Annotated in this window: 93 protein-coding genes, 6 tRNA genes and 2 pseudogenes; 48 read left to right on the top strand and 53 right to left on the bottom strand. The window is 42.7% G+C overall.

All coding sequences use genetic code 11. The features are described 5' to 3' along the window. Positions 1-74 precede the first annotated feature (74 nt). Both AAEY93_RS10870 and rimI read left to right on the top strand, forming a co-directional pair. A complete protein-coding gene (locus AAEY93_RS10870; protein WP_351076820.1) occupies positions 75-335 on the top strand; it encodes a DNA polymerase III subunit psi in 261 nt (86 codons plus the stop codon). After that, on the top strand, positions 322-780 hold the full coding sequence (gene rimI, locus AAEY93_RS10865; protein WP_124012375.1) for a ribosomal protein S18-alanine N-acetyltransferase: 459 nt from the start codon (positions 322-324) through the stop codon (positions 778-780). The genes AAEY93_RS10870 and rimI overlap by 14 nt, the downstream gene beginning before the upstream one ends. A gap of 86 nt (positions 781-866) precedes the next feature. Here rimI and lipA read toward each other — a convergent pair whose 3' ends face one another. From lipA to leuS, 14 genes are all read right to left on the bottom strand, one after another. Next, positions 867-1,832, bottom strand: a complete 966-nt coding sequence (gene lipA / locus AAEY93_RS10860; protein WP_124012374.1) for a lipoyl synthase — start codon at positions 1,830-1,832, stop codon at positions 867-869. Further along, positions 1,832-2,485, bottom strand: a complete 654-nt coding sequence (lipB, locus tag AAEY93_RS10855; RefSeq protein ID WP_124012373.1) for a lipoyl(octanoyl) transferase LipB — start codon at positions 2,483-2,485, stop codon at positions 1,832-1,834. Before lipB ends, lipA begins: the two co-directional genes overlap by 1 nt. A gap of 93 nt (positions 2,486-2,578) precedes the next feature. After that, the gene (gene ybeD, locus AAEY93_RS10850; protein WP_101034339.1) at positions 2,579-2,845 is read right to left on the bottom strand and encodes a DUF493 family protein YbeD; all 267 of its coding nucleotides are present in this window, start codon (positions 2,843-2,845) and stop codon (positions 2,579-2,581) included. Positions 2,846-2,999: 154 nt separating this feature from the next. Beyond that, positions 3,000-4,211 (bottom strand): serine hydrolase, encoded by a 1,212-nt coding sequence (locus AAEY93_RS10845; RefSeq protein ID WP_101034340.1) that lies wholly within the window; start codon positions 4,209-4,211, stop codon positions 3,000-3,002. Positions 4,212-4,364: 153 nt separating this feature from the next. Further along, positions 4,365-5,177, bottom strand: a complete 813-nt coding sequence (locus AAEY93_RS10840; RefSeq protein ID WP_124012372.1) for a septal ring lytic transglycosylase RlpA family protein — start codon at positions 5,175-5,177, stop codon at positions 4,365-4,367. Beyond that, positions 5,167-6,129: a lytic murein transglycosylase B gene (mltB, locus tag AAEY93_RS10835; RefSeq protein WP_351076830.1), complete on the bottom strand. Its 963-nt coding sequence runs from the start codon at positions 6,127-6,129 to the stop codon at positions 5,167-5,169. The genes AAEY93_RS10840 and mltB overlap by 11 nt, the downstream gene beginning before the upstream one ends. A gap of 65 nt (positions 6,130-6,194) precedes the next feature. Then, complete coding sequence (gene rodA, locus AAEY93_RS10830; protein ID WP_283107445.1) at positions 6,195-7,316, bottom strand: rod shape-determining protein RodA; 1,122 nt, start codon at positions 7,314-7,316, stop codon at positions 6,195-6,197. Beyond that, entirely contained in the window at positions 7,298-9,154 is a 1,857-nt protein-coding gene (gene mrdA, locus AAEY93_RS10825; protein ID WP_124012370.1) for a penicillin-binding protein 2, read from the bottom strand. Before mrdA ends, rodA begins: the two co-directional genes overlap by 19 nt. A 129-nt stretch (positions 9,155-9,283) precedes the next feature. Further along, positions 9,284-9,754 (bottom strand): 23S rRNA (pseudouridine(1915)-N(3))-methyltransferase RlmH, encoded by a 471-nt coding sequence (rlmH, locus tag AAEY93_RS10820; RefSeq protein ID WP_124012369.1) that lies wholly within the window; start codon positions 9,752-9,754, stop codon positions 9,284-9,286. After that, complete coding sequence (gene rsfS / locus AAEY93_RS10815) at positions 9,754-10,083, bottom strand: ribosome silencing factor (RefSeq protein ID WP_101034345.1); 330 nt, start codon at positions 10,081-10,083, stop codon at positions 9,754-9,756. Before rsfS ends, rlmH begins: the two co-directional genes overlap by 1 nt. A 161-nt stretch (positions 10,084-10,244) precedes the next feature. Then, positions 10,245-10,880 (bottom strand): nicotinate-nucleotide adenylyltransferase, encoded by a 636-nt coding sequence (gene nadD / locus AAEY93_RS10810; protein ID WP_124012368.1) that lies wholly within the window; start codon positions 10,878-10,880, stop codon positions 10,245-10,247. Positions 10,881-10,901: 21 nt separating this feature from the next. Continuing rightward, positions 10,902-11,936, bottom strand: a complete 1,035-nt coding sequence (gene holA / locus AAEY93_RS10805; protein ID WP_124012367.1) for a DNA polymerase III subunit delta — start codon at positions 11,934-11,936, stop codon at positions 10,902-10,904. Next, entirely contained in the window at positions 11,936-12,430 is a 495-nt protein-coding gene (locus AAEY93_RS10800) for an LPS-assembly lipoprotein LptE (protein ID WP_101034348.1), read from the bottom strand. The genes holA and AAEY93_RS10800 overlap by 1 nt, the downstream gene beginning before the upstream one ends. Positions 12,431-12,583: 153 nt before the next feature. Next, a complete protein-coding gene (gene leuS / locus AAEY93_RS10795) occupies positions 12,584-15,175 on the bottom strand; it encodes a leucine--tRNA ligase (RefSeq protein WP_351076827.1) in 2,592 nt (863 codons plus the stop codon). A 120-nt stretch (positions 15,176-15,295) separates the two neighbouring features. Between leuS and AAEY93_RS10790 the strand changes: the two genes are divergently transcribed. Beyond that, the gene (locus tag AAEY93_RS10790) at positions 15,296-15,796 is read left to right on the top strand and encodes a zinc ribbon-containing protein (RefSeq protein WP_124012366.1); all 501 of its coding nucleotides are present in this window, start codon (positions 15,296-15,298) and stop codon (positions 15,794-15,796) included. Between the two features lie 222 nt (positions 15,797-16,018). Here AAEY93_RS10790 and AAEY93_RS10785 read toward each other — a convergent pair whose 3' ends face one another. The 8 genes from AAEY93_RS10785 to AAEY93_RS10750 form a co-directional block, all read right to left on the bottom strand. Continuing rightward, the gene (locus AAEY93_RS10785; RefSeq protein WP_335688076.1) at positions 16,019-16,309 is read right to left on the bottom strand and encodes a DUF6482 family protein; all 291 of its coding nucleotides are present in this window, start codon (positions 16,307-16,309) and stop codon (positions 16,019-16,021) included. Positions 16,310-16,535: 226 nt separating this feature from the next. After that, the gene (locus tag AAEY93_RS10780) at positions 16,536-16,748 is read right to left on the bottom strand and encodes a hypothetical protein (protein WP_351076806.1); all 213 of its coding nucleotides are present in this window, start codon (positions 16,746-16,748) and stop codon (positions 16,536-16,538) included. A 161-nt stretch (positions 16,749-16,909) separates the two neighbouring features. Continuing rightward, entirely contained in the window at positions 16,910-18,421 is a 1,512-nt protein-coding gene (gene lnt, locus AAEY93_RS10775; protein WP_233768653.1) for an apolipoprotein N-acyltransferase, read from the bottom strand. Between the two features lie 54 nt (positions 18,422-18,475). Further along, positions 18,476-19,354, bottom strand: coding sequence for a CNNM family magnesium/cobalt transport protein CorC (corC, locus tag AAEY93_RS10770; RefSeq protein ID WP_101034354.1), 879 nt, complete (start codon positions 19,352-19,354; stop codon positions 18,476-18,478). Positions 19,355-19,399: 45 nt separating this feature from the next. Then, positions 19,400-19,870 (bottom strand): rRNA maturation RNase YbeY, encoded by a 471-nt coding sequence (gene ybeY / locus AAEY93_RS10765; protein WP_124012362.1) that lies wholly within the window; start codon positions 19,868-19,870, stop codon positions 19,400-19,402. After that, a complete protein-coding gene (locus AAEY93_RS10760) occupies positions 19,867-20,931 on the bottom strand; it encodes a PhoH family protein (RefSeq protein WP_124012676.1) in 1,065 nt (354 codons plus the stop codon). Before AAEY93_RS10760 ends, ybeY begins: the two co-directional genes overlap by 4 nt. Positions 20,932-21,100: 169 nt before the next feature. Beyond that, the gene (gene miaB / locus AAEY93_RS10755; protein ID WP_124012361.1) at positions 21,101-22,525 is read right to left on the bottom strand and encodes a tRNA (N6-isopentenyl adenosine(37)-C2)-methylthiotransferase MiaB; all 1,425 of its coding nucleotides are present in this window, start codon (positions 22,523-22,525) and stop codon (positions 21,101-21,103) included. Positions 22,526-22,609: 84 nt separating this feature from the next. Then, positions 22,610-23,032, bottom strand: coding sequence for a hypothetical protein (locus AAEY93_RS10750; RefSeq protein ID WP_351076802.1), 423 nt, complete (start codon positions 23,030-23,032; stop codon positions 22,610-22,612). Between the two features lie 226 nt (positions 23,033-23,258). On the opposite strand from AAEY93_RS10750, the gene AAEY93_RS10745 reads away from it, so the two are divergent. From AAEY93_RS10745 to AAEY93_RS10695, 11 genes and pseudogenes are all read left to right on the top strand, one after another. Next, positions 23,259-24,482 carry an FAD-dependent monooxygenase gene (locus AAEY93_RS10745; protein WP_351076799.1) on the top strand — a complete coding sequence of 408 codons (1,224 nt, stop codon included), beginning with the start codon at positions 23,259-23,261 and terminating at the stop codon, positions 24,480-24,482. 220 nt (positions 24,483-24,702) lie between these two features. Continuing rightward, entirely contained in the window at positions 24,703-25,290 is a 588-nt protein-coding gene (gene pth, locus AAEY93_RS10740) for an aminoacyl-tRNA hydrolase (protein WP_101034358.1), read from the top strand. 77 nt (positions 25,291-25,367) lie between these two features. Further along, positions 25,368-26,459, top strand: a complete 1,092-nt coding sequence (ychF, locus tag AAEY93_RS10735) for a redox-regulated ATPase YchF (protein ID WP_124012358.1) — start codon at positions 25,368-25,370, stop codon at positions 26,457-26,459. Between the two features lie 213 nt (positions 26,460-26,672). Further along, positions 26,673-26,749, top strand: a tRNA-Met gene (locus tag AAEY93_RS10730). A gap of 45 nt (positions 26,750-26,794) precedes the next feature. Beyond that, a tRNA-Leu gene (locus AAEY93_RS10725) sits at positions 26,795-26,879 on the top strand. Positions 26,880-26,924: 45 nt separating this feature from the next. After that, positions 26,925-26,999: transfer RNA gene (locus tag AAEY93_RS10720), tRNA-Gln, on the top strand. A 5-nt stretch (positions 27,000-27,004) separates the two neighbouring features. After that, positions 27,005-27,081 (top strand) — tRNA-Met (locus AAEY93_RS10715). Between the two features lie 94 nt (positions 27,082-27,175). After that, a tRNA-Leu gene (locus AAEY93_RS10710) sits at positions 27,176-27,260 on the top strand. A gap of 54 nt (positions 27,261-27,314) precedes the next feature. Beyond that, positions 27,315-27,389, top strand: a tRNA-Gln gene (locus tag AAEY93_RS10705). 102 nt (positions 27,390-27,491) lie between these two features. Then, complete coding sequence (locus AAEY93_RS10700) at positions 27,492-27,683, top strand: hypothetical protein (protein ID WP_124693470.1); 192 nt, start codon at positions 27,492-27,494, stop codon at positions 27,681-27,683. Beyond that, positions 27,635-28,035 (top strand): annotated as a pseudogene (locus tag AAEY93_RS10695) (DUF6363 domain-containing protein); the annotation flags it as partial. The gene AAEY93_RS10700 and the pseudogene AAEY93_RS10695, both read left to right, overlap by 49 nt. 311 nt (positions 28,036-28,346) lie before the next feature. On the opposite strand, the gene AAEY93_RS10690 reads toward AAEY93_RS10695, so the two are convergent. The 3 genes from AAEY93_RS10690 to lolB form a co-directional block, all read right to left on the bottom strand. Then, positions 28,347-29,294: a ribose-phosphate pyrophosphokinase gene (locus AAEY93_RS10690; protein WP_101034362.1), complete on the bottom strand. Its 948-nt coding sequence runs from the start codon at positions 29,292-29,294 to the stop codon at positions 28,347-28,349. A 90-nt stretch (positions 29,295-29,384) separates the two neighbouring features. Then, on the bottom strand, positions 29,385-30,254 hold the full coding sequence (ispE, locus tag AAEY93_RS10685; RefSeq protein WP_124012357.1) for a 4-(cytidine 5'-diphospho)-2-C-methyl-D-erythritol kinase: 870 nt from the start codon (positions 30,252-30,254) through the stop codon (positions 29,385-29,387). Between the two features lie 52 nt (positions 30,255-30,306). Further along, positions 30,307-30,918 (bottom strand): lipoprotein insertase outer membrane protein LolB, encoded by a 612-nt coding sequence (gene lolB / locus AAEY93_RS10680; protein WP_101034364.1) that lies wholly within the window; start codon positions 30,916-30,918, stop codon positions 30,307-30,309. 237 nt (positions 30,919-31,155) lie between these two features. On the opposite strand from lolB, the gene hemA reads away from it, so the two are divergent. The 8 genes from hemA to AAEY93_RS10640 all read left to right on the top strand — a co-directional run bounded on the left by hemA (position 31,156) and on the right by AAEY93_RS10640 (position 39,045). After that, positions 31,156-32,406, top strand: a complete 1,251-nt coding sequence (gene hemA / locus AAEY93_RS10675; protein WP_101034365.1) for a glutamyl-tRNA reductase — start codon at positions 31,156-31,158, stop codon at positions 32,404-32,406. 14 nt (positions 32,407-32,420) lie between these two features. Further along, entirely contained in the window at positions 32,421-33,506 is a 1,086-nt protein-coding gene (prfA, locus tag AAEY93_RS10670; RefSeq protein WP_124012356.1) for a peptide chain release factor 1, read from the top strand. Between the two features lie 9 nt (positions 33,507-33,515). Next, on the top strand, positions 33,516-34,370 hold the full coding sequence (prmC, locus tag AAEY93_RS10665; RefSeq protein ID WP_124012355.1) for a peptide chain release factor N(5)-glutamine methyltransferase: 855 nt from the start codon (positions 33,516-33,518) through the stop codon (positions 34,368-34,370). Positions 34,371-34,511: 141 nt separating this feature from the next. After that, positions 34,512-34,907, top strand: coding sequence for a SirB2 family protein (locus AAEY93_RS10660; RefSeq protein WP_124012354.1), 396 nt, complete (start codon positions 34,512-34,514; stop codon positions 34,905-34,907). A gap of 9 nt (positions 34,908-34,916) precedes the next feature. Then, the gene (locus AAEY93_RS10655) at positions 34,917-35,705 is read left to right on the top strand and encodes a tetratricopeptide repeat protein (RefSeq protein WP_124012353.1); all 789 of its coding nucleotides are present in this window, start codon (positions 34,917-34,919) and stop codon (positions 35,703-35,705) included. Positions 35,706-35,887: 182 nt separating this feature from the next. After that, positions 35,888-37,135 carry a DUF819 family protein gene (locus AAEY93_RS10650; RefSeq protein WP_351076790.1) on the top strand — a complete coding sequence of 416 codons (1,248 nt, stop codon included), beginning with the start codon at positions 35,888-35,890 and terminating at the stop codon, positions 37,133-37,135. 17 nt (positions 37,136-37,152) lie between these two features. Continuing rightward, a complete protein-coding gene (kdsA, locus tag AAEY93_RS10645; protein WP_351076788.1) occupies positions 37,153-38,004 on the top strand; it encodes a 3-deoxy-8-phosphooctulonate synthase in 852 nt (283 codons plus the stop codon). Between the two features lie 168 nt (positions 38,005-38,172). After that, positions 38,173-39,045: a multidrug transporter gene (locus tag AAEY93_RS10640; protein WP_351076785.1), complete on the top strand. Its 873-nt coding sequence runs from the start codon at positions 38,173-38,175 to the stop codon at positions 39,043-39,045. 34 nt (positions 39,046-39,079) lie between these two features. On the opposite strand, the gene AAEY93_RS10635 is transcribed toward AAEY93_RS10640, so the two are convergent. Continuing rightward, positions 39,080-40,057: a ketopantoate reductase family protein gene (locus AAEY93_RS10635; protein WP_351076783.1), complete on the bottom strand. Its 978-nt coding sequence runs from the start codon at positions 40,055-40,057 to the stop codon at positions 39,080-39,082. 3 nt (positions 40,058-40,060) lie between these two features. After that, a complete protein-coding gene (locus tag AAEY93_RS10630) occupies positions 40,061-40,420 on the bottom strand; it encodes a VanZ family protein (protein WP_351076780.1) in 360 nt (119 codons plus the stop codon). Between the two features lie 339 nt (positions 40,421-40,759). Here AAEY93_RS10630 and AAEY93_RS10625 point away from each other — a divergent pair, with 339 nt between their 5' ends. The 4 genes from AAEY93_RS10625 to rsgA all read left to right on the top strand — a co-directional run bounded on the left by AAEY93_RS10625 (position 40,760) and on the right by rsgA (position 45,201). Further along, positions 40,760-41,245 carry a YajQ family cyclic di-GMP-binding protein gene (locus tag AAEY93_RS10625; protein WP_101034375.1) on the top strand — a complete coding sequence of 162 codons (486 nt, stop codon included), beginning with the start codon at positions 40,760-40,762 and terminating at the stop codon, positions 41,243-41,245. A gap of 1,061 nt (positions 41,246-42,306) precedes the next feature. Beyond that, positions 42,307-43,128, top strand: coding sequence for a GNAT family N-acetyltransferase (locus tag AAEY93_RS10620; RefSeq protein WP_124012351.1), 822 nt, complete (start codon positions 42,307-42,309; stop codon positions 43,126-43,128). A gap of 104 nt (positions 43,129-43,232) precedes the next feature. Beyond that, positions 43,233-44,078, top strand: a complete 846-nt coding sequence (locus tag AAEY93_RS10615) for an AraC family transcriptional regulator (protein WP_124012350.1) — start codon at positions 43,233-43,235, stop codon at positions 44,076-44,078. Between the two features lie 76 nt (positions 44,079-44,154). Then, positions 44,155-45,201 carry a ribosome small subunit-dependent GTPase A gene (gene rsgA, locus AAEY93_RS10610; RefSeq protein ID WP_351076775.1) on the top strand — a complete coding sequence of 349 codons (1,047 nt, stop codon included), beginning with the start codon at positions 44,155-44,157 and terminating at the stop codon, positions 45,199-45,201. Here rsgA and AAEY93_RS10605 read toward each other — a convergent pair. From AAEY93_RS10605 to AAEY93_RS10585, 5 genes are all read right to left on the bottom strand, one after another. Further along, positions 45,198-45,320, bottom strand: a complete 123-nt coding sequence (locus tag AAEY93_RS10605; RefSeq protein ID WP_267898636.1) for a hypothetical protein — start codon at positions 45,318-45,320, stop codon at positions 45,198-45,200. The two genes, rsgA and AAEY93_RS10605, sit on opposite strands and share 4 nt — an antisense overlap. A gap of 241 nt (positions 45,321-45,561) precedes the next feature. Then, positions 45,562-46,998 (bottom strand): AmpG family muropeptide MFS transporter, encoded by a 1,437-nt coding sequence (locus AAEY93_RS10600; RefSeq protein ID WP_124012349.1) that lies wholly within the window; start codon positions 46,996-46,998, stop codon positions 45,562-45,564. A 100-nt stretch (positions 46,999-47,098) separates the two neighbouring features. After that, positions 47,099-47,431, bottom strand: a complete 333-nt coding sequence (locus tag AAEY93_RS10595; protein WP_124012675.1) for a hypothetical protein — start codon at positions 47,429-47,431, stop codon at positions 47,099-47,101. Positions 47,432-47,762: 331 nt separating this feature from the next. Next, the gene (locus tag AAEY93_RS10590; protein WP_124012348.1) at positions 47,763-48,347 is read right to left on the bottom strand and encodes a peptidylprolyl isomerase; all 585 of its coding nucleotides are present in this window, start codon (positions 48,345-48,347) and stop codon (positions 47,763-47,765) included. A 57-nt stretch (positions 48,348-48,404) separates the two neighbouring features. After that, positions 48,405-48,971, bottom strand: coding sequence for a YajG family lipoprotein (locus AAEY93_RS10585; RefSeq protein WP_124012347.1), 567 nt, complete (start codon positions 48,969-48,971; stop codon positions 48,405-48,407). 230 nt (positions 48,972-49,201) lie between these two features. On the opposite strand from AAEY93_RS10585, the gene AAEY93_RS10580 reads away from it, so the two are divergent. Continuing rightward, positions 49,202-50,269, top strand: coding sequence for a DUF2804 domain-containing protein (locus AAEY93_RS10580; RefSeq protein WP_351076770.1), 1,068 nt, complete (start codon positions 49,202-49,204; stop codon positions 50,267-50,269). A 188-nt stretch (positions 50,270-50,457) separates the two neighbouring features. After that, a complete protein-coding gene (locus AAEY93_RS10575) occupies positions 50,458-51,339 on the top strand; it encodes a sterol desaturase family protein (protein WP_351076767.1) in 882 nt (293 codons plus the stop codon). Positions 51,340-51,368: 29 nt separating this feature from the next. Here the strand turns inward: AAEY93_RS10575 and AAEY93_RS10570 are convergent, their stop codons facing one another. From AAEY93_RS10570 to AAEY93_RS10560, 3 genes are all read right to left on the bottom strand, one after another. Then, positions 51,369-52,142 carry a class I SAM-dependent methyltransferase gene (locus AAEY93_RS10570; RefSeq protein ID WP_124012344.1) on the bottom strand — a complete coding sequence of 258 codons (774 nt, stop codon included), beginning with the start codon at positions 52,140-52,142 and terminating at the stop codon, positions 51,369-51,371. A 119-nt stretch (positions 52,143-52,261) separates the two neighbouring features. Next, the gene (locus tag AAEY93_RS10565; protein ID WP_124012343.1) at positions 52,262-53,203 is read right to left on the bottom strand and encodes a sugar kinase; all 942 of its coding nucleotides are present in this window, start codon (positions 53,201-53,203) and stop codon (positions 52,262-52,264) included. Between the two features lie 207 nt (positions 53,204-53,410). After that, positions 53,411-54,595, bottom strand: a complete 1,185-nt coding sequence (locus AAEY93_RS10560; RefSeq protein ID WP_124012342.1) for a methyltransferase — start codon at positions 54,593-54,595, stop codon at positions 53,411-53,413. Between the two features lie 330 nt (positions 54,596-54,925). Between AAEY93_RS10560 and AAEY93_RS10555 the strand changes: the two genes are divergently transcribed. Then, on the top strand, positions 54,926-55,336 hold the full coding sequence (locus tag AAEY93_RS10555) for a hypothetical protein (protein ID WP_124012674.1): 411 nt from the start codon (positions 54,926-54,928) through the stop codon (positions 55,334-55,336). 16 nt (positions 55,337-55,352) lie between these two features. Here the strand turns inward: AAEY93_RS10555 and AAEY93_RS10550 are convergent, their stop codons facing one another. Next, positions 55,353-55,832, bottom strand: coding sequence for a PulJ/GspJ family protein (locus AAEY93_RS10550; RefSeq protein ID WP_164839443.1), 480 nt, complete (start codon positions 55,830-55,832; stop codon positions 55,353-55,355). A 135-nt stretch (positions 55,833-55,967) separates the two neighbouring features. On the opposite strand from AAEY93_RS10550, the gene AAEY93_RS10545 reads away from it, so the two are divergent. Then, positions 55,968-57,788: an ABC transporter transmembrane domain-containing protein gene (locus tag AAEY93_RS10545; RefSeq protein ID WP_164839444.1), complete on the top strand. Its 1,821-nt coding sequence runs from the start codon at positions 55,968-55,970 to the stop codon at positions 57,786-57,788. 337 nt (positions 57,789-58,125) lie between these two features. Here AAEY93_RS10545 and AAEY93_RS10540 read toward each other — a convergent pair whose 3' ends face one another. Beyond that, a complete protein-coding gene (locus AAEY93_RS10540) occupies positions 58,126-59,724 on the bottom strand; it encodes an AMP-binding protein (protein ID WP_124012340.1) in 1,599 nt (532 codons plus the stop codon). Positions 59,725-60,233: 509 nt separating this feature from the next. Here AAEY93_RS10540 and AAEY93_RS10535 point away from each other — a divergent pair. Next, complete coding sequence (locus AAEY93_RS10535; protein WP_351076759.1) at positions 60,234-62,819, top strand: TonB-dependent receptor plug domain-containing protein; 2,586 nt, start codon at positions 60,234-60,236, stop codon at positions 62,817-62,819. Between the two features lie 82 nt (positions 62,820-62,901). On the opposite strand, the gene AAEY93_RS10530 is transcribed toward AAEY93_RS10535, so the two are convergent. Next, positions 62,902-63,432: a thioredoxin family protein gene (locus tag AAEY93_RS10530; protein WP_372491488.1), complete on the bottom strand. Its 531-nt coding sequence runs from the start codon at positions 63,430-63,432 to the stop codon at positions 62,902-62,904. A 138-nt stretch (positions 63,433-63,570) separates the two neighbouring features. On the opposite strand from AAEY93_RS10530, the gene AAEY93_RS10525 reads away from it, so the two are divergent. After that, positions 63,571-64,188 (top strand): LysE family translocator, encoded by a 618-nt coding sequence (locus AAEY93_RS10525; protein WP_351076756.1) that lies wholly within the window; start codon positions 63,571-63,573, stop codon positions 64,186-64,188. A 218-nt stretch (positions 64,189-64,406) separates the two neighbouring features. Here AAEY93_RS10525 and AAEY93_RS10520 read toward each other — a convergent pair whose 3' ends face one another. Beyond that, positions 64,407-64,733: a DUF3144 domain-containing protein gene (locus AAEY93_RS10520; RefSeq protein ID WP_101034392.1), complete on the bottom strand. Its 327-nt coding sequence runs from the start codon at positions 64,731-64,733 to the stop codon at positions 64,407-64,409. A gap of 72 nt (positions 64,734-64,805) precedes the next feature. Next, entirely contained in the window at positions 64,806-65,357 is a 552-nt protein-coding gene (locus tag AAEY93_RS10515; protein ID WP_372491490.1) for a prepilin-type N-terminal cleavage/methylation domain-containing protein, read from the bottom strand. Positions 65,358-65,446: 89 nt separating this feature from the next. Between AAEY93_RS10515 and ung the strand changes: the two genes are divergently transcribed. Then, the gene (gene ung / locus AAEY93_RS10510) at positions 65,447-66,106 is read left to right on the top strand and encodes a uracil-DNA glycosylase (protein WP_124012335.1); all 660 of its coding nucleotides are present in this window, start codon (positions 65,447-65,449) and stop codon (positions 66,104-66,106) included. Positions 66,107-66,207: 101 nt separating this feature from the next. On the opposite strand, the gene ispB is transcribed toward ung, so the two are convergent. After that, positions 66,208-67,179, bottom strand: a complete 972-nt coding sequence (gene ispB, locus AAEY93_RS10505; protein WP_351076750.1) for an octaprenyl diphosphate synthase — start codon at positions 67,177-67,179, stop codon at positions 66,208-66,210. Between the two features lie 404 nt (positions 67,180-67,583). On the opposite strand from ispB, the gene rplU reads away from it, so the two are divergent. The 7 genes from rplU to AAEY93_RS10470 all read left to right on the top strand — a co-directional run bounded on the left by rplU (position 67,584) and on the right by AAEY93_RS10470 (position 71,821). Continuing rightward, entirely contained in the window at positions 67,584-67,895 is a 312-nt protein-coding gene (rplU, locus tag AAEY93_RS10500) for a 50S ribosomal protein L21 (RefSeq protein WP_011638532.1), read from the top strand. Between the two features lie 16 nt (positions 67,896-67,911). Further along, entirely contained in the window at positions 67,912-68,166 is a 255-nt protein-coding gene (gene rpmA, locus AAEY93_RS10495; protein ID WP_006080527.1) for a 50S ribosomal protein L27, read from the top strand. A 199-nt stretch (positions 68,167-68,365) separates the two neighbouring features. Further along, positions 68,366-69,532 carry an Obg family GTPase CgtA gene (cgtA, locus tag AAEY93_RS10490; RefSeq protein WP_351076743.1) on the top strand — a complete coding sequence of 389 codons (1,167 nt, stop codon included), beginning with the start codon at positions 68,366-68,368 and terminating at the stop codon, positions 69,530-69,532. Positions 69,533-69,552: 20 nt separating this feature from the next. Continuing rightward, a complete protein-coding gene (locus AAEY93_RS10485; protein ID WP_101034396.1) occupies positions 69,553-70,311 on the top strand; it encodes a threonine/serine exporter family protein in 759 nt (252 codons plus the stop codon). Positions 70,312-70,366: 55 nt separating this feature from the next. Next, complete coding sequence (locus AAEY93_RS10480; protein ID WP_101034397.1) at positions 70,367-70,837, top strand: threonine/serine exporter family protein; 471 nt, start codon at positions 70,367-70,369, stop codon at positions 70,835-70,837. A gap of 19 nt (positions 70,838-70,856) precedes the next feature. After that, the gene (gene folA, locus AAEY93_RS10475; RefSeq protein WP_351076738.1) at positions 70,857-71,339 is read left to right on the top strand and encodes a type 3 dihydrofolate reductase; all 483 of its coding nucleotides are present in this window, start codon (positions 70,857-70,859) and stop codon (positions 71,337-71,339) included. Positions 71,340-71,434: 95 nt separating this feature from the next. After that, the gene (locus tag AAEY93_RS10470; RefSeq protein WP_351076735.1) at positions 71,435-71,821 is read left to right on the top strand and encodes a DUF3718 domain-containing protein; all 387 of its coding nucleotides are present in this window, start codon (positions 71,435-71,437) and stop codon (positions 71,819-71,821) included. Between the two features lie 345 nt (positions 71,822-72,166). Here the strand turns inward: AAEY93_RS10470 and AAEY93_RS10465 are convergent, their stop codons facing one another. From AAEY93_RS10465 to lptD, 7 genes are all read right to left on the bottom strand, one after another. Next, positions 72,167-74,188: a methyl-accepting chemotaxis protein gene (locus AAEY93_RS10465; protein ID WP_351076732.1), complete on the bottom strand. Its 2,022-nt coding sequence runs from the start codon at positions 74,186-74,188 to the stop codon at positions 72,167-72,169. Between the two features lie 159 nt (positions 74,189-74,347). After that, positions 74,348-75,166 carry a symmetrical bis(5'-nucleosyl)-tetraphosphatase gene (locus AAEY93_RS10460; RefSeq protein WP_351076729.1) on the bottom strand — a complete coding sequence of 273 codons (819 nt, stop codon included), beginning with the start codon at positions 75,164-75,166 and terminating at the stop codon, positions 74,348-74,350. Between the two features lie 3 nt (positions 75,167-75,169). After that, positions 75,170-75,550 carry a Co2+/Mg2+ efflux facilitator ApaG/CorD gene (apaG, locus tag AAEY93_RS10455; protein WP_101034402.1) on the bottom strand — a complete coding sequence of 127 codons (381 nt, stop codon included), beginning with the start codon at positions 75,548-75,550 and terminating at the stop codon, positions 75,170-75,172. Positions 75,551-75,598: 48 nt separating this feature from the next. Next, positions 75,599-76,405, bottom strand: coding sequence for a 16S rRNA (adenine(1518)-N(6)/adenine(1519)-N(6))-dimethyltransferase RsmA (rsmA, locus tag AAEY93_RS10450; RefSeq protein WP_101034403.1), 807 nt, complete (start codon positions 76,403-76,405; stop codon positions 75,599-75,601). 9 nt (positions 76,406-76,414) lie between these two features. Continuing rightward, positions 76,415-77,398: a 4-hydroxythreonine-4-phosphate dehydrogenase PdxA gene (gene pdxA, locus AAEY93_RS10445; protein WP_101034404.1), complete on the bottom strand. Its 984-nt coding sequence runs from the start codon at positions 77,396-77,398 to the stop codon at positions 76,415-76,417. A 9-nt stretch (positions 77,399-77,407) separates the two neighbouring features. Next, positions 77,408-78,712: a peptidylprolyl isomerase SurA gene (gene surA / locus AAEY93_RS10440; RefSeq protein ID WP_124012330.1), complete on the bottom strand. Its 1,305-nt coding sequence runs from the start codon at positions 78,710-78,712 to the stop codon at positions 77,408-77,410. A gap of 144 nt (positions 78,713-78,856) precedes the next feature. Then, complete coding sequence (lptD, locus tag AAEY93_RS10435) at positions 78,857-81,157, bottom strand: LPS assembly protein LptD (RefSeq protein ID WP_351076722.1); 2,301 nt, start codon at positions 81,155-81,157, stop codon at positions 78,857-78,859. A gap of 143 nt (positions 81,158-81,300) precedes the next feature. On the opposite strand from lptD, the gene AAEY93_RS10430 reads away from it, so the two are divergent. From AAEY93_RS10430 to AAEY93_RS10410, 5 genes are all read left to right on the top strand, one after another. Further along, positions 81,301-82,329, top strand: a complete 1,029-nt coding sequence (locus AAEY93_RS10430; RefSeq protein WP_101034407.1) for an aminoglycoside phosphotransferase family protein — start codon at positions 81,301-81,303, stop codon at positions 82,327-82,329. After that, the gene (murU, locus tag AAEY93_RS10425; RefSeq protein WP_101034408.1) at positions 82,326-83,015 is read left to right on the top strand and encodes an N-acetylmuramate alpha-1-phosphate uridylyltransferase MurU; all 690 of its coding nucleotides are present in this window, start codon (positions 82,326-82,328) and stop codon (positions 83,013-83,015) included. The genes AAEY93_RS10430 and murU overlap by 4 nt, the downstream gene beginning before the upstream one ends. Positions 83,016-83,074: 59 nt before the next feature. Next, on the top strand, positions 83,075-83,848 hold the full coding sequence (gene djlA, locus AAEY93_RS10420) for a co-chaperone DjlA (protein ID WP_101034409.1): 774 nt from the start codon (positions 83,075-83,077) through the stop codon (positions 83,846-83,848). A 42-nt stretch (positions 83,849-83,890) separates the two neighbouring features. After that, on the top strand, positions 83,891-84,844 hold the full coding sequence (locus tag AAEY93_RS10415) for a D-2-hydroxyacid dehydrogenase (protein ID WP_351076823.1): 954 nt from the start codon (positions 83,891-83,893) through the stop codon (positions 84,842-84,844). A gap of 98 nt (positions 84,845-84,942) precedes the next feature. Continuing rightward, positions 84,943-85,401 (top strand): hypothetical protein, encoded by a 459-nt coding sequence (locus AAEY93_RS10410; RefSeq protein WP_101034411.1) that lies wholly within the window; start codon positions 84,943-84,945, stop codon positions 85,399-85,401. 70 nt (positions 85,402-85,471) lie between these two features. Here AAEY93_RS10410 and purT read toward each other — a convergent pair whose 3' ends face one another. From purT to AAEY93_RS10395, 3 genes are all read right to left on the bottom strand, one after another. Further along, entirely contained in the window at positions 85,472-86,668 is a 1,197-nt protein-coding gene (gene purT, locus AAEY93_RS10405) for a formate-dependent phosphoribosylglycinamide formyltransferase (protein WP_101034412.1), read from the bottom strand. Positions 86,669-86,941: 273 nt separating this feature from the next. Then, positions 86,942-87,583, bottom strand: coding sequence for a peroxiredoxin-like family protein (locus tag AAEY93_RS10400; RefSeq protein ID WP_335689332.1), 642 nt, complete (start codon positions 87,581-87,583; stop codon positions 86,942-86,944). Positions 87,584-87,697: 114 nt separating this feature from the next. Further along, a complete protein-coding gene (locus tag AAEY93_RS10395) occupies positions 87,698-88,999 on the bottom strand; it encodes a DEAD/DEAH box helicase (RefSeq protein ID WP_101034414.1) in 1,302 nt (433 codons plus the stop codon). Positions 89,000-89,817: 818 nt separating this feature from the next. Here AAEY93_RS10395 and AAEY93_RS10390 point away from each other — a divergent pair. Together AAEY93_RS10390 and AAEY93_RS10385 are read left to right on the top strand one after the other, a co-directional pair. Next, positions 89,818-90,588: a spermidine synthase gene (locus tag AAEY93_RS10390; protein ID WP_101034415.1), complete on the top strand. Its 771-nt coding sequence runs from the start codon at positions 89,818-89,820 to the stop codon at positions 90,586-90,588. 217 nt (positions 90,589-90,805) lie between these two features. Beyond that, a complete protein-coding gene (locus AAEY93_RS10385) occupies positions 90,806-91,057 on the top strand; it encodes a hypothetical protein (RefSeq protein WP_351076714.1) in 252 nt (83 codons plus the stop codon). A 98-nt stretch (positions 91,058-91,155) separates the two neighbouring features. On the opposite strand, the gene AAEY93_RS10380 is transcribed toward AAEY93_RS10385, so the two are convergent. Next, positions 91,156-92,514, bottom strand: coding sequence for an NCS2 family permease (locus tag AAEY93_RS10380; RefSeq protein WP_124012323.1), 1,359 nt, complete (start codon positions 92,512-92,514; stop codon positions 91,156-91,158). A 954-nt stretch (positions 92,515-93,468) separates the two neighbouring features. Here AAEY93_RS10380 and AAEY93_RS10375 point away from each other — a divergent pair. After that, positions 93,469-94,512 carry an IS110 family RNA-guided transposase gene (locus tag AAEY93_RS10375; protein WP_351076710.1) on the top strand — a complete coding sequence of 348 codons (1,044 nt, stop codon included), beginning with the start codon at positions 93,469-93,471 and terminating at the stop codon, positions 94,510-94,512. Between the two features lie 139 nt (positions 94,513-94,651). Here the strand turns inward: AAEY93_RS10375 and AAEY93_RS10370 are convergent. Beyond that, positions 94,652-94,783: pseudogene (locus tag AAEY93_RS10370) on the bottom strand (IS630 family transposase); the annotation flags it as partial.

Raw genomic sequence — 94,783 nt, 5'->3', positions numbered from 1 at the left:
TTTCATAGCAAATCTCACTTCTAGTCTTGATTTATACTATAAGAATAGGCCAAAACTGACTCAGATGCATAGGCATGTTCATTAATGATGTACTCGGTTTATTGGACGTTGAAATTGATCAGTGTGAATTTGATTGTGAAATGGTCAAAGGGCCACAGGTGATATGGGATATGCGTAAGATAAAAACCCGTCCCCGTGTCGCTTGGATTGTAAGCGCCCCATTAACAGAACTCCATGCTCAGGCAGACGAAAAACGTCAACTGTGGCAGCAAATATCCCAGTATTTAGATAAAACTCAACCATTGAGCAAAGGCGAGCCCAATGAACAACATTGATGCTGAGGTAATTGTGCCTCTTAGGGTTGAGCATGCTGTTGTAATGGCGAAGATTGAAAAGCTAGCGCATACACATCCTTGGTCTGAAATGAGCTTAAAAGAGTGTTTTGGGCCTTTATATCGAGTAGTGGGCATTAAGCGCCAAGATGATTTGTGTGGTTTTGCGATAGTACAGCAGATTATTGATGAGGCGACCTTACTTGATATTTGTGTGGCACCTGAAAAACAAGGTTCAGGTTTGGGGGCGGCATTAATGCAGCAGCTCATTGATGATGCAAAAAATGCCGGCGCCGTGGTGTTGATGTTGGAAGTACGCCAGTCAAATAAGGCAGCAAAATACTTATATGATAAAGTTGGTTTTATTGAGGCTGGACGGCGTAAAAATTATTACCCTACCCATGATGGCTATGAAGACGCAATTTTAATGGATTTATCATTGGATTGATTTTTGAGTAAAGCATCAGGCTTGTTTCGAACTCATTGAAAAAAAACAGCGCTAATTTAGCGCTGTTTTTTTATTCAAGGAAAAGGTTACTTCACTTCTTTACCCTGTGCTTGTAAATCAGCATGGTAGCTTGAACGAACCAATGGGCCGCAGGCTGCATGGGTAAAACCAAGCTCATCGGCTAGTATTTTCAATTGATCAAATTCCGCTGGTGGAACATAACGTTCAACGGGCAGGTGGAATTTAGACGGTTGTAAATATTGACCAAGGGTCAACATTTCAACGTTATGGGCACGTAAATCACGTAATACTTGGGCAATCTCTTCGTTTGTTTCGCCTAGACCCATCATTAAACCAGACTTTGTCGGAATAGTTGGATGACGTTCTTTAAAGCGCTTAAGCAGATCTAATGACCACTGATAGTTAGCGCCTGGACGCGCTTTACGATAATGCGCTGGAGCCGTTTCTAAATTGTGATTAAAGACATCAGGTGGCTCTGTCGCTAAAATATCTAAAGCAGCATCAATACGGCCTCGGAAATCAGGAACCAGAGTTTCAATCTTGATTTCAGGGTTTAACAAACGAATTTCGCGAATACAATCAGCGAAATGTTGCGCGCCACCATCACGTAAATCATCACGATCTACAGAGGTAATCACCACATATTTCAGCTTCATGTCTTGAATGGTTTGCGCTAGCTTTTTAGGCTCGTTAGCATCGGCTTTGAGCGGGCGACCATGGGCTACATCACAAAATGGGCAACGACGGGTACAAATCGCCCCTAAAATCATAAAGGTTGCCGTACCGTGGTTAAAGCATTCTGCTAAGTTAGGGCAAGAGGCTTCTTCACACACTGAGTGTAATCCATTTTTACGTAATGCCGCTTTTATGTCGAGAATGCGTTGATTTGATACGGGTAATTTGACTCTCAACCAATCTGGCTTACGCAGCATAGTTTCGCGCTCTGATGGCACTACTTTTACAGGAATTCGAGCGACTTTTTCGGCATCACGTAATTTGACACCTGGCTGTAATCTTTCAGGCCTATTCATTATTCTGCTAATCCTTGATGATGTAAAAGTTGTTGATAGCCCATAATTTGGCTAAAGGTTTGGATTAATTTATCGCCAGCTTCAAGCACGGTCTGTGGACCCCCCAATGCTTTACATTGCACCATTTCTAAACCGGCATATCCGCAAGGGTTGATGCGCTGGAACGGGGCTAAATCCATGTCGACATTTAATGCTAAGCCATGAAAAGAGCAACCTTTACGAATGCGTAATCCTAAAGAGGCCACTTTTCGTTCTGCTACATAAACACCCGGTGCGTCTGCTTTTGCGTACGCATTGATATCGTAATAAGTCAGCATATCCACAATACTTTGCTCTATATTGTTCACTAACTGACGAACGCCTATTTTATAACGTTTGATATCGATAAGTGGATAAACCACTAGTTGTCCAGGTCCGTGATAAGTGACTTGACCACCTCGGTCTACTTGAATAACCGGAATGTTACCAGGGTTGAGTATATGCTCGCTTTTACCTGCTTGACCCTGGGTAAATACTGGCTGGTGCTCAACAATCCAAAGTTCATCTTGGCTGTCGCTATCACGAGTGTCAGTATAGTCCTGCATGGCATGCCATGTTGATTCATAGTCTTGCATGCCAAGGTGGCGAATGTGCAGTGTTTGCAAGGGTAACATCTCCCCCAGATAAATTGGGTGTATCCATCGAATGAATGGATTAATTGTTGAGTATTATACTCAAGTATATAGGTAATGATGACTTTTTGGCGTTTACAATACTCTTTTTACGCCTTCAATTGCGGCAAGATCCATATACGCTTTTTCAATATGCGCTTTGCTGGTTACCGTAATCCGAATGGTCACTGAATAGTAACTGCCTTTGCTCGATGCTTTAACGCTTGGAACATAATCATCTGGCGCAAGTTGTTGCGCCACGGCAACAACACGATCGGCTAAGGTATCATCTGCTTCACCAATCACTTTGAAAGGGCACGAATTAGGAAATTCCATTACTTGGTCAAACGTTGTATTTAACATTAGCTTACTCGATTCTGTTTTGGTATTACTTATATGGTGATAATTATACCCGATTCAAGCCTGATAGATCTGAAATATTAAAGCCGCTGATCAGGCGGCTTTAATTAGTTGATTCACTAATAGATTCATTAATAAATAATCTACATCAATTTAATTACTCAAACAGACTGGCGAACATTTGCTTAAAGTAATCCATTAATTTGCTAAACCAGCCGCCTTCTTGGACTTCATTCAATGTCACTAGCGGAAACTGAGCAATGTCTTTTCCATCAAGCTGGAAAAACACACGCCCTACGGTTTCGCCTTTTGCCAGCGGGGCCGTTAATGGTTTGGTTAATTCAAAGTTAGCTTGTAGATCTTTTGCCTGACCACGGCTAATGGTAATCGGAGTATTGGTCATGACACCAAGATCAACCGTTTCTCTATCGCCATACCAAATCTTTTGAGTCACAAAGGTATCGCCAGCTTTGTAAGGTGTGATGGTTTCAAAGAAACGGAAACCATAGTTGAGTAGTTTTTTACTCTCAGCCTTACGTGCAGACTCACTCGCGGTACCCATCACGACTGTGATAAGACGCATGCCTTCGCTGGTGCCTGATGATACTAAGTTGTAGCCAGCACCTGATGTATGGCCCGTCTTAATACCATCTACGTTTAAGCTTTTATCCCATAATAAGCCATTACGGTTATATTGCTTAATTCCGTTATAGGTAAATGATTTTTCGGCATAAACACGATATTCATCAGGCACATCACGGATCAGCGCAGCGCCTAAAATAGCCATATCATAAGCTGTTGTTTTGTGATTTTCAGAATCTAAGCCATGAGAGTTTTCAAAGTAACTGTCTTTCATGCCCAATTGCTTGGACCATGAATTCATTAGATCAACGAATGCACCTTCTGTTCCGGCAATATGCTCTGCCATCGCAACACAGGCATCATTCCCCGATTGAATGATAATACCGCGATTCAAGTCGTGTACTTTGACGGTTTTACCCACTTCAATGAACATTTTTGATGAATCAGGGAAATTCTTTGCCCAAGCATTTTTGCTAATGGTGACATCATCATCTAATGAAATATTACCGACACGGATTTCATGACCAATCACATAACTGGTCATCATCTTGGTAAGGCTTGCTGGATTTAAACTTTCGTAGGCATTTTCTTCTGCAATGACTCTGCCAGAATTATAATCCATTAGCACATAAGCTTTGGCTGCAACACTGGGTGCATCAGGTGTCACCATAGGTACGCGATTAGGCGTTGGACGTGCATCTGGTTGTGGCGTTGCTGCGAGTGAAGAAAAACACACAACTGATGCAAAGAGCATAGTTGTTAATTGAGCAGTTTTGGAAGTTATCATGAAGTTAGCACGTCTCTAGTTAGTCGAAGAAAAGACAAAAATCAATTGGTATAATTTTATTGATTATACATTAGTAGGCCATCATTTCGCATTAAGGTTCATTCATCCGATATAAATGAACCTTAATGAGACTCTTATCGCCAGTATTATGGCTTACGGTACGATAAAGCTTTGCGGATAGCCATCAGCTTGCAAACGATCGAGCAACTTATTGGTGAGGTGAATTTGTCGGATCGGACCCAATTGTAATCTGTGAATACCCTTTGTGGAGGATACGCGTGAGGTAACCGCGTATTTGGTTTCTAATTGCTTTGCCAACATATTGATGCGTAATTTATCTTGGGAGGCCACAACTTGAATAAAGTGATTGTCGGCATCGTTTAAATCGCTAATGGCTCGCTCTTCTGGTGAGGGAATGTAAACGGTTTCCAGTGCTACTTTTGTCGTGCCTCTTGCCAGCATACCTAAGTGATAAGCCGCCGCATAAGAAAGATCAATGACTCGACCATGATGAAACGGTCCACGGTCATTTACACGGACGATGATTTGCTTATTGTTTTCTAAATTGGTCACTTTGACATAACTGGGTAAAGGCAAGTTTTTATGTGCTGCTGACATAGTATACATATCATAAGTTTCACCATTTGAGGTTAAATGACCATGAAACTTTGAGCCGTACCATGAGGCATGACCTTGTTCTTTGAATCCCTTTCCACTGTCGAGTACTTGGTAACTTTTGCCTAAAACCGTGTAATCACGATTGCCTTGCCTGCTATAAGGTTCGTATTTAGGCTGGGCATTTTTAACCAAGCTTACGTCTGGTGCGTCATCTGGATAACGGTCATTAGCCATTTGATAGCGGCTTTTTTGTTGTGGAGAGGATTTTTTACCCTCATTTGACGAACAACTTATGAGTAATAAACTGCTTAAAATGATCAATAGAATGAAACGGTAATTAATGGCCATTTTGATTTACCGATAAATAATGAGCGTTAAGTTGTTGGCTAAATTGATATACCGCCATTGCATATAATGGGCTTCTGTTATATCGAGTGATGACATAAAAGTTTTTCAGTCCTAACCAATACTCTACATTCTCTGCTTGGTCTAATTTGACTAATAAGGCTTTTTGAGAAGCATCCAAATCTTGGTTATTGGCTAAGCTCAGTGTTGGGCTAAGAATATCTGATACCTTGTAATGCAGTTTTTCTTTGGTCCATACTTTTGCTTTAGGGGCTGTGCTAGATGTGTGGTTTAACAATAATGCCACGGGTTGGCCTTGTTGCCATCCATGTTGATGAAAATAATTTGCGACACTGCCAATAGCATCGGCTTTACTGGTTAACAAATCACGTCGACCGTCGCCATCAAAGTCGACCGCGTAATGACGGTAGCTTGAAGGAATGAATTGTCCATAGCCCATCGCGCCAGCATATGAACCTTTTAAGGTGTCATTATCGAGTTTTTCTTCTTTAATCAACGACATTAAATTGGCATATTCACTGCGAAAGAACGTGGCGCGTGGTGGGTAATAAAAGCCCAAGGTGTACAACGCGTCTTGCACACGATAATTACCCATGTAGCCACCATAAAAGGTTTCAATACCAATTATGGCGACAACAATTTGGGGGTCGACGTTAAATTTTTCAGCAGCTTGGCTAATCACAGCATGGTTTTCTTGCCAAAAAGCTAAGCCTTTTTCTAGGCGTTTGTCGGTCAAGAAAATAGGATAATACTGGTGCCAAGGCTTGGCTTCCCATGGTTTAGTCATGGCATCAATGATGTTCTGGTCGAAGGTGGAAGTGGATAAAAATTGTTCCACCTCAGCCTTGCTAGCGCCTTTTTTTACCTGCTCTTTTACAAATGCATTTTGTAATGCTTGGGGATCATTTTCAGTTGCAGCATTGAGATTGAACATGACGCTGCTAAGTAATGCTAGGCTGGCGATTTGAACGGTTATTTTTGTCATAGTTGCGGTTAATCCTATCGGTCGACAAATCGTCTGTGGGTGTGAATGCTCATTAGAATACCAAAGCCTGTCATTAAGGTCAGCATCGAGGTTCCCCCATAGCTTATCAGTGGTAAAGGAACACCTACTACGGGTAAAATTCCTGATACCATGCCTATGTTGACAAAAACGTAGACGAAGAATGTTAGGGTGATACTGCCCGCCAATAAGCGGGCAAAGCTGGTCTGTGCTCGTGACGCGATAACAAGGCCCCTGGCAATCACAAATAAATACATTGCCAATAAGAGTAAACTGCCAATGAGTCCAAACTCTTCTCCTATTACCGCAAAGATAAAGTCAGTGTGGCGCTCTGGTAAAAACTCTAATTGTGATTGAGTCCCATCAAGCCAACCTTTACCCCACAATCCACCAGAACCAATGGCAATTTTGGATTGGATAATATGATAACCCGCGCCGAGAGGATCTTGTTCAGGGTTAAATAAGGTTAATACTCGAGTGCGCTGATAATCGTGCATCAAGAAAAACCACATGATAGGTAAAAAGATTAAAATGGCGGTAATAAATCCGCCAACAATCAACCAGCTCATACCGGATAAAAACAACACAAACACCCCAGAGGCCGCCACTAAAATAGACGTCCCTAAATCAGGTTGTTTAGCGATTAAGAGTGTTGGGATCAGCAAAATAATGACACCACCCGCCAGATAGCGCTTTTTCGGCGGTAGCGGAAACTTACTGATGTACCATGCCATGGTGATCGGGAAGGCCAGTTTTATCAGTTCCGATGGCTGAAACTCCATAAACCCAAGATTCAACCAACGTTGTGCGCCTTTATTAATGGTGCCAAACCAGTCGACGCCCAGTAACAACAGTATTCCAGCGATATAAATCGGCAATGCCCAACGTCTGAGTATTTCAGGGTTGATTTGTGCAAAACAAAACATGACCCCCAGTGACAATGTTATACGGACCAGCTGGCGTTCCATCATCGCAGGATCTTCACCGCTGGCTGAATAGATAATAAAGAGACCAACCCCCATTAGTATTAACAGGCCGGTGAGTAATGGCACATCTATGTGTATCTTCTGCCAAAATGATTTTTGATATGGATGATTATTCACGGTTTTGCCGCCCATTCGTCTCGTAAAATATACTCATCGAGCAGTGCTCTTGCGACCGGCCCAGCGTTAGACCCCCCCCAGCCAGCATGTTCAAGTACGACTGCCAAAACAATACGAGGATTTTCATAAGGTGCATAAGCAACAACCAATGCATTGTCGCGCAAGTGTTCGGCGATGGTGTCGGCATTATATTTTTCATCTTCGCCAACACTAAACACCTGTGCGGTACCGGTTTTCATTGCGGCGGTATAGCTCGCATCAGTAAAGCGAGATTTATCGGCAGTTTGGCGCATCGCCTCATTAATAATGTCCCAATTATGCGGATCTTTAAGCTCAATTGGCGGCTGTTCATCAATGGGCGAATCCATTTTAACGGTACTATTTTTAAATGACTTTAATAGATGAGGCGTAAATCGCTTGCCTTTATTTGCCATGATCGTGACGGCATTAGCAAGCTGTAATGGTGTTGTGGTCCAATATCCTTGGCCAATACCGACCGAAATAGTATCACCGTTATACCAAGGTTGATTGTAACGCATTCTTTTCCAGTCTCGAGAGGGCATAACGCCATTTGATTCTTCGAAAATATCAATACCAGTACTTCTGCCAAAGCCAAAACGGTCCATAAAGATAGCCATTCTATCAATGCCAACCTTATAGACGAGCTCATAAAAGAAAACATCACAGGAGTCGACAATGGCATGGTAGGTATCTACCCAGCCATGACCCCATTTTTTCCAATCCCCCCATTTGCGCTCCACACCTGGCATTTGCCAATAGCCAGGGTCCCAAATTCGAGTGCGTTCGTTAATGATTTTCTCTTCTAAACCGAGTAACGCCACATGCGGCTTGATGGTTGATGCTGGGGAATATTGTCCCTGAGTTGAACGATTAATTAATGGACGTGATTTATCATTTAATAGCCCATTATAATCTTTAGAGGTAATGCCATGTACAAATGGGTTAGGGTCATATGATGGACTTGAGAACATGGCTAAAATATCGCCATTCCTAGGGTCTATTGCAACAATGGACCCTTTACGACCGGCTAACAACTCCATGGCTTTTTGCTGTAGTTTGAGGTCTAGTGTGAGATAGATATCTTGCCCCGGTGTCGGGGGGGTGACGTTGAGCGTGCGGATCACCCTGCCACGATTATTAACCTCTTCTTCGAGGTGACCTGGCATGCCGTGAAGTAAACTTTCATAAAATTTTTCAATGCCGATCTTACCAATGTCTTTAGTTGCCGCATAGTTTTTCCATTGGTCGCTTTTTTCAAGCTGCGACTTATTTCGGCTATTAATTTTGCCGACATAACCCAACACATGAGTCATTAACTCATTATAGGGATAGTGACGTTTTAAGCCTGCTTCAACATAAATACCGGGGAATTTAAATTGATTAACACTAAATATGGCTACTTGTTCGTCAGTTAATTTGTTTTTGATGGTTAACGGCTTAAAACGACGATGAAACTTTAGGGTTTCAGTGATGTTTTCGCGCTCATCATCTGAGAGTCCAATCAGGCTATTAAGCTCATCTAAGGTTGCCGTGATATCACTGACTTTTTCGGGAATAAGCTCTAAAGAATAGTAAGGTTGATTTTCCGCTAATAGTACGCCATTACGGTCATAAATTAACCCTCGGCTAGGCGGGGTCGGAACCACACGGATACGGTTATCATTTGAACGAGTTTCATAGTCTTTGTAAGAGACAATTTGAAGCTGATAAAGGTTTGAAAATAGTATACAGAGTAGCAATAACACGCAAATGAAAGTAAATAATGCACGGCGTTTAAATAGCGCAGCCTCTGCGGCGTGATCATGCATGGTAATGCGCTTTTTTGGCGACACTTATGCTATCCCCGTCGTTACCAAATGAAAGAATGGATGATAAAAGATCACTGTATCAGCTGATGAATATGAAACAAAGAGTTGCATGATAATCATTATCGATAAGCTTAGTTATTCATGCGACTGAATTTATTCTCTGTGATAGGGATGATTGTTATTGATGCTCCAAGCTCGGTATAGGCTTTCTGCCACAATAACCCTAACCAAAGGATGAGGTAAGGTTAGGGCAGACAAACACCAGCTTTGGTGGGCCACCTCTTTGCAAGCAGGTGAAAGTCCTTCTGGACCACCAATAAGTAAGCTGACATCTCTACCATCTAATTGCCACTTTGTCATTTGCTCGGCAAGTTCTGGTGTTATCCAGTTTTTACCGGGTAAATCTAAGCTGACAATGTGGTTACCTTTGGCTACTGCCGCTAGCATTAATTCGCCTTCCTTATGTAAAATTCGGGCGATATCGGCATTTTTTCCGCGCTTCCCCGCAGGGATTTCGATGAGTTCCAAAGCCATATCTCTAGGGAAACGGCGTTGGTATTCTTCGAAGCCTCGGGTTACCCAATCGGGCATTTTGTTACCAACGGCAATAAGCTGTAACTTCATTAGGCGCTGTGTTCAGACCAAAGTTTTTCAAGCTCGTAATAATCACGAGTTTGTTCCTGCATCACGTGCAGAATAACTGAGCCCAAATCAACTAATACCCATTCACTGCTGTCACGTCCTTCAACCCCAAGAGGTTGCACGCCAGCGTCTTTGGCTGACACGATAACGTGCTCACCAATAGATCGAACGTGTGTTTTTGACGTACCAGTACAGATAATCATGGTGTCGGTGATGGTTGACCGTTTAGATACATCTAAAACAGTAATATTTTTTGCTTTTAAATCATCGATTTTGTCGATAACGAAATCTTTTAGTTCGGTGCCTTGCACTCGAAGTACCTCATAAGTAAAAATTAACGGAGTATTATACTCAAATTCACTGTTGATGCGCAATTAAGCGCAGCGAAACAAAGATAGAATTAATTTTGTGCTAGCGGATGAGTTAACCGACAGTGGCAGCAGTTGAATCAATAATAGTGCTTATCGTAGTGTTAACGATAGAGTTTATGTTGACGAATATAATCGGTCGTTGTTTGCAGTAATACCGCGCTGATGTCAATATTTTCAGCTAGCCGCTGGCGTATTTCTGTCGAGGAAATATCGACTAACTGGCTGTTGATGCAAAATATTTTTCCATGTGTAGCATGGGAAGGTGAGTCGAGGTAGCTGGCAGCTGCCTGCCTTAATAATAATTGTTTGGTCATTTCGCTCTGAGTGTCCATTGCCCAACCCGGGCGTTGACACAGCGCAATATGGCACAGGGTAAACAATGATTGCCATTGATACCACAGTGGCAATTGAATGAATGAATCCATTCCCATAATGAAAAAGAATTCATCTTTGGGGTGCTGTTGCCTGAGTAATGAGAGCGTTGTGGCACTATAAGACGGTGTATTGCGATTGATTTCGATATCGCATAGTTCAAATTCAGGGTACTGCTGGCAAATTAACTTCACCATTTCAAGCCGATGATGACTACTCACCACGGTGGTATTTTTGAGGGGTGAAATATGATTGGGCATTAACCAAATCTGGTCTAAATTAAGTTGCTGTTTAACATCTAGTGCAGGATTGATATGTCCTAAATGGATGGGGTCGAACGTGCCGCCCAAAATACCGATACGCATTCGCTGTCCTTACCTTTTATCTCAGTCCGTTAATTTAATATGGGCTAAACGATTATGTGCTCGTGGATCGAATAAAATGCATAAATGGCTAAGACCAATCCAATCTTCAAGCCCTTTTTGTTTAAGATTTAATTCTATTGTAGAGGCAAAAGCGAGCATATGTTCGATATGGTCTAAATCCAATCGCGTTATTGCAGCCTGATAGAGCGGTTTTCGCTTATCCCAAATTCGGTGTTGTCCCCACAGTTTACTGAGTTGTTCGCCATTCTGAACCGCCAGTTTTAAGGTGAGCAGTAGGTTAATTTCTTTGAATAAAGCCCACATTAAAATGGGCATAGCGGTGCCTTCAGCCTTCAATTGAGCCAACATGTGTTGGGCATTTTTTTGATGATTACCTAAAATGGCATCACAGAGTTGAAACACACTAAAACGAGATTGGTCTTCGAAATATTCACTCAATTGTTCTGGGGTAATATTTTGCTTAGGGCTGAGCAGTTGCAACAATTGCATCGCTTGCTCGGCTGCCAGTAAATTACCTTCAAATAAGCTAAACAACATGGCTTTTGCATCATGATGAACCGTGAGAGCATAATGAGTAATACGGCTGTCTAACCAGCGTTCAAACTGCTTACCTTCAGGTGTGGTGCAGGGTAAGTATATACCTTTGGCATCGAGTGATTTAAACCATTTGCTGTTGGTTTGTTCTGCACTGGCTTTAGGTCCTTGTACAATCAACAACATATCTGGGTTAGAATGTTGTAAAAGCGTTTTAAATGCCGCTGCGCCTTCGATGCCTGGCTTACCTTGTGGCAGGGTTAACTCAATAATCCGTCGGCTAGCAAATAAACTCATTGCTTGCCATTCTTGGATCAAATCGCCCCAATTAAAGCCGGTTTCTTGGCTTAATTGCACCCGTTCTTCAAAACCTTGTTTTTTAGCGGCGTTAAGAATAAGTTGTTTACTGTTTTCGATTAGCCATGGGTCATCACCAAACAGTAAAAAACACTGGGGTAGCTGTTTGAGATGTTGCTTGAGTTGATCAGGATAAACCCGCATTACTCTGCCCCGATTAACGCCAGAGTTTGGATAATATAATCGGCTGCTTGTACGCGCATCTCTTTAACTAACAACTCCATTTCGCGGCTTTTTGCCAATGCGGTTCGAGGATCGTCTTGATAGTCGCGGCGGATTTCTGTATCAAATTCTTGTGGTTCTTGTTCAGGTAAGGTGACAGAGTAATGCACTAAGTAGATGAGTTCATATTCTGCGACATTCCCGGTGGGATAAAGTGACAATGTGGCGCGTTCGAGTGAGTCATTGATAAGTCGCAACGTAGGCGTTTTTTCTGCTGCATCAACAAGGCTAATACGGTTGATCCGTAATCTGTCACGAACTAAGCGAGTTAACTCACTGTATTCATCGCTGCTGCTTAAATGCAATTCGGCTAATTCTGCAGGTATAGAATAACTGCGTTGGAGTGTAAAGCCGCAACCTGCACTGGTGAGTATTACCAATGTCATTATTGCCAAGCAAATCTTTTTGGCTAGCATAGTGAGGGTAGGCATCCTTGTTTATTGGTATCGGTTACATAAATAACTTACCGCGGTGTCACCCGCGGTAAGTTATGACACTGACAATACTAGGCGTTATGACTTAGCCCTATAGGAGGTTTCTGTCGCCTCATATCAGGGCTGATATTGTCACTAGTTAGCCACAATACTTAATAGTTTACCAGGCACGTAAATTACCTTACGAACCGTTAACCCTTCAGTGTGCTTTTGCACATGTTCATCACTCATGCCTAAGGCTTCAACATTTTCTTTCGATGCATCGGCAGCGACAGTAATTTTTGCACGCACTTTACCGTTAACTTGAACCACAATGAGCTTGCTGTCTTCGACTAATGCTGACTCATCGACTTCTGGCCAACGGCTGTCTTCAATATCACCTTCGTTACCTAACTCATTCCATAACGTAAACGTCATATGCGGAACGATAGGGTAAAGCAAACGCGTTACAGCAGACAATGCTTCAGCAAGCAATGCACGGTCTTGAGCGCTTTCTTGCGATGCTTTGAGTAAATGGTTCATTAGCTCCATTACCGAGGCAACCGCAGTGTTAAACATTTGACGACGCGCAATATCATCACTGACTTTGGCGATGGTCTTATGTAATTCACGGCGCAATGCTTTTTGATTAGCATTTAATTTGCTGACATCTAGTGCTTCAGTTTTACCTGCGGCAACATGATCGCTGGCCAATTTCCAGAAACGTTTGATGAAGCGATGTGCGCCTTCAACGCCAGACTCTTGCCATTCTAGAGTTAATTCTGGTGGCGAGGCAAACATCATGAATAAACGGACTGTGTCAGCACCGTATTTTTCGACCATGACTTGTGGGTCAATGCCGTTATTCTTCGACTTAGACATCTTGCTCATGCCGGTATAAACCAGTTCATGACCTTGATTGTCGACAGCTTTGATAATGCGGCCTTTGTCGTCTTTTTCTACCACAGTCACTTCTAAAGGTGATACCCACACTCGGGCACCTTTTTCGTTGTTGTAGTAGTAAGCATCGGCTAAAACCATGCCTTGAGTCAGTAATTGTTTTGCGGGCTCATCACTGTTGACTAAGCCAGCATCACGTAGCAACTTATGGAAGAAGCGGAAATACAATAAATGCATGCAAGCATGTTCGATACCACCAATATATTGATCTACCGGTAACCAGTAGTTAGCTTTGGCTGGATCTAACATTTCATCGGCATGAGGACTACAGTAACGCGCGTAATACCAAGATGATTCCATAAAGGTATCAAAGGTATCTGTTTCGCGCATTGCAGGCTGACCATTGACTGTGGTTTCTGCCCAAGCTTTATCAGCTTTGATCGGACTTTGAATACCGTCCATCACCACATCTTCAGGCAGAATGACCGGTAGTTGATCTTCTGGCGTAGGGATAACGGTGCCGTCTGCTAAGGTCACCATCGGGATCGGTGCCCCCCAGTAACGTTGACGAGATACACCCCAATCGCGTAAACGGTAGTTGACTTGACGTTTGCCTTTGCCTTCTGCGGTTAATTTAGTATCAATGGCTTCAAAGGCGGCTTTGAAATCTAAACCGTCTAGCTCAGGAAAAGCATCACCTGAGTTAAATACCACCCCTTTTTCAATATAGGCTTCTTTGCTGATGTCCAATTCGCCTTCAACAGGCTTGATCACCGCTTCGATAGCGAGCTGGTATTTAAGCGCAAATTCATAATCGCGTTGATCATGAGCGGGGACCGACATTACTGCGCCCGTGCCATAATTCATTAATACAAAGTTAGCCACCCAAATAGGGACCAATTTACCAGAAATAGGGTGAATAGCCTGAAGACCGGTTGCTACGCCTTTTTTCTCCATCGAAGCCATCGCCGCTTCAGTGGTATCAGCATTTTTGCATTCTTCTATAAATGCGGCTAACTGAGGATTATTCAGCGCCGATTGTTCCGCTAACGGATGACCCGCAGCAATAGCAACGTAGGTCACGCCCATTAAGGTATCTGGACGAGTGGTATAGATATCAAAGGTGGCGTTACTGTCAGCTACGGCAAAGGTCATTTCAATCCCTTCGCTGCGGCCAATCCAGTTACGTTGCATGGCTTTAACCTGTTCAGGCCAGCCATCTAACGTGTCGAGATCGTTAAGCAGTTCTTCAGCGTAATCAGTGATTTTAATAAACCACTGAGGAATTTCTTTCTGAATGACTTCAGTATCACAACGCCAACAACAACCGTCTTGCACTTGTTCATTTGCCAGTACGGTTTCATCATTTGGACACCAGTTTACTGATGAGGTTTTTTTATACACTAAGCCTTTTTCAAACAACTGAGTGAAAAACCATTGCTCCCAACGATAGTACTCCGGGGTACACGTAGCGATTTCACGACTCCAATCATAACCAAAACCTAATAATTTAAGTTGGTTCTTCATATAGTCGATATTTTCGTATGTCCACGGTGCAGGAGAGGTCTTGTTATTGATCGCGGCATTTTCTGCAGGCAGACCAAATGAGTCCCAACCAATCGGTTGCAAAACATTTTTACCTTGCAAACGTTGATATCGTGCTACAACATCGCCTATGGTGTAGTTACGGACGTGGCCCATGTGGAGACGACCTGAAGGATACGGAAACATTGAAAGACAATAGAATTTCTCTTTGCTTTCATCTTCAGTGACTTCAAAGGTTTTATGTTCGTGCCAGTGCTTTTGCACTAAGGCTTCAATTTCTGAGGGATTATATTGTTCTTGCATCAATCTATTTCCGGCCATGCCGCCTATTGTTTGATCTAACGCTCAGCAGCGCGATTTATAACTGCATAGAATAAACCAGAAGTGATCTATTAAAAAGGTGCGTATTAAGGAGTATTAATTATGAGTGGAAAAAGTTCAGCACTATTAGCCTTATATCAGTCACTATTCGAACAGGTGAAAGCCACGTTTGATCAAGATAACTCATTGACAGCTAAGAGTTTGTTTAAGTCGGTAACCCAAGGGAAAGAGTACTTGGCACTTAAATCTCATTCAGATGAAGAAGAGTTAGAATTAGTCGAAGAATTTTTAAAGCGTGACATTGCAGCCTTCTTAAATGAGGAAAATGCCGATAATTTGAGTTTTAGCCCGATGGTCATTGGGATTGAGAATACATTATGGCAGTGGTTAAGCCAGATAACCGATCGTAGTCAAGTGGAATGGCATGAACTATTACAAGATTTTAAACATCGTGGTGTTTATAAGTCTGGAGAAATCATTAACCAAGGTATATTGATCTGTAATAAGTGTGGTCACCAAATGCAAATCGATTTCCCTGGGGTCATCCCCGATTGTCCACAATGTGATTATAATGAGTTTTCACGGGAGCCATTAACGCCATAGTGGGTAACTGAGCTCAACTCTGGATAAAAAGCGGTAATCGGACCGCTTTTGTCCCGAGCTCGAAGTAGCTTAACCTGCAAGATCCACCCTATCGCTAGGTAAACTCGCCTTGTATACACAGTGATACGTAATTTTCATATGCTTGACTGGAAAAAGTTAACTCGAAACAGACTGCTTTTGATTAACTTTTTCCCATACCCTTATCCCAAATGAGGTTCGAGATTAAAATTCGACTCGGTAACGGCAATGGCTACCGCTACTAATACCTACCATCTCATCATATGCCGTTTGAATTTCTATTATGGCGTAATTAATGCCTTGTTGTTTCAATAGGTTTTCAGCTTGTTTGATTGAGTTAAGACTGAGTAAAACGCCAGCTTTGTTGCGGGCGCTTTGAAAACTGCCATTTTCGTCTTTAATACCAAGTAAGTAATGATTGGAGTCGGCATAGCTAATAATCGTCGGGTGTTTAGCTTGTTGGGATATGGCTAACTTGATTTCAGATAATTGCATAATAACCTCCTGTAGTTGTTTATCAGAAGCAGTACGATGCAAACTCAAAGGTAGTTCAATTTTTAAACAAGAAAAGGTCTTTAAAATGACGTTATTTTAGCAATAGCTTAATATAATTTGATATTGAGGTGTTGTGGCACCGTTGGCGGCTCAAGGGTATAAAAAGTAGCCGTTATCATTGTTGACTTGGACATTATCATCTTGGTTATATCCAAGTAACAGCAATTTATTGATATTGAAAGGTAAAATTATTCTCAGCAACAATCCATCGTTCGATGTCAGGGTTATCTACATCACCCGGTCTTAACCGCGTTTCAAGTACCCCCTCGTTGTCGATATCGATATCAATATCGATTAATTCATCGCGGTTTGTTTGCCTTGCACTTGTAAGTGCGTCATGTTGAACGGGCATATAGCAGACAATTGCGGGTTTTAACACTGGCCGTCACGCCAGATTATCTGCCTTGTCGAGCATGGGTACTGAGCCTAATAAATGTAGGCGCGGCGACAATCGCTAACATAACGACAATGATGACCTCACCCCATGCAATTAGGCTAAATCTTGTGAAAGCGTCTTTTTTGAGTTGGATCAATTGCCCGTTATTTACGTAAGTAGTTTCTTACACCCAATAACAGTAATAAGCTGCACAGTATCAGCAAGGGGAATTGACCTATTTTTCTGAACCAAGTTTCACCTTGATAAAGGGCAACGTTGGTCACTAAGACACCCGTTTCAAACTGAGGGATTGCATCGGTAATTCGCCCGTGCGGATCGACCACTGCAGTAATGCCATTATTGGTCGCCCTCAGTAACGGTTTACCCATTTCAATCGCGCGCATTTGGGCGATTTCCATGTGTTGTAATGGCCCATTAGAGGCGCCAAACCAAGCGTCGTTTGATACCGTGAGCAGCATATCGGTTTCGTCGGTAACACTGGCTCTTACTTGCTCTGGAAAGACAATTTCGTAGCAAATTGCAGGCGCAATATGGTAACCCAGCGCAGTTAAATTAGCTTGAGTGTAGCCACCTCGCTGGAATGATGACATAGGTAAATTAAAAAACGGTGCAATAGGGCGCAATAAATCACCTAACGGCACAAACTCACCTATAGGCAATAAATGATGCTTTTTATACTCATTGCTGCCATCAATGACATAATCAGCACTTTGCTGCTGCTTCAGATGATGATTACCTAAAACGATTAATGAGTTATAAAAGTCTTTTTGCTGGTGGCTAATAATGCCGGTAATTATCGCCGTGTTATTGATATTGGCGACTTGATTGGCATTGATTAAAAAGTCTTCCACCATGGCTTCTGGCGCTGGAATAGCGGCTTCTGGCCAAATGATGATATCGACACTCGAGGCGTCATCAAACTGGCTACGGGTTAAATCCATGTATTTAAGCATAGTCGGCCACAATGCATCGGGTTCCCACTTCATGCTTTGGGCAATATTACCCTGCACTAAGGCGACTTTGACTGATTTCCCAGAGGTGGAAATTGGATTTACTTGTGGTGCCACCCATGCAAGCAGTGCCAACGTAGGTAAAATAAGCAGTATCGGTATTATCCGCTTTTGGCTTAATAGCAGCAGTGAGCCAGCAACTAAAGCCACCACAAAACTCAGTCCCAACGCACCAATAAAGCTGGCAAATTCGCTCAGAGGTCCTAATGTTTGGCTATAGCCAGCCCAAATCCAAGGAAAACCCGTGAGTATCCAGCCTCGTAACCATTCGGTGAGGACCCATAATCCAGGGAATAGCCCAAGATAGGTTATGTAAGGGTTTAACGTATGTTTTGATGTGCGGGATAACTTACTGAGCAAGTATCCACAAATGGCGGGATAAATGGCAAGATAAAGTGCCAGTAAAGCCATTAAAGTTATCGACACAACAATAGGCATGCCACCAAAAGTGTCAATACTGACATGGACCCAGCTAATACCAATAGCAAAACAGCCAAAACCGAAACTAAGCCAATAATACAAACTTTGTTTAGCGGTTAAGGTTTGGCTTTGCCATAAGGCAAAACTGAGTGCCAACGGAAATATGGCCCACATTTCATAAGGCGCAAACGATAATGCCGTACTGGCGCCAGCAAAAAATGCCATCACCAGACGGGCAATACTCAAAGGAGAGTATAAGGGTTGAGTTTTTAGCACGATTTAGTCGTTGAGTTCTTCACTAATATTTGGGTCTGGGAGTTTAACACGAAGTTGCACCAAGCGGCGGTTATCAGCATTAATGACTTTGAACTCAATATTGCTGATGACAATGCTTTCATTACGTTCAGGTAAGTGACCAAATGCATGGGACACCATACCTCCCACAGTATCAAACTCTTCATCACTAAACGCGGTGCCACACGCTTCGTTGAAGTCTTCGATTTCAGTGAGCGCTTTCACCATAAACACAGTATTACTGAGCTTTTTAATTTCAGTGTCTTCAACTGAATTGTGGTCGAATTCATCTTCAATTTCGCCGACGATTTCTTCCAGAATATCTTCAATAGTGACTAAGCCTGATACCCCGCCATATTCATCAACAACAATGGCCATGTGATAACGTTGTGAGCGGAATTCTTTGAGTAGCACATCGACTCTTTTACTTTCAGGAACGACCACTGCAGGTCGAATAACCTGGGCAAGAGTGAAAGATTCATCAGATTGTTTAAAACCGTATTTGATCAAATCTTTAGCCAGTAAAATGCCTTCAATATGATCTTTATCTTCATTAACAACAGGGAAGCGAGAGTGGCCTGAATCGATGACAATTTTTAAAAATTCATCGACAGTCGAGTCTATTTGAATGGTAACAATTTGCGCTCTTGGGATCATGATGTCGCGCACACGAAGGTCGGAAACCTCTAATACACCTTTAATCATTTCGCGAGTATCTTCAGTAATAAGGTCACGCATTTCTGCACCTGCAATGACGTCAACTAAATCTTCGCGATTTTGAGGTTCGCCCTGAAATAATTGGTTAATTTTATCGAACCAGCTTCTCTTGTGGGCGTTTGTACTCGGGGGGATATCGTCACTCATAATATTTACCTAAACAGGGATATCTATCAGATATAGCTTGTTTATTTATGCTTCCTTATAGGGATTTGTAAAACCTAAGCCTTCAACAAGTTGGGTCTCTAATGACTCCATCTCATCGGCTTCCTCGTCGATAATATGGTCATAACCCAGCAAATGCAAGCAGCCGTGTATGACCATGTGTGCCCAGTGCGCGTTTAGCGGTTTATTTTGCTCAATTGCTTCTTGTTCCACCACTTGCGCGCAGATAACGAGGTCACCTAATAACGGCAATTCAACTTCAGGCGGCGCTTCAAACGGAAATGACAACACGTTAGTCGGCTTATCTTTACCGCGATAGGTTAAATTGAGTTGCTGACTCTCGGCAACCTCAACGATACGAATGGTGAGTTCCACTTCTGGCATCGTTTGCCCCATCGCGGTGCGTACCCAAGTGTCAAACTCTGCTTGAGTCGGTAACCTTGGGTTATCAACTGCAATTTGCAGGTCGAGATCTAATGATATCCCTTGCTGGCTCATTGAGTATGTCCCTCTTTTTCCAGTTGGACACGTTTCTGCTCACGTTCGCGATAAGCTTGTTCTTTTGCGGCTTTTTCAATTTGTTCTTGTTGCTCAAAAGCTTCATAGGCTTCAACAATACGAGCCACTACCGGATGGCGAACCACATCTTGGGCAATAAAGAAATTAAAGCTAATTTCGGACACTTCACTGAGGACTTCAATGGCGTGTCGCAGACCTGACTTTTGGCTACGAGGCAAATCTATTTGGGTAATATCCCCGGTGATCACCGCGCGAGAATTAAACCCAATACGGGTTAAAAACATTTTCATTTGCTCAACGGTGGTGTTTTGGGCTTCATCTAAAATAATAAAGGCGTCATTGAGTGTACGGCCGCGCATGTACGCCAGTGGTGCGACTTCAATCACCCCGCGTTCAATCAGTTTTTCGACTTTTTCAAACCCCATCATCTCAAACAAGGCATCATAGAGTGGGCGTAAATAAGGGTCGACTTTTTGGCTTAAATCGCCCGGTAAAAAACCCAGCTTTTCACCCGCTTCAACCGCGGGGCGAGTTAATAGAATACGACGTACTTCTTGACGTTCATAGGCATCAACCGCTGCTGCTACAGCAAGGTAAGTTTTACCGGTACCGGCAGGGCCAATCCCAAAACTGATGTCGTGACGGGTAATGTTATGCATGTACACACTTTGATTGGGTGTACGAGGTTTAATCACGCCACGTTTGGTTTTTATATGGATGCTACTGTCGTCATTGTCTTGTTCAGCTTCAAGGTGAATGGCTTCTTGAATGGCGAGATGAACGATTTCAGGTTCTAAATCAGGCGTGCTGCCTTTTACGGTTTGGGTTTCAATGTATAACTGACGCAACAAGTTATTGGCATTGAGCACGTTACGTGGCAGACCAATAATAGTGAATTGATTATTTTTATGGATAATCTCAACACCTAATCGGCGTTCGAGTTGTTTGATGTTGTCATCAACTGGGCCACATAATGAGGCTAAACGGCGAGTGTCTGACGGTTCTAGATACACGTTCATGGTGGTGGCTTTAGTGGTCAAATAAGGCTCCAGATTTTGGTCAAGGGCAAAGAATAAGTGCTTAAACATGCCATATTACAATAATAACAGTTTACGAGTCTCTGTATTGAATTACCATAATATGACTCATTTTAGGCAAAATTAAAGGCGGACAAGCCGCCTTTAGTAATGCTTAAGCAACAAACATCAATTACGGCTTAAAGTGAGCAACACCCAATGCGTCATCTTGCTTGTGTTTAGCCATAATATCAGACGGATGTAAACTGCGACGTAAATCCATCTCATCTTCACCTCGGACAAATTCTCCGCGCAATGAGTTGGTATAAACATCAACAATTTTCACATCAACAAAACTGCCGATATGAGTGTGGGCAGCTTCAAAGTTAACCACACGACTGTTTTCAGTACGACCACGAAGCTCCATTGGATTCTTTACCGAAGGACCTTCGACTAAAATACGTTGAACAGTGCCTAGCATATGACGGCTATAACGCATCGCTTGCTGGGTAATACGTTCTTGTAAAATCGCTAAACGCTGCTTCTTTTCTTCATCGCTGACATTGTCAGGCAAATCTGCTGCAGGTGTTCCTGGACGTGCACTGTAGATAAAGCTAAAGCTGTGGTCAAAGGCGACATCTTCAATCAGTTTCATGGTATCAGCGAAATCTTGTTGAGATTCACCTGGGAAACCAATAATAAAGTCTGAGCTGATTTGAATATCAGGACGCGCTTTACGCAGACGACGAATAATCGACTTATATTCAATGGCCATGTGACCGCGTTTCATTTGGGTCAAAATACGGTCTGAACCCGATTGCACCGGTAAATGCAGGAAGCTCACCAATTCAGGTGTGTCTTCATACACATCGATAATGTCTTGGGTAAACTCAATTGGGTGGCTGGTGGTAAAACGCAGACGGTCTATACCATCAATCGAGGCGACTAAGCGCAACAATTCCGCAAAGGTGCAGATTTCATCATCGTGGGTTATCCCGCGATACGCGTTAACGTTTTGGCCAAGCAAGTTGACTTCACGAACGCCTTGGGCGGCTAATTGAGCCACTTCGAGAATAACGTCATCCAATGGACGGCTGACTTCTTCACCACGGGTATAAGGCACCACGCAGAAAGAGCAGTACTTACTGCAACCTTCCATAATGGATACGAATGCCGTTGGACCATCAGCGCGAGGCTCGGGAAGACGATCGAACTTCTCAATTTCTGGGAAACTGATATCAATCACGGCTTTTTCGCCACGTTGAATTTGTTCGATCATCTCAGGTAAGCGATGCAGAGTTTGCGGACCAAAAATAATGTCTACACATTGGGCGCGATCTTTAATTGCCTTACCTTCTTGTGAGGCAACACAACCACCGACCCCAATAATTAAATTAGGATTTTTATCTTTTAAAGATTTCCAACGCCCTAGCTGATGGAACACCTTCTCCTGTGCTTTCTCACGAATAGAGCAAGTATTTAGCAGCAGTACATCTGCTTCGCTTGCGTCGTCTGTCAAGGTATACCCTTGATAATCGTCTAATAAATCAGCCATCTTTGATGAGTCGTACTCATTCATCTGACAGCCCCAGGTTTTTATATGAAGTTTTTTACTCATCAGTGCTCGCCGGTAAACCAAAGTTAAAAAATAGCGCGACATTTTACCTTTTGTCAGGCTGTCTGGCCAGCACTAGTGCAAGTTTCACTCATTTGAATAAAAACTTTGTAATGGCCATGGAGATAGTAATGACTTATCGTTTGAATTAAACGTGATTGATTGAGGCGAGTAAACACCAAATTCAGCAGCCATTTGACGACTTTGCTGTTGAGCATTGACCGCGTTACTCTGGCTTAAGTCACGATTGAAACTCAGCAACATTTCCGTGGTTTGTTCATATAGGGCATAATCAAACATACTACGGTATATCACAGTAATCGTTTCAATAGGGCTGATATTGGTCGCGGCCATATTGGTTGCAGGTATTACTGGTTGGTTTTTTTGACTATTGGCCGACACGTGGGCGGATAATGCCAGTGTGCAAGTTAGTATTGTAACAACCACACCACAACGAATGTAATGGCGTACAGGTAGGTAGTGTAAAGGTTGATGATGGTGACTGTTCATGATGTCCTCTCTTGGTTAAATAAAGTGGATCCATTAATGAGACAGTCTCAGTATAGAGAATAGTTTGCTGGTTAATTTTTATACATGTAAGCGAATGTAGTGAACCGGCGTTATAGCAACATTTATTCACACTTTTGCTATTCTAGGCATGTCTATACACATGTTGCCGTCTCGTTCATTGCCCTGTTGGGCTTAAAGTCATCTCACGATTATGGATGTAAACACAATGCAAGATGCTTCACTCACTTCAACGAATACCTCGGATAACGCGATTGATTATGATGTTGTCGTTGTTGGTGGCGGAATGGTCGGTGCGGCTGCCGCGATTGGCTTAGGTCAGTTAGGGCTCCGTGTCGCGGTGATTGAGTCTCGCCAACCACAACCTTATGATCCAGAGCAACCTTTGGATGTTCGTATATCGGCTATTAGTGTGGCGTCTGAGCAGTTATTAACACGTTTGGGCGTGATGGATAGCTTATTGACCATGCGCCATGCACCTTATACTGGCTTAGAAACATGGGAACTAGATGGCTGCCTTACTGCATTTAGCGCCGAGCAAGTTGGTCAATCGCACTTAGGCTATTTTTTTGAAAACCGATTGATCCAACTGAGTTTATGGCAACAAATCGAGCAAATGGACAATGTCACCTTGTTGTGTCCGCGAAACGTGACCCAATTCTCTCGCTCAAATGATCGTCATCAAGTGAGTATTCAGCTTGATAATGGCGCTACACTCTCGACAACATTACTGATCGGCGCAGATGGGGCTCATTCGCAAGTGCGCCAATGGGCCGGTATTGGTGTGACAGGTTGGGATTATGCTCAATCGGCGATGTTAATTAATATTAGTACTCAAACGCCCCAGCAATCAGTCACTTGGCAGCAGTTTACTCCTGTCGGGCCAAGAAGCTTATTGCCGCTTCCGGGGAATCATGCTTCATTAGTCTGGTATGACGATGCCAACCGAATTAAACAATTATCTCAACTGAATAATGTGCAACTGGCAGAGCAGATCCGCCAGCATTTTCCGTCGCGATTAGACCCTCATTTTACGGTTGATAATCGTGGCAGCTTTCCGTTAACCCGCCGCCACGCACAGCAGTATTATCAAGATAACCTCGTTATTGTTGGTGACGCGGCCCACACGATTAATCCATTAGCTGGCCAAGGGGTTAATATTGGTTTTAAAGATGTCGATGTGCTGGTGGCCCAAGTCGCTAATGCCATTGGCAGTGGTGAAACATGGTGGGACAGGCGCGTGCTAAAGCGATATCAGCAAGCGCGTTATTACGATAATCAATTAATGATGACCGCAATGGATGCCTTTTATGCGGGGTTTAGTAACGATTTACTGCCGTTAAAATTACTGCGCAATGGCGCATTAAAATTGGCAAACATCGACTCACCGCTAAAGCGTAAAGTATTAAAGTACGCCCTTGGACTTAATTAGATATTCTATCGGCTCAATGTGTGGTTTGTGGCCTCGTTGAAGTAATGGAATAAGCATTACTTGAATAAGACGTGGTGAACGGTAAAGTTTGAGTGGCTCTGAGTGATTACATTATGAGTGAAATTGGTATAAAATGCCGCGTTTTGCATCATGTGTATTTTGATGTACGCCATGAAAGGCATTTAGCGACATTGTTCGCTGATAAACTGACTAGGTTGGGATGAGTAACATTAAACTGATTGTTGGGTTGGCAAACCCCGGTGCTGAATACGCACAAACTCGCCATAATGCTGGTGCATGGTATGTGCAAGAACTGGCTCGTCTATGCAACGTATCATTGGTTGTAGACAGTAAATATTTTGGCGTCACTGCCCGCGTAACATTGCATGGAAGAGATGTGCGTTTACTGATCCCAACAACTTTCATGAATTTAAGCGGTAAGTCGGTTGCTGCCTTAGCTAATTTTTTTCGGATCCTGCCTGAAGAAATCTTGGTTGCCCATGATGAGCTTGACATGGACCCTGGCGTGGCTAAATTTAAATTGGGTGGTGGTCATGGGGGACATAATGGCCTAAAAGACATTATCGCCAGCTTAGGAAACGACAAAAATTTTCATCGCTTGCGCATTGGTATTGGCCATCCTGGTGATAAAAATAAAGTTAGCGGCTACGTACTGGGAAGAGCCCCAGCGTTAGAACAAGAACGGATAATTGCTGCGATCGATGAAGCGGTTCGTTCAACCGAGATTTTATTTAAACAAGACATGGCGAAAGCCATGCACAGATTACATACGTTCAAAGCAGAATAAGCCACGCGAGTTTTGTTTTAACACCCTTTCGACATCATTATCCAATAGGATAACTCTACATATATAAAGGTAAGCATATGGGTTTTAAATGCGGCATTGTTGGTCTGCCAAACGTAGGTAAGTCAACGTTGTTTAATGCGCTAACACAAGCAGGTATTGAAGCGGCAAACTTTCCGTTTTGTACCATTGAGCCAAATACCGGAGTGGTACCTGTACCAGACTCTCGTCTTGATGCGTTAGCAGCCATTGTCAAACCTCAACGCGTGTTACCGACTACTATGGAATTTGTCGATATCGCTGGTTTAGTGGCTGGCGCATCGAAAGGTGAAGGTTTAGGCAATAAATTTTTAGCCAATATTCGTGAAACCGACGCAATTGGTCATGTTGTGCGTTGTTTTGAAGATCCGAATATTGTCCACGTAGCGAACAAAATTGATCCTGCTGGCGATATTGAAGTGATTAACACTGAGCTAGCCCTAGCGGATTTAGACGCATGTGAGCGCGCTATTTTTCGTCAAGCCAAACGTGCTAAAGGCGGCGATGGTGATGCAAAATTTGAAATCAGTGTGCTTGAAAAAATGCGTCCAGTATTAGACGAAGCCAAAATGTTACGTTCATTAGCGTTAACCAAAGAAGAATTAGCCGCAGTAGCGTATCTAAACTTCTTAACCCTAAAACCAACCATGTACATTGCTAACGTTGCTGACGATGGATTTGAAAATAACCCTCATCTTGATGTTGTGCTTGCCATTGCGGCAACCGAAAATGCAATCGTTGTGCCTGTTTGTGCCGCGATTGAGTCAGAACTGGCTGAGATGGAAGCCGATGACCGTGACGAGTTCATGGCTGATTTAGGTTTAGAAGAGTCAGGTTTAGATCGCGTGATCCGTGCTGGTTATGAGTTATTAAATCTGCAAACTTACTTTACTGCCGGTGTAAAAGAAGTGCGTGCATGGACAGTACCTATTGGTGCATCAGCACCACAAGCTGCTGGCGTAATCCACACCGATTTTGAACGTGGCTTTATTCGTGCACAGGTTATGGCGTATGAAGATTTTATTACCTACAAAGGTGAAGCTGGCGCCAAAGATGCGGGTAAATTACGTGTAGAAGGTAAAACGTACATTGTTAAAGATGGCGATGTGATGCATTTCTTATTTAACGTATAAGCGTCATTTACGTTAATTTGAAATTTAAAAGGGGCGTAAAGGTGTTTACGCTAAGTTAATAGGGTTTATTTTGTCGATTCGGCATTCAGTTTGGTGAAGTTATAGCCGAACAAGACGAATTGATGAAAATAGCGAAAAAAACCAGTTGACCTAGATAAGCTGAATAAGCATAATACGCCCCGTTCCTCGCCAAGAGGGATTGCAAGAAATAGTGGCAATATAGCTCAGCTGGTTAGAGCACAGCACTCATAATGCTGGGGTCGCAGGTTCAAGTCCCGCTATTGCTACCATCTATTTCTTACCCATCTACTCAAGATGTTAAACTAGAGTGTTGTGCGGGAATGGTGAAATTGGTAGACACGCCAGATTTAGGTTCTGGTGCCGCAAGGTGTGAGAGTTCAAGTCTCTCTTCCCGCACCATTTATTCGAGACGTTGGCTCAGGCTAATGTTTCAAAAAGCTTAATTGGGATATCGCCAAGCGGTAAGGCACTGGGTTTTGATCTCAGCATTCCAAGGTTCGAATCCTTGTATCCCAGCCATCTTTGGCAATGTAGCTCAGCTGGTTAGAGCACAGCACTCATAATGCTGGGGTCGCAGGTTCAAGTCCCGCCATTGCTACCATATTTATTAGGTAGAGTGAGTATTATTTGCGCTAGCTGGTAAAGCCAAAGTTTACTCTGAAATAAAAAGAGTATACTGTAAGTTAAAATTTGATGCGGGAATGGTGGAATTGGTAGACACGCCAGATTTAGGTTCTGGTGCCGCGAGGTGTGAGAGTTCAAGTCTCTCTTTCCGTACCATCAAATTTTAGTTAAATTAAATGGTTTCTCTGCTTTAAAATAAATAGTTGTTATTGGGGTATCGCCAAGCGGTAAGGCACTGGGTTTTGATCTCAGCATTCCCAGGTTCGAATCCTGGTACCCCAGCCAAATTCTGAAAAGCCCGTCTATTAAGACGGGCTTTTTGTTGGATTTTTTTAGATACCAATCACGTTAACCCCAATTGAAGCCTTCAGAGTTGGGTGCAGATCAATGCAGAATCAAACTTTAGCCTGCTGTGAACTCCCGCAAAATGAGTCGATAATTAATACAGTAGGTAAAATTTATCAAGAGTATTTTCCTATCAACACGATTGATTCTATCCGTTATCTATTTTACTTACTGTTCTTGAACCCTCAAGGGACTTCTATCTTGATGGTGGGTTGGCTGCGCCATTACCCGTGAGAGAAGCGTATCGCCGCGACGCTCGTAAAATTGTGGTTATTCGCACGGTTAATGCCCATTTTCATGCACAATCTGCTTGGGTACATAAGCTCAAATCATGGATTGGTGTGTCAGGGGACTGTCCCAAAACAATTGATTACTTGGTTCCGCATGAACAAGAGCTCGCTTTTATCGCTAACCCACCTGAAGATGTCGAGGTCATTCAAATTTTGCTGATGACAATCTTTAAAGCAAATTGTTAGCCAGTACAGATATCGATTTACGTCATGGTTATGGTACTGGCATCGCTGCGGGCAATGCTTTTTACAGACTCAGCAAGCATTTTATGCAACACATTCAGTGCATCAGTTAGATAAACGGCAGTCGTTTGCTTTCAGACAAGAAATGACCGCTTAATGGAACTCATTGTTGGTCTAAGGCCGATATGAGAGAGCTCGTGGACGGTGCATTGATTAAAAGGGCTAAGCCCTAATGACAAGCCAATCAATGCACGTTGAATTGATCGTTTGAACCTTACGGCATGGTTTTACGGGTAATTGCCGGATATCAGTCATTCAATAATGGTTAATGTCTCGTAATGCCGGTTGAGCACCAACCAACAAACAAAAACGCACTCAATTGAGTGCGTTTTTTATGTCAGCGTTAAGCCTAATCGAATAAAGATTAGTGGCGAAACATCGCAGAAATTGACTCTTCGTTACTAACACGACGGATCGCTTCGGCTAATACTGCAGACATGGTCAGCTGAGTCACTTTAGCCACTTTCATCATTTCAGGGCTTAATGGCACAGTGTCTGTGACGATAACTTCATCGATAACAGAATTAGTAATATTTTCAGCCGCATTACCTGAGAATACAGGGTGAGTAGCATAAGCGAACACGCGGTTAGCGCCATGTTCTTTTAATGCTTCTGCAGCCTTACATAAGGTGCCGCCAGTGTCGATCATGTCATCAACAATAATGCAATCACGGCCTTGAACATCACCAATGATGTGCATTACCTGAGCCACGTTTGCCTGTGGGCGACGCTTATCGATAATTGCAAGATCAGTATCATCTAATAGCTTAGCAACTGCACGAGCGCGAACTACACCGCCAATATCAGGAGATACAACAACAGGGTTTTCAAATTTCCTGGCGAGCATGTCTTCAAGTAACACAGGGCTACCGAATACGTTATCAACAGGGACATCAAAGAAACCTTGAATTTGCTCAGCGTGTAAGTCACAAGTCAATACGCGGTCAACACCCACGCTTGACAAGAAATCTGCAACCACTTTCGCTGTAATAGGCACACGTGCACTGCGCACACGGCGGTCTTGACGAGCATATCCGAAGTAAGGAATAACGGCAGTAATACGACCCGCTGATGCACGACGTAATGCGTCAACCATGACAATAAGCTCCATGAGATTATCGTTCGTGGGTGCGCAAGTAGATTGGATAATGAACACATCCGCACCACGTACATTCTCGTTTATTTGAACACTGATTTCACCGTCGCTGAAACGGCCTACAACGGCGTCGCCAAGTTTGCAAAATAAACGGTCGGCAATCTTAGCGGCTAGATTTGGGGTAGCGTTACCAGCAAAGAGCTTGATGTCGGGCACTTTATGAACCTCAGGTGTTTGCTTTACAATTAAAGGCTAGATCAATTTTATGTGTTGTCACTCAAAACTGACCCAGAAGATATTATGTTTTCAGAGTTGCTCAAGCCGTATTTGTAATGGCGACTTATTCATCCCTTTTGCGACAAACCCTCGCATATCAGCCGGTAATTCGGCTAAAGCGTCAAGGGCTTGTTGCGAATGTGTAAATTCCCCGAACACGCATGCGCCTGTTCCGGTCATTCTCGACGGCGCATATTCTACCAGCCAGCTTAAGGCATTGGCAACTTGAGGGTGCCTAGTTGTGACCAGTTTCTGACAGTCATTGGTCCATTTTCGAGTCATTAAGGTGTTTATATCAACTTTCGGGGTGTTGCGGGGCAAATCAGGATCTTGGAAGATATCCTTGGTTGACACATGCACATCCGGCACAATGACTAAGTACCACGACTCTGTTGGTTCTACTGTGATCAACTTTTCTCCTACGCCCTCGGCAAACGCAGATAAACCATTAATAAAAACAGGGACATCCGCACCAAGCGTTAAGCCTATTTCAGCCAGTTTACTGGGTGATAAATTGGTTTTCCATAAGGCATTTAGGGCCACTAATGTGGTTGCAGCATCAGATGAACCGCCCCCTAGACCGCCACCCATAGGTAATAATTTGTCTAACCAGATATGTGCGCCGCCTTCATATTGGGCGTATCTCTGGAGTGATTTTGCGGCTTTAAGAATTAAGTTATCGCTGTCAGCAACAGAATCGCTAATATTTGAATGTAGAACCAAATCAGGTGTGTCGGTAATATGAAAATCAAGATAGTCACAATGGTCAATAAATTGAAACAGAGTTTGTAATTCGTGATAGCCATCGGCTCGCTGGCCAGTAACATGTAAAAATAAATTCAATTTTGCGGGAGCAGGCCAACTTATTGATGCTGATTTGTGTGAGCTCGTGGATGTCATGTTCGTTTCACTACCTTGTTTAATAACCCGCGTAACATTAAGGATTAAACGCTTATTTTGTTCTGGCTGCTACCGCTGTCCATTGATTACTTTGAATCTTAATTTGTACATTTTCACGTTCAATTTTTAACAGCTTAGGCACTAATGCGCCACTTTGATGGTGCCAACTGAGAAAACTGACCGACCAATTTGCTTGGGGATCGTGACTGATTAATTGTTTAATTGTGCCATCAGGATTATAGCTGACAATGTTATCATTATTGCCAATTTGGCCGGTGATCCATAACGGAAGGCTTTCTAGGGGGATTGACCATCCGCTAATCGCTTTCAGTAAATCTTGTGCATTACTGTCACGATATATTTTGCCGTCAACTTCAAGTGTCGCCATCCCCTGATCCGTCTTAAGGGATAATACCGTTGTGCCTAATACAGTTGTTAACCGTAAATCATTGGCTGCCGGTTGATGTAACCAGTATATATTGGTGCTGAATTTGTCTTCAGATGTCTTAACGGCAATTTTACCTTGAAGTTCCCATGCTTTAGCTTGAGCTGCGTTTTTCACCGTTATCGGGATAAAATCGTCAGATGGGGTGACACTACAACCGGCTAATAAAAGCACCGCGGTAATGAAAGCTATATGAAATAAAGAGGCAGATAAACGCAATGGATTGCCTAACAGTGGTTTAAGATTATCTTATGATACTGGGCTTAAGCCATTATGTAAAAATGCTTTTTACAAAATTAATGTGATATTAATGTACTGGTTTACATAATACTTAGGTGAATAAAAAATAAAAATTTAGACATTTATTCGGTTTTGTTAACCCAATTGTGTTTTTAGTTGGTTCAATTCAGTAGAATAGACTAATTAACGTCACCGAAAAGAACTTGATACTGTCAAATGAGCCTAGTAATAATCGGGATAAACCATAAAACCGCCACGGTAGATTTGCGTGAAAAAGTCGCTTTCTCTCCAGACCGCATTCATGACGCAATGAAAAGCTTGGCCAGTCGCACCCGCACGGGTGAGGCCGTTATTGTGTCTACCTGTAACCGAACTGAGCTGTATTGCAATAATGCCAATAAGGAAGACATTATTGAATGGTTAGAGGATTACCATAATTTAGACCATAGTGATTTAATGCCGTGTATCTACGCCTATGAAGAACAAGTTGCCGTCAAGCATTTAATGCGAGTGGCATCGGGTTTAGATTCTCTGGTGTTAGGTGAACCGCAAATTTTGGGACAGGTCAAACAAGCGTTTGTGAAAGCTAAAGAAGCTGGCACCATAGCGTTAACGATTGACCGTTTGTTTCAAAATACCTTTTCTGTGGCTAAAAAAGTGCGCACTGAAACTGAAATCGGTGCCGCAGCCGTCTCTGTTGCTTTTGCGGCAGTCAGCATGGCGAAACATATTTTCTCATCATTGAGCACCACTAAGGTGTTACTCATTGGTGCAGGAGAAACCATTGAGTTAGTTGCCAAGCACCTTAAAGATAACGGTGTCGCTTCTATGGTGGTGGCGAATCGCACTCTCCAACGTGCCCAAGCCATGTGTGAAGAGTTTAATGCAACAGCAATTACCTTAGAACAAATTCCAGACTTTCTCGCTAAAGCCGATATCGTGATATCCTCTACCGCCAGTCCTTTGCCTATTTTAGGTAAAGGCATGGTCGAAAAAGCGCTAAAACAGCGTCGTCATCAACCTATGTTGTTGGTGGATATTGCAGTTCCAAGAGATATTGAAGCCGAAGTCGGTGAGTTAGACGACGCATTCCTTTATACTGTAGACGATCTGCATAGCATAATTGAACAGAACATGGCTTCACGTAAAGAAGCCGCCGAGCAAGCAGAATTAATTACTGAAGATCAATCACACTTGTTCATGGAGTGGATTAAGTCTTTAGAGTCAGTCAACAGTATTCGCGAATATCGCAGCCAGAGCTTGGCGATTAAAGATGAATTAGTTGAGCGTGCCCTGAATAAATTGTCTCAAGGCAGTGATAGTGAACAAGTGATACTAGAGTTAGCTAATAGGCTAACTAATCGTTTGATACACTCACCTACACAAGCGCTCACATCAGCAAGCCGTCAAGGTGATTTGAATACGTTAGGCCAATTAAGAACTGCGCTTGGTTTAGATAAAAACTAAGGTTAGCGAGCTAAATGAAAGAATCCGTTATCCGCAAGCTTGAAGGCTTGCTAGAGCGTAATGAAGAAGTATTGGCGTTACTCAGTGATGCTAGCGTGATAGCCGATCAAGACCGCTTTCGTGCATTATCCAAAGAATATGCTCAACTTGAAGATGTGGTAAAAGAGTTTACTGCATTCCAACAAGCCCAAAAAGATTTCGACTACGCCAAAGAGATGCTTGAAGAAGACGATCCTGAAATGCGCGAAATGGGCCAAGATGAGTATAAACAAACAAAGCAAGCGTTAGAAAAGCTTGAAGATGAATTACAAGTATTACTCTTGCCCACCGATCCAAACGATGACACCAATGCGTTTCTTGAAATTCGCGCGGGTGCAGGTGGTGATGAAGCGGCTATTTTTTCCGGTGATTTGTACCGCATGTATTCACGTTATTGTGAAGCCAACCGCTGGCAAATGGAAATCATGAGCGTTAATGAAGGTGAACATGGCGGCTTCAAAGAAATTATTGTTAAAGTCAGTGGTGACGGTGCTTACGGTAAGCTAAAGTTTGAGTCCGGTGGACACCGTGTTCAACGTGTGCCAGAAACCGAATCTCAAGGTCGTGTGCATACCTCTGCTTGTACTGTAGTGGTATTGCATGAAGTGCCCGAAGCCGAAGCTGTGTTGATTAATGCTGCTGATTTAAAAGTCGATACATTCCGCGCGTCTGGTGCGGGTGGTCAGCATGTTAACAAAACCGATTCTGCTATTCGTATTACTCATATTCCATCTGGCATTATTGTTGAGTGTCAGGATCAACGTTCACAGCATAAAAACCGTGCCCAAGCGATGAGTGTATTGGCCGCGCGTATTCAAGCTGTTGAAGATGAAAAAAGACGCAGCGCTGAAGAAACAACACGTCGTAGTTTAGTGGCCAGTGGTGATCGTTCTCAACGTATTAGAACGTATAATTACCCACAGGGTCGCGTAAGTGATCATCGAATCAACTTAACGCTATATCGCTTGAATGAAGTTATGGAAGGCGATTTAGATGTCTTGCTAGAGCCTATTATGCAAGAACATCAAGCAGATATGCTTGCAGCGTTAGCTGACGATTAAGGAGTGCTCTTGACTCAGTCTTCGTATTCAACAATTGCAGAAGTTCTACAATGGGCTTATTCACAATTAGCCGCAACCTCTGAATCTGCCCATATAGATGCAGAAGCACTGCTATTGCATTGTTTGAATAAAAATCGTAGTTTTTTATATACTTGGCCTGAGCGGCAGCTTACTAGTGATCAATTTAAAGCCTATAGCCAGATGATTGATAAGCGTCAAAAGGGGACGCCGGTTGCGCATATCATTGGTGAGCGAGAGTTTTGGTCATTACCCTTTATTGTTGATGACTCGACCCTTATTCCAAGACCTGATACCGAGATTTTAGTTGAAACAGCACTGAACTTATCAGTGCGTCACAATGCTAAAGTATTGGATTTAGGCACAGGAACAGGGGCTATAGCATTGTCTTTAGCATCGGAGCGACCTAAATGGCGCATTACTGCTATTGATAATGTTCTTGACGCTGTCGAGCTTGCCAAAGCTAATCGCGGCAATCTTAATTTACTCGATGTGGAAATTATCCAGTCAGACTGGTTTTCTGCGGTTGAGCAGCGTGATTTTGATTTGATTGTGTCTAACCCGCCTTATATCGATGAAGCCGATGAGCATCTTCATTTAGGGGATGTTCGCTTTGAGCCACAAAGTGCGCTAACCGCAGGAAATGAAGGTTATGCTGATCTGTTTTACATTGCCGCTCAAGCGCGTGAGCATTTACTTCCCGGGGGTTATTTATTGCTTGAACATGGTTATGAGCAAGCAATCAAAGTGCGTAAAAAGCTCATCGAACTAGGCTATAAAAATGTTGCTACGGTGCGTGACTTTGGCAGTAATGATCGCTGCACGCTAGGGCAATGGGGTGATTAATATTCCTGCAATCAATAGGCGTTTCCCCCTCTAAAGATATAAACAACAAATAAATATCAACAATCGTGATATTGGTACACGGCTGATTGATAGCGTACACTAGCCGCCTTTTACTTTTACCTTCTCAATGAGACTTCATCAATGGAAACATTTTACAGTTTATATCCAGCGGTAAAGCATACTCACATGCTGTTAGTTGCCACAAGTGTGACCTTTTTTATCGTGCGTTTTGTTTTACATTTACGTCAGTCTCCTATTATGGACAAAAAGTTTGTGAAAGTGGCGCCACATGTTGTTGATACTTTTTTACTACTGTCAGGCTTTACCCTTTGCTTTATGATCAAACAGTATCCTTTTGTCGATCCATGGATGACCGAAAAAATAATCTGTGTGGTGGCATACATTGCTTTAGGTGTCATGGCACTAAAATCTAACCGTAATAAGCTGTTTAAGTTTTTTGCTTTTATCGGCGCAATTGGTTGGGTAGTGTTAGCGGCCAAACTGGCTTATTTTAAACAAGTCGTCTTAATGGGTTAATTGGTTTTAATGGCAAAATATCTTCTTAATGATGCAGTTTCGATCCCCGAAACTGCATTTGAACTATCTGAACACCTTGGCTTTTCAACATCCAAATCTGCTATGTGGGCGTGGTATGAAATGGCCGGTTCAGTATTGAGTCACTATGTTGTTGACCAGCAAGCACGGCTTGATGGTCTGTTTAATTGGTTTTACAATGATCTCGGTTTTTGTGTTCGAGACGACTATTTTAGTGTCGAGGCAGCAGATTTAAGTTATTGCGTGTTAAAGCGTCAAGGTAACAGCACCACGCTATCAACATTGTTAATTTTATTGGCCAAGCAACTCGACATAACACTCGAGGCGATTTTATTACCCGGTAATACGGTACTAAAAAGCCAGATAAATGATGTTGTTAGATACCATGACCCACTTACAGGTAAAGAGCTTAGTCGTCATCAGATGCATGCATTAGTGCGTGGTGAGCTGGGTAATGCAGCTAAATTAAAGCCCAGCCATCTAAAAACAGCTACACTAAAACGGCTAATTAGTCGCATGTTACATGAGCTAAAAGCGGGTTGTATTGTCAGTCATAAATATGAACAGGCAATGGAATGCTGTAATTTATTATTACAATGGCACCCTGACGATGTGCACCTTAATCGCGAGCGAGCTTTTATTGCCCAGCAATTAGGTTGTATTAAAGTGGCCATGTCTGATTTACAGCACTTCATTGATTTGAGTCCGCATGATCCGGTGATTGAATTGGTTAAGATTCAATTAAAGGAACTTAGTCAACATACGCAGGTTTATCATTAATCATTTGATAGTACTTGCTGCTTAGGCTGCTTTGGGTTAACTCAAAGCAGTTTTTATTCGCAGTGATGGTGTTGCTCGTTTATGCAGCGCTTATCTGTGAAACCATGCGAATTGAATCACAATTGATTTCGCAATAATAATAATAACTAAAAATATAATGTATTTGTAAGGGAGAACACTGCATGACAACGTCAGCAATGGTGAGCAATGATGCCACCGCACTGGGTATACTCGCCGTTATTCTAGGTTTTGTTTTTTACACTAGTTCATCAACTCATCCTTTTTGGCAAAAATTCTATAAATACATACCTGCATTACTACTGTGCTATTTCTTACCCTCATTATTAAACACATTTGGCGTGATTGATGGTCATACATCACAACTGTATTTTGTTGCGTCACGCTATTTATTGCCAGCCTGTTTGGTTTTATTGATTTTAAGTGTCGATTTAAAAGCCATTCTGAGTTTAGGTCCTAAAGCAGTTATTATGTTTTTAACCGGTACTCTTGGGATTGTCATTGGTGGACCGATTGCATTATTGAGTGTGTCAATGATCGACCCATCACTGCTGGGTGGTAATGGTCCGGATGCCGTTTGGCGCGGCATGACGACCTTAGCGGGTAGCTGGATTGGTGGTGGTGCAAACCAAGCCGCGATGAAAGAGATTTATTCGGTCGGTGGTGAGATATTCTCGGTAATGGTGACGGTAGATGTCATCGTGGCCAATATCTGGATGGCCGTATTGCTCTTTATGGCGTCGAAAGCCAAAGAAATTGATGCCAGAACTGGCGCCGATACTAGCGCAATTGAAGCACTGAAACTGAAAGTCGAAAAGTACCACGCAGAAAACGCACGTATTCCTTCACTTCGCGACATCATGTTGATTGTGGCCGTTGGGTTTGGGGTGACGGGCTTCGCCCATTTTGCGGCCGATTTCTTGGGGCCGTTCTTCGAAGCCAACTATCCATGGACCGAAGATTACAGTTTAACCTCTAAATTTTTCTGGTTAGTGGTGATAGTGACCACCGTTGGTTTAGGCCTTTCATTTAGCCCGGTTCGTCATTTAGAAGCCTCTGGTGCCTCTAAAATTGCCTCGGCATTTTTATACATTTTAGTCGCGACCATTGGTTTACATATGGACGTGTCTAAAATAATGGATACGCCGATTTATTTTCTAGTCGGCATAGTGTGGATGTTAGTTCACGCAGGATTAATGTTATTGGTGGCTAAACTGATTAAAGCACCATTGTTTTATATGGCCGTGGGCAGTCAGGCAAACGTTGGCGGAGCCGCATCCGCCCCAGTGGTAGCGGCGGCATTCCACCCTGCATTAGCACCTGTTGGGGTGCTGTTGGCAGTATTCGGATATGCATTAGGTACTTACATGGCTTGGCTATGTGGTCAGTTATTACAAATTGTCGCAGCGTAATGCGCTAAGAGGATCAAATGGATCAAAAAATTATTCAGTTAACTAATAATGTTGAAGTCGCTAACGATAAGCCGTTCGTTTTATTTGGTGGTATGAACGTACTTGAGTCGCGCGACTTAGCCATGTCGATAGCGGAACATTATGTCGAAGTGACCCAAAAGCTTGGTATTCCCTATGTGTTTAAGGCCTCTTTTGATAAAGCCAATCGTTCATCGGTTAACTCATACCGTGGTCCAGGAATGGAAGAAGGCTTACGTATTTTTGAAGAAATAAAATCAACGTTTAACGTGCCAATTATCACCGATGTACACGAAATCCATCAGTGTGCACCTGTGGCTGAAGTGGTTGATATTATTCAGTTACCTGCATTCTTAGCCCGTCAAACCGATCTTGTGGTGGCGATGGCCAAAACCGGCGCTGTGATTAATGTGAAAAAACCGCAGTTTTTAGCGCCACATGAAATGCGTCATATCATTACTAAGTTTAACGAAGCCGGTAATGACAATATTATTTTATGTGAACGCGGCAGCAGCTTTGGTTACAATAACCTCGTTGTCGATATGCTAGGCATGGACGAAATGAAGCAAACAGGTTACCCGGTGATCTTTGATGCCACCCATGCGCTGCAACGCCCTGGTGGTCGTAGCGATTCTGCGGGCGGACGCCGTGCACAGGCAACTGAACTTGCAAGAAGTGGTATTGCATTAGGCTTAGCGGGCTTATTTATTGAGGCTCATCCAGATCCTGACAATGCAAAATGTGATGGTCCTTGCGCGTTGCCACTGCATTTATTGGAGCAATACCTCACGCAGATGAAAGCAGTTGATGACTTGGTTAAATCATTTGAGTTTATTGATACCAGCAAGTAAACCATCAATGGCATTGAATAACTGAAACACCGGCGAGTTGATTTTTAATCAATTAGACATTTAATCAGTGTCTTTTAATGGTCGTAAACAGTAATCTAATTGCCCTTGTATAAGCCCTGACTTGTTACCAAGTTTCAGGGCTTTTTTATGTAAAGAGCAACAATAAATATGTGGATCATGTTTACCTTTCTCGCCGCGTTTATGCAGGCGTGGCGCAATGCATTTCAAAGTAAACTCAGTAAAGACGTGAGTATTGCTGGGGTCACATTAGCGCGGTTTATTTGGGCGGGCCCAATTGCCGCTGGTTACCTTTTTGCTTTACATCAATATCAACCCACAGCAATGCCAGAATTTAGTGGCAGCTTTTGGGGCTTTGTTATTGGTGCATCAACCATGCAAATACTGGCAACAGGGCTAATGGTTAAGCTATTTAAAATGCAAAACTTCGCCATAGGTGCCGGTCTTGCCAAAAGCGAAGCCTTAGTAGCCGCAATACTGGGTGTATTGTTTTTTGGTACTCAACTTTCGGCGTTGGGTTGGATGGGGGTCATTGTTGGTGGTCTTGCGGTGATGTTGCTTAGCAGCAAACAAGGCTTTAAACATTTGTCGCTTAAAACGGTGTTGTTAGGCCTTGCGTGTGGCAGCGCTTTTGCGCTGACATCATTATGGGTAAGAGAAGCCAGCTTAACCCTACAAGGCCCGTTTACGCATCGCGCTGCGTGGGTATTGTTGTGGGTGATAGGTTTACAAACCATAGTGCTAATAGGTTATTTACTGGCTAAAGATAAATCGACCTTAACCGCGTTGTGGCAACGACCCAAATTAACCTTATCCATTAGTGTCACCAGTTGTATTGGTTCTATCGGCTGGTTTAGCGCTATGTCATTACAGGCGGTACCTTATGTCAAAACATTAGGCCAAGTTGAGGTGTTTTTTACCCTGATTATTACGACATTTTGGCTTAAAGAGAAGGTTAAAATTAATGCTGTGGCTGGGTTATTGTTAATCGCCATTGCCGCGATTTTAGTGATGTGGAGCTAATTACCTCGAGTCGAGATTCGTTATCAAATTGCATTCAAGATTGACTGAGTTGTAAAACCTTGTCGACTAAAGATTGGTTGATGGGTACGTTAAGGTGATCCAACTTAGCTTGCTGGCAAATATAGCCATTAATCTCATTAATTTCAGTTGCCCTGTTGTGGGCAATATCCTGATACATCGATGAAAAGTTTGCTGCTGTTAAATCGATTACCTGATAAACCCGTGCGCTGATGGCAGCCTTATCTAACGTGATGCCATCATATTTAGCCACTTGTACTAGCTCATCGATAATGGCGCGGATCTGTGGTTGATATTCAGCGCTGGCTAATTGGCCATTGGCACAATGGTTGAGTGCCGTGAGAGGGTTTATCACCGCATTAATCGCCAGCTTTTGCCATAACACAGGTAACACAGGCTGATGCCATTCAATAGGTTGATTGTCACAGTGTAGATTAGTTAAGCGCGCCTTTAGCTTGGCCGATATAAGCGCTCCACAATAATACCCGAGTTGTGTCACGCCAAAACCGCTGTGTTTCACCTGCCACTGGCTTAGTTTTAACGCCGCTTGGGATGTCGTGCCTAAGCTTAATCCTTGGCCTTGGTGTTTTGCCAACGCAGCAGCGACAGGTAAGTGCGGGCCTAAACCATTATGCAGTAATACAATATGGCATTGAGGTGACAGTTTCGCTAATAAGGGGATAAGCGCTTGCTCTACTTGATAGGCTTTAACACACACGAACAGTAATTCAATTCGTACTAAGCGGTCATCATCAGTTCCCAATATTGCCGCTAATGATTCATGAGTGTGCTGCGTGTGGTCAATAAAACTTAGCGGCTGTTGACGAGTCAACTTATCTCTACCAATAAACACCACATCGTTTGCTTGAGCTGCTTGAGTATTGACACTCAGTTTGTGATACATCAGCTGTCCAATCGCACCCGCACCCAATACGGCAATAAGCGCAGTATTGTCGGGTGTGGATGACGGTGGCAACCTTGATGTTATTCCCATGGTCTATGCACGATTCGCTTTTAATTTATGGTATTGTGTTACTGAAAAATGCAGTAAGTAAAACAGTGCAATGCCGACAAAATCGGCAATGACATCGGCAGCAGATGCACTGCGGTAAGGTAAGCGAGATTGGATCAATTCAATTAACACAGCATAGGTAGCCAAAGAGGTACACAAAATATACCAACGGGGTTTGAAAGCGTAATGCGCAAGATATGCAAGGGCAAAAAAGCTGCCTAAATGGCCTACTTTATCCATATTAGCAAAAGCCTGCGGGTAATTTGGTTTTGAAAAAACAAGATAGCTAGTCACAATGACAGCGACAACTAACGCAAGTTTAAAAATATTTTTATAAGTGATCACGAGCGTAACATCAGCCTTGTGAAACGAGAATATTGCTAATAATAAGAAACCTGTTTTAAATTGTCACTAATTAACCTCTTTGGAAAGTAATAATTGTGCCATCAGGGCTATGTTTACGCTTGAAAATGATAAATGCTAAACCGTTAAACTCAATCACAATGGGTGTTTTAGCCAGATTATCAATGAAAATAGCTTGTTAATGATTTTTTGTTAATTAATCTGGGTTAGTGCTCAATAACTTCGCTAATGGATCTCAGGTTGTACTCTACTATCCTGATAATGACTCCTAGTGTAAAATAGTCGTATATACATTTGTGATGAACCAAAGAGGAAAGCAACATGCCATCTATGGATATTGTGTCGGAAGTTGACGAAGAAGAATTACGTAATGCGGTAGAAAACTCACGCCGTGAAGTGTCTGGTCGATTTGATTTACGGGGCAAAGAAATTGAAATTGAGTTGAAAGACAATGTCGTTACCTTAAAATCAGAAGACGATTTCATTTGTAAGCAGCTAGTCGATATTCTGCGCATTCAGCTCAGTAAACGTAACGTTGATCCATCTTCAATGGAAGTTGACGACAAAGCGGTTCACAGCGGCAAAACCTTCAGTTTAAAAGTGAGCTTTAAACAAGGTATCGAATCACTGATTGCCAAAAAACTAGTCAAAGCCATCAAAGACAGCAAGCTTAAAGTACAAGCTGCCATCCAAGGCGACTCAGTACGGATCACTGGCAAAAAGCGCGATGACCTGCAAGCCGTCATGCGCTTAGCCAAAGAAGCAGAACTCGGCCAACCCTTTCAGTTCGATAACTTCAGAGACTAATCCTGAAGTGATTAATGCTGCACTGACAAGTACTATAGAGATAACAAAGCCGATACGGGAAACCCTGTCGGCTTTTTTGTTGAATTGATTGAATCAATTTCATTAAGTTTATTTAGGATATTGCCAGCGGCCACTAACGTCGTGGCGTGTCGCCCATACCAGACCAAGAGGACATTAACGGCTATTCCCTCCTTACTTTTTATAACAGAATTGGCCCAGCTGCCCCGCAATATTTCCCCTATTGACTTAAACAACAGATGCGAAAAGGTCGCCATGGGGATTGATCCAGCTTTTAACTTCATTTGAAGCCTGCTTGGGCCTATCTTGCAGTAAAGAGAGAAAATGCTAACGCTTCCGATAGGCAGGATGCCTTATAGCACATGGATGTGCGGGAAAGGCCCAGGCCAACGAAAGCTAGCCTGACGTCCTGTCAGGCTCACGCTATTTTCTTCAACGTCCTCAATGTAATTGAATCCTGTAGGTTTAAGTATGCTTACGCATTCTTTTTGTAAAGGGTCTTCAACGTCCTCAAGTTAAGTGTTGAATCAGCCCTTTTAAAGTCAGTATAACTAACTCATTTCTGCCCGTGCGACGTGAAGTCGTATGAAGAGCTGTTCACTGCTTTGAGTGAACCATAATAGGCCTTAGTGGGGGCTTGAGCCGTATGCAGTGAAAGTTGCATGTACGGCACTTAGGAGAGATGCACCTGGCAACAGGTGTCGATTATCCGACCAAAACAACTTAAAATGATTACTAGTAGTCGTTCGAGCTACTGAGTTTGTGATAGTTACCCTTATATCTGAGACCTTGGAAGTGATGAAAGAAAACGCTATTTTTTTGTGACGCAGCGCAATACCCTCCCTGATACTTGCCTGTCTATGTAATTACGACTTCCACCTTAAATACCCCCTTTGAAGCAAATTAATAACCTAGAAACTGTCGTTTTTATTCAATATTTCATGCGGCGCATCTTCTACTATTTGGGGCACAAAGCGGTACATCATCTCTGATGCAGTTCCTGCTTTAGCATTTTGCCAAATCTTTATTCAGGAGAAACAGCTATGTTAGAAATAAAACCTGTTGAAAAAAAAGAAAAACTAAGTGAACTAAAAAAGCAGTATTTTGCGCAATCGACAGACCCCCTTGACGGGATGTGGCTCTTTGGATTCGTTCCTATTTCAGTACATTTTGGATTTTATGAAGAGGATACATTAGTCGGATACTGCTGCATTAATGGCGAAGGCTATATGCTGCAATTCTATTTGGCTAACGAAGCCAAAACGCAGGGAAAAGAACTTTTTACCTTGATTGTAGAACAGAACAGCTCAGTTATTGGTACTGTTAATGGTGCATTTGTTAGCACAGCGGAACCTCAGTATTTATCACTTTGTTTAGATAACTCATCAGCATTTAAAGTGAATGCGTTAATGTATAAGCAAGTGAATCCTTTGATAACAGGTAATAAAACAGATCTAGAACTGAAACTCGCAGATCAAGATCAACTGACTGATTTTGTTAAGTTTGCCGCAACCAATATTGGTGCGCCGGAGCAATGGTTATCAGGCTACTTTGGTAACCTTATCAAGCGTAAAGAACTATTCGGCTACTGGAAAGAAGGCAAACTGCTAGCGTCTGGTGAGTGCCGTTTGTTTGATGAGCACCAGAAAGGCTTTGCAGATTTAGGTATGATTGTGGCTCAATCTGAGCGAGGTCAAGGGATCGCCACTCAAGTACTCAGTCGTTTGGTTAGCTTAGCTAATGAACGTGGGTTAACCCCTATCTGTTCAACTGAAAGTAGTAATATAGGTGCACAAAAAACGATTGTACGCGCAGGTTTAGCACCTCTAAACCGTATTATCCAAATTGAATTTGACCGAGAATAAGCCAATTCTTTAAGCCTTGTCAGACTTGACCGGGGCTTAGTTTTTAATTACTGAAATCTAGCTTATAGTGATAGGCATATGCTTAAGAATAAAGGGAGGCTGTTATGATCCACTGGCTACAGCCATCAAAATCCGCTGACGTTGCCAAGTATGTTGAATGTTATTGGCTAATTGAAAAAGAGACTGACTCTACCCGTTATCAGTACCCTAAACTCAATCCAGATCCTTGCGCCCATTTGATTATTTCGCCCTCAAAACAGACCTACCAGTATGATTTAAATCCGGGGTTGGCAAGTGGTGAAGGAAGTCATTGGCTCTTTCCACACAAGCAAACCTTTCAATTAGATCATTCCAAGCCTTTTGTTCATCTAGGAATAAAGTTCCATGTAGGAGCATTATATTCACTGGGTCGCTTTTCAGGTAAAGAACCAATGCTCGACAACGTTAAAGCAATCAATCTCTCGGCGCAGTTCGATGATCAACCCCTTAACGAAAACACGTTAATTGAGCTAGCACGACATCAAGCTGATCAGTGCTGTGATCAATTGGATAGTTTGCTCTTACCGTGGCTAGCCAACGCTACCGAAGATCAACACTGCAAGATCACCCAAAAAGCGCTTCATGTATTAGACTCGGCCATAATTTCAGCGTTGGGTAAGCAACTTTTTTGCTCGCAACGCACGTTAGAGAGAAGCTTTCTACGAGTGACGGGATTAACGTTAAAGCAATGCCAGTCAATGAATAAGCTTGAGGCGATGTTGGAGTATCTATATCAACGTGACTCTCAAGAAATCGATTGGGTTGCGGTGGCTTTTAAGTTCGGCTTCAGTGATCAGCCTCATCTGATCCGCCATCTAAAAAAGCAACTAGGTTTAACACCTAAAACCTATGAAAAAGAACGGGGATTGACCATCGATGCTTATGGTGGTGTGAACTCTAGCCCTAAGTGATATTGTCGGAAATGTTCAATCATCACCCACAAGGTTGCTCTATTATGTGCTAAACAATGAGATGTGAGAGCAAAGTATGAGTAATTCAATCCCGACACTTCAACAACTTGGATGGAAACCTTTTTTTCAACAACAACTCAGTTTGGATGAGCTCACCGATTTAACGATGGGTCGAGTTATCGAACAACATCGTGACCGCATTGTGGTTATGTCGGAACAAGGCCAGCAAGACCTAACACTTATCTCTTACGATGAAACAATCTGTGTGGGTGATTGGGTTCTATTTAATGACACTCTGAGAGTGACTAGAAGTCTCGAGCGCCAATCCCTATTCGAACGAAAAGCGCCAGGTTCAAAAGTAACCACTCAGCTAATTGCTGCGAATGTTGATACTGTCATGATTGTGTGTTCTCTCAACCATGACTTTAGCCTTAACAGAATAGAGCGTTATGTAGCCATTGCGCGAGAAGCTATGGTAGAACCTGTGATTCTATTGACGAAAGCAGACCTATGTGAAAATGCAGATGTTAAGCGACATCAAGTTGAAGAACTTGATCCTATGTTGATTGTCTACTCTCTTAATGCTCTGGATGAACAAGATATTCAGCAAGTTAAAAATCACTGTACCAATAGTAAAACTATCGCTTTCTTAGGCTCATCGGGTGTGGGTAAATCCACACTCGTCAATGGCCTGTTAGGCTTTGAATCTCAGCAGATAGCCGGGATAAGGCAAGGCGATAGCAAAGGGCGTCATACTACGACTCATCGAGCCTTGAAAGCATTGCCAATGGGTGGGATGTTAATGGATACCCCCGGAATGCGAGAGCTACAGTTAGGCAGTTGTGAGCAAGGGGTTAGTGAAACATTCGGCGAAATCACAGAACTTGCGCAAAGTTGTCGTTTCTTTGATTGTTCGCATAAGTCAGAGCCCGGGTGCGCTGTTCAGCGTGCTATCAAAGCTGGCCAGCTATCAGAAAGACGTCTGCTCAGTTATCAAAAATTACACCGGGAGCAAGCACTTAATGGCGCGACACTCGCGGAAAAGAGAACTAAAGATAAAGCGTTGGGAAAGCTGATAAACCTTACTCAAAGCGCCTCACAGCGATATAAAAAAGGTTATTAGATCAACTCTTGACTTAACATTGATAAAAACTCATTCGGATCGATTGAAAGACTGATGTGGTATAGCGATACTTGGCCATCTCGCAATACTTGAATTGCGCCATTGATAGTGAATGACATATCTAAGCTACTTCACTCTTTACAATAAGATGGCCCAAAGCAGTCTACAAACGACGTTAAAAGCTGGATCCATTTCCGCCGCGACCTTTTCGCTATTATTGGTGCTTATGAAAATGTTGCCGGAATGGCAAGGGCCAGTCGTTTATAAAAAGTAAAGAGGGGATTGCTGTTGATCCCCTTTTGGCTAGTGCAGGTTGGAGCCTTGCGATGTTAATCCAAACGAAGTTTGGACATTAGACAACTAACGTGGTGGCTTATCCACATCAATCGGCACATCGATCAGCACATCACTCGAACCATCTGATAATGCCGCCTCAGCAGCGACCTGATTTTGCGATCGATTAACCAACACCACTAATATTAATACCGGAAAACCAATCAAACTCGCTGCAACAAAGAAATTGATATAACCAAACGCATCAACATACAAACCCGAAAATCCAGCGATAAACTTAGGAAACAACAACATAATGGATGACAATAATGCATATTGGGTAGCGCTATAACCCGTGCTGGTTAAACTCGATAAATAGGCAATAAACGCCGCCGTCGCAATACCGGCACTAAAATTATCCACCGAAATCGCCAAGGTTAAAAATGGTACGTTATAGCCAATATACGCTTGCCAAGCAAACAGCAGGTTGGTGACCGCGACTAGCAAGGCGCCCAAGAACAGAATTTTCATGGTGCCATAGCGCATGATTAATACCCCACCAAAAGCGGCACCGACTAAGGTCATGATTAAACCATAGACTTTACTGATAAAAGCGATTTCTTCTTTACTAAAACCGATATCGACATAAAACACATTGGCCATAATGCCCATGACAATATCTGAGATGCGATAGCATGAAATTAACAACAGAATCAGAATGGCGCTTTTGCCATGACGTTTAAAAAAGTCAATAAAAGGCAATACGCTGGCACTGTATAGCCAAGCTAATGCTCCGGCGACTTTTGCAGGATACTTGGCCGCAAACTCCGCCCTTAATTGGCGTTCTTTATCGTCAGCGTATTTAGTATCAACTTGAGGTTCTTTACTGCATAGGGTGGTAATAATGCCAATGCCCATTAACATGGCCATAGCAAAGTATGCCGTTTGCCAAGCTTGTAGGTTATAAGCATCATTACCTGGTGATACCCAAGCCGCGATGGTTAACGCGCCAGCAGTAGCAATGATCATCGCGCTGCGATAGCCCACTTGGTATGCAGCGGCTAGCGCTGCTTGCATTTTTTCTGGAGCGGATTCAATCCGAAAAGCGTCGATTACGATGTCTTGAGTGGCAGAGGCGAAGGCTAACAGCAGTGCACATAACGCCAGACGGTCAAGATTAACCACAGGATCGCTAACCGACATGCCGAGAATGGCACCCACTAAACACAGTTGTGCAAATAGCATCCAGCCACGTCGTCGGCCTAAAAAGCGGGTGAATAAGGGGAGCGACATACGGTCGACTAATGGAGACCATGCCCATTTAAAAGCATAAGTCAGCGCTATCCAGCTAAAGTAACCAATCGCGGCTCGATCGATACCCGCTTCACGTAACCAGAAACTGAGGGTCGAAAAAACCAGCATTAAAGGTAAGCCGGCAGAAAAGCCCATCAAGAGTAATATCAATACTCGTTTATGGTAATAAACCGATAATGCTTCACGGGTACGAGACAAAAAAACCGACATAAGACAACTGGATGAAGGAGAATGGCTCTAGCTTATGTTGCAAGGGGCTTAGGTTCAAGCCATTCGAAGAGTTTATTCAATCAGTTTGGATTAATTAACCTTAAGGTCTGATACCAATACAGCTTTGTGGCACATTACCGCCAATATTGATGTAGTCGCAACATTCATTAACCTGCTGGCGTAAATACTGATTGCCTTTAATAGTCCAACCAGACCAATGATCAAAACAATACAATAAGTGCCAAAATACTTTTTCGGTATCGCTAGGTTGCTCGGTTAATTGATTAGAATGGTTTGATATAAATTGCCATTCTTCCAACACATCCCACATATACAGTTGTATTTCTTTGTAATCTAACTGATTGTCTAAAAAAGCTTTGCCGTAATAGGCAAGCTGTGGGGCTTTGGTTTCAATAAAATCATTAGCCGTCATCATAAGTGCGTCCTTGAGTATTTGGAATGCGGTTGCGAATAATTGCGCAGCTAACTGAGTGAGTGAATAAAATAGAGTATAGACGTTAATAACGTTGTTGAAGGTGAAAACCTTAAAAAAAGTGTCATTTTGTCATTCTATAGTGCTATTAGTTGATTTATAAGCTAGTAAAAATATACAGGGTAAGAAGTAATTGCATCATCATATGAGCTAAAGATAGCCTTATTAATGATAATGATGCTGGTATTGGTTAAAGGTGCTCGACGGTAATGCGCGAATAACGATGGTATGCGCGCATTACCGTCGATAGGTATAGACGAATAGCAGGAGATTAGCGAGGCAGTAAGGTGGCCTTTTTTAGCATAACAGTATTTACCGGAAAATCGGGCCAGTTTAGCGTAGTGTTATTTTCAGTCGGTACCAATGAAATAGCTTCTAATACCTCCATTCCTTGAGTCACTTCACCAAAAACAGTATAGCCCCAGCGACGTTTAGACGGGTCTAATTTGGTATTGTCAGCCAGATTGAAGTAAAACTGCCGTGTTGCTGAATGGGGGTTGTTATCTCGAGCCATTGCAATTGAACCAAGAGAATTTGATAAACCATTGCCAGATTCATTCACTACGGGATCGTGTGAAGGGCGTTCTTCTAGTTTAGTGGTTAACCCACCGCCTTGAACCACAAATTCGGCAATGACACGATGAAAAATCGTATTATCATATTCGCCTGTAACCACATAGGTTAAAAAGTTATCCACGGTAAGCGGTGCACGGGTGCGATCTAACTCAACCACAATTTTTCCCATTGAGGTGTCAAACTCAACTTGCGGATATAAGGTGTTTTTTTGAATATCAACCGCGGCATGGGTGTGTAAACTGGTTAATAGCAATAGACATGTGGCTAGCCATTTCAACATAATCTTCAGTCCTTTTATTGACATCTTTGATGCCAATACGTGATGGCGCGAGTTGGGTTAACGTTGAATAAACTGGTGTAATTCTTCATCGTTAAGTATTTCAGTGGTAAGTTTATCAACTAGTTTGGTGATATCTAATTCAAGCGTTGCAAAATCAGGGCTTAACGGGCCTTTTAAATAACCGTTAGCATTATACGATTTAGTGAATTCTTGCTGTGAATTTTTAGCCAATACGTTGATCACTAAGCGTGTTTTTGATTCAAAACTGAACGTGGTATCAGTGACATCAGCCAACAAATAATTTAGCTGAAACTGCACTGAATTGCGTGCGGCAGGATCTATGACATAACCCGCTTTTTTTATCCCATCACGGAACAGCTTTTCCAGTTGTTGACGGATCGGCTCACTGGCGCTCACCAATCTAGGCGCTTTGCCTTCTTCATTAAAACGCACCACAAAGCTTGCTTCGCGAGTGTCGATGGTGTCTACCATCACAGGGAAATCCGCTTCAGTTTGTAACTGGATCCGACCCAGAGTGGGATTAAGACCAACATGAGTCGGTTCATGACTGGCGCAAGCTGTTAACAATAATGTAGGCAGTAAAATAGTGATTAATAACTTCATGAGACAACAATAACGAGCAATAGGTAGATAAATCATACCAGAATTTGTCTGGGTTTCCAGTATCGCTAGGGTTATGTTGTTATTAAAGATAACTCAAGTTATGTGCGTCACTATGCATAACGGTGTAACTAATAATCAATATTCCGTTTGCCCCCCCTTTTTACTGAGAGACACGGCATCAATGTTACTCGGTTGTTGACATTAATGACTGATCAATTCAGGTTAGTGTTATGCAACTTAAGTCAGATAAACAATGTGATGTAGGTAATGTAATGCAACATAAACAACCACAATTGGCTCCAGATAAATTGATCAATACTAATGGCCAGCCAGTATTTGGCCTATTTGATGGGATTGTTGATTCACTCAATGTTAATCAATTTGTTTATTCGACGGTAATGGACAAACCCGCATCGACATTGGCTAAGCATTTCGATTTTAAGCAGTTCCAGTTTGTTAACATTATTACCCCTCATTATATTATTGCTGTTGCGATTGCCGATATTCGCTATGTCGCCAATGGTTTTTGTTACCTTTATGACATTAACACCAACAAGCTTACTCAAACGCAATGGTTAACCCCGCTAGGGCTTGGGTGCCAGTTAAGTGATTCTCCAAAACGTGGGCGCGCCGAGATTGGCCGTAAACAAAAAGGTATTGTTATTGATATTGTCGACGGACAATGGCAAGTCGAGATTAATCTTGCAGACATACAAGCCAATTTACGTATTCAACCTGCGCCATTGAGTTTACCCATCAGCTTGTGTACTCCAACAGGTTATAACGGCTGGACCTATACTCAAAAGCATAATGGCTTAGCCGTAACGGGGCAATTAACCATTCATCATGAACCGCAGCCTTTACAATATGCGCTGGCGGGTTATGATTTTTCGGCCGGATTTATGCGCCGTGAAACCAGTTGGCGTTGGGCTTCAATCAATGCCCAAACTGAAGACGGTGTTATTGGGTTGAATTTGGCGGCTGGGGTTAACGAAACCGGTCAGACCGAAAATGTCATGTGGGTAAATGGCGAGCGTCACTTGTTGGGCTGCGCGCAGTTTGATTTTAATCGACACTCACAACAAGATTTGTGGCATATCACCACCAATGATGGTCAAGTTGATTTGTATTTTAGGCCGTTAAATCAACGTAGCGAAAAGCTGAATTTAATCTGGTTAAAAAACAATTTTAGACAATACATTGGTTATTTTAGCGGGATGATTGGCGATAATAATGGCAAACAATATCGCTTAAAAAACCAGCTAGGCTTAACAGAAGATCATTTTGCCAAATGGTGATGACGACTAACGGTGTCGACTAGATAAGTGATTTTTTAGTCTATGGTCTATGGCCTATTAAAAACGGATTATTAAAAGCGGTTTACTAAAATGGGTTGTGCCGGAAGAGCGATTTGATTAGGAATGCGAAGTAGCGAAGCGTTATTACAAACGTTGTTAAAATAATAATAAATAGAAATGGATAACATATGGACATGGATTTACTGATAGCTCACCCAGAGTGGTTATTACTGGTGTTAGCGCCGATTTTTTTCGGCTGCATTTTATTGGAGTGGTGGTTTGGTGTTCGCGCCCAGCGATTGCCGAGTAATGCTCAATATCGCCCCGGCGAAGTGTTGTGTAATTTTGTATTGGCAGGCATGCATCAAGTGGCGGATATTATCGCGGGCTTATTGATTGCGAAGATCTATTTACACTTTTTTGGCTGGCGCTTATTTGATATCGAAATGACATTATTCACTTTTGGTTTATTGCTTATTGCTCAAGACTTTTGTTATTACTGGTTTCATCGCGCTAGCCATCGTATTCGTTGGATGTGGGCGGCACATGTGGTGCATCACAGCTCTGAAAATATGAATTTCACTACTGCATTTAGACAAAGCTTAATGTATCCACTGGCGGGAATGTGGCTGTTTTGGTTACCGTTAGTGGTGATTGGCTTTGATCCTAATTGGGTGGTGTTTGCGGTGTTACTTAATCTTGGATTGCAGTTTTTTGTTCACACCCAAGCGATTAAGTCGTTAGGGCCGCTAGAGTTGATTTTTAATACGCCGTCCCATCATCGTGTTCATCATGGGCGTAACCCGCAATATATCGACAAAAATTATGCCGGGGTGCTGATTATATGGGACAAAATTTTTGGTACGTTCGAGCCTGAGATTGAAACCGTGGTATACGGTATTACTAAACCGGTAAACAGTTTTAACCCGATAGTGGTGACATTTAGTGAATGGCGCGAGATGTGGCGTGATGTCACCCAAGCGCAATTATCTCTAGGGCAGCGGTTACGAATATTATTTGCACCGCCCGCAACCCATCAACAGCCCCCCCAAGAACGAATACCACTTTAAGCTAACCTAAAGCGGCGACGCGTTTACTTTTATACTACTTTTATTGCCTTGATAGAGTAAATAAGTGGCATGAGGTGGCCTTGATGTTTTAGCTGGTAACCTTTACCTGCCACAAACTCCAAACCTTCGACGCAGTTGTAGGGACTGTAAGGATGCTCGTTAAACGCTTCGATACTGAGTCCCGCATTAATGAGTGCGCTAATGACTTCGCTTATCGGATGCGGCCAAGTGACTACCGTTTCAATTTGGTCGTTGTGGTTTTCGGTGTAGGTGACTTCATCTTCGATATCCGGTTGTGTCTGGGGAAAGTATCCATAACCACACAACACATCATTAAAAGGGTGGAACTCAACCAAATGAAATTCACCGCCTGGACGTAATGCGCCAGCAATGGTTTGCGCCCAGCGGGTTAAGTCTGGTAACCAAGATAACACTCCGTATGAGGTGAACACGATATCGTATTGCTTGATATTGTTTTCACCAAATTGATAGATGTCCTGGTTAATGAATCTTGCCGATAATTGCAATTGGGCCGCTAGTTGCTTAGCCTTTACTATCGACTCGCAGGATAAGTCTACGCCAGTGACATTGGCGCCAAGTCTTGCCCACGATAAGCTGTCTTGGCCAAAGTGACATTGTAGATGCAACAGGCTTTTGTGGTGTACATCGCCGACCTGTTCAAGTTCAATGGGGTTTAATGATGACTTACCTTGGATAAATGCGTCTAAGTCGTAAAATGTTGAGTCGAGGTGGATTTGAGTTCGCTGGTTCCATGCGTGTTTATTGATGGCTAAATAGTCCATTTTCAATGTCTTCTTATTGCTTTTATAGGGTAAATTGTCCAAATGACTCAATAATATTACTTGGTTTGAAGCTAAAACACGAATGACTCAATAAGCGACAAAAGATGACTCTTTAGCTGTTATTGCATGATTAATTTTTGACGTTCAATAAATTGATGAAACTCAATTTTAGGTGCAATGGCGCCTTTATGCTGAATCACAAATCCCGCTGCTTGGGAGGCTAATTTAATGGCGGCGCTGATATCAACGCCAGTTAAGCGCGCGCCTAAATACACCCCGTTGAACGAGTCGCCCGCTGATGTGGTGTCGATAACGTTTTTTACTGGTGTAATCGAAAAATGCTGTTGCTGGTCATTAATCACATAGTGAATGCTGTTTTTACCGCTTTTAACCACCAGTTCGTTAATGGCGTAAGGCTGGCAGAACGCAATGATGTCTTCAACAGAATGAATACCGTAAAGTTGATTAAAGTCATCAACACCTGGCAGTACGACATCGGCCACACTAAACGCAATATCAAACTGTGCCTTTGCTTGGTCTGGACTGTGCCACATTCTTGCGCGGTAGTTAGGGTCAAACACAATACTGACACCCGCTTGCTTACATTGTTTAATCAGTAACCAAAATGCTTCGCGATCTTCTTCTTTAATAACCGCTAAAGAAATGCCTGAAAAAAACACCATATCCGCCTGAGAGATTTTACTGATGGCTGCTTCGTCAATAAATTGCATCATTTGCCGTGCTGCTGAGTCGCTGCGCCAATAAGTAAAGCTGCGCTCGCCATTACTGTCAGTTTGTATTGCATACAGGCCGGCAATTTTGTCAGTGCTTTTAAAGACCATATCGGTATTAATTTTTTCATCTTCAAAGCGTTGCAACATGGCCTGGCTAAAACTGTCTTGGCCAATGGCTGTGACTAGGTGCGTGCTAATATCGCTAAAGGTGCGCTTAAGGTAAACCCCAGTGTTATACACATCACCAGCAAAAGATTGCTGTAAGCTGGTGGCCGTTACACGTTGTAATTCGACCATACACTCACCAAATAAAAAAATACTTTTCACGGTTATAACTTCCTTTTTAACGTAAAAATAACGCTTACATTTTTTTAAAGACGACTTTGTATTGGTTAATTTGCGTATTAGGTTAAGTTGGAAATGCTTTAGTGGACATTCGCTCTAAGGTCTGCAAAAGTCATTCGTAGACCGGGTTGGCGCTTTATCCACTCTTGGTCAAGCGACTGAAGGGCTCACTGTCAGTCGTTAATGGGGTTATTTCGTGGCTTGTAAAATTACAAACTTACCATTGGATGCAACCGTGGTGCAGTTTTTAAAAATGCGGTTTATTTTAACGTGATAGGCCAAGTGCCGATTGCCGACGATATGTAATAAGCCACCTTTCTTTAAACGCTTATGGGCGTCAACAAACATTTGCCAAGCGATATGGTCGGTGATGGCTTCACCTTGATGAAACGGTGGATTGCATATCACTAAGTCTGGCTCAACACCTGCGGGCAAGTTGCTCAGGCAATCGTCCCAATGGAAAAAGGCTTGAGGCGCCGCTGGGTTTTGACCATCTGGGTTTTGGGCCTGAGCGTTTGTGGTGTGAGTCTCTAAAGCGTTAGCTTGCCAATTATGCTTGGCCGAGGCTATAGCCATATCAGAATCATCCACAAAGTGAATATGCGCATCGGGATAACATTGCTTTGCGTGTAATCCTAAAATGCCGTTACCGCAGCCTAAGTCTATAATGTGGTTGAATTCACCTTTGGGCATGTTGTCGAGCATAATCCTTGCGCCGATATCGAGTTTATTGGCAGCAAATACATTAGCAAGATTACTCATAGTGAGTTTGAGCTCATCGACATTCCAACTCACCGCTTTTGCTAATGGGCGTTGTTTGCCATCGCTAATACAGCTGATAACCCGTGTGTTTTTCCACGCTAAACTGGCTGAGGCTGGGCCAAGGTTTTTTTCAATACTGGCCAGCAATGCTGGATTAATTGACTTAGCTTTAGCCCCAATCAGGACTTTGGTTCCTGCAGGTAGCACTGTGGATAAACGGGCAAGTTGCTGGCCAAAGTAGTGTAGATTTTTCGGCAACTTCATCAGCACTAACTGAATATTTTGCGGCAATGTATCGCGGCTATTTAACCAATGTATGTCGCTAGGTGCCAGTTTGTTGTGTAATAAATTTTGCTGACAGCCCAGTAAACTGGTTTTTGCATCCGTTTCGACAAGCAATGAACTGTTTGGGTTTTGGGTTGCTAAGGCACACGTTAGCGCCCCAAAGTTATCATTAAGAATGGCGGTAGTGGTTGCTGTTATTTCGGCGTCGATTAAATATTTGATTAGGTGTTCATCAGCGGCATCCCATGCTTGTAAGTTTGATGCTTGTTGGCTTGGATAACGAAAAAGCTCAAGCTCTATACCTGAACAAGCAAATTGGGTTGTCATAACTGTGTTACCTAATAAAAGAATATCGATAAAATAGCCAGATATTATCTCAGATAACACCTAGCAGCGCGAGGCTTAGGCTTAAACAAGTTAATAAGGACAATTAGCCTAGTGCCGCGATTCTATCGGTTATCTGTCTTTCCTCCTGGAATAGCTATTTTTACACTCCATGTTGAATTTTTAATATAAACAAGGTGATATAAATATTTTGCTTTGATGGTAAATCATTATTCGGTAAAAAGACTCATGCAACAGAGATAATTGCTATTAACGGTACGGTTGAGTAATATCAATATATTGCCGTAAAATAATGGTTTTCAAGGAATAATGATGAAAGGTGCTGGTGGAACATCTGGTGGAATGGGTCAGTTCTTTATTGGGTTAGTGATGATCTGTGGTGGCTTTTATATGTTGTTAAATGCTATCAAAGTAACCAGCTCATTTGGTTTTAGCAGCCATTTATATCAGCTGGGCGGCTTTGGATTTACCAGTGGCATGGTGATGATACCCTTTATGTTTGGCGTGGGAATTATGTTTTATAACGCTAAAAATATTCTCGGGTGGTTGCTGACATTTGGTTCGTTAGTGGCGTTGATTTTTGGGGTAATAAGCTCGATTCATTTTCGTTTTTCTTACATGAGCGCGTTTGATTTAATCGTTATTTTGGTGCTCAGCGTGGGTGGTTTAGGCTTGTTTTTACGCTCTTTGAAAGCGATTGAAAAGCGTTATCCTGAATCTTAATGGCATTTTTGGGCTGTTAACAGCCGCTGGTTTGAACATTAATAATAGGGCGTTCCGTGGTTGATGTTGCTTGCCTATAACGTAAATAACACGCCGCTTTGCCAGCGTCCTCAGTGATCACTCCATGCCAGTATATCCATGCTCCAGGAAACACACTTTCGCGTTTGTTCCAATCATTTTCAGGTAGATTCATTAATAATGGTATACCCGCAGCGGTACCATCTGGGTAACCATAGGCCAACTTAATATCGACACCATCAATATTCAGCGTAGTTATCGCAAGCCTCTCGACGCCAGCAATAGCGGCTTTTGAATAGGTTAATGTTGCAGCTGACTGCATGGCTGTTTCCATTCCATCCATAGTCGACACTATTGCGTCAGTGCGTAAATCAATAAATTTACTTTGCGCGACAACGGCCAATAAGGCCAAAATAATCATAACAACAACCAACTCTATTAATGTAAAGCCGTGTGATTGTCTTATATTATTTCTCATGCTATTTTTCATCTTATTTTTTAGTGATACTAGCATCATTTTTTCGGCGGTCGTAATCCTGCTGTGTCGGCCCTTATTGTTAAGGCATCTACAATGTGGTGTTTTGTTGGTATTATCAGAATATCTTAGTTATATATGCTGGTTAATACTGTGACGAATCCAACGACTATTTCAACTGAGTCCCCATCTTCTGCTAAACCTCCTTTACGGCATTCTGTTTTACCTTGGATTTTACAATTTCTGTCTCCTTATCGTATGAAGGTAGTGGCGGCGATTGTATTTCTGTTTATTGGATCGCTGGCATGGCTATCGCTTGGGCAAGGTGTTCGGTTAATGGTCGATGAAGGCTTTATTGCTGATAATGCTGGGCGCTTGAATGAAATTATGTTGTTTATAGTTGCTATTACCGCGATCAGTGGCACTGCGGTTTTCTGCCGGTTTTATATCATGACTTGGCTTGGCGAGCGGGTCAGTGCTGATATTCGGTTACAGGTATACAATCATTTATTATTGTTATCACCTGCTTTTTTTGCGACTCAGCGAACGGGGGAGGTGATTTCACGATTTACCGCAGACAGCACTTTATTACAAAGCGTTGTTGGGTCCAGTTTATCTATGGCGCTGCGTTCAAGTGTGACTGTGGTTGGTGGCATCGTTATGATGGCTTTTACCAGTGTTAAATTGACGGCATTAGTGTTGTTAGCGGTGCCTTTGGTATTAGGGCCAGTCAGTTTTTTTGGACGGAAAGTGAGAACCTTGTCGCGAAAAAGCCAAGATAGGGTCGGCGATCTTGGTGCGTATATCGATGAGACATTACATGAAATTCATACCGTGCAAGCGTATACCCACGAAGCTAAAGACCGCCAACTCTTTGCCGACCGAGTTGAGGCGGTAATGGATGTGGCTAAAGGCAGGATCAAATATCGCGCACTACTGATTTCAACTGTGATGTTTTTAAGCATTGTGGCGATAGCTTTTGTGACTTGGATTGGGGCACAAGATGTTATGTCTGGCAGTATCACCGGTGGTGAGCTGTCTGCGTTTATGTTTTATGCCGTTATGGTTGCAGGCTCGGTGGCGACCATCAGTGAAGTGTTTAGCGAGATCCAACGCGCCTCTGGCGCAGCAGAGCGGTTAGTTGAGTTAGTTAATACGCCTATTGATATACCTGAGCAAGTTACACCGAATCAATTAGTCGTGCCTGTTAATGGTTTGCTTAGTTTTGATAAGGTGAGCTTTGCTTATCCGTCTGATCTGGGACAAGACGTGATCCGCCAGTTGTCGATAACGATTGCTCCAGGTGAAAGAGTGGCGTTAGTAGGGCCTAGCGGAGCAGGGAAGAGCACCATATTTGAATTAATGATGCGTTTTTATCAGCCTAAACAAGGGCGAATTTTATTAGATGGTATTGATATTTCGACTCTGACATTGGCTGACTTACGCCAACAGTATGCGCTTGTGCCGCAAGAGTCGGTGATTTTTGCCATGAATGTCCTCGACAATGTGCGTTATGGTCGCTTAGATGCCAGTGATGAAGAGGTTAAGCAGGCCTGTATTGCCGCTAAAGCGGATGAGTTTATTAGCGAGTTTACTGAAGGCTATTGGACCTACTTAGGTGAACGTGGAGTCCGTTTGTCTGGCGGGCAAAAGCAACGTATTGCTATTGCAAGAGCTATTCTTGCTGACAGACCAATATTACTGCTTGATGAAGCGACGAGTGCGTTAGATGCCATAAGCGAAATCAAAGTAAAGCAGGCGCTTGATTCACTTATGGCCAAACGGACTACGGTGATTATTGCCCATCGTTTGGCGACCGTGATCAATGCAGACCGAATTTTTGTGATAGATAAAGGGCTATTCGTTGCCAGCGGCACCCACAACGAATTAATGGCGAGCAATGAGCTATATCGTGAATTTGCCAGTTTACAGTTATTGATGGATAACGAGTTGTCATAATCGTTATCGCTTTAAGGTATGAGCTTGTGTGTGGCGAATAAAAAAGATGCCTAGGCATCTTTTTTATTCAAATTGATTAACCGTGTTAAATGACGTTAATCACAGTTCGTTAATCACAGTTCGATAATCACAGTTCGTTAATCACAGTTCGATAATCACAGTTCGATAATCACAGTTCGATAATCACAGTTAGATAATCACAGTTAGATAATCACAGTTAGATAATCGCACTTGATAACGACAGCTTGATGAGTGCTTATTATCCTGAGTTGAGGTGAGTGACCTGACGTTTTACCAACATAACGCTCTACTTACTCGCTCTCTACTTACTTGCTCTCTATTTACGGAGCTCCCGACGCAAAATTTTGCCAACTGCACTTTTTGGTAATTGTTCTGTAAACTCAATAATTCGTGGCACTTTATATGCAGTCAGTTGGCTGCGACAATAATCTTTAATGATTTGTTTTGTCTCATCAATATTCGTCGATTGTTGTTTTAGAACAATCACGGCTTTTACTGCTTCACCAGAACGTTCATCTTCAACCCCCACCACGGCACATTCGAGCACTAACTCATGGGTTGATAGCACATCTTCGATTTCATTAGGATAAACGTTAAAGCCAGAGACAATAATCATATCCTTTTTCCGATCGACAATGGTGTGATAACCATCTTCACTCTCAACCCCAATATCGCCAGTCTTAAAAAAGCCGTCTTTGGTCATGACGTTAGCGGTTTCTTCTGGCTTATTCCAATACCCTAGCATCACTTGCGGGCCACGCACGGCAAGTTCGCCAGCTTGTCCGACAGCGACCTCATTATCATCTATATCCAGTACTCGAACTTCAGTCCCTAATACTGGTTTACCAATAGTGCCAAGGCGTTGATATCCAGGGGCATTAATGCTGACTACCGGAGATGTTTCAGACAAACCATAGCCTTCTGAAATCATACAACCTGTGGTTTGCTGCCATAAATTAGCCGCTGCACTGGTTAATGCCGTACCACCAGAAATGGTTATTTTCATTTTACTGAAATCTAAGGCTTTAAATTCTGGTTGATGGCATAGACCGACAAATAATGTGTTTAAGCCAGCAAACCCGGTAAATGGATAGGCTTTCATGGTATTGATTAGCCCAGCAATATCACGAGGGTTTGGAATTAATACTGAGCAACCACCGGACTCAAAATACAACACTAAATTAACCATAAAAGCATAGATATGATAAATCGGTAATGGTGCGACAAATACATCATGTCCTTCGGTCATGGTGCTGGCAATTCGTGACTTTACTTGGCCAGAATTGGCTAAAAGGTTGCCATGATTGAGCATGGCGCCTTTGGATAAACCCGTTGTTCCACCTGTGTATTGCAATGCAATTAAGTCATCGTGGGTTGGTTTTACGGGGTGGTATTGATGTTGGGCTCCTTCCGCTAACACGGCGATAAAGGTGACTTTATCGAATAACGTATCTGGCTGTTGTTGTGGCTGAATAAGATCCATTGCGTGGGTTGAAATAACCAACTCTACTGCTGTTTTGCTGATGACGTTGGGTAAGGTTGGCAGTAAATCAGATAACACCACTAAGGCTTTTGCACCTGAGTCGTTAAATTGATGAATAAGTTCGCGCTCGGTGTACATAGGGTTGGTATTGACTAACACCATTCCCGCACGAATCGCGCCATAAGCTGCGATAACAAACTGAGTAATATTAGGCAGCTGGATTGCGACTCTGTCGCCTGGTTGCAAAGAGGTGCAATGCTGTAAATAACTGGCAAAATGGCGAGAATTTCGTTCTATTTCAGCAAACGTAGTGTCTTTTCCAAGACAGGCATATGCCGTGTTATCTGCATACTTGTCGCAAGCTTTTTCGATTAAATCAACTATGGATGTGTATTGGTGTAAATCAAGTATTGAATCTGCATCATATGCCATACATACCACCTTAGATATTTTTGGTTATTATTTTTGATTATTATTTTTGATTATTAGTAACAAGTATAAATCAAACGTCCGTTTAGATTATTTTACTAAGCTACACGGGTCAATATTAATTGGCAAAGATTGACTGAAATTGAATCGGAATTAGATGATTCACTTTAGATGTTTTTATTTAAAACTCTCGTTATAAAAAACACGGTTTTAAACGTAAAATTATGGTTACAGTTGAGTTTTATGGAGATTGTGTTGTAAAAGTTTACTTATTGAAAATAATTTTTTGTGTGATCTATGTCACTAAAAATCAACTGCTTAGGTTATGTTTTTGTTAACACCTATTTAGCATATGCTTATTTATCCAAAAAAGTGTTAGCAATTGTAATTTAATTGTTATAAGAATGTATTGGAAATAGGGAGTGTTTCGATAGGGAGAGACATGTTTTTCACTCATTTTTGTGAAAAATATCGTCGACAAACAACAATAATAAGCAATTGAGAACATAATAATGATTCAATCAAAAAAATCTAAATTTGGTATCAGCTCTCTGAGCTTAGCCATTTCATTTGCACTTACCGGAACGGTTATTAGCTCTCAAGCTTTTGCTGAAGATGAAGACATCGCAAAAAAAGAAAATGTCGAAAAAATCGCAGTCGTAGGTTCTCGTGCGGCACCTCGTTCAATTGGTGATTCACCGGTTCCAATTGATATTATCAGCAGTGATGACCTGAAAAAAAATGGTTCGACTGACATGATCGATATGTTAGTGACATCAGTGCCTTCTTTTAACTCTCGAGCACAACCTATTAGTGATGCCGCGACGCTTGTTCGCCCGGTCAACTTACGTGGCCTCCCGTCTGACAGTACGCTTATTTTGGTCAACGGAAAACGCCGTCATCGTGCTTCCGTTATTGCTTTCCAAGGTGGTGGCATTAACGATGGTGCGCAAGGCCCTGATATTTCAGTGATCCCTGGTGTGGCATTAAAGCAAGTTGAAGTATTACGTGACGGTGCTGCGGCGCAGTATGGATCCGATGCGATTGCGGGTGTGATGAACTTCGTATTAAAGGATGCTTCTGAAGGTGGATCAATTACTGTTAGTCAGGGTGAATATTACGAAGGTGACGGCGCAGCAACCACCATTGACGGTAATATTGGTTTACCTTTGACGGATGATGGTTTTATTAACCTCAGTGCACAATATAAAACCGCTGATGCGACTAGCCGCAGTGTACAACGCCCAGATGCCGCAGCGATTGCCGCAGCGGGTAATACATCCATTCAAGACCCTGCGCAAACTTGGGGTAACCCAGAAATCAATGATGATTTTACCGTATTTGTAAATTCAGGCTTTGATATCAATGACAACACCCATTTATACGCTTTTGGTAATGTGTCCTCACGCAAAGCGACGGGTGGTTTTTACTATCGTAATCCACAAGATCGTAGTTTGGTTTATTCAACAATCAATCCAAATGATCCAGATGATCCAGATGATGATACGAGAGAGCTATTGGTTGGTGCGATAAATGGCGACCAATCGACTTGTGGTGTTATCTCTGCTGAAGTACCAAACGTGCTTAATACGCCAGAGTATCAAGCGATGGTTGCCGATCCGAACTGTTTCTCAATGAACCAAATCCGTCCAGGCGGGTATACACCTCAGTTCACCGGTAAAATTGAAGATATGTCTTTCTTCGCTGGTGTAAAAGGCGAGTCTGGCGAGTGGATGTATGATGTGAGCGCAGGTACGGGCAGTAACAAAGCCAGCTTTGGTTTAAAGAACTCATTAAACCCATCAATGGGTTTAGATACACCAACTGACTTTGATACTGGTTCATACGAGCAAGTCGAAACAACTGTTAACATAGACTTTAGTCGTTTCGTGACTATTGGTAGCTTAGAAGATATTAGCTTTGCTACTGGTTTTGAATGGCGTGAAGAGTCATTTGAGATTGGTCAAGGTGATGAAGCTTCATGGATTGCAGGTCCTTATGCTGATCAAGGCTTCAACATTGGCTCACACGGCTTTAAAGGTTTTGGTCCAGAATCAGCCGGTAAAAATGACCGAAGCAACATTGGTGTTTATACCGACATTGAAGCGTATTTAACCGAAGACTTATTATTAGGCTTTGCACTGCGTTATGAAAATTTCTCTACTTTTGGCGACACATTAAACTACAAGTTAACCGCGCAGTATGTTGCAACCGATGAATTATCATTTCGTGCTTCACACAGTACTGGTTTCCGTGCGCCAACTGTGGGTCAAGAAAACGTAGTGAACACTCAAACATCGATTGTTAACGGTGACTTGATCCAAACCTTTACTGCGCCGCCAACCAATCCTTTATCTGCTTTTTATGGGGGTGAAGTACTTAATCCAGAAGAGTCTGTTAGCTATGCAGCTGGTTTTGTGTATCAATACGATAACTTGTTCTTAACGGTTGATTACTACAACATTGAAGTAACCGGTCGCATTGCACAGTCAAGCCAAATTTCGGTTGAAGCCAGTGACTATGATGCATTAAGAGCTGCCGGTGTTGAATTCCCTGAGTTAATCTCGGCGGTAACTTTCTACACTAATGATTTTGATACAACGACTCAAGGTGTTGATATTGTAGGTACTTATATGACAGAAATGCTGTCAGGTGATGCCAAATTTAGTTTAGCCTATGGTTGGACAGATACCATTGTTGATAAATTTGATCCTGAAACAACGGATGCAGGTAAGGTTCGTCGTTTAGAAGATGGTATTCCTGCACACCGTGCCACCCTTACTTGGGGCCAAAGCTGGGATGATTTAAGCATGTCAGTTCGTGGTAATGTCTTTGGTGAGTACTATGCAACCCATGCTGATGATACCTCTGCTGCTGGGTCTGAAATGGCTGATGCTGCAGTGACTATCGACCTTGAAGTCAGTTATGCGGTACTTGATAACCTAACGGTATCAGTGGGTGCAAACAACATCTTCGATCAAGAAGCGCAGAAGCTAAAAGACGGCACTTTAGGTGCGTTAGGTGCGGTGTACTATGAAAGTGGTCCATTCGATTACAACGGTGGTTTCTACTATGGCCGTGTAAACTATCGCTTCTAATTAATTGAAGTGGCAATGAGCGTTATTGGCTCAATGACAAAAAGACTGCTGCGGCAGTCTTTTTTTATTTTCATACTGCCACTTAAGCACCGTTCGGGTTGGCTAACGATAAAGCATGGTAAAGGTCGTCAATAATAAGTGCTTTAGGCAGCTCAATACCATTTGGATAGGCTGGGCCATAGACTTTATTATATGGGGTACCAGCAACCGCTTGCAGGCCCATATACTGCTCAATAACAGTATCAGCTCGGGTCCAGTTACCTTGCATTAAGATAATGTGCCGTTGGTTTAATGTATTGACCACTTGCTCGCGATGAAGCACATTGGCTTTATTGGTTTGGCAGGGCACACACCAGTCTGCCGTAATATCAACCAACACGATATTTCCTTGTGCCACATAGTCAGCAATTTTTTGCGGTTCAAGTGGCTGCCAATTCAATGTTTGGTAGGCTTGATAGTCTTCACCTTTATTAATAAAGGCAATAACACCGGCAAAACAGATCCCCATGAAAATGAGCATAACGATCACTAAGGTCGGGATCGGTTTGCCCTTTATTTTTGCCCAAATCAGTATGACTACGGCGCTGAACATAACCAAAAGTAATATCATCATTAATGTCGCCATAGGTTTCCTGTGTAAATGCTTTATCATCTCGTGGAGTTTCAGTACATTAGCATTGTCGGCTTAACTGGTTGTTAAAATGTATTTTGTACAAAGACTCATGATTGTTCATTGTAAATAAGAGGTGTTATGACGTTAAGTACTTGGCTGGGACTCCTCGCTATTTGTTGTTTGGGAGCAATGTCCCCAGGACCTAGTTTAGCTATGGTAGTGAGGCATACGCTCAGTGGCGGAAGATTACATGGCGTTGTGTGTGCTTGGGCGCATTCGATAGGGATTGGTGTGTATGCGTTAGTCACTTTACTAGGACTGGCCGCAGTATTAAAGGCATCCCCATTAATTTTTAATACCATAGCCATCATCGGGGCGATTTACTTAGCGTGGATGGGGATTAAGGCTCTAGGGTCTAAAGGCGGTATGCAGCAAAAGTTGGCTGCGGGCAAACCTACAGGTCTGTGGATTGCAGCAAGAGATGGTATTGTTATTTCGTTATTTAACCCAAAGATATTACTGTTTTTCTTAGCCTTGTTCAGTCAGTTTGTGTTAGCGGCTCAGACCGTTACCGGTCAAGGTTTGATTGTGCTTACGCCGTTAATTATTGATGGCTTGTGGTATACCATTATTGCATTCGTGTTATCACATTCAGCTGTATTACCTAGGTTACGTGAAAAGACCAAGCTGATTGACAGGCTTTCTGGAATTGTATTGATCCTGCTTTCTATTAGGGTTATCTACACTCTGTTATAGCGCGTGCGTTTGAGGTGCTTAGACTAATAAATGATATTGGCGGCAATAAAATGCAATGGTTAGAGTGAAAAGTGAATTGAGACGATGACATGTGACGCTTATATTTGGCAACAGTTCGTGGTCAGTGATGAGCAAGGCGGTCATTAACAATAATCCCTAGCAGTAATCTGCTAGGGATTATTGTTACAACTAATCATCTGTGGTGCGTAGAATGAATGTTAGCCGCCTTTAAACTGTTGCACGCTATCATCGCCTTTTTGTTCTTGTTCAGGTGCAGCGACAGGAGGGTTAGCGATATGGTCTTCTAAGTTTTCTTTTAGCATGGCTTTAAATTCATCAGAAAACCAAGCTAATGCATGATCTTTTTCAGCGGCAAGATCAGCTGATTTAATTGAGGCTTCGAACGCATTAAAGCGTGCAGAAGCAAATCTCATTGCTGTACCGACTTTACCAATATCATTTTCTTGTTGGCTTAGTTGATTGGCTAGGGCAATAAATTGGTCAGCTACTTGATACATTGTTAATTCTGTTTTGGCTTCAGACATTAGATCCACTTTGTTGGTAAGTTAATTTTCTACTGAGTGTAACGTCTTTAATTGAAAATATCAGGTAAAAAATTATCGATTGGGATCTGAATCTACCAACACTTGGCCGTTACGTGAATCATAATATATCGATATAAGCGGTAGTAAGTTGAAGTAATAACGGCATTGGTCTGGGTTGATATATTGAGCTTGGTAATCAGATGTATCTTTATTAGCACTGCTCGATACGCTGGGACCATCCTGCAACAGAGTAGGCCAGACGGAAAGGCAGTCATTAACATTATTCAATCTTGGCGAAGCTTCGTAAGGTGGATAATTTTGTGCAGGGTAACCCCATTGGTTCATATCAAGTTCGCCATCGGTTCCAGCTTGACTGAAAATAGCTAGATTATCTGCTGGGCCTGAATACCCCATGGCGGCCCATTTTATATGGGCCAAGGTTATTGCCGAAGAAAATGCCCCGCCAGTGGTTTTTACACTGGCTATTCTAGCGTCTTGGCCTAAATCGACGAACCTAGGCAAAGCGATAATTGCGATGATCCCAAGTATGATAATAACCACGACAAGTTCAATAAGGGTAAAACCGTTATTAGCAGTGCTTTTGTTATTATGTAATGGCATCATATTATTCATAAGGGTGATTAAGCTGTTAATAGTAAACCAAAGACTAAGTGGTTCACAAATTTGTCGTTTTCTTTTAAGGAATACATTGAATGACTTCTCATTGGCAAGAGCTGTTTGAGCAACAACAATCTCAGGCATATTATCAACATTTGCAAAGCTTTATAGCCTCACAAAGGGTCAATAATAAAACCGTTTATCCACCTGATGATGAAGTATTCGCGGCTTTTGATTTAACACCGCTGTCAAAGGTTAAAGTGGTGATATTGGGGCAAGACCCTTACCATGGGCCCAATCAAGCTCATGGGTTGTCTTTTTCGGTTAAAAAAGGCATAAAACCGCCGCCATCATTAGCGAATATCTATAAAGAATTACGTAATGATATTGAAGGCTTTGTAATACCCGAACACGGCGATTTGACCCCATGGGCTAAGCAAGGAGTATTATTATTAAATACCGTGCTGACGGTAGAGCAGGGGGTAGCTCATTCACATGCTAAATCAGGCTGGGAGGTGTTTACTGATAATGTATTGAGTCGATTGAATCAGCAATCATCGCCCATTATATTTGTGTGTTGGGGAAATCATGCGATTAAAAAAGGTCGATTGATTACCGCACCTCATCATGTGCTGCAGGGGCCACATCCATCGCCATTATCTGCTTACCGTGGTTTTTTTGGCTGCGGTCATTTTTCAAGCGTAAATAAAATATTATTTGAACAGGGTAAAAAACCCATTAATTGGCAAGTTTGATAACAAAAAAGAAGGCGTGAATATGATATTCACACCTTTTTTTCAATACATCGTTATCAGAAAATCAATGTCATCGCGAACCATTCAGTTTTTAGCTACTGCTAATTATTGCGATTAACCGACAAGTGAGCTAATGAAATTAATGCTTGTTTGTAGTCATTTTCTGGGAAAATACTCAGTGCATCAATGGCTTTTTGTGCTTCGACTTGAGCTTTTTCTTGAGTATAAGTCAAGGCTCCAGACTCATCTAATGCGACTAAAATGTCATCAATTACTTTGGTTCCATCGCTATGCTTAATAGCGTCTCTAATCAATTTTCTTGCTTGATCAGAGCCGTTTTCCATTGCGTAAATTAACGGTAATGTTGGTTTCCCTTCAGCAAGGTCATCGCCAATGTTTTTGCCTAGCTCGTCGGCGTTAGCCGTATAATCGAGTAAATCATCGGTTAATTGAAAAGCCGTGCCGAGGTATTTACCGTAGTCAGCCAATGCTTGCTCTTGTTCTGGACTAACCTTAGCTAATACGCCGGCTAATTGAGTTGCCGCTTCAAATAACTTTGCCGTTTTACAGTAGATAACACGCATGTAGTTTGCTTCGGTGGTATCTGGGTCATTACAGTTCATCAACTGTAAAACTTCACCTTCTGCGAGCACGTTAGTCGTATGGGCAAGGACTTTAAGCACTTTCATGTTGTCTATCTCGGTCATCATTTGAAATGAGCGAGTGTATAAAAAGTCACCTACGAGCACGCTCGCGCTATTACCAAATAAAGCATTGGCCGTTTCACGGCCCCGACGCAGCGTCGATTCATCAACAACATCGTCATGTAATAAAGACGCTGTATGAATAAATTCAATAATTGCCGCAAGCTTAAGGTGATGTTCGCCTTGGTAGTCAACAGTTCGGGCGGCTAATACTGATAATAACGGGCGTAAACGTTTACCACCGCCATTGATAATGTAAAAGCCTAATTGATTGATTAGGGCTACATCAGATTCAAGTTGTTTGTATATCAGCTGATTGACTGCTTGCATATCAGTGTCAGCCAGTTGACGAATGGCGTTTAAATCCATAATAGTCTCTGGTTGTTGGGCGACAGGCTTTGCACCCTTAATTAATCATATCGAATTAGAGCGCATATCTTACAGGATATCAGTGCTATTTTTCAAAGTATGTATTTCCACAATTGAGCCGACAGAATCCTGATTTTGCGATAGTTTGCTGGATTACTCTCAATTCACCTATAAAACGTAGATCTAAATGAACACAACCATGTTAACTAAATTTTAAAGATGACACATTAGCTATTAATGAATAGTGTGCAGTAATAAGGTCTTTTTTATTTGAGAGTGAATTATGACTTGCCTGATGATAATTCTTCGCGTAGAATCCGCGCCCATTGTCATTAAAAGTTTTTTAGCACCTAGTCTCGTCAATAATATGAGTTAGTGTGTTAGTCATTTGGAGTAAAATAGCCATGTACGCTGTTTTTCAAAGTGGCGGTAAGCAACATCGTGTTGCTGAAGGTCATACAGTTCGTTTAGAAAAATTAGAAGTTGCTACTGGTGAAACCGTAGAATTCGATCAAGTTTTATTGATCGCTGATGGTGAAACAGTGCATGTTGGTGCTCCTTTAGTTGCTGGCGGTAAAGTCGTAGCTGAAGTAGTTGGCCACGGTCGCGGCGAAAAGGTAACTATTATCAAGTTCCGTCGTCGTAAGCATCACGACAAGAAAATGGGCCACCGTCAGTGGTTCACTGAAGTTAAAATCACTGCGATTAGCGCATAATTTAGGAGTCTAACTCATGGCACATAAAAAAGCTGGCGGTTCTACTCGTAACGGCCGCGATTCAGAAAGTAAGCGTCTTGGTGTTAAGCGCTTTGGTGGTGAATCAGTTCTAGCTGGTAACATTATCGTTCGTCAACGTGGTACTAAATTCCACGCTGGTGTAAATGTAGGTATTGGTCGTGACCATACTTTGTTTGCATTAACAGACGGTAAAGTAAAGTTTGAAGTTAAAGGCGCTAATAACCGTAAGTTTATTAGCATCGAAGCTTAACTCTTTACAAGCTAGATCTCGAAAGCCCTGCCTATGGTGGGGCTTTTGTGTTTTTTATATCACTAAACTATTATAGATAGTTTGATGGTTTTGTTATATGCAGTAGGCGATATCGTGATGAATACTATCTTCAGCGCTTTCCTGCAAACCCCATTGATTTGGGGCTATAATTACAGATTATGTGGCGTCAGGAGTCAGTATGAAGTTTGTTGATGAATCGAATATTCGCGTAGAAGCCGGTGACGGTGGAAGCGGTTGCGTGAGTTTTAGACGCGAAAAGTATGTTCCCGATGGTGGCCCTGACGGTGGTGATGGTGGTGATGGCGGCAGTGTATATCTGCAAGCTAACGAAAACCTCAATACACTGATTGATTACCGCTTTACTCGTTTTCATATGGCTGAACGTGGCACAAATGGCCGTGGTCGTGATTGTACTGGCCATGGTGGTAAAGATTTAGTTCTTCAAGTACCTGTCGGTACTCGTGCTATTGATCAAGACACTGGTGAGTCTCTGGGCGATTTAACTGCTAATGGGCAAAAGTTACTTGTGGCTAAGGGTGGTTTTCATGGTTTAGGTAATACTCGTTTTAAGACCAGTACTAACCGTGCCCCGCGTCAAAAGAGCTTAGGTACCCCAGGTGAAGTCCGTTCATTGAAGCTCGAGCTTTTATTGCTTGCTGATGTGGGTTTGTTAGGCATGCCAAATGCCGGTAAATCAACCTTTATCCGCTCGGTATCACGTGCGACGCCTAAAGTCGCTGACTACCCGTTTACCACTTTGGTACCCAACCTTGGAGTGGTTAATCCGCGTCCAGGTCAAAGCTTTGTTATTGCCGATATCCCAGGTCTAATTGAAGGCGCTGCTGAAGGTGCTGGCTTAGGTATTCGTTTCTTAAAGCATCTTGAACGTTGCCGTATGTTGTTACATATAATCGATATCGAACCCATTGATGGTACCGATCCAGTGTATTCTGCTCGTGCCATTGTAGGTGAGCTTGAAAAATATTCTCCAAAGCTAGCAGCAAAACCGCGTTGGTTAGTGTTTAACAAAATAGATTTGATACCTGAAGATGAACTTCAGCAAAAGATTGATCAAATCGTTAATGAATTAGATTGGCAGGGTGATGTGTACACCATGTCAGCGTTCAACAGAACTGGCACTGAAGAGTTAAGCATTAAAGTGCTTGATTATATTAGAAGTTTACCGGCCATTGTTGAAGAAATAATCCCTGATGCAGACGTCGAATTCAAATGGGATAATTATCATAGTGGTGAAGAAGAAATTACCAATGAAGATTATGATGATGACTTTGATGATGATTTTGATGATGATGATTATGATGTAGAAGTCATCTACCAACGCTAAATTGCTCATTTGAGGATTTCGTGTACGAAGATAGCCAAAATGAAATTACCCGTCTTGTAGTGCGCTGTGCGCAACTACTGTTGGCCTATGGTGCTGAGTCTGATCTTGTTGAAGAGATTAGCCAGCGCCTTGGTAAAGCGCTAGGTCTTGCTAGCATTGAGTTATCGATTTCATCTAATGCATTAGTATTAACTAGCTTAGTACAAGGACGATGCGTTACCACGACCCGTCGTATTCGTGCTCATGGCATTAATATGATGGTGATTTGTGAACTTCAACGCATTTGTATACTGACAGAAAAAGGTATTTATGGTGCTAATGAAGTTCGTAGACGCCTCGCTCATATTACTCCTAAATCGTACCCCGCTATTGCTGTAATTCCTATGATTGGTTTGTCATGTGCAAGCTTCTGTCATTTATTTGATGGTGATCTGATGGCGTGCCTAATCACATTTTTTGCCTCATCGACTGGAATGATGGTGCGGTTATTTCTTGCCTCGCGGCATTTCAATTTATTAGTTAACTTCTCGCTGACCGCGTTTGTGATCACTGGCATTGCCCAAATTGGCTACATTTCCTCTATTACCGAAACGCCTCAAGCGGCAATGGCGGCAAGCGTGTTAATGCTTGTCCCAGGATTTCCACTGATTAATGCCATTTCTGATATGGTTAAAGGCCACATGAATGTGGGTATTTCTCGTTGGGGCCATGCGACCTTGTTAACCTTAGCATCGGTTATTGGTATTACCATTGCAATGCAACTAGGGGGCATTTTTTAATGTTAACCTTAGCATCGGTTGTTACCATTGCAATGCAACTGGGGGGCATTTTTTAATGTTATCCCTGCTGAGTTTACTGTTACATGATGCTTTTTTTTCGGCGATACCCGCAGTCGGTTTTGCGATGGTGTTTAATGTCCCTAAGCGCTATTTAATCTACTGCGCCATAGCGGGTGCCATAGGTCATAGTTCAAGAACTTTTTTATTAAATTTTTCAATGCCAATTGAATGGGCGACCTTTGTTGCAGCTGCGATTGTTGGCTTGATCACCATTCAGTTCGCTAAACGTCACCTTGCGCCACCATTGATGTACGCCGTGGCGGCTATTATTCCTATGGTGCCAGGTACCTACGCATTCAATACTGTCATCGCATTAATTCAATTAACGGCACAAAGCCAAGTCAGTCCAGAGCTCAGTGCTCAGGTCATCGTAAACGGGTTAAAAACGGTGTTTATTCTAGGTGCGCTTGCTGTTGGATTAGCGTTACCTAGCTTACTTTACTATCGCAACAGACCGATTATTTAACGACAAGGATTTTGATATAATGCGTATCGCGATGATAGCTGCTATGGCTAACAATCGAGTCATTGGTAAAGACAATAAAATGCCCTGGCATTTACCCGAAGATTTACGCCACTTTAAGGCCATGACGCTATCTAAACCCGTGGTGATGGGCCGCAAAACATTTGAGTCAATCGGGCGGCCATTGCCTGGACGGCATAATATTGTGATTAGCCGTGATAGTCAGCTGAGTTTTGAGGGTGTGTCCTGCGTGACAAGCTTTGATGAGGCTATTACCCTTGCTGGTGATTGTGATGAAATCGTGGTGATTGGCGGTGGTCAGCTTTACCAACAAATATTGCCAAAAGCCGACGTTCTTTATCTTACTTTTATTGATGTCGATGTAGATGGTGACACCGTCTTTCCTGATTGGGATGATGGTTCTTGGGTTTTACAGAACTCAGAAAATGCAACAAACGACAAAGGATTGCAATATAGTTTTAACACTTTACACAAAAAGTGTTAAATTAGCAGTGTTTAACCCTGAAATTGGATGAACTGGCTATTTACACAATAAGCTAAGTTCATTGCTAAATAACTATAATTAGAAAGGAGTGTCAGATGCGTCTATTGCCTGTGGCTATTGCAGCCCTGATTGCAGCATCTTCTGTGTCAGCCCCTGTTATCGCCGATACAGATCAATTAGTTGCAAATATTTGTAATTATGTACAATCAGATGATAAACACCGTTTACGTAAAAAAATGAAACAAAATCGTGTTAAATTACGGAACGTTTATTCAGGTATTTATTGTGATGGCAGCAGTTTATTGCGTACTGCCTACAAGTCAAATGCTGACGATGTCGGGGAGTATATCGCTAAACGTTTACCCTCTTCTGACCTTGCCAATCCTGAAGCCGATGGTAAAACAATTTTAGATTGGGCTGCTGAAAATGGCCATAGTGAAAGTGCCATTAGTGCTGTGATCAAGGAACGTATAGGCGGTTAAGCCGCCCCGCTGATGGATTCTGATGATGTATCATCAGTCATCGAATGAGTACGATAATATAAACAAAATGCCGACATTATTTGTCGGCATTTTTTATTCTACGGCAAGCATTTATCAGCACAATATACGTACATCGTAATAGGTATTAGATTATATTATGTATTTAGATCGCATTATCTGTTTAGAGCATATTATCTGTTTAGATCATATTATCATTTTAGATCGCATTATCTGTTTAGCGCATATTATATGTGTAGATTATATCGTGTGCTTCATGACGTTATTCTACTAAACAAAAAAGGCCTTGTAGGCCTTTTTTGTTGTCGTGCAATACCATGATTGCTTTTACACTTTAAACTCGCGTACAGAGGCTTGTAGCTCTTCAGCAAGCACAGCAACTTGGTGACTCGATTGTGCTGTTTGGTCTGCTCCCGTCGATGTCTCTTCAGAAATCGCAGCAATGTGCTCGAGTTTTTCTGAGACTTGTTGGCTAACAATATTTTGCTCTTGTGCCGCTTGAGCAATATGGTTACCTGAATCGTAGGCTTTGTGAACAGACTTACTGATAGTTTCTAAGGCAATATTAGATTGCTCGTTCTTTTCAACACAGCTGTTAGCTTGGCCTCGACTCTGTTCCATTACTGCCACAGCTTCTTGAGTGCCGACTTGCAACACTTCAATCATTTGTTGAATTTCACTGGTTGAATGCTGGGTACGCGACGCCAAGTTACGCACTTCATCAGCAACAACAGCAAAACCTCGCCCTTGTTCGCCGGCCCTAGCGGCCTCAATCGCGGCGTTCAGGGCAAGTAAGTTCGTTTGGTCAGCAATACTACGAATGACATCTAAAATCGAACCAATAGAAGCACTATCGGAATGCACTTTGTTGATGACAATACCGGCTTTAGCGACTTCTTCAGCAAGCGCGAGAATGGTGTTTTTGCTTTCTTCTGCAAGCACACGCATGTGCTGAGCTTCCTGGTCGGCTTGTTTTATTTCATTGAGTGCTTGGTCTGCACTCATTGACACCTGTTGTGCACTTGAGCTCAGCTCTGTGGTTGCCGCCGCGACTTGATCAACTTGGCTTTTTTGCTCTTGAATACCAATGGTTGTCTGCGAGGTAATTGCAGAGGTTTCTTCAGCCGCAGCCGCTAATTGGTTTGAGCGATCAACAATTCCAACAATAAGACTGCGGAGACTGTCGACTAACCTGTTGCAGTTTTTGGCTAATTCTGCGAATTCATCGTGTCCCGTGTCATCCAATTTATGGGTTAAATCACCTGATGCCAGAACATTCAGGGCTTTATTGACTTTTTCTAACGAGCGGGTTAATGGTTTTACCACTGCAATACTGACAATAATGGCGACAATGATGGCGATTAATACCACTAATAAGGTTTTAATGGTTGCTGAATCGATAATTTCAATGGCTGCGTTACTGATCTCCATGGCAAAGTTATCGATTGATTTAGCGAGCACTGTCATTCTTTTATTGACTGTTTTTGCTGCACTTTGAGTGTTAGTAAGCATTTTAGCGGCAGCAAAATCATGATTTAGTTGCTTTTGTTTCAATGCCTGAATCGAATCTGCTCCATTCAGTAATTTAAGCACTTTCGCTGATTCAGTGGTGAGATCTTCTAAGGTTGAATTATTTACAATACCGTTACCTTGACGATTAATGTAGTCAAGTTTAGCCTTAGCTTCACTGGTTAAGTAATCCAACTCTTTGATGATAAGGTCATATTTGCTTTGTTCAGTAGCGGCCACAAGGTCATAAATAGTGGTGATCATATTGATAAAAGTACTGTCAATGGCGCTTGCTGTGGCAGCGAGGCTTTTCTCGGTATCGTTTTCACTGGTTTCAAGGTCAATGATATCCAGTAATATCGATGATGCATCGTCAGCGGAATTTTCGAAATTACTGCGTAGACTAAGTAATTGCTCTTGTTGACTTAGCGCTCTTTCACGCTCTGCGATCATGTTTACGGCACTTTTTTCATAAGCGCGGTAGCTTTTAGTGAGACCTATCAGAGGTGTTGTCAGTTGTGACTGGGATTTAACTAAGGTGTTTAGACGAGTCAGATCGGATTCAAATGTGTTATCTAAGTTGGTTAGCTTTTTCTCTATCGCTGGAATTTTCGATGAATGAGTACTGTAATAAGCAAATAGTGCTTCAATTTGCTGGGTGCTTAGGTTCTCACTTAAAATACTCGTGGTTTCAAGTGCAGGTAAACTGATAGTTTTAAGAATCGTCGTGCCATCTTTAATACTATTGTTACTCAGCATGTTCACACCACCGAGGACCATCAGTAACAGCGTCACCACAGTAAAACCGCCAATGACTCTGGTCGCTACATTTATTTTCATACAGTACTCCGGCTATTATTATTATTATTTGATGCTGATTTTTATCTTGTAAGTGCGATCGTATATTAGAATATCGAATTTATTAAAGGGTGGTTGTATCGATGGTAATGTAATAAACGCTACAGTTAACTATCGGCTAAATGCTACTTTAGTTTAACGTTAAATTAACTTTTTTTGAGTGATTTTTTCATTTTTTTCAAGATGCCATAAGGTTAAGTGTTCTCCCCAGCAGCAGCCAGTATCTAATGCGAGAATGCGCGCATTATTAGTCTGGCCCATTAAAGCAGCCCAATGACCGAAGACTAGGGTGTATTGTGGTACTGTTTTTGATGGGAGTTCAAACCATGGACGTAATTGGGCTGAGTGTTGTTCGCTTGGCGGTGATTTACACTTAAAATCAAGATGACCATCGAGGTGCAAAAATCTCATCCGAGTTAATGCATTAATACCGTAACGTAGTCTGTCGATACCGGTTAATGTGGGGGACCACTGTTCTGCATCGTTGGTATACATTTGGGCAATTAATGCGGTTAAATAATCGTCTTGCTGCAATGCTAAGCTAACTTGCTTTGCTTCATGTTTAAGGGTTGCTATATCCCACTGAGGAGGCACGCCGGCATGGGTCATGATGATATTATGTTCGGGCAAGGTTCTGACTAACGGTTGTTGGCGGATCCAATTAACCAAACCATCAATATCGGGTGCATTGAGTAACGCTTCAAGATGATCTTGTGGATTGGCTCGCTTTAATTTTCCGTGCAGAGCCAATAAATGTAGATCATGATTACCGAGCACCACTTTAGCAGAGTCTTGTAATGACTGGAAAAAACGCAGAGTGTCTAACGATTCAGTCCCTCTGGCAATAAGATCGCCCACTGCCCAAAGTTGATCTTTGGATGGATTAAACGCTACTTTTTGGAGTAATAGTTGTAATTCGGAATTACAGCCCTGAACATCGCCAACAAAATAATGGGCCATGAGTTATTGAAGTATCCCCGGGACAGCAAGGCGAAAAGGTGGGATTGTCGCTAAAAAACGCTCTCCTTTATGATCTTCCATACCATAAAATCCTTGCATAAAGCCCACTGGCGTCTCCATCACTGTACCACTGGTATATTGGTAAGCAGTATTAGGCGCAATAGTGGGTGTTTCTCCGACTACACCAGGGCCTTTTACTTCATTCTGTTTGCCGTCAGCATTGGTGATAATCCAATGACGGTCTTTCAGGGTCACTTTGTTATCACCTAGATTGATGATGGTAATGGTATAGCTAAAAAGATATTTATTATCAGCGACATCTGATTGTTGCTCTAAATATTGGGTGTCGATTTTAATTTTAATAGGCGATTTAACTTGGCTCATATTACATCCTAAAGCGAAAGGGCATGCTCTTTATGCATACCCTTATGATTAATCTTTTTTGTCACACAGCATATTAGCCATTGCCACATATTGCGGGACACTAATTTGCTCTGGACGCAAACTCGAATCAACTTGAAGTGTTACAAAATCCTCGTCTGATAGTAATGTTTTCAAATTATTACGCAACGTCTTTCGACGCATATTAAATGCTGTCGTGACTAAGTGCCTTAATACGTGGACATCTTTACACGGCCAAGGTTTGACTTCAAAAGGCAATAATCTAATCACTGCAGAGTCAACTTTGGGCGCCGGGGTAAAGCTTTCCGGTGGCACTTCTAATACGGGTACCACTTGGCAATAATATTGTGCCATTACGGTTAAACGTCCATAAGCTTTAGTGCCAGGGCTCGCCGATAAGCGCAAGACCACTTCTTTTTGCAACATAAAATGCATGGTTTCTATTTGTTCAGCAAACTCAAACAAATGAAACATAAGTGGTGTTGAAATATTGTAAGGCAGATTGCCAAACACTTTCATTTTTTTGCCAGCTTGTTGCAACTGACCAAAATCAAACTGTAACGCATCACCTTGGTGAATGGTTAGCTTGTCTTTAAGTATTGGATGATATTGTAAGCGTTTAACTAAGTCGCGATCTAATTCAACCACGGTTAAGTTATCAATCATATCTGCAACAGGCTCAGTTAAGGCGCCTAGGCCTGGTCCAATTTCAACCATAACATGATTATTATCTGGAGCAATAGCGCCTACGATACTGCTAATCACGCCTTGGTCGGTTAAGAAGTTCTGTCCAAAACGCTTTCTGGCCGTGTGGCCTAAATGTACTTTATTACTCATTAAAATGGGTTACTTACTTTTTGAGGCCAATTCGATGGCTTTGTTTAATGCACAGGTAAAACTGCCGCAATCTGCTTTACCACTTCCAGCCAACTCGAGCGCGGTGCCATGATCGACTGAGGTGCGAACATAAGGTAAACCTAAGGTGATATTGACCGACTTACCAAATCCTAATGATTTAAGCACAGGTAATCCTTGGTCATGATACATGGCCAATACGACGTCAGCTTGTTCAAGATACTTAGGTTGAAATAAGGTATCTGCTGGCAACGGGCCAACAATATCCATGCCTTGTTCTCGTAACTCATTGAGCGCCGGTATGATGGTATCAATTTCTTCACGACCTAAGTGACCGTCTTCTCCTGCATGTGGATTGAGCCCACAGACATAAATTTTAGGTGAGCCTAAACCAAATTTGCTGACTAATTCGCGGTGCAAAATAGTAATAATATGATGCAATCGGTCGCGAGTAATCGCTTTTGCAACGTAGGCCAGTGGAATGTGAGTGGTCATTAGCGCCACTTGTAGACCAGGCGCGGCCAACATCATCACCACATCAGCACAGTTGGCTTGCAGTGCAAAATACTCAGTATGACCACTAAACGGGATACCCGCTTGGTTAATAATCCCTTTATGTACGGGACCGGTTACGACGGCGTCGAATTCATTCGACATATTTTTTTCACCGGCATAACGCAAGGTTTCTACTACATAGGCACTGTTTGCTTCATTCAACACACCACACTTAGCCTCTTCGGCTAATGTAAAAGGAGCAATGGTTAATGTTCCTGCCGTTTGTGGTTTCGGTGGCTGCGATGGTTGATAAGGCCTGAGTTGTAAAGGCAGTCCAAGCATTTTAGCTCGTGTGATGAGTAAATTGGGATCGGCACAGACAACTAGCTCAACAGGCCAGGCCTGTTGAGCGAGTTTGATGACTAAGTCGGGACCAATACTTGCTGGTTCACCTGGGGTGATGGCAATACGTTTAGTCATTAATTTTGCTTAGCCTCGTTTGCTTGCTGGCTCAACGATTTCGATATACGCTTCAGAACGCATTTCGTCTAACCAGGTTTGTAACTCTTCATTAAACTTACGACGGAAGATTAATTGATGAGCACGGTTGCTGTTAAATTGCTCTGTTGCATCGGTTGTACGACGCGATTCAAGTTGAACAATATGCCAGCCGTGCGTTGAACGGAATGGCTCACTGAATTGACCTTCTTGAAGACTCGAAAGGGTTTGAGAGAACTCTTGCACATACATGCTTGGGTCTGCCCAACCTAATTCGCCACCTTTAGCAGCAGAACCAGGATCTTCTGAATACTGACTGGCTAATTTAGCAAAATCAGCGTCACCAGAACGAACTTGAGTTAAAAAGTTGGCCAACATTGCTTTAGCACGATCTTCCGATAGGATTGGCGATGGCTTGAGTAGAATGTGGCGTGATTTTACTTCCTCAACTTCTTGGGTTTGCAAACCACGAGTGTCTACTACTTTAATAATATGAAAGCCGGAACCCGATTTAATCGGACCAATAATGTCGCCTTTTTTTGCGGTATTAATAACTTCTGCAAACAAGGTCGGCATTTCGTTAATGTTCATAAAGTCCCATATGCCGCCTTCTAATGCTTTAGGACCTGATGAAGACGCGATAGCTGTGCTACGGAAATCCTCTCCACCATTTAAACGTTTAAGCACGATATCTGCACGACTGCTAGCACTTTCGAGTTGTTCACTGGTTGGGCTACTTGGCACTTCAATCAGAATGTGACCAATTTGGAACTCAACATCTTTTAAGCCTTGTTCTTGAATTAATTTAACTAAGCCGCTAATTTCTTGTGGCGACACTTGAATACGGCGTTGCACTTGGATACGCTGAATTTCACCTAGGGTGACTTCTTGACGTAACTGTTCGCGATATTGGCTAAAGCTGGTGCCTTCACTTTCAATCGATTGTTGCATTTGTGCAACGGTCATTTTTTGTTCTTTAGCGATATTGGCAATGGTTTGGTCTAATTGCAAATCACCAATTTGTAAGCCGATACGTTCAGCCATTTGCATTTGCAAATGGGTTAAAATAAGGCGTTCAATAACTTGAGTGCGTAAAGCATCATCAGAGGGTAATGTTTGTTTCGCTGCTTTAGCATTGGCTTTAACAGTCGTAACCATGTTGGTTATTTCACTTTCAAGAATGATACCATCATTAATTTGTACTGATACGCGATCTAATGGCATTGGTGCTGCAACACTGGTATGGCTCACAGCCAGTGCTAGTAATGCAAAAATTATTTTTTTACTGTGTTTCATCCACAAAATCCTTGGCACATTCGATTCAATATAAACTGGCGATACATCGCCAAAATAAGGTTACTACTTCATACACAACAGCGTGTTTGTTGTTATTGGACTATGAGTTTATCGCTAGGTTCAGCAATCTATCACAAAAGAATGCTAATTCCTCAAGTAAAGTGGTTTACGGTAGTTAAATAAGCCTTCATTTAACATGTCGTCGACCCCTAACGGACCCGATCCCCCTAAGCCTTTAATGACAAAGTTCAGGTAAACACCGCTTTCAAACTCCTCACGTCCGTCAATGGTTTCTGATAAATCATCATCGTAGTTGGTTTTGATACGATAATGATAACTCAGACGCAATGCCCAGCAACATGATTCGTATTGCACGCCAGTGTAAGTTTCAATACTACGAGATTCATTGAGGTCGTAATAGTAGTTACCCACAAAATATAAGTTGTCACTAATGGGCCACGATGCACGCACACCAGCCTGCGAAATATCTACTTGGTCATTGGTGTTGGTATTGAGCAAGTCGGGTACATAACGATAACTTAGTTGCAATAATCTGTCATTACTTGGACGATAATCTAAGGTGACTTCATTCTTTTTATTTTTACCCGTTTCAGTATCGTGCTGAACCGAACCACTGACAAACCAATCTTTGTATAACTGGGCATCTAATTCAGCTGCCAAGACCGACGTTGACTGAGTGGCTTCTTCGTAGGTATTTTCAATGCTGACTTTTGAGTTTTCTAAATAGATGATTTGACCCACGCTAAACTTAAGTTTTTCGCGGTTAGTTTGATCAAACAAACGAGTGGTGAAACCTAAGGTAAACTGGTTGGCATCTGCCACGCGGTCTAAACCTGAATATTGGCGATCGCGGAATAAACCATAATAGTCTTCTTGCAATTGTGCGGTGTCATAAATACCAATATTGGATTGATCTTCATAGCCGACATAAAGATATTGGATCTGGGGTTCGAGCGTTTGACGGTATTGCTCGTCAAACAGTTGTGTTGCCCGCTCAAAATTGACCTGACCATGTAAACGCGCTTGTGGAATCGTGCGGCTTATACTGTCGTCTAATGTTGAGTCGTCGTCGATATTTTGTTGCCAATACTGAGTTTGCAGTAATTTAACTTCACTGGTAAACGAGCCTGCAGGTCCTTGAATTGGCCAAATTAAGCTGGGCACTAAGTGTAAGCGGGTTGCTGTATTGTTCTCGTTATCTTGATGTCGAAAATTGGTCAGTTCAGAATTAAACCTGAAGTCGATAGAATTAATAATGTCTGCAGAACGATAGTTAAAGTTTAACTGTGGCATCACTTGATACGGTTTTTCATCTTCGCCAAGTACTTTAATGTCTTGTACTCGCATGTTGAAGTCCCAGTCACGTTCAAAATAACTGGCTTCACCAATACGTGATAACTGGTTGTCGGTTGACTGATTGACGTCGGAATTTAAATCGTTGAAATAATTATTATCAGATACATCTGTATAATTTGCTCTTACCCGCCAATTGTCATTCACCGCACCTTGATGACTCCAGTGGTAAAGGTAACGATTTGCGTTATTAGTGAGCTTATTATCACTGCCTAAATATTCAAAATTAACTTGGCCATTCTGACGTTCACCCGCCAAATATCTGAATTCAGTTTTGCTGTATAAACCACGAGATGACATATAGTCTGGCGTAAACGTTAAATCAAATTCTGGCGCGATATTCCAATAATACGGGGTACTAACTTCTACACCGTTAGTGGTACTGGTACTAAAGCTTGGGAATAGAAAGCCTGATTTACGTTTATCTGATACTGGGATCGTCATATACGGAATGTATAACACTGGGATGTTGGCAATACGCAGTTTGGCATTCCAAATTTCGCCCCATTCTTCTTCGCTATCAATTTTGATCATTTCAGCTTCGAGTAACCATGATTCATCACCGGGAGGGCAGGTAGTGAAGTTAGTTTTTGTCAGCAATAGATTATTGTCTGAAGTGATCTGAAGCTTTTCTGCGTCACCATGCACTTGTTGTCCATGTAACCAATATTGAGCGCCTTTCAGAGTGGCATTATTGGCGCTCATTTGTGCTTCTAATGAATTAGCGGTGACGGTAAATAACTCATCTTTAAATATAAGGTTACCGTTTGCATTTAAACGTTGCTGCTTTTGATCCAGCACGGCATTGTCAGCGGCAATATGACGACCTCCTTGGCTGAAACTCACATCACCCGAAAACTCTGCCTGGTTATTGTAAGCGACGGTGGATTGATCGCTAATGATAACAATCTGATCGTCTGAGATGCCAGTTAATGCTGCGCGGTCTTCGAATGAACGAGAAACCGGAGGAACTACAACGCATTGCAACGCAGGCGCTGGTGTCGTTGTTGGCTCATCAGCCAACACGATATTTGGGAGTAGGCATAATGCCAGAAAATAACGGATCTGCATTGTTGTCAATAATTTATGAATTCTGATGCTGGAAAAGTTTTGGAGAGAAAAGATACTCAGCTAAATGAAACATTCCATTCTTTAGCTGTTTCCAAATGTTATGCTGGCTATAATAAAGCAATTTTTAGTTAAGAGCCATTGAGATGATTTTATCTGATCCAAGATTTATCGCGTTAAGTGACTGGTTAAACCAATATTTCGGCGATGGAGTTGCCATTAACTTGATCTGTGGTGATGCCAGTTTTCGACGCTATTTTCGTATTCATCATCAAGATAACCATTATATTGTCTCTGATTCGCCCATCGATTTAGTGCCCATCGCCCCTTTTGTTGCAATAGCAAAGGCCTACCAACGCGTTGGGCTACTGGTACCCGAAGTGCTTGCAACCTGCGATGAGTATGGTTTTGTTTTGCAAACTGATGTGGGTGAGTTACAACTATTGTCGGTGCTCAATAAAGACAATGTAGCCGACTATTATCAGCAGGCATTAAATTTACTCCCGGTGATTGCGACTGTGACCGATACCGAAAATGGACCGTTAGCAGATTACGATGGTGCATTTGTGGCGAGAGAGTTAGCTATTTTTGTTGATTGGCTATTAAACAAACATTTAGATTACGTATTGACGGACAATGAGCAAAAAATGGTGACGTCAACGTTTAGTGCGTTGACCCAAAATGTGCTTGCACAACCCAAAGTGGGGATGCACCGTGACTACCATAGCCGTAATTTACTGATAAATGATCATGCATTAGCGGTTATCGACTTTCAAGATGCGGTGCATGGGCCGGTGACTTATGATGCGGTATCATTGCTGCGCGATTGTTACGTGCGTTGGCCAGACGATATTATTGATCACTTGATGAGGTATCACTATCAACTTGCAATAGATCATAAATTGATGGCTAAAGAGGTTAAGTTTTCAACCTATAAACAATGGTTTGATTTAATGGGCTTACAGCGCCACATTAAAGCGGCAGGTATTTTTGCGCGTTTATACCATCGTGATGGCAAAGACGGTTATCTAGCTGATATTCCATTAACCTTACAGTATATAGCCGATATTGGGATGCAATACCCACAAATTGCTGATTTTGGCGTATGGATTAAAAAGGTGATTTTACCGTTAGTAAACCATAAGATCATCAATGAGGCGGTAAGCGAAGCATGAAAGCGATGATTTTAGCTGCGGGACGTGGGGAGCGTTTACGACCATTAACCGACTCGTTACCTAAGCCGTTAGTGAGTGTTGCGGGTAAACCCTTAATTGAATATCACTTAGAAAAATTGGCGTTAATCGGTGTGACCGACGTGGTAATTAATCAAGCTTGGTTAGGGTATAAGTTACCTGAAATGTTAGGCGATGGGAGTCGTTGGGGACTGCAGATTAGCTACAGTGAAGAAACCACGGCTTTAGAAACCGCCGGTGGCATAAAGCAAGCATTACCTTTGTTGGGTGACGAGCCTTTTTTAGTGATCAATGGTGATATTTTTATCGATCACTTGCCCGATATGACCGCGGCTTATCAGCGAGTGAGCCAAGGTGATGCCTTGGGCTATTTATGGTTAGTCGACAATCCAGACCACCATCCGGTAGGCGATTTTTCGATTGCTGCGCAAGGGCAATTAACCTTGCAGGATGAACAAAGGTTAACATTTGCTGGACTGGGGATTTATCATCCTCAATTATTTAGTGCATTGCCTCAAGGTAAGCATGCTTTGGGACCGTTATTGAAACAGTCGATTACCCAACAGCGGATCTATGGTGAATATTTTAATGCTTATTGGTGTGACGTAGGAACACTCGAGCGGCTTGAACAGTTACAAACACGTTTAGTCTCTTTGTTGTTGCCTTAAGTTAGGTCAAATGATGGGCGCACAGTGGCGTAATTATTTTAAATATAGTGGAAGAAAAAATGCGAATTTGGGGTAAAATTTTTGGGTTTATCATTGGGTTTATGTTTGGGCGTTTTTTCGGGGCAATATTAGGGTTATGGTTAGGTCATGCTTTTGATAAACGCCAAGGATTTAAGTCGTTAATTCGTAAAGGTAGTGAACGTCAGGCGATGTTTTTTAATTCCACCTTTGCGGTTATGGGTCATGTAGCCAAAGCCTCTGGGAGGGTGACCGAAACTGATGTTCGCATTGCGACTCTGTTAATGGATCAAATGAAGCTGTCTGGGCAATCACGTGTCGATGCGCAAACCGCTTTTCGTCAAGGTCGCCAAGCGGATTTTGATTTACTCAAGCAGCTAGAACTGTTTCGACAAGCCACACAAGGCCGGGTTGAGTTGGCGCAGATGTTTTTGGAAATCCAAATTCAAACTGCTTTGACTGATGGTGAATTACATGCAAATGAAAAACAAATATTGTCAGTGATTGCCGCTAAACTTGGTCTTGGTGCACAACTTGATGCCTTACTGGCTCGTTGGCAAGCAGAGTTTAGCCATCATCAGGCGCCGCAAGGTAATAAAATTTCGCTGATTGATGCCTATTTGTTACTCGGGGTAAAAGAATCTGCTAGCGATCAAGATATTAAACGAACCTACCGAAAATTGATGAATGAACATCATCCTGACAAGCTTGTGGCAAAAGGGTTACCAGCTGAAATGATGGAGTTGGCTAAAACCAAAGCTCAAGATATTCAAGTCGCTTACGAACGCATAAAAACCTCGCGTGGAATGCGTTAATTTTACACTGAGAGTAGACCAAGCAAAGGACTGAAGTACGTGATGAAAATAGTGGTATTAGATGGTTATACACTTAACTCAGGTGATTTGAGTTGGCAGGCGCTTGAAGCGCTAGGCCAGTGTGATATTTACGATCATACAACACTCGATCAGGTGGTTAATCGCTGTCACGAAGCAGATATAGTACTGACCAACAAAACCCTGTTAAGCGCAGAGACCTTAAAACAACTGCCCAGGTTAACCTACATCGGTGTGCTCGCGACCGGCACCAATGTGGTCGATGTTGAGGCGGCGACAGAGCAGGGTATTAGCGTTACCAATATTCCTGCCTATGGTCCAGATGCTGTGGCACAAATGGTATTTGCGCATATTTTGCATCATCATCAACAGGTGGCGTTACACAATCAAGCTGTTAAAGCTGGAGAGTGGGCTGCTAATAGAGATTTTTGTTTTACCTTAAGCCCATTAACCTCGCTAAAAGGCCTAACCTTAGGTGTTGTCGGTTATGGCGATATTGGCCAACAAGTGGCAACATTAGGCGTGGCGTTTGGCATGAAGGTGTTGATCACCAGTGCCAAACCTAAAACCGCTTTACCCAAGGGCGTTCACTGGTGTGAACTGGAGACGTTATTAACCCAAGCCAATATTGTGTCACTGCATTGTCCACTTAATCCATTAACCAAACACATGATGAATAAATCCAGTTTAGCTTTACTTCCATCCGGTTGTTTACTGATTAATACTGCCCGTGGTGATTTAATTAATGAAGCAGATTTGGCCCAATGGTTAAATGACCATAATGGCTTTGCCGGAGTCGACGTATTATCGACTGAGCCACCGAGTGCGAGTAATCCACTACTCAGTGCCGCCAATATTAGCATCACGCCGCATATTGCATGGGCGACATTACAAGCCAGACAAAATCTACTCAATATTGCCATTGAGAATGTGCGCCATTTTCAGCAAGGTAAAATGTTGAATATAATCAATGGCTAAAGTAGTCGATAACAATGAGTGCTCTTAGCCACTCGCATTCTTAGCAACGAGCACTAATCACGGTCGCTTAAACTCTCATTTAGAACGGAGTTCTGCACATGTCACTATGGAAAGTCCTGTTTGATTTTGTCGATAAAGAGCGCACCAGGTTTGATAACGTGCGTCATGATACCCATGCGCTGCAATTTGAAATTGAAGCCAACATTCATTTTTTTGTTGATGGCGTAGCGCAAGCTGTTAGCACCGCAGACATTATTAACGGCCTAGAAACCAAAGCGTTTGAACATGCGATGCTGTCGGGATTACATATTCGCCAGGGTAAGTTAGCGTCGCGCACCATTGAGGGTTATAAAGAGTTTGATAAGTATTTAGGTGAGCCAAGTGATGTGCTGGTTAAAAATCTGTACCTGAAAATAACGCTGCTGCAAAAACTGATTAACGCAGGTAAGCTTGATCAAGATCGTAAGCTTAAAGCACTGTTTCGTTTACTGATGTTAGTCCACTTTCATTTAGCCAATAAACCACTACCTAAACCACGGCCTAAAGCAACAAACTAAACCGCAGATAATCTGCGGCTTAGTTTGTTGTTAATTAACTTTAGTTTGATCCAGTTCACTCCAGCTTTGCTTAAAACAATACCTTAATCTTACTGGCAACCGTTTTGGCTTTTTCGATGGCTTCTTCAACCGTGTTGTCTCTGGCTAACGCTACCCCTAAACGACGGCGTCCATTAATGTCTGGTTTACCAAATAAACGCAGTTGAGTATCAACAGGCGCGAGTGCTTCAGCCATGCCTTGGTAACGGATATTGGTTGATGTGCCTTCAGCCAGAATAACCGCAGAGGCGCTGGGACCGTGTTGCACAATATTGCTGATGGGTAAGCCTAAAATGGCGCGCACATGTAAGGAAAACTCTGACAAATCCTGACTGATTAAGGTGACTAAACCGGTATCATGTGGTCTGGGTGACACTTCAGAAAAATACACCTCATCACCTTTAATAAATAGCTCTACACCAAACAGTCCATATCCACCTAAGGCTTCAACAACTCGCTGACTCATGGCTTGGGCTTTGTGCAATACCTTCGCGGGCATGGCTTGTGGTTGCCAAGATTCACGGTAATCACCGTCTTCTTGCCGATGACCAATCGGGTCACAAAAGTGGATGCCATTGACCGCACTGATGGTCAGTAAGGTGATTTCATAGTCAAAAGGAATAAAGGCTTCAACAATCACCCGACCTTGACCTGCTCGGCCACCTTCTTGAGCATAAGCCCACGCCGGTTGAATTTGCTTTGCCGTCTTAATCACACTTTGGCCTTTACCCGATGAACTCATCACAGGTTTAACCACACAAGGCATTCCAATGGTGGCAACAGCTTGTTCAAATTCATCTTGGTTGTCGCAAAAAAAGTAAGCTGATGTGGGCACGGCTAATGTTTCTGCCGCCAAGCGTCGAATGCCTTCGCGATCCATGGTTAGTTGGGTCGCCTTTGCTGTCGGCACCACCCGCAAGCCTTGTTGCTCCAGTTCCAATAACGTTTTAGTCGCAATCGCTTCGATTTCAGGGATCACCAAGTCAGGCTGCTCGAGTTCAATAACCGTTTTGAGTGCATCGGCATCGAGCATGTTGATCACATGAAAACGATGAGCAATTTGCATGGCTGGTGCATTCGGGTAGCGGTCGACCCCAATCACCTCAATGCCGTAACGTTGTAATTCTATGGCGACTTCTTTACCGAGTTCGCCACAGCCTAACAACATCGCTTTGATTGTGCCTGGGGTGTTTGCTGTGCCAAAAGTCGTTGGGGTTGCTATGGTCATGTGCGGCCTTACTAAATAGGATATATTTTTATATGAAGAACAGTGTAACGAGATATGGTGTTATAAATCCAACAGAAAAAGCATTGTTTAGCTAAACCAAGGGGGATAAGGCGATAAAATGTGAGCGATGATTGTGTTTTATGGCGATAAGTAGGTGTTTGTATGCTTGAAATAAATGCTCTGCATGTGATAAAAAATAGCTGAATAAGCCAACATCATTGACTACATCGCTGATGTTGGCTGTGCCATTGGAATCGATTGCTCAGGGCGATATTAGTTAACCAACAGCTCTGCTGCAGTTAAAATCAATTCAGGAGCCGGGCGAACTTTATAGTTGGGATTAACATATTGAAAATGGATTAAGCCGGTTTTGTCTGCCACGTATACCGCAGGCACAGGCAACACCAAGCGTTTATCACCTTGTGGCGTGGTAAACAGGGTATTGTCGACATTCAGCTTAGCTTGGTAAGTCTGGGTGGTTTTTTCACTGGTGTAATACGCCAAACCAAAAGCTTGTGAAGCGGCCATTGATGCATCGGACAGCAGTAAATAATCCAGTTTTTTAGTCGTTATCGAGGCGCGCATTTTTTCTGGGGTGTCGGGTGAAATCCCCACCAACTGAAAACCTAGCTCAATGAGTTTAGGTTCAATGGCTTTGAGCTGACCCATTTGCGAATTACAAAATGGACACCAGCCGCCACGATAAAAGAAAAAGACCGTGGGTTTTTGGGCTACCAATTGACTCAGATCAACCGCTTTTCCATCAACATCTTGCAGTGTAATTGCCGGAATTTGATGACCATTAAGCAGGGGGATTACATGATTTTCGTCACTGGCAATGGGTTTAGCCACACTGGCTAAACTGGCTAAACTGGTTAGGGTCAGTGCGGTAGCGATAAGTAGCGTTTTTAGCATAGTAAGTCCTTGTGAAGTGATGTCCCAACAACAATAGACCATAGCATAAACAAAATAATTTCATCCAAACACAAAAAAGGCGCCTAAGCGCCTAGTTGATTAAATAGCGTGATGCTATTTAATCTTTTTGTATTTTACCGTGCTACTGGCTTTACCGACTTTAACCCGACGTCCATCCATGTTTTTCTCGGCAATCATCTGCTCGCCCACGTTATCGCTACGTTGTTGCTTTTTAGCAAAGCTACGGCGTTGTTCAATTTGCTTAAGCAATACCTCACGGCTGCCGACTTCGTAACCTGGCACTGTGACCCGGCGGATTTTCTGGCCGATTAATTTTTCAATGTCCGCTAAGGTGCGTTCTTCTTCGCGGCTCACAAATGAAATGGCAACACCGGTTTTACCCGCACGACCAGTACGGCCAATACGGTGGACATAATCTTCGGCTAAAAACGGTAAATCGTAGTTAACAACATATTCTAGATTTTGGATGTCGAGTCCGCGAGCAGCCACTTCGGTGGCGACTAATACGCGAATTTTACCTTCAACAAATTCACGCAGTGCACGACGACGGCTACCTTGGGCTTTCTCGCCATGAACCACACCAGAAACAATCCCGTCTAAGTTTAGCTCTTTCACTAATTTATCTGCCGCATCACGCGTCGCGGTGAACACTAAGACACGTTGCCAATTTTTAGTGCCAATTAACTCAGATAATAATTCATGTTTACGACGTTGCTCAACCGGATACACCACTTGGCTAACGGTGTCCGCCGTGGTGTTTTGCTTATCAGCGGCAATAATTTTAGGCTTATTAAGCATCTCATTGGCTAACTTTTTCACTTCAGTAGAGAAGGTCGCAGAAAACAACATGTTTTGGCGCTTTTTGTTTACCGCTTGGATAATTTTTTTAATATCAGCACTAAAGCCCATATCTAGCATGCGATCAGCTTCATCCAGGACTAAAAATTCAACGTTAGATAAACTTAAGTTACAGGCCACAATGTGTTCAAGTAAACGCCCTGGGGTAGCCACAATCACGTCAGCACCACGTTTAAGTTTCTGTGATTGAGAGTCCATTTTAACGCCACCGTAAATGGTTAATACCGTTACGTTAAGGTATTTACTGTAGGCGCTAATATTGTCGGCAACCTGCGCAGCAAGCTCACGGGTTGGCGTTAGAATTAAGGTGCGAGTGTTAGACGGTAGCGTCTCTTTGGGGGTGTCACACATTTTTTGTAAAATAGGCAATGCAAACGCCGCCGTTTTACCGGTACCGGTTTGGGCGCTGGCTAACACATCTTCACCACGACGGATCGCAGGGATCGCTTGTTGTTGAACGGGTGTCATAGCTTGATAACCGCACTCAGCGATCGCGCGTAGTAATTCTGGGGCGAAGCTAAAAGATTCAAATTTCATGGTGCAGTTCCTGTATGTACATCAAAACAAAGCGATTGATATGCGATTCAGTCAACATCAGTTAACAAAAAGTGTTCGCAAATTAATCTGGAATTTTATGGTTTAGAGCCCTATCTAATGGTCGATTCTATGCTTAATTTAGCGTGATTAACATCTTAGGATAGTTGAAAAACGTTAAGCCTGAATTAAGCGCCAATTTTGTGCCATAGATAAGCGGCCGCGGAGTATAACAAACTTTTGTATAAATCCTGAACTTTATCTGTGTCTGGCGCTAAGATTTTTTAGGCGATATCGTTCTAACGGAAATGACTCGATGGCAACGACATTGAGGTGTCGTGTTCTAGCAAAATCCGCGAACATGCTTTTTGACATTGAACTGCAGCCAGTACCCGTAGCAAATGTGCCGTGTCTAGTGATCCAAGCGCTTACCAAGGTAGCAATTTTTGCCTATTTCAACTGACAATTTTGGGCATCTTAGTGGTTTTTCTATCTTCATATTCGGTTCATATTTAGATTTAAATTCACATTCAGCTTAAATACTGGCCATCCGTTATCAATGATTTAGCCGACACTCATTATGATACTTAACGAGATGGTCGATGTTCATCGCGGCCTAGACCCTCTTGGCTTGGTTAACAAGATATCTCCGATCCAAGCATCGTCCTTTGTCGCGTGATAGCGCAAGACATAAAAGTGGCTGTCCGCTAAAGGATTTTATTGATTAAAGCAGAAAAAATCACCGAGAAACACCTAGCCCTCTTTTTCGTTATAATGCTCTACCCGTTATATACCCGTATTTAAAAGGTATTAAAAAGATCATGGATATCAAAGGAAACTGCATCTCATCAATAAACGATGAGCACGGCCCAATTTATGTTTACCAAACAAGGACCAGCCGGATCCTCAGCTTTGATGGGAAAATCTATCAAAGTAGTATGAAACTAAAAGACATTAATGGATTAGCTCTGGGCTACACTCAGGCCATGATGGCGGGTTTATTGTTTATCCCCACAGTAAAAACTGCCACGATTATGGGGCTGGGCGCCGGCTCAATGGCAAAAAACCTACTCAGTAGTTTCTCCGAGTTGCAGGTCCATGCGGTCGAATATCGTGCAGCCGTGGCCAAGACTGCAACAGAATATTTTTACTTACCCGACACGGATCGCCTGTGTATTCATATAGATGATGCGGTGAACTACATGAAACACACCGACATAAAAAGCGATATTATCTTTTCAGATCTCTACAACGCTAAGGGCATGGAACCGAAGCAAGTACAACAATCCTACTTGCGTGATTGTAAACAGGCACTGAACCAACAAGGTGTCCTCGTGCTTAATATCTGGCATACGACAGTTAACTTACGAGAAGAGTTAGATGAATTACTCGCGGGCGTATTTGACAACCAACTACTCAGTTTCGAAGTCGATAGTGGAAACACGATTGTTCTTGCATTCAAAAATGACATTCCCGCGCTAAAAGAACAAGATCTACTGGCTAAAGGTCAATGGTTGCAACAGGAAATGAACATTCCGATGGAACCTTATGCCAAATTACTGTTAGAGACACAAGATTTTTGCGAAGAGTGATGCGGATAGCTATTTTTACTGGCTACGTTATTAAGATATATCTTTGGTTTTATGATTGCTAGAAAGGGTGAATGCCTCCTATTGGTCAAGGCAATGGTTTGCTTATGGGCCTTAGCGCTTTTGCTGTCTAGCTAACACTATAGTGTATTCATTGTGACGCTGGCGCTTTAAAAGCAAGGGGATTGCCCTGACATGGATAAGTGAAGCGGGCTTAGATGTGGGCTTAGATGTGGGCTTAGATGTGGACTTAGATGTGGACTTAGATGTGGACTTAGATGTGGACTTAGATATGGACTTAGATGTGGACTTAGATATGGACTTAGATGTGGGCCTAGATGTGGACTTAGATGTATCGCTGCGCCGCGATGAATTCCGTAACCCCTGCGCCTATTATGGTCAAACGCCCATATTGCTAGCGGCCAGCTATCACCTAGCACCTGCTGAAGATGAAAGTCGCTACGGTAGGTAACTAGAAAGTATCTCGTCTTTCTAGGCCTTGACCGTATTCCGCCGCTAATAAAAAGGCCAGCCTCTATGGCTGGCCTCACTATTGAGTCTATTATCGGGTTAAATTGCCCAACCACCTAGATAGAACGCGACTAAACCGAGTGTAATGGCGATGACGCCAAGTCGCAGTTTACGCCACTCGCCGCTGCATATGCGGCCAATCACTAAGGTAACAAACCCAAGCATAATCCCAGTGACGATATTACAGCTTAAAATGATAAATACTGCGCAGGTTAGGCCTGCCATCGCATCCACTTTATCGTCAAAATCAAGCTTAGTGACGTTGCTTAGCATCAGTAATCCAACATACATAAGCGCTGGCGCGGTCGCATAAGCCGGCACTAAATAGCTTAACGGCGCTAAAAACATCATCATCAAAAACAGCAAGCCAACTATGGTAGCGGTCAGGCCCGTTTTGCCACCTGCAGCGGTTCCTGCAGCGGATTCAATATAAACGGCCGCAGGGGCACCGCCGACTAGGCCAGCAACAATACTGCTGACAGAATCTGATGTCAGTGCTTTACCACCACCCACAATATTGTCATTTTCATCAAGAAGTTCCGCTTGGCCTGCCACCGCTCGAATCGTGCCAGTGGCATCAAATATTGCGGTCATCACCAACGCCAACACAATCGGCAGTACCACTGGATTCAGTGCGCCCATAATATCGAGCTGGCCAATCAGTGATGTTTCCGACATCAAGTCAGGCAATGCAAATAAGCCTTGATATGTCACGTTCGGATCAAATATTAACCCAAAGACAGAGAGTCCGACAATCACCAGCAATATGCCACCTGGCATGCCTCGGCGCTCAAGCCCAATCGTCATAGCAAGGCCAATTATTGTTGCGATAACCGGTAAGCTATTAATATCACCAAGCTGTACGGGTAAACCGGCATCGTTGGAGACAATTAATTTCACGCTATTGGTCGCAATAAGCAGTAAAAACAAACCAATACCAATACCCGTACCGTGAGCGATACCGGTTGGCAAGTTCGTCAGTACCCACTGACGAATACCCGTGACACTCACAAAGGTAAATACGACACCCATAAGGAAAATAGCGCCAAGGGTGACAGGAATGGATATACCTTGGCCCAGCACCATACTAAATGCCGTAAAGGCCGTGAGTGATATTGCACACCCTATGGCCATCGGCAAATTAGCCCATAGCCCCATGAGTAACGAACCAAAAGCGGCAATTAAGCAAGTCGCGATAAATACCGCAGCAGGGTCAAACCCTGCAGTGCCAAGCATGTTAGGCACTACAATTACCGAATAAACCATAGCCAAAAACGTCGTTAAGCCGGCAATGACTTCACGTTTTAAGGTACTTCCACGGGCAGAAATATTGAAATAGCTATCCAAAAATGGATCAGAAGCAGCAGTCGAGTTAGAGAGAGTCTGTTCAGACTTCATAGATATTATACCTTTTGATCTCTTAAATATGAGTTAACCAATGATCATTCATTGGCGACACAGCTATGGCAGGTAGAGCCCCAATCGAGATAGACTTAGGTGAGAGATCCACTTGGCGCTTATGGCGTTAGTGACCTGCGAGTATTGTGGTAAACAAATTTGTTATCCACATGTCTGGTAAAATTTACTCTTACCAACATAGCTTTTGTTGGCGCGGAGTTTACAACAATCGACCATAAGGAAACAGGAAGCAGTTAACAATTTTTGTTACATAGATAAAACAACGCCCATAAACACACAAAAGTAACCGGCTGTTTTACCTGCCGCATCATAAAATGACTCACTGCAGTGACAACCACTCTCCAGTATGTATTGCCAATAACTTATCAGCGGCCTTAGTCCGGCAACTCAATGCCGATATGAAGGCATAACAGTGTTTGCCGCGAGTGGGCAAATTAACTCGCTGTAGTCGATTATCGAGGTCGAACATCGTTAGCTATTATTGCTGTGTATCCGTGAAGACGTGACAGTGAAGCGTTGTGGCCCAAAGTATTTTTAAGCTATGGCCTGCGGCCACTAACGTCGTGGCGCTTCACCCACACCAGACCAAGAGGAAACCAACGGCTGTTCCCTCTTGGAACTCCCAGCCGCCCCGCAACATTTTCAAACAGCGAATAAGGTCGCCATGGGGATTAATCCAGCTTTGGACTTCATTTGTATGCTGCTTCGGACTTATTCGAAAATGCTAACGCTTCCGATGGTACATCCTGTACCTCGAAAGCTAGCCTGACATCCATGTCAGGACTCACACTATTTTCTTCAACGTCCTCAAGTTCAGAGTTGAATCAGCCGTTTTAAAGTCAGTATTTTGGGTGATGAGATGGACGCTCCCTAATACGGCGTCAATGCGCCAAACTGATGTTGAACCATACAGTTACTTAAGGAGCGTCCACCATGAAAGTTACCACTATTGCGATTGATTTGGCAAAAAATGTTTTCCAAGTTTTAGGAATGGATAGCCATGCAAAGCAAGTCTTCAATAAACGTTTAAATCGCACTCAACTGATTGAGTTTATGTTGCAACAACCCCATTGCGATGTGGTCTTTGAGGCTTGTTATTCATCCCATTACTGGGGGCGTAAGTTTCTCGCTATGGGGCATAACGTTAAACTCATTCCTGCCCAACATGTCACCCCGTTCGTGCGAGGCTGTAAAAATGACAACAATGACACAATGGCGATTTTTGAAGCCAGCTTTAGGCCAAACATTCGTTTCGTGCCAGTGAAAACCGAAGAGCAGCAAGAAATATTGATGTTACACCGAGTCAGAGAACGTTTAGTGAAGGAGAAAACGGCCTGCACTAATCAAATTCGGGGTGTATTAGTCGATTTTGGGATTTGCTTTGCCCAAGGCTATAAAACATTTGAAGTTGCTATGTGGGACATCATTAACGATGCGTCACAACGCCCTATCATTAAGTTGATGGCTAATGATTTCTGGGATGAATATCAAAGTGTTAATACTCGTTTAGACAGAATTAATACCTTGATAAAAAAACTTGTCGAGCGTGACCCTAATGGCAAAATTTTATTAAGCATTCCTGGTGTAGGGCCCATTATCGCGTCAGCGTTTGTTGCATCAATTGGCAAAGGTCAGGCGTTTAATACTGCTAAAGAACTGGGTGTGTGGCTGGGGTTAACCCCCAAGCAATTTGCCTCAGGCCATCGAAGTGTTAATGGCAGTATTACCAAACGTGGCAACGGCTATTTACGCAAACAGCTTATTCATGGAGCCAGAACCGTCGTCAGCCATGCGAGTAAAAAACAAGATGATTTAAACCTCTGGATAACGCAGCTAAGAAGCCGAAAAAGCATCTGCAGTACGGTGGTTGCCACGGCTCATAGACTCGCCAGACTGATATGGATTTTATTACAAAAACAAGTGCCTTATGCTCCGCAATATGCAGCAAATCAAGGTGTAAACCATGGTACTTGTTAACACTGTTGTCGCTATCTTGCAGAGCTCGGTCTGGCCAAGGACTCCGAGTCCGACTGGGTGATAAGAGCCGCAAGATAGCACATTAAATACTCACCGGGGTTGTTGTGAACGATGAAGAAATGGCTCATACCAATCCGCATTAGACTTTACCCATATTGGCCCAGTCTCGTGTGCACAAACTTTTTACCCTGTCCTTACACTGAATAAACGTATTCCAAGCGCGGCAACACTGTTCAACGATATCGTCATAACCTTCAAAACACCTATTTGC

The organism is Shewanella sp. CAL98-MNA-CIBAN-0140, assembly GCF_040309905.1.
In the GTDB taxonomy this organism is placed as follows: domain Bacteria; phylum Pseudomonadota; class Gammaproteobacteria; order Enterobacterales; family Shewanellaceae; genus Shewanella; species Shewanella psychromarinicola.
Note: the sequence above shows the minus strand (reverse complement) of the source record. Positions and strands in the feature narration are given on the sequence as shown.

Excerpts from the sequence above, each read along its gene's own strand:
- AAEY93_RS10870 (WP_351076820.1), top strand. The coding sequence starts at position 75 with ATGTTCATTAATGATGTACTCGGTTTATTGGACGTTGAAATTGATCAG.
- rimI (WP_124012375.1), top strand. The coding sequence starts at position 322 with ATGAACAACATTGATGCTGAGGTAATTGTGCCTCTTAGGGTTGAGCAT.
- lipA (WP_124012374.1), bottom strand. The coding sequence starts at position 1,832 with ATGAATAGGCCTGAAAGATTACAGCCAGGTGTCAAATTACGTGATGCC.
- lipB (WP_124012373.1), bottom strand. The coding sequence starts at position 2,485 with ATGTTACCCTTGCAAACACTGCACATTCGCCACCTTGGCATGCAAGAC.
- ybeD (WP_101034339.1), bottom strand. The coding sequence starts at position 2,845 with ATGTTAAATACAACGTTTGACCAAGTAATGGAATTTCCTAATTCGTGC.
- AAEY93_RS10845 (WP_101034340.1), bottom strand. The coding sequence starts at position 4,211 with ATGATAACTTCCAAAACTGCTCAATTAACAACTATGCTCTTTGCATCA.
- AAEY93_RS10840 (WP_124012372.1), bottom strand. The coding sequence starts at position 5,177 with ATGGCCATTAATTACCGTTTCATTCTATTGATCATTTTAAGCAGTTTA.
- mltB (WP_351076830.1), bottom strand. The coding sequence starts at position 6,129 with ATGTTCAATCTCAATGCTGCAACTGAAAATGATCCCCAAGCATTACAA.
- rodA (WP_283107445.1), bottom strand. The coding sequence starts at position 7,316 with ATGGGCGGCAAAACCGTGAATAATCATCCATATCAAAAATCATTTTGG.
- rlmH (WP_124012369.1), bottom strand. The coding sequence starts at position 9,754 with ATGAAGTTACAGCTTATTGCCGTTGGTAACAAAATGCCCGATTGGGTA.
- nadD (WP_124012368.1), bottom strand. The coding sequence starts at position 10,880 with ATGCGTATCGGTATTTTGGGCGGCACGTTCGACCCCATCCATTTAGGA.
- holA (WP_124012367.1), bottom strand. The coding sequence starts at position 11,936 with ATGCGGGTTTATCCTGATCAACTCAAGCAACATCTCAAACAGCTACCC.
- AAEY93_RS10800 (WP_101034348.1), bottom strand. The coding sequence starts at position 12,430 with ATGCTAGCCAAAAAGATTTGCTTGGCAATAATGACATTGGTAATACTC.
- leuS (WP_351076827.1), bottom strand. The coding sequence starts at position 15,175 with ATGCAAGAACAATATAATCCCTCAGAAATTGAAGCCTTAGTGCAAAAG.
- AAEY93_RS10790 (WP_124012366.1), top strand. The coding sequence starts at position 15,296 with ATGAGTGGAAAAAGTTCAGCACTATTAGCCTTATATCAGTCACTATTC.
- AAEY93_RS10785 (WP_335688076.1), bottom strand. The coding sequence starts at position 16,309 with ATGCAATTATCTGAAATCAAGTTAGCCATATCCCAACAAGCTAAACAC.
- lnt (WP_233768653.1), bottom strand. The coding sequence starts at position 18,421 with ATGGCATTTTTTGCTGGCGCCAGTACGGCATTATCGTTTGCGCCTTAT.
- corC (WP_101034354.1), bottom strand. The coding sequence starts at position 19,354 with ATGAGTGACGATATCCCCCCGAGTACAAACGCCCACAAGAGAAGCTGG.
- ybeY (WP_124012362.1), bottom strand. The coding sequence starts at position 19,870 with ATGAGCCAGCAAGGGATATCATTAGATCTCGACCTGCAAATTGCAGTT.
- miaB (WP_124012361.1), bottom strand. The coding sequence starts at position 22,525 with ATGAGTAAAAAACTTCATATAAAAACCTGGGGCTGTCAGATGAATGAG.
- AAEY93_RS10750 (WP_351076802.1), bottom strand. The coding sequence starts at position 23,032 with ATGAACAGTCACCATCATCAACCTTTACACTACCTACCTGTACGCCAT.
- AAEY93_RS10745 (WP_351076799.1), top strand. The coding sequence starts at position 23,259 with ATGCAAGATGCTTCACTCACTTCAACGAATACCTCGGATAACGCGATT.
- pth (WP_101034358.1), top strand. The coding sequence starts at position 24,703 with ATGAGTAACATTAAACTGATTGTTGGGTTGGCAAACCCCGGTGCTGAA.
- ychF (WP_124012358.1), top strand. The coding sequence starts at position 25,368 with ATGGGTTTTAAATGCGGCATTGTTGGTCTGCCAAACGTAGGTAAGTCA.
- AAEY93_RS10700 (WP_124693470.1), top strand. The coding sequence starts at position 27,492 with ATGCAGAATCAAACTTTAGCCTGCTGTGAACTCCCGCAAAATGAGTCG.
- ispE (WP_124012357.1), bottom strand. The coding sequence starts at position 30,254 with ATGACATCCACGAGCTCACACAAATCAGCATCAATAAGTTGGCCTGCT.
- hemA (WP_101034365.1), top strand. The coding sequence starts at position 31,156 with ATGAGCCTAGTAATAATCGGGATAAACCATAAAACCGCCACGGTAGAT.
- prfA (WP_124012356.1), top strand. The coding sequence starts at position 32,421 with ATGAAAGAATCCGTTATCCGCAAGCTTGAAGGCTTGCTAGAGCGTAAT.
- AAEY93_RS10660 (WP_124012354.1), top strand. The coding sequence starts at position 34,512 with ATGGAAACATTTTACAGTTTATATCCAGCGGTAAAGCATACTCACATG.
- AAEY93_RS10655 (WP_124012353.1), top strand. The coding sequence starts at position 34,917 with ATGGCAAAATATCTTCTTAATGATGCAGTTTCGATCCCCGAAACTGCA.
- AAEY93_RS10650 (WP_351076790.1), top strand. The coding sequence starts at position 35,888 with ATGACAACGTCAGCAATGGTGAGCAATGATGCCACCGCACTGGGTATA.
- kdsA (WP_351076788.1), top strand. The coding sequence starts at position 37,153 with ATGGATCAAAAAATTATTCAGTTAACTAATAATGTTGAAGTCGCTAAC.
- AAEY93_RS10640 (WP_351076785.1), top strand. The coding sequence starts at position 38,173 with ATGTGGATCATGTTTACCTTTCTCGCCGCGTTTATGCAGGCGTGGCGC.
- AAEY93_RS10635 (WP_351076783.1), bottom strand. The coding sequence starts at position 40,057 with ATGGGAATAACATCAAGGTTGCCACCGTCATCCACACCCGACAATACT.
- AAEY93_RS10625 (WP_101034375.1), top strand. The coding sequence starts at position 40,760 with ATGCCATCTATGGATATTGTGTCGGAAGTTGACGAAGAAGAATTACGT.
- AAEY93_RS10620 (WP_124012351.1), top strand. The coding sequence starts at position 42,307 with ATGTTAGAAATAAAACCTGTTGAAAAAAAAGAAAAACTAAGTGAACTA.
- AAEY93_RS10615 (WP_124012350.1), top strand. The coding sequence starts at position 43,233 with ATGATCCACTGGCTACAGCCATCAAAATCCGCTGACGTTGCCAAGTAT.
- rsgA (WP_351076775.1), top strand. The coding sequence starts at position 44,155 with ATGAGTAATTCAATCCCGACACTTCAACAACTTGGATGGAAACCTTTT.
- AAEY93_RS10605 (WP_267898636.1), bottom strand. The coding sequence starts at position 45,320 with ATGTCATTCACTATCAATGGCGCAATTCAAGTATTGCGAGATGGCCAA.
- AAEY93_RS10600 (WP_124012349.1), bottom strand. The coding sequence starts at position 46,998 with ATGTCGGTTTTTTTGTCTCGTACCCGTGAAGCATTATCGGTTTATTAC.
- AAEY93_RS10595 (WP_124012675.1), bottom strand. The coding sequence starts at position 47,431 with ATGACGGCTAATGATTTTATTGAAACCAAAGCCCCACAGCTTGCCTAT.
- AAEY93_RS10590 (WP_124012348.1), bottom strand. The coding sequence starts at position 48,347 with ATGTTGAAATGGCTAGCCACATGTCTATTGCTATTAACCAGTTTACAC.
- AAEY93_RS10585 (WP_124012347.1), bottom strand. The coding sequence starts at position 48,971 with ATGAAGTTATTAATCACTATTTTACTGCCTACATTATTGTTAACAGCT.
- AAEY93_RS10580 (WP_351076770.1), top strand. The coding sequence starts at position 49,202 with ATGCAACTTAAGTCAGATAAACAATGTGATGTAGGTAATGTAATGCAA.
- AAEY93_RS10575 (WP_351076767.1), top strand. The coding sequence starts at position 50,458 with ATGGACATGGATTTACTGATAGCTCACCCAGAGTGGTTATTACTGGTG.
- AAEY93_RS10570 (WP_124012344.1), bottom strand. The coding sequence starts at position 52,142 with ATGGACTATTTAGCCATCAATAAACACGCATGGAACCAGCGAACTCAA.
- AAEY93_RS10560 (WP_124012342.1), bottom strand. The coding sequence starts at position 54,595 with ATGACAACCCAATTTGCTTGTTCAGGTATAGAGCTTGAGCTTTTTCGT.
- AAEY93_RS10555 (WP_124012674.1), top strand. The coding sequence starts at position 54,926 with ATGAAAGGTGCTGGTGGAACATCTGGTGGAATGGGTCAGTTCTTTATT.
- AAEY93_RS10550 (WP_164839443.1), bottom strand. The coding sequence starts at position 55,832 with ATGAGAAATAATATAAGACAATCACACGGCTTTACATTAATAGAGTTG.
- AAEY93_RS10545 (WP_164839444.1), top strand. The coding sequence starts at position 55,968 with ATGCTGGTTAATACTGTGACGAATCCAACGACTATTTCAACTGAGTCC.
- AAEY93_RS10540 (WP_124012340.1), bottom strand. The coding sequence starts at position 59,724 with ATGGCATATGATGCAGATTCAATACTTGATTTACACCAATACACATCC.
- AAEY93_RS10535 (WP_351076759.1), top strand. The coding sequence starts at position 60,234 with ATGATTCAATCAAAAAAATCTAAATTTGGTATCAGCTCTCTGAGCTTA.
- AAEY93_RS10530 (WP_372491488.1), bottom strand. The coding sequence starts at position 63,432 with ATGATGATATTACTTTTGGTTATGTTCAGCGCCGTAGTCATACTGATT.
- AAEY93_RS10525 (WP_351076756.1), top strand. The coding sequence starts at position 63,571 with ATGACGTTAAGTACTTGGCTGGGACTCCTCGCTATTTGTTGTTTGGGA.
- AAEY93_RS10520 (WP_101034392.1), bottom strand. The coding sequence starts at position 64,733 with ATGTCTGAAGCCAAAACAGAATTAACAATGTATCAAGTAGCTGACCAA.
- AAEY93_RS10515 (WP_372491490.1), bottom strand. The coding sequence starts at position 65,357 with ATGATGCCATTACATAATAACAAAAGCACTGCTAATAACGGTTTTACC.
- ung (WP_124012335.1), top strand. The coding sequence starts at position 65,447 with ATGACTTCTCATTGGCAAGAGCTGTTTGAGCAACAACAATCTCAGGCA.
- ispB (WP_351076750.1), bottom strand. The coding sequence starts at position 67,179 with ATGGATTTAAACGCCATTCGTCAACTGGCTGACACTGATATGCAAGCA.
- rplU (WP_011638532.1), top strand. The coding sequence starts at position 67,584 with ATGTACGCTGTTTTTCAAAGTGGCGGTAAGCAACATCGTGTTGCTGAA.
- rpmA (WP_006080527.1), top strand. The coding sequence starts at position 67,912 with ATGGCACATAAAAAAGCTGGCGGTTCTACTCGTAACGGCCGCGATTCA.
- cgtA (WP_351076743.1), top strand. The coding sequence starts at position 68,366 with ATGAAGTTTGTTGATGAATCGAATATTCGCGTAGAAGCCGGTGACGGT.
- AAEY93_RS10480 (WP_101034397.1), top strand. The coding sequence starts at position 70,367 with ATGTTATCCCTGCTGAGTTTACTGTTACATGATGCTTTTTTTTCGGCG.
- folA (WP_351076738.1), top strand. The coding sequence starts at position 70,857 with ATGCGTATCGCGATGATAGCTGCTATGGCTAACAATCGAGTCATTGGT.
- AAEY93_RS10470 (WP_351076735.1), top strand. The coding sequence starts at position 71,435 with ATGCGTCTATTGCCTGTGGCTATTGCAGCCCTGATTGCAGCATCTTCT.
- AAEY93_RS10465 (WP_351076732.1), bottom strand. The coding sequence starts at position 74,188 with ATGAAAATAAATGTAGCGACCAGAGTCATTGGCGGTTTTACTGTGGTG.
- AAEY93_RS10460 (WP_351076729.1), bottom strand. The coding sequence starts at position 75,166 with ATGGCCCATTATTTTGTTGGCGATGTTCAGGGCTGTAATTCCGAATTA.
- apaG (WP_101034402.1), bottom strand. The coding sequence starts at position 75,550 with ATGAGCCAAGTTAAATCGCCTATTAAAATTAAAATCGACACCCAATAT.
- rsmA (WP_101034403.1), bottom strand. The coding sequence starts at position 76,405 with ATGAGTAATAAAGTACATTTAGGCCACACGGCCAGAAAGCGTTTTGGA.
- pdxA (WP_101034404.1), bottom strand. The coding sequence starts at position 77,398 with ATGACTAAACGTATTGCCATCACCCCAGGTGAACCAGCAAGTATTGGT.
- surA (WP_124012330.1), bottom strand. The coding sequence starts at position 78,712 with ATGAAACACAGTAAAAAAATAATTTTTGCATTACTAGCACTGGCTGTG.
- lptD (WP_351076722.1), bottom strand. The coding sequence starts at position 81,157 with ATGCAGATCCGTTATTTTCTGGCATTATGCCTACTCCCAAATATCGTG.
- AAEY93_RS10430 (WP_101034407.1), top strand. The coding sequence starts at position 81,301 with ATGATTTTATCTGATCCAAGATTTATCGCGTTAAGTGACTGGTTAAAC.
- murU (WP_101034408.1), top strand. The coding sequence starts at position 82,326 with ATGAAAGCGATGATTTTAGCTGCGGGACGTGGGGAGCGTTTACGACCA.
- djlA (WP_101034409.1), top strand. The coding sequence starts at position 83,075 with ATGCGAATTTGGGGTAAAATTTTTGGGTTTATCATTGGGTTTATGTTT.
- AAEY93_RS10415 (WP_351076823.1), top strand. The coding sequence starts at position 83,891 with ATGAAAATAGTGGTATTAGATGGTTATACACTTAACTCAGGTGATTTG.
- AAEY93_RS10410 (WP_101034411.1), top strand. The coding sequence starts at position 84,943 with ATGTCACTATGGAAAGTCCTGTTTGATTTTGTCGATAAAGAGCGCACC.
- purT (WP_101034412.1), bottom strand. The coding sequence starts at position 86,668 with ATGACCATAGCAACCCCAACGACTTTTGGCACAGCAAACACCCCAGGC.
- AAEY93_RS10400 (WP_335689332.1), bottom strand. The coding sequence starts at position 87,583 with ATGCTAAAAACGCTACTTATCGCTACCGCACTGACCCTAACCAGTTTA.
- AAEY93_RS10395 (WP_101034414.1), bottom strand. The coding sequence starts at position 88,999 with ATGAAATTTGAATCTTTTAGCTTCGCCCCAGAATTACTACGCGCGATC.
- AAEY93_RS10390 (WP_101034415.1), top strand. The coding sequence starts at position 89,818 with ATGGATATCAAAGGAAACTGCATCTCATCAATAAACGATGAGCACGGC.
- AAEY93_RS10380 (WP_124012323.1), bottom strand. The coding sequence starts at position 92,514 with ATGAAGTCTGAACAGACTCTCTCTAACTCGACTGCTGCTTCTGATCCA.
- AAEY93_RS10375 (WP_351076710.1), top strand. The coding sequence starts at position 93,469 with ATGAAAGTTACCACTATTGCGATTGATTTGGCAAAAAATGTTTTCCAA.